The 113,748-nt window shown below is 62.7% G+C and carries 106 protein-coding genes and 1 pseudogene (1 of these 107 only partly in view); 64 read left to right on the top strand and 43 right to left on the bottom strand.

Features of this window, described 5'->3' with window-relative positions; all coding sequences use genetic code 11:
* Positions 1-477 carry the 3' portion of a type IVB secretion system protein IcmH/DotU gene (gene icmH / locus P3T17_RS26585; protein ID WP_074268302.1) on the top strand. The gene continues 303 nt to the left of window position 1, outside the view, so the window shows 477 of its 780 coding nt (coding positions 304-780); its start codon lies off the left edge, out of view; its stop codon occupies positions 475-477.
* 71 nt (positions 478-548) lie between these two features.
* Here the strand turns inward: icmH and P3T17_RS26580 are convergent, their stop codons facing one another.
* The 7 genes from P3T17_RS26580 to urtA all read right to left on the bottom strand — a co-directional run bounded on the left by P3T17_RS26580 (position 549) and on the right by urtA (position 7,263).
* Positions 549-878 carry a zinc ribbon domain-containing protein gene (locus P3T17_RS26580; RefSeq protein WP_429409456.1) on the bottom strand — a complete coding sequence of 110 codons (330 nt, stop codon included), beginning with the start codon at positions 876-878 and terminating at the stop codon, positions 549-551.
* A gap of 82 nt (positions 879-960) precedes the next feature.
* The gene (fmdA, locus tag P3T17_RS26575) at positions 961-2,196 is read right to left on the bottom strand and encodes a formamidase (protein WP_429288740.1); all 1,236 of its coding nucleotides are present in this window, start codon (positions 2,194-2,196) and stop codon (positions 961-963) included.
* A 37-nt stretch (positions 2,197-2,233) separates the two neighbouring features.
* The gene (urtE, locus tag P3T17_RS26570; protein WP_074268299.1) at positions 2,234-2,923 is read right to left on the bottom strand and encodes an urea ABC transporter ATP-binding subunit UrtE; all 690 of its coding nucleotides are present in this window, start codon (positions 2,921-2,923) and stop codon (positions 2,234-2,236) included.
* Between the two features lie 70 nt (positions 2,924-2,993).
* A complete protein-coding gene (urtD, locus tag P3T17_RS26565; protein ID WP_429409455.1) occupies positions 2,994-3,737 on the bottom strand; it encodes an urea ABC transporter ATP-binding protein UrtD in 744 nt (247 codons plus the stop codon).
* Positions 3,734-4,903: an urea ABC transporter permease subunit UrtC gene (urtC, locus tag P3T17_RS26560; RefSeq protein WP_429409453.1), complete on the bottom strand. Its 1,170-nt coding sequence runs from the start codon at positions 4,901-4,903 to the stop codon at positions 3,734-3,736. The genes urtD and urtC overlap by 4 nt, the downstream gene beginning before the upstream one ends.
* Before the next feature lie 108 nt (positions 4,904-5,011).
* Positions 5,012-5,929, bottom strand: coding sequence for an urea ABC transporter permease subunit UrtB (gene urtB, locus P3T17_RS26555; protein ID WP_123387549.1), 918 nt, complete (start codon positions 5,927-5,929; stop codon positions 5,012-5,014).
* Between the two features lie 68 nt (positions 5,930-5,997).
* Positions 5,998-7,263, bottom strand: a complete 1,266-nt coding sequence (gene urtA, locus P3T17_RS26550; RefSeq protein WP_429409452.1) for an urea ABC transporter substrate-binding protein — start codon at positions 7,261-7,263, stop codon at positions 5,998-6,000.
* 252 nt (positions 7,264-7,515) lie between these two features.
* On the opposite strand from urtA, the gene P3T17_RS26545 reads away from it, so the two are divergent.
* Positions 7,516-10,977, top strand: coding sequence for an ATP-binding protein (locus P3T17_RS26545; RefSeq protein ID WP_429409451.1), 3,462 nt, complete (start codon positions 7,516-7,518; stop codon positions 10,975-10,977).
* On the top strand, positions 10,970-12,001 hold the full coding sequence (locus P3T17_RS26540; protein ID WP_429409450.1) for a response regulator: 1,032 nt from the start codon (positions 10,970-10,972) through the stop codon (positions 11,999-12,001). Before P3T17_RS26545 ends, P3T17_RS26540 begins: the two co-directional genes overlap by 8 nt.
* Positions 12,002-12,059: 58 nt before the next feature.
* Here P3T17_RS26540 and zwf read toward each other — a convergent pair whose 3' ends face one another.
* The 3 genes from zwf to lhpH all read right to left on the bottom strand — a co-directional run bounded on the left by zwf (position 12,060) and on the right by lhpH (position 15,713).
* A complete protein-coding gene (zwf, locus tag P3T17_RS26535) occupies positions 12,060-13,541 on the bottom strand; it encodes a glucose-6-phosphate dehydrogenase (protein WP_074268294.1) in 1,482 nt (493 codons plus the stop codon).
* Between the two features lie 177 nt (positions 13,542-13,718).
* On the bottom strand, positions 13,719-14,675 hold the full coding sequence (gene lhpI / locus P3T17_RS26530) for a bifunctional Delta(1)-pyrroline-2-carboxylate/Delta(1)-piperideine-2-carboxylate reductase (protein ID WP_429409448.1): 957 nt from the start codon (positions 14,673-14,675) through the stop codon (positions 13,719-13,721).
* Between the two features lie 30 nt (positions 14,676-14,705).
* On the bottom strand, positions 14,706-15,713 hold the full coding sequence (lhpH, locus tag P3T17_RS26525; RefSeq protein ID WP_429409446.1) for a trans-3-hydroxy-L-proline dehydratase: 1,008 nt from the start codon (positions 15,711-15,713) through the stop codon (positions 14,706-14,708).
* A 239-nt stretch (positions 15,714-15,952) separates the two neighbouring features.
* Here lhpH and P3T17_RS26520 point away from each other — a divergent pair, with 239 nt between their 5' ends.
* Entirely contained in the window at positions 15,953-16,690 is a 738-nt protein-coding gene (locus P3T17_RS26520) for a FadR/GntR family transcriptional regulator (RefSeq protein ID WP_429409445.1), read from the top strand.
* A gap of 34 nt (positions 16,691-16,724) precedes the next feature.
* On the opposite strand, the gene P3T17_RS26515 is transcribed toward P3T17_RS26520, so the two are convergent.
* Together P3T17_RS26515 and P3T17_RS26510 are read right to left on the bottom strand one after the other, a co-directional pair.
* On the bottom strand, positions 16,725-16,997 hold the full coding sequence (locus tag P3T17_RS26515; RefSeq protein WP_074268289.1) for a hypothetical protein: 273 nt from the start codon (positions 16,995-16,997) through the stop codon (positions 16,725-16,727).
* 475 nt (positions 16,998-17,472) lie between these two features.
* Complete coding sequence (locus P3T17_RS26510; RefSeq protein WP_429409444.1) at positions 17,473-18,123, bottom strand: C39 family peptidase; 651 nt, start codon at positions 18,121-18,123, stop codon at positions 17,473-17,475.
* Positions 18,124-18,597: 474 nt separating this feature from the next.
* On the opposite strand from P3T17_RS26510, the gene P3T17_RS26505 reads away from it, so the two are divergent.
* Complete coding sequence (locus P3T17_RS26505) at positions 18,598-19,452, top strand: helix-turn-helix domain-containing protein (protein ID WP_074268287.1); 855 nt, start codon at positions 18,598-18,600, stop codon at positions 19,450-19,452.
* Positions 19,453-19,550: 98 nt separating this feature from the next.
* Here P3T17_RS26505 and P3T17_RS26500 read toward each other — a convergent pair whose 3' ends face one another.
* The 3 genes from P3T17_RS26500 to P3T17_RS26490 are packed head-to-tail and all read right to left on the bottom strand — an operon-like array spanning position 19,551 to position 23,580.
* Positions 19,551-21,380: an ATP-binding response regulator gene (locus P3T17_RS26500; protein ID WP_429288731.1), complete on the bottom strand. Its 1,830-nt coding sequence runs from the start codon at positions 21,378-21,380 to the stop codon at positions 19,551-19,553.
* Entirely contained in the window at positions 21,350-21,859 is a 510-nt protein-coding gene (locus P3T17_RS26495; protein WP_074268285.1) for a molybdopterin-dependent oxidoreductase, read from the bottom strand. The genes P3T17_RS26500 and P3T17_RS26495 overlap by 31 nt, the downstream gene beginning before the upstream one ends.
* A 56-nt stretch (positions 21,860-21,915) precedes the next feature.
* The gene (locus tag P3T17_RS26490; protein WP_429409442.1) at positions 21,916-23,580 is read right to left on the bottom strand and encodes an ATP-binding domain-containing protein; all 1,665 of its coding nucleotides are present in this window, start codon (positions 23,578-23,580) and stop codon (positions 21,916-21,918) included.
* A gap of 168 nt (positions 23,581-23,748) precedes the next feature.
* Here P3T17_RS26490 and P3T17_RS26485 point away from each other — a divergent pair, with 168 nt between their 5' ends.
* The 3 genes from P3T17_RS26485 to P3T17_RS26475 all read left to right on the top strand — a co-directional run bounded on the left by P3T17_RS26485 (position 23,749) and on the right by P3T17_RS26475 (position 25,775).
* Positions 23,749-24,375 carry a glutathione S-transferase family protein gene (locus P3T17_RS26485; protein ID WP_429409440.1) on the top strand — a complete coding sequence of 209 codons (627 nt, stop codon included), beginning with the start codon at positions 23,749-23,751 and terminating at the stop codon, positions 24,373-24,375.
* A gap of 23 nt (positions 24,376-24,398) precedes the next feature.
* Positions 24,399-25,061: a glutathione S-transferase family protein gene (locus P3T17_RS26480; RefSeq protein ID WP_074268282.1), complete on the top strand. Its 663-nt coding sequence runs from the start codon at positions 24,399-24,401 to the stop codon at positions 25,059-25,061.
* A 90-nt stretch (positions 25,062-25,151) separates the two neighbouring features.
* Entirely contained in the window at positions 25,152-25,775 is a 624-nt protein-coding gene (locus P3T17_RS26475) for a transcriptional repressor (RefSeq protein ID WP_429409438.1), read from the top strand.
* A gap of 6 nt (positions 25,776-25,781) precedes the next feature.
* Here P3T17_RS26475 and P3T17_RS26470 read toward each other — a convergent pair.
* Positions 25,782-26,238 (bottom strand): annotated as a pseudogene (locus P3T17_RS26470) (response regulator).
* A 444-nt stretch (positions 26,239-26,682) separates the two neighbouring features.
* Here P3T17_RS26470 and kdgT point away from each other — a divergent pair.
* Together kdgT and P3T17_RS26460 are read left to right on the top strand one after the other, a co-directional pair.
* On the top strand, positions 26,683-27,735 hold the full coding sequence (kdgT, locus tag P3T17_RS26465; protein WP_083611697.1) for a 2-keto-3-deoxygluconate transporter: 1,053 nt from the start codon (positions 26,683-26,685) through the stop codon (positions 27,733-27,735).
* Positions 27,736-27,781: 46 nt separating this feature from the next.
* Positions 27,782-28,501, top strand: coding sequence for a ribonuclease activity regulator RraA (locus P3T17_RS26460; protein ID WP_074268279.1), 720 nt, complete (start codon positions 27,782-27,784; stop codon positions 28,499-28,501).
* A gap of 242 nt (positions 28,502-28,743) precedes the next feature.
* Here the strand turns inward: P3T17_RS26460 and P3T17_RS26455 are convergent, their stop codons facing one another.
* Positions 28,744-29,460 (bottom strand): TetR/AcrR family transcriptional regulator, encoded by a 717-nt coding sequence (locus tag P3T17_RS26455; RefSeq protein ID WP_429409436.1) that lies wholly within the window; start codon positions 29,458-29,460, stop codon positions 28,744-28,746.
* A gap of 96 nt (positions 29,461-29,556) precedes the next feature.
* Here P3T17_RS26455 and P3T17_RS26450 point away from each other — a divergent pair, with 96 nt between their 5' ends.
* From P3T17_RS26450 to P3T17_RS26440, 3 genes are all read left to right on the top strand, one after another.
* Entirely contained in the window at positions 29,557-31,065 is a 1,509-nt protein-coding gene (locus P3T17_RS26450; RefSeq protein ID WP_074268277.1) for an MDR family MFS transporter, read from the top strand.
* A gap of 364 nt (positions 31,066-31,429) precedes the next feature.
* A complete protein-coding gene (locus tag P3T17_RS26445) occupies positions 31,430-32,458 on the top strand; it encodes a zinc ribbon domain-containing protein (RefSeq protein WP_429409435.1) in 1,029 nt (342 codons plus the stop codon).
* 132 nt (positions 32,459-32,590) lie between these two features.
* Positions 32,591-33,667 carry a TAXI family TRAP transporter solute-binding subunit gene (locus tag P3T17_RS26440; RefSeq protein ID WP_074268275.1) on the top strand — a complete coding sequence of 359 codons (1,077 nt, stop codon included), beginning with the start codon at positions 32,591-32,593 and terminating at the stop codon, positions 33,665-33,667.
* A 1-nt stretch (position 33,668) separates the two neighbouring features.
* On the opposite strand, the gene P3T17_RS26435 is transcribed toward P3T17_RS26440, so the two are convergent.
* A complete protein-coding gene (locus P3T17_RS26435; RefSeq protein WP_429409433.1) occupies positions 33,669-35,099 on the bottom strand; it encodes a PLP-dependent aminotransferase family protein in 1,431 nt (476 codons plus the stop codon).
* A gap of 111 nt (positions 35,100-35,210) precedes the next feature.
* On the opposite strand from P3T17_RS26435, the gene P3T17_RS26430 reads away from it, so the two are divergent.
* The 10 genes from P3T17_RS26430 (at position 35,211) to P3T17_RS26385 (ending at position 45,232) form a co-directional block, all read left to right on the top strand.
* Positions 35,211-36,128, top strand: coding sequence for a DMT family transporter (locus tag P3T17_RS26430; protein WP_074269411.1), 918 nt, complete (start codon positions 35,211-35,213; stop codon positions 36,126-36,128).
* Between the two features lie 68 nt (positions 36,129-36,196).
* Entirely contained in the window at positions 36,197-36,415 is a 219-nt protein-coding gene (locus P3T17_RS26425) for a hypothetical protein (protein WP_429409431.1), read from the top strand.
* A 125-nt stretch (positions 36,416-36,540) separates the two neighbouring features.
* Positions 36,541-37,131: an N-acetyltransferase family protein gene (locus tag P3T17_RS26420; RefSeq protein ID WP_429409430.1), complete on the top strand. Its 591-nt coding sequence runs from the start codon at positions 36,541-36,543 to the stop codon at positions 37,129-37,131.
* Positions 37,132-37,248: 117 nt separating this feature from the next.
* Positions 37,249-38,139, top strand: coding sequence for a MerR family transcriptional regulator (locus P3T17_RS26415; RefSeq protein ID WP_429409428.1), 891 nt, complete (start codon positions 37,249-37,251; stop codon positions 38,137-38,139).
* 224 nt (positions 38,140-38,363) lie between these two features.
* Positions 38,364-39,407: a sulfonate ABC transporter substrate-binding protein gene (locus P3T17_RS26410; RefSeq protein WP_429409427.1), complete on the top strand. Its 1,044-nt coding sequence runs from the start codon at positions 38,364-38,366 to the stop codon at positions 39,405-39,407.
* Between the two features lie 262 nt (positions 39,408-39,669).
* On the top strand, positions 39,670-40,569 hold the full coding sequence (locus P3T17_RS26405) for a mechanosensitive ion channel family protein (protein WP_429409426.1): 900 nt from the start codon (positions 39,670-39,672) through the stop codon (positions 40,567-40,569).
* 163 nt (positions 40,570-40,732) lie between these two features.
* Positions 40,733-42,346: a flavin-containing monooxygenase gene (locus P3T17_RS26400; RefSeq protein ID WP_429409424.1), complete on the top strand. Its 1,614-nt coding sequence runs from the start codon at positions 40,733-40,735 to the stop codon at positions 42,344-42,346.
* A gap of 89 nt (positions 42,347-42,435) precedes the next feature.
* Positions 42,436-43,347: an SDR family NAD(P)-dependent oxidoreductase gene (locus P3T17_RS26395; RefSeq protein ID WP_429409423.1), complete on the top strand. Its 912-nt coding sequence runs from the start codon at positions 42,436-42,438 to the stop codon at positions 43,345-43,347.
* Positions 43,348-43,376: 29 nt separating this feature from the next.
* The gene (locus tag P3T17_RS26390; RefSeq protein WP_429409421.1) at positions 43,377-44,255 is read left to right on the top strand and encodes a metal-dependent hydrolase; all 879 of its coding nucleotides are present in this window, start codon (positions 43,377-43,379) and stop codon (positions 44,253-44,255) included.
* Positions 44,252-45,232 (top strand): alpha/beta fold hydrolase, encoded by a 981-nt coding sequence (locus tag P3T17_RS26385; RefSeq protein ID WP_429409420.1) that lies wholly within the window; start codon positions 44,252-44,254, stop codon positions 45,230-45,232. Before P3T17_RS26390 ends, P3T17_RS26385 begins: the two co-directional genes overlap by 4 nt.
* Here the strand turns inward: P3T17_RS26385 and P3T17_RS26380 are convergent.
* Entirely contained in the window at positions 45,207-45,761 is a 555-nt protein-coding gene (locus P3T17_RS26380) for a putative glycolipid-binding domain-containing protein (protein WP_429409418.1), read from the bottom strand. The genes P3T17_RS26385 and P3T17_RS26380 overlap by 26 nt on opposite strands.
* A gap of 148 nt (positions 45,762-45,909) precedes the next feature.
* On the opposite strand from P3T17_RS26380, the gene P3T17_RS26375 reads away from it, so the two are divergent.
* From P3T17_RS26375 to P3T17_RS26345, 7 genes are all read left to right on the top strand, one after another.
* Positions 45,910-46,149 (top strand): hypothetical protein, encoded by a 240-nt coding sequence (locus tag P3T17_RS26375; RefSeq protein ID WP_429409417.1) that lies wholly within the window; start codon positions 45,910-45,912, stop codon positions 46,147-46,149.
* A gap of 211 nt (positions 46,150-46,360) precedes the next feature.
* Positions 46,361-46,693: a type II toxin-antitoxin system RelE/ParE family toxin gene (locus P3T17_RS26370; RefSeq protein WP_074268264.1), complete on the top strand. Its 333-nt coding sequence runs from the start codon at positions 46,361-46,363 to the stop codon at positions 46,691-46,693.
* Complete coding sequence (locus tag P3T17_RS26365; protein WP_122156182.1) at positions 46,680-46,967, top strand: helix-turn-helix domain-containing protein; 288 nt, start codon at positions 46,680-46,682, stop codon at positions 46,965-46,967. The genes P3T17_RS26370 and P3T17_RS26365 overlap by 14 nt, the downstream gene beginning before the upstream one ends.
* 287 nt (positions 46,968-47,254) lie before the next feature.
* Positions 47,255-48,673 (top strand): cytochrome ubiquinol oxidase subunit I, encoded by a 1,419-nt coding sequence (locus P3T17_RS26360; RefSeq protein ID WP_429409416.1) that lies wholly within the window; start codon positions 47,255-47,257, stop codon positions 48,671-48,673.
* Positions 48,674-48,697: 24 nt separating this feature from the next.
* Entirely contained in the window at positions 48,698-49,702 is a 1,005-nt protein-coding gene (cydB, locus tag P3T17_RS26355) for a cytochrome d ubiquinol oxidase subunit II (protein ID WP_429409415.1), read from the top strand.
* Complete coding sequence (locus P3T17_RS26350; protein WP_429288705.1) at positions 49,677-49,853, top strand: hypothetical protein; 177 nt, start codon at positions 49,677-49,679, stop codon at positions 49,851-49,853. Before cydB ends, P3T17_RS26350 begins: the two co-directional genes overlap by 26 nt.
* Before the next feature lie 578 nt (positions 49,854-50,431).
* A complete protein-coding gene (locus P3T17_RS26345; RefSeq protein WP_429409414.1) occupies positions 50,432-51,163 on the top strand; it encodes a response regulator transcription factor in 732 nt (243 codons plus the stop codon).
* Here the strand turns inward: P3T17_RS26345 and P3T17_RS26340 are convergent.
* Positions 51,129-52,946 carry a hybrid sensor histidine kinase/response regulator gene (locus P3T17_RS26340; protein WP_429409667.1) on the bottom strand — a complete coding sequence of 606 codons (1,818 nt, stop codon included), beginning with the start codon at positions 52,944-52,946 and terminating at the stop codon, positions 51,129-51,131. The two genes, P3T17_RS26345 and P3T17_RS26340, sit on opposite strands and share 35 nt — an antisense overlap.
* Positions 52,947-53,280: 334 nt before the next feature.
* On the opposite strand from P3T17_RS26340, the gene P3T17_RS26335 reads away from it, so the two are divergent.
* The 3 genes from P3T17_RS26335 (at position 53,281) to P3T17_RS26325 (ending at position 58,392) form a co-directional block, all read left to right on the top strand.
* Positions 53,281-54,072, top strand: a complete 792-nt coding sequence (locus tag P3T17_RS26335; protein WP_074268259.1) for a hypothetical protein — start codon at positions 53,281-53,283, stop codon at positions 54,070-54,072.
* 14 nt (positions 54,073-54,086) lie between these two features.
* A complete protein-coding gene (locus tag P3T17_RS26330) occupies positions 54,087-57,491 on the top strand; it encodes an alpha/beta fold hydrolase (protein ID WP_429409413.1) in 3,405 nt (1,134 codons plus the stop codon).
* Positions 57,492-57,603: 112 nt separating this feature from the next.
* Positions 57,604-58,392, top strand: coding sequence for a hypothetical protein (locus P3T17_RS26325; RefSeq protein WP_429409411.1), 789 nt, complete (start codon positions 57,604-57,606; stop codon positions 58,390-58,392).
* A 41-nt stretch (positions 58,393-58,433) separates the two neighbouring features.
* Here P3T17_RS26325 and P3T17_RS26320 read toward each other — a convergent pair whose 3' ends face one another.
* A complete protein-coding gene (locus P3T17_RS26320) occupies positions 58,434-59,834 on the bottom strand; it encodes an FAD-binding oxidoreductase (RefSeq protein WP_429409410.1) in 1,401 nt (466 codons plus the stop codon).
* Positions 59,831-60,814, bottom strand: coding sequence for an isopenicillin N synthase family dioxygenase (locus P3T17_RS26315; RefSeq protein WP_429409409.1), 984 nt, complete (start codon positions 60,812-60,814; stop codon positions 59,831-59,833). Before P3T17_RS26315 ends, P3T17_RS26320 begins: the two co-directional genes overlap by 4 nt.
* A 301-nt stretch (positions 60,815-61,115) precedes the next feature.
* Here P3T17_RS26315 and P3T17_RS26310 point away from each other — a divergent pair, with 301 nt between their 5' ends.
* The 5 genes from P3T17_RS26310 to hutC (P3T17_RS26290) all read left to right on the top strand — a co-directional run bounded on the left by P3T17_RS26310 (position 61,116) and on the right by hutC (P3T17_RS26290) (position 65,106).
* Positions 61,116-61,940, top strand: a complete 825-nt coding sequence (locus tag P3T17_RS26310) for a transporter substrate-binding domain-containing protein (protein ID WP_429409408.1) — start codon at positions 61,116-61,118, stop codon at positions 61,938-61,940.
* A gap of 73 nt (positions 61,941-62,013) precedes the next feature.
* Complete coding sequence (locus P3T17_RS26305; protein ID WP_429409407.1) at positions 62,014-62,664, top strand: amino acid ABC transporter permease; 651 nt, start codon at positions 62,014-62,016, stop codon at positions 62,662-62,664.
* A gap of 45 nt (positions 62,665-62,709) precedes the next feature.
* A complete protein-coding gene (locus P3T17_RS26300) occupies positions 62,710-63,372 on the top strand; it encodes an amino acid ABC transporter permease (RefSeq protein WP_074268253.1) in 663 nt (220 codons plus the stop codon).
* A gap of 19 nt (positions 63,373-63,391) precedes the next feature.
* Positions 63,392-64,264, top strand: a complete 873-nt coding sequence (locus tag P3T17_RS26295; RefSeq protein ID WP_429409406.1) for an amino acid ABC transporter ATP-binding protein — start codon at positions 63,392-63,394, stop codon at positions 64,262-64,264.
* A 110-nt stretch (positions 64,265-64,374) separates the two neighbouring features.
* Positions 64,375-65,106 carry a histidine utilization repressor gene (gene hutC / locus P3T17_RS26290; protein ID WP_254369096.1) on the top strand — a complete coding sequence of 244 codons (732 nt, stop codon included), beginning with the start codon at positions 64,375-64,377 and terminating at the stop codon, positions 65,104-65,106.
* A 51-nt stretch (positions 65,107-65,157) separates the two neighbouring features.
* Here the strand turns inward: hutC (P3T17_RS26290) and hutC (P3T17_RS26285) are convergent, their stop codons facing one another.
* From hutC (P3T17_RS26285) to P3T17_RS26250, 8 genes are all read right to left on the bottom strand, one after another.
* Positions 65,158-65,946: a histidine utilization repressor gene (gene hutC, locus P3T17_RS26285; protein ID WP_254369016.1), complete on the bottom strand. Its 789-nt coding sequence runs from the start codon at positions 65,944-65,946 to the stop codon at positions 65,158-65,160.
* Positions 65,947-66,037: 91 nt separating this feature from the next.
* Positions 66,038-67,663 carry an aromatic amino acid ammonia-lyase gene (locus P3T17_RS26280; protein WP_429409405.1) on the bottom strand — a complete coding sequence of 542 codons (1,626 nt, stop codon included), beginning with the start codon at positions 67,661-67,663 and terminating at the stop codon, positions 66,038-66,040.
* Between the two features lie 8 nt (positions 67,664-67,671).
* On the bottom strand, positions 67,672-68,463 hold the full coding sequence (locus tag P3T17_RS26275; RefSeq protein WP_074268250.1) for an ABC transporter ATP-binding protein: 792 nt from the start codon (positions 68,461-68,463) through the stop codon (positions 67,672-67,674).
* Positions 68,464-68,497: 34 nt separating this feature from the next.
* Positions 68,498-69,259 carry an ABC transporter permease gene (locus P3T17_RS26270; protein ID WP_074268249.1) on the bottom strand — a complete coding sequence of 254 codons (762 nt, stop codon included), beginning with the start codon at positions 69,257-69,259 and terminating at the stop codon, positions 68,498-68,500.
* 15 nt (positions 69,260-69,274) lie between these two features.
* On the bottom strand, positions 69,275-69,997 hold the full coding sequence (locus P3T17_RS26265; protein WP_074268248.1) for an ABC transporter permease: 723 nt from the start codon (positions 69,995-69,997) through the stop codon (positions 69,275-69,277).
* A 122-nt stretch (positions 69,998-70,119) separates the two neighbouring features.
* Positions 70,120-70,980 (bottom strand): transporter substrate-binding domain-containing protein, encoded by an 861-nt coding sequence (locus tag P3T17_RS26260; RefSeq protein WP_429409404.1) that lies wholly within the window; start codon positions 70,978-70,980, stop codon positions 70,120-70,122.
* Between the two features lie 349 nt (positions 70,981-71,329).
* Entirely contained in the window at positions 71,330-72,007 is a 678-nt protein-coding gene (locus P3T17_RS26255) for a methyltransferase family protein (protein ID WP_429409403.1), read from the bottom strand.
* Between the two features lie 47 nt (positions 72,008-72,054).
* Positions 72,055-72,876 carry an arylamine N-acetyltransferase family protein gene (locus tag P3T17_RS26250; RefSeq protein WP_429409402.1) on the bottom strand — a complete coding sequence of 274 codons (822 nt, stop codon included), beginning with the start codon at positions 72,874-72,876 and terminating at the stop codon, positions 72,055-72,057.
* Positions 72,877-73,313: 437 nt separating this feature from the next.
* Between P3T17_RS26250 and P3T17_RS26245 the strand changes: the two genes are divergently transcribed.
* The 7 genes from P3T17_RS26245 (at position 73,314) to P3T17_RS26215 (ending at position 81,274) form a co-directional block, all read left to right on the top strand.
* Complete coding sequence (locus P3T17_RS26245; RefSeq protein ID WP_429409400.1) at positions 73,314-74,840, top strand: carbohydrate porin; 1,527 nt, start codon at positions 73,314-73,316, stop codon at positions 74,838-74,840.
* 78 nt (positions 74,841-74,918) lie between these two features.
* Entirely contained in the window at positions 74,919-76,085 is a 1,167-nt protein-coding gene (locus P3T17_RS26240) for a hypothetical protein (protein WP_429409398.1), read from the top strand.
* Between the two features lie 2 nt (positions 76,086-76,087).
* Complete coding sequence (gene efeB / locus P3T17_RS26235; protein ID WP_429409397.1) at positions 76,088-77,386, top strand: iron uptake transporter deferrochelatase/peroxidase subunit; 1,299 nt, start codon at positions 76,088-76,090, stop codon at positions 77,384-77,386.
* Positions 77,387-77,411: 25 nt separating this feature from the next.
* Positions 77,412-77,537: a hypothetical protein gene (locus tag P3T17_RS26230; protein ID WP_429409396.1), complete on the top strand. Its 126-nt coding sequence runs from the start codon at positions 77,412-77,414 to the stop codon at positions 77,535-77,537.
* 3 nt (positions 77,538-77,540) lie between these two features.
* Complete coding sequence (locus tag P3T17_RS26225) at positions 77,541-78,572, top strand: iron ABC transporter substrate-binding protein (RefSeq protein ID WP_429409395.1); 1,032 nt, start codon at positions 77,541-77,543, stop codon at positions 78,570-78,572.
* On the top strand, positions 78,573-80,177 hold the full coding sequence (locus P3T17_RS26220; RefSeq protein WP_074268240.1) for an ABC transporter permease: 1,605 nt from the start codon (positions 78,573-78,575) through the stop codon (positions 80,175-80,177).
* Positions 80,178-80,215: 38 nt separating this feature from the next.
* Entirely contained in the window at positions 80,216-81,274 is a 1,059-nt protein-coding gene (locus tag P3T17_RS26215; RefSeq protein ID WP_429409393.1) for an ABC transporter ATP-binding protein, read from the top strand.
* Here the strand turns inward: P3T17_RS26215 and P3T17_RS26210 are convergent.
* Entirely contained in the window at positions 81,259-82,194 is a 936-nt protein-coding gene (locus P3T17_RS26210) for a LysR substrate-binding domain-containing protein (RefSeq protein ID WP_429409392.1), read from the bottom strand. The two genes, P3T17_RS26215 and P3T17_RS26210, sit on opposite strands and share 16 nt — an antisense overlap.
* Before the next feature lie 102 nt (positions 82,195-82,296).
* Here P3T17_RS26210 and P3T17_RS26205 point away from each other — a divergent pair, with 102 nt between their 5' ends.
* Entirely contained in the window at positions 82,297-83,220 is a 924-nt protein-coding gene (locus tag P3T17_RS26205) for a DMT family transporter (RefSeq protein ID WP_429409391.1), read from the top strand.
* A gap of 37 nt (positions 83,221-83,257) precedes the next feature.
* Here the strand turns inward: P3T17_RS26205 and P3T17_RS26200 are convergent, their stop codons facing one another.
* From P3T17_RS26200 to P3T17_RS26190, 3 genes are all read right to left on the bottom strand, one after another.
* Positions 83,258-83,563, bottom strand: a complete 306-nt coding sequence (locus tag P3T17_RS26200; protein ID WP_429409390.1) for a Txe/YoeB family addiction module toxin — start codon at positions 83,561-83,563, stop codon at positions 83,258-83,260.
* Positions 83,520-83,813 carry a type II toxin-antitoxin system Phd/YefM family antitoxin gene (locus P3T17_RS26195; protein WP_074268235.1) on the bottom strand — a complete coding sequence of 98 codons (294 nt, stop codon included), beginning with the start codon at positions 83,811-83,813 and terminating at the stop codon, positions 83,520-83,522. The genes P3T17_RS26200 and P3T17_RS26195 overlap by 44 nt, the downstream gene beginning before the upstream one ends.
* Before the next feature lie 285 nt (positions 83,814-84,098).
* The gene (locus P3T17_RS26190) at positions 84,099-85,400 is read right to left on the bottom strand and encodes an MFS transporter (protein WP_429409389.1); all 1,302 of its coding nucleotides are present in this window, start codon (positions 85,398-85,400) and stop codon (positions 84,099-84,101) included.
* Positions 85,401-85,594: 194 nt separating this feature from the next.
* On the opposite strand from P3T17_RS26190, the gene P3T17_RS26185 reads away from it, so the two are divergent.
* From P3T17_RS26185 to mdcH, 8 genes are read left to right on the top strand one after another with little or no spacing between them, the layout of a single operon-like run.
* Entirely contained in the window at positions 85,595-86,374 is a 780-nt protein-coding gene (locus P3T17_RS26185) for a GntR family transcriptional regulator (protein ID WP_429409387.1), read from the top strand.
* A gap of 8 nt (positions 86,375-86,382) precedes the next feature.
* Positions 86,383-88,062: a malonate decarboxylase subunit alpha gene (gene mdcA, locus P3T17_RS26180; RefSeq protein WP_429409385.1), complete on the top strand. Its 1,680-nt coding sequence runs from the start codon at positions 86,383-86,385 to the stop codon at positions 88,060-88,062.
* A gap of 2 nt (positions 88,063-88,064) precedes the next feature.
* On the top strand, positions 88,065-89,159 hold the full coding sequence (locus P3T17_RS26175; RefSeq protein ID WP_429409383.1) for a triphosphoribosyl-dephospho-CoA synthase: 1,095 nt from the start codon (positions 88,065-88,067) through the stop codon (positions 89,157-89,159).
* Positions 89,147-89,452 (top strand): malonate decarboxylase subunit delta, encoded by a 306-nt coding sequence (locus tag P3T17_RS26170; protein ID WP_074268230.1) that lies wholly within the window; start codon positions 89,147-89,149, stop codon positions 89,450-89,452. Before P3T17_RS26175 ends, P3T17_RS26170 begins: the two co-directional genes overlap by 13 nt.
* A complete protein-coding gene (locus P3T17_RS26165) occupies positions 89,449-90,333 on the top strand; it encodes a biotin-independent malonate decarboxylase subunit beta (protein WP_074268229.1) in 885 nt (294 codons plus the stop codon). The genes P3T17_RS26170 and P3T17_RS26165 overlap by 4 nt, the downstream gene beginning before the upstream one ends.
* Positions 90,330-91,145 (top strand): biotin-independent malonate decarboxylase subunit gamma, encoded by an 816-nt coding sequence (gene mdcE / locus P3T17_RS26160; RefSeq protein WP_074268228.1) that lies wholly within the window; start codon positions 90,330-90,332, stop codon positions 91,143-91,145. Before P3T17_RS26165 ends, mdcE begins: the two co-directional genes overlap by 4 nt.
* Positions 91,145-91,891 carry a malonate decarboxylase holo-ACP synthase gene (locus P3T17_RS26155; RefSeq protein ID WP_429409382.1) on the top strand — a complete coding sequence of 249 codons (747 nt, stop codon included), beginning with the start codon at positions 91,145-91,147 and terminating at the stop codon, positions 91,889-91,891. Before mdcE ends, P3T17_RS26155 begins: the two co-directional genes overlap by 1 nt.
* Complete coding sequence (gene mdcH, locus P3T17_RS26150; protein ID WP_429409381.1) at positions 91,888-92,835, top strand: malonate decarboxylase subunit epsilon; 948 nt, start codon at positions 91,888-91,890, stop codon at positions 92,833-92,835. The genes P3T17_RS26155 and mdcH overlap by 4 nt, the downstream gene beginning before the upstream one ends.
* Positions 92,836-92,936: 101 nt before the next feature.
* Here mdcH and P3T17_RS26145 read toward each other — a convergent pair whose 3' ends face one another.
* From P3T17_RS26145 to P3T17_RS26135, 3 genes are all read right to left on the bottom strand, one after another.
* The gene (locus P3T17_RS26145) at positions 92,937-93,257 is read right to left on the bottom strand and encodes a type II toxin-antitoxin system PemK/MazF family toxin (protein WP_074268225.1); all 321 of its coding nucleotides are present in this window, start codon (positions 93,255-93,257) and stop codon (positions 92,937-92,939) included.
* Positions 93,251-93,496, bottom strand: coding sequence for an AbrB/MazE/SpoVT family DNA-binding domain-containing protein (locus tag P3T17_RS26140; RefSeq protein WP_074268224.1), 246 nt, complete (start codon positions 93,494-93,496; stop codon positions 93,251-93,253). The genes P3T17_RS26145 and P3T17_RS26140 overlap by 7 nt, the downstream gene beginning before the upstream one ends.
* Before the next feature lie 127 nt (positions 93,497-93,623).
* The gene (locus tag P3T17_RS26135; RefSeq protein WP_429409380.1) at positions 93,624-94,556 is read right to left on the bottom strand and encodes a LysR family transcriptional regulator; all 933 of its coding nucleotides are present in this window, start codon (positions 94,554-94,556) and stop codon (positions 93,624-93,626) included.
* Positions 94,557-94,726: 170 nt separating this feature from the next.
* Here P3T17_RS26135 and P3T17_RS26130 point away from each other — a divergent pair, with 170 nt between their 5' ends.
* Together P3T17_RS26130 and P3T17_RS26125 are read left to right on the top strand one after the other, a co-directional pair.
* The gene (locus P3T17_RS26130; RefSeq protein ID WP_429409666.1) at positions 94,727-95,500 is read left to right on the top strand and encodes a putative hydro-lyase; all 774 of its coding nucleotides are present in this window, start codon (positions 94,727-94,729) and stop codon (positions 95,498-95,500) included.
* 82 nt (positions 95,501-95,582) lie between these two features.
* Positions 95,583-96,878, top strand: a complete 1,296-nt coding sequence (locus P3T17_RS26125; RefSeq protein ID WP_429409379.1) for an MFS transporter — start codon at positions 95,583-95,585, stop codon at positions 96,876-96,878.
* Between the two features lie 146 nt (positions 96,879-97,024).
* Here P3T17_RS26125 and yjfF read toward each other — a convergent pair whose 3' ends face one another.
* The 4 genes from yjfF to P3T17_RS26105 all read right to left on the bottom strand — a co-directional run bounded on the left by yjfF (position 97,025) and on the right by P3T17_RS26105 (position 101,870).
* Positions 97,025-98,146: a galactofuranose ABC transporter, permease protein YjfF gene (gene yjfF / locus P3T17_RS26120; RefSeq protein WP_074268221.1), complete on the bottom strand. Its 1,122-nt coding sequence runs from the start codon at positions 98,144-98,146 to the stop codon at positions 97,025-97,027.
* Positions 98,143-99,174 carry an ABC transporter permease gene (locus P3T17_RS26115; protein ID WP_074268220.1) on the bottom strand — a complete coding sequence of 344 codons (1,032 nt, stop codon included), beginning with the start codon at positions 99,172-99,174 and terminating at the stop codon, positions 98,143-98,145. Before P3T17_RS26115 ends, yjfF begins: the two co-directional genes overlap by 4 nt.
* On the bottom strand, positions 99,171-100,772 hold the full coding sequence (locus P3T17_RS26110) for a sugar ABC transporter ATP-binding protein (protein WP_074268219.1): 1,602 nt from the start codon (positions 100,770-100,772) through the stop codon (positions 99,171-99,173). The genes P3T17_RS26115 and P3T17_RS26110 overlap by 4 nt, the downstream gene beginning before the upstream one ends.
* Before the next feature lie 111 nt (positions 100,773-100,883).
* The gene (locus P3T17_RS26105; RefSeq protein ID WP_074268218.1) at positions 100,884-101,870 is read right to left on the bottom strand and encodes an ABC transporter substrate-binding protein; all 987 of its coding nucleotides are present in this window, start codon (positions 101,868-101,870) and stop codon (positions 100,884-100,886) included.
* Between the two features lie 349 nt (positions 101,871-102,219).
* Between P3T17_RS26105 and P3T17_RS26100 the strand changes: the two genes are divergently transcribed.
* A complete protein-coding gene (locus P3T17_RS26100) occupies positions 102,220-102,654 on the top strand; it encodes a universal stress protein (RefSeq protein WP_429409378.1) in 435 nt (144 codons plus the stop codon).
* A gap of 5 nt (positions 102,655-102,659) precedes the next feature.
* Here P3T17_RS26100 and P3T17_RS26095 read toward each other — a convergent pair whose 3' ends face one another.
* Positions 102,660-103,250: an alpha-ketoglutarate-dependent dioxygenase AlkB family protein gene (locus P3T17_RS26095; RefSeq protein WP_074268216.1), complete on the bottom strand. Its 591-nt coding sequence runs from the start codon at positions 103,248-103,250 to the stop codon at positions 102,660-102,662.
* 198 nt (positions 103,251-103,448) lie between these two features.
* On the opposite strand from P3T17_RS26095, the gene P3T17_RS26090 reads away from it, so the two are divergent.
* Entirely contained in the window at positions 103,449-104,612 is a 1,164-nt protein-coding gene (locus P3T17_RS26090; RefSeq protein WP_074268215.1) for a metallophosphoesterase, read from the top strand.
* Positions 104,613-104,696: 84 nt separating this feature from the next.
* Here P3T17_RS26090 and P3T17_RS26085 read toward each other — a convergent pair whose 3' ends face one another.
* Complete coding sequence (locus P3T17_RS26085) at positions 104,697-105,200, bottom strand: hypothetical protein (RefSeq protein WP_429409377.1); 504 nt, start codon at positions 105,198-105,200, stop codon at positions 104,697-104,699.
* Between the two features lie 730 nt (positions 105,201-105,930).
* Between P3T17_RS26085 and P3T17_RS26080 the strand changes: the two genes are divergently transcribed.
* The 6 genes from P3T17_RS26080 (at position 105,931) to P3T17_RS26055 (ending at position 113,523) form a co-directional block, all read left to right on the top strand.
* Complete coding sequence (locus tag P3T17_RS26080; protein WP_429409376.1) at positions 105,931-107,199, top strand: MFS transporter; 1,269 nt, start codon at positions 105,931-105,933, stop codon at positions 107,197-107,199.
* 34 nt (positions 107,200-107,233) lie between these two features.
* The gene (locus P3T17_RS26075) at positions 107,234-109,657 is read left to right on the top strand and encodes a TIM-barrel domain-containing protein (RefSeq protein WP_429409375.1); all 2,424 of its coding nucleotides are present in this window, start codon (positions 107,234-107,236) and stop codon (positions 109,655-109,657) included.
* Between the two features lie 115 nt (positions 109,658-109,772).
* The gene (locus P3T17_RS26070) at positions 109,773-110,480 is read left to right on the top strand and encodes an MgtC/SapB family protein (protein ID WP_074268211.1); all 708 of its coding nucleotides are present in this window, start codon (positions 109,773-109,775) and stop codon (positions 110,478-110,480) included.
* Positions 110,481-110,937: 457 nt separating this feature from the next.
* Positions 110,938-111,195 (top strand): GlsB/YeaQ/YmgE family stress response membrane protein, encoded by a 258-nt coding sequence (locus tag P3T17_RS26065; protein WP_074268210.1) that lies wholly within the window; start codon positions 110,938-110,940, stop codon positions 111,193-111,195.
* Positions 111,196-111,472: 277 nt separating this feature from the next.
* Positions 111,473-112,867: a selenium-binding family protein gene (locus P3T17_RS26060; RefSeq protein ID WP_429409374.1), complete on the top strand. Its 1,395-nt coding sequence runs from the start codon at positions 111,473-111,475 to the stop codon at positions 112,865-112,867.
* A gap of 5 nt (positions 112,868-112,872) precedes the next feature.
* Positions 112,873-113,523: a hypothetical protein gene (locus tag P3T17_RS26055; protein ID WP_429409373.1), complete on the top strand. Its 651-nt coding sequence runs from the start codon at positions 112,873-112,875 to the stop codon at positions 113,521-113,523.
* The last annotated feature ends 225 nt before the right edge of the window (positions 113,524-113,748 follow it).

The raw sequence follows: 113,748 nt of genomic DNA, 5'->3' as shown, positions 1-113,748 counted from the left end.
AAGATCCGCACGGAATGGGAGCGGCGGCCGTTGCAGCTCGTGCTGTTCGGCGAGCAACTGGCGGGCGAGAAGTTCTTCCATTACCTCGAAGAATGCCGTGCTCATGGCGCGGCGCGCCTGCAGTCGCTGGAGGTGTTTCATATGTGCCTGCTGCTCGGCTTTCAGGGCAAGTATCTGCTTGAAGGACCGGAGAAGCTCGCGTATCTGACCGCGCGGATCGGTGATGAGATTGCTCATCTGAAGGGCAAGCGTGCGCCGTTCGCGCCGCACTGGCCGCTGCCGGATCAGGTCGCGCACCGGCTCAAGCGCGAAGTGCCGCTGTGGAGCATCGGCGCGGTGTTTGCGCTGGTGGGACTGCTGGCCTATCTCGGGCTGAACAACTATCTGCGCGACTCGACGCTGCATACGCTTGCGCCATACTCGCAGATCATCAAGCTCGGGCCGCAGTCGGCCAATCTGACGATTTCGTTGCCGTAACGGTGGGTTGATCGGCGCCGCCGCTTACGGCTCATCACCGTCGGCGGAAGCCACCGTTACCGTCCCCGTCGTCAATGGCTGATCATCCACGGCCGGCCAGTTGGGTTCGTCTTGAGTCCGCTGCCTGTCGTCGACCCCGAGGCGGCCTTCGCCCCACATCCGCAGCCCGGCCCATGGCGATGCTTGTACTCGCCTGAACGTTGCGGCGCATGTGCCGCGCGCTCGTTGACCGCGTGCGCCGTGCGCGTGGTCGCCTGCATCAGCGACAAAACCGGCAGACTGAGCGTGCGCTGCGCCTCGCCGCCGCAAGTGGGGCACGCGCAGGCCGTATCGCGCTCCGCAACCCGGCGAATCGCCGCAAAAGCGCCGCAATGGTCGCAGCGGTAGTCGTAAGTCGGCATGATGTTGTCCTCTCAGGTTCCGTGAATCAGTGCTGCCCGCCAGGTGCCCACCACCTGGCGGGCACACTGCGGCCGCTACGCGTCAAACGAGATCCGGCGACAAGGGCAAGTCCACCCCACCCGCAGCAATATGCTGGATCGGACCTGCCGCCGTGGGCCGGATGTCGAAGTCGAAGATCTGGGTTGGCAACCATAACGTCGCGCAGGCGTTAGGCACATCAACCACCCCACTGATGTGCCCCTGTACCGGCGCCGTCCCCAGAATCGAATAGGCCTGCGCTCGCGAGTAGCCGAACTTCGTCAGGTATTCGATCGCGTTCAGGCACGCCTGGCGGTAGGCGATATGCACATCGAGATAATGCTGCTTGCCCTGCTCGTCTACCGAAATGCCTTCGAAGATCAGGTAGTCGTTGTAGTTCGGCGTAATCGGGCTCGGCTTGAAAATCGGGTTCTTGATGCCGTATTTGGCCATGCCGCCCTTGATCAGCCCGACCTTCATATGCACCCAGCCGGCCATTTCGATAGCGCCGCAGAAGGTGATTTCTCCGTCGCCCTGACTGAAGTGCAGGTCGCCCACCGAGAGGCCGGCACCATCCACATACACCGGGAAGTACACCTTGGAGCCGCGCGACAGGTCCTTGATGTCGCAGTTGCCGCCATGCTCGCGTGGCGGCACCGTGCGGGCGCCTTCGGCCGCGGCCTTGGCATGCGCGTCGCCGGCAAGCCGCCCCATATGCGCGGTCGAGGCGAAGGGCGGATTGGCAAGGCCGGGCACGCGCTCGGGATCAGTGGCGATCAAAGCCGCTTCGCGCTCGTTCCACGTCGCGAGCATCGCCGGATCAGGCAGGCAGCCGATCAGCCCCGGATGGATCAGACCGGCGAAGTTCACACCCGGGATGTGCCTGGAACTGGTGTACAGGCCATGAAAATCCCAGATCGATTTCTGCGCGAGCGGAAAGTGATCAGTCAGGAAGCCACCGCCATTTTTCTTCGAAAAAAAGCCGTTGAAGCCCCACTGGCTCTCCTGCTTCGCACCGATATCCAGCAGATCCACGACCAGCAGATCACCTGGCTCAGCACCCTTTACGCCCACCGGGCCGCTCAGAAAGTGCACGATCGACAGATCGATGTCGCGCACGTCGTCGGCGCTGTCGTTGTTCTTGATGAAGCCGCCGGTCCAGTCGTAGGTCTCGAGGATAAAGTCATCGCCCGGGTTGACCCAGCAGGCCATCGGAATGTCCGGATGCCAGCGGTTGTGGATGTTCTCGTTCTCGTAGGCCGACTGGTTCAGGTCGACCTTGATTAGCGTTTCAGCCATTGCAAATCCTCCTTTTTGGAAATGACGGACAGCCGGTTTACACCGACAGGTACTCGCGAATCTTCGCGGTGTCGGCGGCGCTGCGCGGACTCTCGTGCACCAGACGCCCGCCTTCGATGACGAACAACCGGTCGGCGACATCGAGCGCGAAACTCAACACCTGCTCCGACACCACGATCGTGATATCGCGCAGCTTGCGAATCTCGTTCAACGCTTTGGCGATGTCCTTGATGATCGACGGCTGGATCCCTTCGGTCGGCTCATCGAGCAGCAGCACCTTGGGTTGTGTAACCAGTGCACGGGCGATAGCCAACTGTTGCTGCTGGCCGCCGGACAGGTTGCCGCCCTTGCGCGCGCGCATGTCGTACAGCACTGGAAACAGCGCGTAGATCTCTTCGGGGATGCGCCTGTCACGGGCGTTTTCCAGGCCCGTCTGGATGTTTTCCTCCACCGTGAGCGTGGCGAAAATCTGCCGCCCTTGCGGCACGTACGCGATACCTTTGGCAACGCGCCGGAAACTTTCGTCATGCGACACATCTGCGCCATCCACGCGCACTGCACCGCCTTTGAGCGGCAAGATGCCGATCAGCGACTTGAACAGCGTGGTCTTGCCCATGCCGTTGCGTCCCATGATCGCCACGGTTTCGTTTTTAGCCGCCTGGAAACTGATTCCATGCAGCGCCTCGCTCTGGCCGTAACTGACAAATACGTCGTCGACATTCAACATGCTGGGCTCCTCATTCGCTGGTCTCGCAGCTGAATTCAATGCGGGTTCAATGCCTGATTCCGTGATCAACCTAGTGCCCGAGATATACATCGATCACCCGCGGATCGGCCTGCACCTGCTCCATCGCCCCTTCCGCGAGGATCTTCCCCTGGTGCATCACGGTGACCTTGTGCGCGATCTGCTCGACGAACGCCATGTCGTGTTCGATCACGATCATCGAGCGGTTCTGGCAGATCCGCTTCAACAGCTCAGCAGTCACCTCGCGCTCGCGCACGCTCATGCCGGCAATCGGTTCGTCGAGCATCAGCAGTTCCGGCTCCTGCATCAGCAACATGCCGATTTCGAGCCACTGTTTCTGCCCGTGCGACAGCAGGCCGGCCTCGAGATCGAGATGGGCGGCAAGACCAATCTCGCCGGCCACGTCGCGCACGCGGTCGAGCACATCGCTGGTGCGGCGAAACGCGAGCGCGCCGAACACACCCCGCCCACGCGGAAACGACACTTCGAGGTTCTGGAACACAGTGAGGTTTTCGTAGATCGACGGCGTCTGGAACTTGCGGCCAATCCCTTTGCGTACGCGCCGAAATTCCGGCAGCCGCGTCATCTCCTCGTTGCGAAACTTGATGCTGCCTTCGCTGGCCCGTGTCTTGCCGCAGATCAGATCGAGCAGTGTCGTCTTGCCTGCGCCGTTCGGGCCGATCACCACGCGCAACTCGCCACGGTCGACATAGAGGTTCAGCGCATCGATCGCCTTGAAGCCGTCGAACGACACGCTTAAGCCCTCGACCGCCAGCACGAAATCGGTATTGCTCATGTCGTCCTCCGCAAGGCGCGGCGCAGCAGCCAGGGCTTCACATGGCTGTCGTAGAGACCGGCGAGGCCGTTCGGAAACGCCATCACGACGCCGATAAAGAGCCCGGCCATCAGGAACAGCCACAGGTTCGGAAAACTTTCGGAGAACCAGGTCTTGCCGAGATTGACGAGCACCGCGCCATAGACCGCGCCCACCAGCGACATGCGTCCGCCCACCGCCGCGTAGATCACCATCTCGATGGACGGCACGATTCCCACGAAGGACGGCGACATGAAACCGACCTGCAACGTGAACATCGCGCCGCCGATGGCCGCCAGCACCGCCGCGACACAGAACGCGAAGACCTTGAACATGGCGACGTCATAGCCCGAGAAACGCACCCGGTCTTCCTTGTCGCGCATGGCGAGCAACAGGGTACCGAGCTTGCTGCGCTGGATAAGCCGGCAGCAGAGGATCGCCACCAGCAGCAGGACCGCGTTCAGGAAGTACAGGATCAGCTTGGCGCCGTCGCCGCGAATGTCCCAGCCGTACAGCGTGCGCAGGTCGGTGATGCCGTTCACGCCGCCGGTGTAGCCTTGCTGGCCGATGATGAGCACCGAGAGAATCAGCGCCACCGCCTGCGTGATGATGGCGAAGTAGACGCCGCCCACGCGCCGCTTGAACATCGCAAAGCTGACCACGAACGCCAGCGCGCAGGGCACGACCACCACCGCGGCAAGCGCGAACTGCAGCGAATGAAACGGCCTCCACCAGACCGGCAGCGCCGTGATCTGGTTCCAGTCCATGAAGTCAGGAATGCCTGGCGTCGACTGGATCTTCGTGCTGATCGGGTCCGATGCTTCGAGCTTCAGGAACATCGCCATGCAGTAACCGCCGAGGCCGAAGAACACCCCCTGCCCCAGGCTCAGCACGCCGCCGTAGCCCCACGCCATCACGAGGCCGACGGCGACGAACGCGTAGGTCAGATACTTGCCCATCAGGTTGAGACGGAACGCATCGAGCGCGAGCGGAAACACCACGAGAATCAGCAGTGCCAGCACGATGATGCTGCCGTAGCCATCGGTCGTGAACCAGCGCAGCAGTGTAGGCCGCAGGCCGCTGCGAGTGGCCTCGCCAGCGCTCTCGGGCGGCGTGGCAGAGGCGGCGGAAGGGTTCAGCGGGTCCATACGCATTTCTCCGGGCTGAATCGATTGAAAGTACGTCTTAGCGGTGCACGCGAAACACGCTGCGGCGCAATGCGCGGCCGCCCACCCACGAGTGTCTTGCTTCGCTCGTCAGACACGGCGCACCTTTGAAGCGAAGAGACCCTGCGGGCGCAACATCAGCACGATGACAATGGTCAACAGCGTCACCACGCGGGCCGACGAGCCGGTCATGAAGAACTCGCTGATCGACTGCATCTGAGCAATGCCAAACGCTGAGGCAACCGTGCCGAGCAGACTGGCCGCGCCGCCGAACGTCACGACCAGGAACGAATCGACGATATAAAGCGAGCCACTGGTCGGCCCCGTCGAGCCGATCGCGGTGAACGCGGCGCCGGCCACACCCGCCATGCCGCAACCGATCGCGAAGGTCAGCCGGTCGGTCTTGCGCGTATCGATGCCGGCCGCGTTCGCCATCTGACGGTTTGCGACGGTGGCGCGTACCCGCAACCCCCAGCGCGAGCGATACAGCGCCAGCAGCACGCCGCCGGTCATCACCACCGCGAGACTCATCACGAACAAACCGTTGATCGGGATATCGAGACCTTGCTTCGGCGACCAGGAGCCCATCAGCCAGTCCGGCAGTGTCGGGCTCACCTCCTTCGGGCCGAACACCGAGCGGAACACCTGCTGCATCCCGAGGCTCAAACCCCAGGTCGCGAGCAGCGTGTCGAGCGGACGGCGGTACAGATGGCGGATCAACGCCCATTCCGCCACCCAGCCGGCCGCAAAGGCAAGCGCGAAGGCCGCGCAGATCGCCAGCGGAAAGTAGATTGGCGCGAACCCGTGCCAGTAGTTGTCGGCCAGCTGCGAGAACATGTAGATCGTGTACGCACCGATCGTCATGAACTCGCCGTGGGCCATGTTGATGACACCCATCTGGCCGAAAATCACCGCCAGCCCGAGCCCCATCAACAGCAGCACGCTGAACAGGCTCAAACCCGCAAAGCCCTGCATCAAGGTGATGTTAAGAATGTCCGAAGCCGACATGCGTCTCTCCTCGAAATGATCGGCGCGCGCCGACATGGCGCGCCTGCTGCCTGAGCGCCGCTTGTTGCTTACTGGTAACCCTTCGGGAACGGATTCGGCTCGATCAGCGTCGGCGACTCGGCCACCACCTTGAACTGGCCGTCGGCCTGCGCCTCGCCGATGCGCGTGCGGCTCCACAGGTGGTGATTCGCGTGGATCTTCACGTAGCCTTCCGGCGCGGTCTTCAGCTCGATACCCGGCGACGCGGCGACGACCTTGTCGACGTCGAAGCTGCCGGCCTTCTCCACCGCCGCTTTCCATAACCATGGCCCGAGATACGCGGCCTGCGTGACGTCCCCGATCACCGACTTCGGTCCATATTTCGCCTTGAACGCGGCGACGAATTTCTTGTTGTTGTCGTTGTCGAGCGATTCGAAATACTTCATGGCCGAGTAGAAGCCCGCCACATTCTCGCCGCCGATGCCGAGCACTTCATCCTCGGTCACCGAGATGGTCAGCAGGAACTGCTTGTCAGCCGTGATGCCGGCCGCCTTCAGTTGCTTGTAGAAGGCCACATTCGAACCGCCGACGATGATTGCGTAGATGCAATCGGGCCTGGCGATCTTGATCTTGTTGATAAGCGAGTTGAAATTGGTAGTGCCGAGGGGGTAATACTCTTCGCCCACCACCTTGCAATCGGTCAGATGCTGCTCGATATGCTTGCGCGCGATCTTGTTCGACGTGCGCGGCCAGATGTAGTCCGAACCGATCAGGAAGTAGCTCTTCGCCTTCTTCGTCTGGTTCGCCCAGTTCAGTCCCCACAGAATCTGCTGGGTCGCTTCCTGGCCGGTATAGAACACGTTGTGCGACTGTTCCAGGCCCTCGTAGAACGTCGGGTAATACAGCAGGCCGTTGTCGCGCTCGAAGATCGGCAACACCGCCTTGCGCGACGCCGAGGTCCAGCAGCCGAACACAGCCGCCACGTGATCGTTTTCGAGCAGCTTCTTCGACTTTTCGGCGAAGGTCGGCCAGTCGGAAGCGCCGTCCTCCTGAATGATCTTGATCTGGCGGCCGAGAATGCCGCCGGCCGCGTTGATCTGTTCGATCGCGAGCCGTTCGGCCTGGATCGAACCGGTTTCGGAGATCGCCATCGTGCCGGTCGCCGAGTGCAACTGGCCGACCGTCACTTCAGTATCGGTCACGGCGAGGTGCGTGGTATTAACCTTCGCCGTCGGAAACTGCTGGGCCCGCGCCATGCCGGACATGGCCAGCGCGGGCGCGGCAGCGAGACCCATCAGGAGTTTGCGCCGGAGCGCCGAAGGCTGGCCTTGCTCGTTCTGATCGTCGTGTGACATCGAATTCTCCTTGTCGTCATGGTCGGGCGACCCGCTCTGGAAAGCCTGGTAACCGGGCTGGCGGGGTCGACGCAACGAAAGGTAGGTAGCCAATTTGCGGATCCAAATACGTCAGTTGACGTAGGGCGCGCCGAAAATGCGCTCTCTATAATCGCGGCGACTACGGGTCGCTGCCGGCGTAAGGGCCGGGAATGGAATGCTATTTGCGTGGACGCACGGCCAGCGCTCCGAACCGCTCCACGAAAGGCCCCGATGCACCAAACGGAACCACCGCCGCCTCGCTCCGCCAATCCGGCCACCCAAGCTGGGGCATCGCGCCCGCAGCCGAGCGGCACGCAGCGCATCGTGAAGATCCGCCGCGACTACAACGCGTGGGTCGGTGACGAGACGCTCGAGGACTACGCGCTGCGCTTCACGCCGCGCACATTCCGGCGCTGGTCCGAATTCCGCGTCGCCAACACGGCTTTAGGGGCGGTGTCGTTCCTCGTGCTCGAGGCGATCGGCGGCTCGCTGGTGGTCAACTACGGTTTCACCAATGCGGTCTACGCGATTCTCGCCGTCTCAGTGCTGGTGTTTTTGACCGGTATACCGATCGCCTACTACGCGGCGCGCTACGGCGTCGACATGGATCTGCTCACGCGCGGCGCCGGTTTCGGCTACATGGGTTCGACGCTGACGTCGCTGATCTACGCGATCTTCACGTTCGTATTTTTCGCGCTCGAAGCGGCGATCATGTCGCTCGCGCTCGAGTTGTACCTGAAGATCCCGCTTTCGGTCGCCTACGTCATCAGTGCGCTGGTGATCATTCCGGTGGTCACCTTCGGCATTACTTTCATCAACCGGCTACAGGGCTGGACCCAGCCGCTGTGGCTCGTGCTGCTGGTGGTACCGTACGCCGTGGTGCTGTGGCGCGAGCCGCACGTGCTCGCCGAGTGGGTCACCTTCGGCGGTCTCTCGGGCGACGGCCACGAGTTCAACCTGGTCGCATTCGGCGCCGGCTGCACGGTGGTGTTTTCGTTGATCGTGCAGATCGGCGAACAGGTCGATTACCTGCGTTTCCTGCCGCCGCGCACCCACGCCAACCGCGTACGCTGGTGGGTCGCCCTGATCTCGGCCGGCCCCGGCTGGATCGTGCCGGGCGCGCTGAAAATGCTCGGCGGGGCGTTCCTTGCCTTTCTCGCCATTCAGCACGAGATCGATCCGGTCAAGGCGGTCGAACCGACCCAGATGTATCTGGTCGCGTATCACTACGTGTTCCGCTCGCCCGAAGGAGCGCTCGCCGCGATGACGCTGTTTGTGATCGTGTCGCAGCTGAAAATCAATGTCACCAACGCGTACGCCGGTTCGCTCGCGTGGTCGAATTTCTTCGCGCGGCTTACGCACAGCCACCCGGGGCGCGTGGTCTGGCTCATCTTCAATGTGCTGATCGCGCTGCTGCTCGTCGAAATGGGCGTGTTCGAAGCCATCAGCAAAGTGCTCGCGCTGTATGCCAACGTGGCGATTGCCTGGATCGGCGCGGTGGTCGGCGACCTCGTGATCAACAAGCCGCTCGGTTACAGCCCACCCTATGTCGAGTTCAAGCGGGCGCATCTTTACGACGTGAATCCCGTTGGCGTCGGCGCCATGCTGATTGCCGCGGCCGTCGCCGCGCTCTCCCACGCGGGCGTGTTCGGCGCGAGCGCGGAAGCGCTGTCGTCGTTTATCGCGCTGCTGGTTGCCTTCATTTGCGCTCCGTTGCTTGCCATCGCCACACGCGGGCGCTTCTATCTGGCGCGCGATGGGCGCGACCTCGAACAGGGCGCGGTCCTGCGCTGCGTGATCTGCGAAAACACCTTCGAGCGCGAAGACATGGCGCACTGCCCGGCTTATGCGGGTTCGATCTGCTCGCTATGCTGCTCGCTCGACTCGCGCTGCAACGACTCCTGCAAGCCGCACGCGCGACTCCCCGCACAGTTCGGCAAGTCGATGAGCACGCTGTTTCCACGTCTGAAGCTGGGACCCGCGGGCCTGCGGCTCGCGCAGTATGCCGGACTCCTGATTGTCGTGCTGGCGTTGCTTGGTGGCGTGCTCGCCGCACAGTGGTACCAGAGCATAAGGACCCTCCCCGATCTCGACACCGCGATCCACGACGTGCTGCTGCAAGGGTATCTAAAGGCGTTTTTCGCGCTCGCGCTGGTCGGCTGCATTGCGGCCTGGTGGCTGGTGCTCGCCAATGAAAACCGCAAGGTCACCCAGGAGGAATCGCAGCGGCAAGCTGAACTTCTGATGCAGGAAATCGAAGCCCACCAGAAGACCGACGCGGCGCTGCAGGCGGCGAGCGCTGCAGCCGAGTCGGCGAACCGCGCAAAAAGCCGCTATGTGACTGGCCTGAGCCACGAGCTGCGCACGCCGCTCAACAGCATCCTCGGCTACGCGCAACTGCTGCTGCAAGGCACCGATGAATTGCCGCCGGCTCGACGCAACGCAGTGGCGACCATCTATCGCAGCGGCGAGCACTTGCTGGCGCTGGTAGACGGCTTGCTGGACGTGGCCCGCATCGAGGCAGGCAAACTGCAGTTGCACGTGACCGAGATTTCGCTGCCGGAATTCGTCACGCAGCTCTCGGCGATGCTCGAACCGCAGGCGACCGACAAGGGACTGCAATTCGACTTCCAGACTAGTGGCCGCATCCCGGACGTGGTGCGCATTGACGAAAAACGGGCCCGGCAGATTCTCATCAATCTGATTGGCAATGCGATCCGCTTTACTTCAAGCGGCTCGGTCAAGGTGCGCGCCGGGTATGCGTGGGAGACCATCACGTTCGAGATTACCGACACCGGCCCGGGCATGCCGGCCACGGAACTTGAGCGGCTGTTCCTGCCGTTCGAGCGCGGCGCGGCAGCGCGCGAACACGACCATGGCGCCGGACTCGGTCTGACGATCTGCCGTTTGCTGACCGAACTGATGGGCGGCAATCTGCAGGTAGAGAGCGAAGTCGGCAAGGGCACGCGCTTTATCGTCAAGCTGTTCGCCCCCGAAGTGCGCGCGCCCCAGGTGTTGGCCAGCAACCCCCGGCACCTGAAGGGCTATTGCGGGCCACGCCTCACAGTGCTGGTAGTCGACGATCTCGCCGAGCAGCGGCGCATCGTCACGCAGACGCTCTCTCCCCTCGGTTTTACGGTGGTCGAAGCCGCCAGCGGACCGGAGGCATTGCAATGGCTGGGCACCGGCTCGGCCGATCTCATCGTGATGGACGTCTCGATGCCGGCCATGGACGGCTTCGAGGCAAGCCGGCTGATTCGCGACAACCAGTTGTCGAGCGCGCCCATCCTGATCCTGTCGGCCAACGCCTTCGCCGACGACCGCGAAAAAGGTGCAGCGGCCGGTTGCGACGACTACCTGGCCAAGCCGTTGCATCTGCCACTGCTGCTCGACAAAATGGCCGCGCTGCTGCAGCTGCAATGGATTGCCGAAACCGTCGAGCCGGCCCCTCCGGCTGAGGCTGCGCAACTCGACGTATCGACGAGCCTGCCGGCCAGCTTGCGAGAGAAGTTGCACGCGCAACTGGAGATGGGCTACGTGCAAGGCTTCATCGAACAACTGGACGCTGCCGAGCACGGCGCGCCAGAGCTCGCCACCCTGCTGGAACCGCTGCGCGCCCTCGCGCGCCGCTTCCGGCTGACTGAACTCGCGCAGTTGCTCGCGCCCACCCAGCAGGTCAATCCCGATGCATGACGAATCCCTGCTTCTGCCACCCGAAACGCAACCCGAGCTGCCCGATGGCAAACCGGTGGTGCTGATCGTCGACGACACGCCGGATAACCTTGCCCTGCTGTCGGACACGCTGCAGGCGGCAGGCTACGCCGTGCTGGTGGCGCTCGACGGACAATCCGCGCTGCAACGCCTCGCACTCATCACGCCTGACGCCGTGCTGCTCGACGCGCTGATGCCAGGCATGGATGGCTTCGAGACCTGTCTGCACATCAAGGCCGATCCGCGCAATCGCCACCTGCCGGTCATCTTTATGACCGCGCTGACGGACAGCGAGCATGTCGTGCAGGGCTTCCGGGTGGGAGGAATCGACTATGTGACGAAGCCGGTGAAGCCGAGCGAGGTCAGCGCGCGAATCGCCGCCCACGTCCAGCGTTCGCGCCTGCAACGGCAGGCCGACATGGTGCTCGAGATCGGCATGCGTGCCGCGCTGATCGCCGCTGCGAGAGGCGAGATCAAATGGCAAAGCGACCTTGCCCGGCAACGGCTTGCTCAGTATGCGTCGAGCGGTGCAGATATCTCGGAAGTGACAGACGGCGCGGACGCTATGACAGCCCGTTCAGCAGAGTTGCCGGATCCGCTGGCCGAGGCCGGCCCGCGTCTGCCGTCCGTGCTGGCCCAATGGCTGACGCGCTGGATCGAGGCCGGTTGCGATCTGCAAGCGGCGTTCGAAACGGCCGCGGGCGGCGTGCGCCGCGTCGTAAGGGTATTGGGCCGGGCCACGCGCGGCGACTGGGTCATCCTGCTCGAGGAATTCGACGATGCAGCACACACCACCGCGCTCGCGGCCCAATTCAGCCTGACGACTCGTGAAGCGGAAGTGCTGCTATGGCTGTCGCGCGGCAAGACCAACCGCGATATCGGCGACATCCTGGGGATGGCGCCGCGCACCGTCAACAAGCACCTGGAACATGTATTCGGCAAGCTGCATGTGGAGACGCGTGCAGCGGCTGCGGCGATCGCCGCGAAGGCGAGCACGCGGTATTAAGCGCAATCAATCGTAATGGGACAGCGACCTGCGCCGTCCCTATGCACGATTAAACCGCTTACTGCGACTCTTCCGCCCACACGGCATTGTCGCGCGCCATCAAGGCCGTGGCGGCAGCCGGACCAAACGTGCCGGCGGAATAACCGCGCGGCCGCTCGCCCGAACTCTTCCAGCCGTCCAGAATCGGCTCCGCCCACGCCCATGCCGCTTCCAGTTCGTCGCGACGCATGAAGTGGGTGAGGCGTCCGCGAATCACGTCGATCAGCAGTCGCTCATAAGCTTCCGCACGACGCTCGGTGAAAGCCTCCTGCAGATCGAGATTCAGATTCACCGGCAGCATGTGCATGCCGCTGCCCGGCTCTTTCGCGAGCATCTGCAACTGAATCGATTCTTCCGGCTGCAACTGGATCACGAGACGATTGCCGTAGTGATGCGGACCGCTCGGAATGATCGAGAACGGCAGTTCGGAGAACTCGATGACGATCTCCGACACCTTCTTCTGCATGCGCTTGCCGGTACGCAGATAAAACGGCACGTTGGCCCAGCGCCAGTTGTTGATCTGGGCGCGCAACGCAACGAAGGTTTCCGCACGGCTCGTCGCCGGCACGTTGTCTTCTTCGAGGTAGCCCTTGACCGCTTCGCCGTCCACCGCGCCTGCGGTGTACTGTCCGCGCACGGTGTCGCGTGCGATATCGTCGGGCGTCATGGGGCGCAGCGAGCGCAGCACCTTGAGCTTTTCGTCGCGCACGGCATCCGGATCGAGCGACACGGGCGGCTCCATCGCGACGATACACAGCAGTTGCAGCAAGTGGTTCTGCACCATGTCGCGCAAGGCGCCGGTCTTGTCGTAGAAGCCCGCACGGCTACCTACGCCGACGGTTTCCGCCACCGTGATCTGCACGCTCTTGATATACGGCGCCTGCCAGAGCGGGCCGAAAATCGCATTGCCGAAGCGCAGCACCATCAGGTTCTGCACGGTTTCCTTACCGAGGTAATGGTCGATCCGGTAGATCTGCGCTTCGTTGAAATGCTGGCCAACCGCAGTGTTGATTTCCTGCGCCGACGCGAGATCGTGACCGAGCGGTTTTTCCAGCACCACGCGCGAGTACTCGTCGACGAGACCCGCGGCCGAGAGGTTGTCGCAAATGTTCGTGAACAGATCCGGCGAAGTCGCGAGATAGAACACCCGCCGCACGCCGGGGCGCGATGCATCCTTCAGCCGCTGATAGTCTTCGACCGAATCGACGTCCATGCGCACATACTCGAACAACGCCAGGAATTTGTCCCACGCGGCCGCGTCGAAAGCTTTCTTTTCGATGAAGGGCTTGGCCTTCAATTCCATGAATTCGTTGATGTATTCCTCGCGCGACCACGGCTTTCGGCCAATCGTGAGAATGCGCGTTTCCGGCGGCAGATTGCAGTGCAGATGCGCCATGTAAAGCGCGGGGAGCAGCTTGCGAAACGACAGGTCACCCGTACCGCCGAAGATGATCATGTCGAGCGGCAAGTCAGGGGTGGCAGAAGCGTGTTGGGTAATCATAGCGCGATGTCACCGTCATGAAGGGCGTCGAACGAAGGGCAAAATGCCGGTGACCCGGCATTTTCTGGCAAACGCCTATGGTGCAACGTTTTTGGATTGTTTGCACGCGACGCGGCGATGACAGTGTAGAAAAGATGCAACTTCGCTTTTGACTTCGCCGTGACTTTTCTCGCAGATTCAGTTGCGCTGCAACGCTGCGCGCGCCACCCGGCAGGCGCCCAGGTCCCATGCAGCACAGCCGACGCTCTTGAATAGCACGGGCGTGCTGCCCGTCGGCCGCGGCGTGCTGCCGTCCATCAGTGCGGCGATACCCGTCACCTTTGCCCAGTCCACTCCTGCCTGAATGAAGTCGCCCGCTTCGTGGCGAGCGCCGGCCAGGTCGTCGACGAACAGCGCGCTGCCATGCACGGTGCGTGAACCGATCTCGAGCATCGTGGGGGTGAACGCGCCCACGCCGATCACCAGGCGTTCGGCGCGCGGCGCTTCGTCGTAGACCGCTTGCCGGCTGGTCGTGAGGGCAATCACGACATCAACGGACGCGGGTACGTCGGGACCCGCCAGTGGCTGCAGATTGCGCGCCTTGCCGCGCTGCGCGTCGCAAAACGCCTGCGCCTTCGCCGGTGCACTGCCCTTCACCCATATGCGCGCATCGGGAAACAGTTCGCCGATCGCCTCCACGTGGTTGGCGGACTGCGTGCCGGTGCCGATCAGCAGAAATTCTCGCGGTGCCGGGCGGCCGGAGGCACTTGATGCGCCACCATTGAAGGTCTGCACGCCGAGCATCGACATCGCCGCGGTGCGCCGGCCCGTCACGGTCGGCCCGTCGAGGATAAAGAGTGTCTCGCCAGTGTCCGCGTCGAAGGCCATCACCTTGCCGTGAATCGTCGGCAAGCCGCGCGGGCCATTGGCCGGACACACGTTGACAAGCTTGTGGATGCCGAGGTCCGGCGCCGTGGCCGGCATCGACAGCATTATCCCGCCCTCGTTGAGCGGCACGACGAGCCGCTCCGGGCTCGCGATGCGTTGTTGCGCGTAATCGACGGACGCCGTTTTCAGCGCCTCCACGAGTTCGGCGTAGGGCGTGAGCCGCGCAGTGGCGGCGGCGTCGAAAATCGGTGTGGCCGGGTGCGTCATGTCAGCGGTTTCTCCATCGGCGTGCGCGGTTTAGCGCACGAGAAAGCCATACGTCAGCGGATCGCGTTCGTCGACGATCCAGTTAGCGAAGCCGCAGATATGCGCGTCGCCCTCGATTTCCGGAATCACGGCATCGAAGCGCTCGAGCTTCGTTTCAGACAACACCCGGCCGCGAAAAATCGTGCCGATCAACGATTCATTGACGAGCGTTTCGTCGCGCCCCAGTTCGCCGCGCAGATACAGTTGCGCGACGCGTCCCGCGGTGCCCGAGCCGGTCGGCGAGCGGTCCACCTCGCGGTCGGCGAAGACGCAGCAATTGGCCTGCGTCGAGCCTGTGTGACGCGGCGCGTTGTCGATAATCGTGCCGTAAATATGGTTGATTTCGGGGATGTGCGGATGGACGACCTTGAGCGCCTCGTTGGCCGCGCGCTTTACTTCGGCGCCGAACTGGATCAGGCGGTCCACATCCGCTTCGCGCACGTTCAGATCGAACGGTTTGCCGGACGTGTAGAAATAGAACGCGCCGCCGAAGACGATATCGCCCATCACGGCGCCAAAGCCCGGCGTATTCACCGTCACATCGCGCTGCCAGATAAACGAAGGCACATTGACGAAGCGCACGCTGCCGGCGTGGTCGCCGTCCCATTTGACGAAGGCCTCGATGAAGCCGCACGGCGCGTCGATACCCACGCGCGTTTCGGGTTCAGTACGCTCGACCCAGCCGAGCGCCACCGCCGCCGTTGCCAACGCGATCACGCCGTGGCCGCAATGGTCACTATAGCCCTCGTTGTGCACGAAGATGATGCCAAAGTCGGCGCCCTCGCTGACTGGTTCGGTCAGATAGCCGCCGTACATGTCGGCATGGCCGCGCGGCTCGAGCATCAGCGCGCGGCGCAGGTGATCGTGATGTTCCTTGAGCCAGGTGCGCCGCTCGACAATCGTCTTGCCGGGAAATTTGGGTAGTCCGCTGGTGACGATCCGAAACGGTTCGCCGCCCGTATGCACTTCGACCGTGCTGATAACGCGATTCAGTTTCATGACGCCTGGCAACCCTCGCGCGCGTGCGACCCAAAGGCCGAAAATGCCTCGCTGTGAACCATCCCTTTGTCTCCGTCAGTCTTATACTGGATCAAAATGTAGACCAGCTTTGGTTTTCCATCAACCAATTTCAAAATCATTGCGCTAAACTGGTTGGAATCGGGATCACGGGTGAACGTAACATTTGAACTTCCCCGCCCCCGCCGATCCACGACGAACCCGCGAACAGACAGGCGCTCATGGTCAACTCCGCCCTCGCTATGGATAGCACGTTCCGCCCAAAGCAGATCTACGAGCAGGTCTCCGAGCGCATCCGCGCGGAGATCCGCAGCGGGCAATTCGCTGTCGAGTCGCGCCTGCCGTCGGAGCGGGAACTGGCAGCGCGTTTTGGCGTGGGACGCCCGGCCGTGCGCGAAGCGATCGGCGCGTTGCAAAACGAGGCTCTCGTGGTCACGCGCCGCAACTCGGGCACCTATGTCTGCGCCGATGCGTTGCAGCGTCTCGCGGCGGCACCGCCAGACGCCGCGTCGCTGGCCGATCCGGATGCCAGCCCAACCTCGACGCTCGACGTGCGTCTGATCCTCGAACCGGCGATCGCCCGGCGCGCCGCGGCGCGCGCGCAGCGTGACGAGTTGGCCGAGCACTATCTTGCGCAGATGGATTCGATTGCCGACATCACCGATCCGGCGCAGCGCGTGTTGTGGAATAACAGCGACCGCCTGTTTCACCGGCAACTGGCGATGATGACCGGCGACGCGCTGCTGGTGAAAATCGCCGAGGAAGTGGCGAAAACGATGGATCAGCCGCTCTGGAAGCGGCTCAAGGACGACGGCATCTACGACGCCGGCCGGATACGCCTGTACGTATCCGAACACCGGATGATCTACGAGGCGATCGTCGGCGGCGACGCGGACGCTGCGGCGTTCTATGTCGAGCAGCACATCATGCGCGTGCGCCGCGATATCGCCCCAAAGTGAGCTTCACAGCGCGCTCGCTCGACCGTTCGAACGACTATTGCGCCGAGGAAGCGCCGCCGGAATTCCCCGAGTTGCCGGAGGAATGATCTCCTTCCTTGAACATTGCCCGGCAGGGAGGACTCAGTTCGCTGACGTGCTGCTTCATGCAGGCGGTGATCTTCTGCTTGTTAGGAATTTCCGCACTGCAAAAATGCATCGCATCGCCACGGCAGGCCTTTTCCTGTTCATCCTGCGAAGCTGCATGCGCTCCGCTGACAGCTACCAGCGCGGTCAGGCTGGCTGCAAGCAAGGCTCTGTATCGATTCATATCCGCTCCGGTTATCAAGTCAGCCCAAGCCCGATACAGGCTCGCCCAGGACGGTACGAACGGAAAGGAAAGAATTTTGCTGCACCGCACACTATTCTTTTTGACGCACCTACAATGGGAAACACTTAGGTATTAACCCTTACTTCATCCCTTGACAGGTGCTGCGATGTCCAGCCGATCCATTTCGTCCCGCGCCGCTTCTGCTACCACTCGCGGGCCGGCGCCGTCGCTGCGGGCGACCCTAAGCCGCCTCGCTCGCCTCATGTGGCGTTCTTCCGAGCGGCACAGCCTGTATCAGGTGATGCTGGCGGCCGGCCACGAAGAAGGTCTGCAGGAGCATCTCGTCCAGCGTCCCCACTCCACCCCGCAGCGCTGATCAGCTGCGCGGCAGCCTGCCACCCACCTGTTTCTTCAGCAGAAAACGGACCCGGAAGCTGAGTAACGACGCGGTGACGGTGACCGGACCACGGGCCGGTTAACTCGCAACTTGGCGGTTGGCGGGACGCGTAAGCGTCAAACCGCGCCCCGCGTAAAAGCGCGCAACCGTTCCGAACGGCATATACACATCGCTCTGATACGGCGCGATACCGGATGGATTGTGAAACCAGACGCCGTCGGGGTCGTGTCCATGCAGCAGGATCAGATGACCGCCGCGCTGCGCATTCGGCTCATGCGGGCGACGGATCTCCGGGCTCACCGAAATGATCGCCATCGTCCCGGTATCGATGCGCGCCGCGATCTCCTCGAGCGTAGCTTCGGGCAACACCTCGACTTGCAAACCGAAGGCCTGCTCGGCCCAACTGGCGAACGGCCGGTAAATCAGGCCATCGACACCACCGTCTTCGCGCATCCGGTACACCTCGTGGCGCAATGCCTCGTCAAGCAGTGCAGCACGTGGCGCATGCTCGATATCCCAGAAGTCCAGGGCGGACTCGAGACACGTCAGGCCGCACAGACGTTGCGCCCAGAAACGGTAATGCTCGCGCTCGGTGAAGCCGCTGCGTTGCCATGCAGGGTCGTCGCAGGGATCGGCGTCTTCTTCGACGATCGGGCGCACCCATTCGGGGCTGCCCCATTGCGAGTAGTACGGCACGCCGGTATGGCGCAGGGTTTTGTTGTCTTTCATGAATGGCGTTGAGATAGCGTCGGGATGGATAGGACGGTAGTCACAGAATGAAGCAATGGACCTCATTATTGCGGATTATTGAACGCAGAATATCGTCCGACGAAGCCGCGCAAATTCGTGCGGCGACCTGTGCATCGATTCATACGCCCATTCACACGGCGATCATCGACGCACGCCACAATCGGATCACATTTCATTACATGTGGCACGGGGTTTCCTCGCTAAAATACGCAAGACGCATCGGACAGACGCCGTCCGGAATGGGCCGGCCTGTCCTTGACTGAGAATCCCGGAGACAAACTCAGGCAGTTTCGTGGCTGCTGCACAAAAGCAGCAACGCCGCGTTTTTTTGCTGTACATTTGCTCTCCCATGCGTGGCCGGTCGGCTCGCAAAGAAGGTGATGCAACCCATCGCCGTCAAGCCTCACGCGTCCTTCACCCGATACTATTTATAAAGACGGACTTCCACGCAGCATGGCCAACGAAGCAACCTCACCTGACTCCATCGCAGTCGCGGAACGCGTGCGCGAGTTGATGAGCCGTCACGGCATTGGAAAGCGGCAACAGACCACGGAACTGTGCCGCATTCTCGACCTGAGTTTTTCACAAGGGCATCGCAAGTTACGCGGCAATAGCCCCTGGACCCTATCGCAGATCAAGAAAGTCGCCGAGGTATTCGGCGAGCCGGCTGCGCAACTGTTCGGCGCGCAAACGCTCGACCCGGGCATGGTCGGCGCGGTCGCCCAGGAGGCGGTGTTCTCCATCGGCGGCATCGAACTCGCCTGCACGGCTTGGGTGGGCGCCGCGATCGAACCCGGCAGCCGGCCCGAGTTCATTGCGTATTCGAAACTGGGACAATGGCGCGTCACGCGTCATGACGGCGCGTTGTATCAAAGCGCCTATGAAGTCCACAAGATCGAGATCTATCCGCGCCGCGCGGAAGCCGACAAACCGCTGATCGCCGTGGTCGACGACGACCAGTCCTCTGCCGATAACCTGCGCGACTATCTCGATCGCAGCGGCTTCGCCGCCGTCGCGATCTACGGATTGGCCGCGTTCGTCGAGCAACTGCAGACGCAGGTGTTCGACGGTGTCGTGATCGACTGGCTGTTCGGCAATCAGACTTCGGCCGCGGCGATTCGCGCTGTGCGCGCTTCAGAGAACCCGGACGCGCCCGTGTTCGTGCTGACCGGCGAACTGCTGACCGGTAAGGCCAGCGAGTCTGAGATCAGCGAGATCATTCGCAATTACAACGTGGCGTGCTATGAGAAGCCGGCGCGGATGGCGATTCTGGTGGCCGATCTTTCGAAGCGTTTGAACCGGGCCTGAGAGCTGCGGCAAGCGCGGGCGAATGAATGAATGGATGGACGGATGGCCGGGCACGCGGTGGCGCAAGCCACGACGTATGCTCGGCCCTCAGACTACCCTCAGACCACACTACGCGCCGCCAGCGCGCGTTGCAGCGCCGAGCGCAACTGTTCGTAGTGCACCGGCTTCACCAGATACTCGAAAAACGGCGCCGTGTCGGTTGGCGGCGCTTCGGGTGCATACGCGCTGATCGCGATCACCGGTGCGCCTGCCGACGGTCCACCGCGCGCAGTGAATTCGGCGAAGAACGCGTAGCCGTCCTGATCCGGCATATGCAGGTCGAGCAACATCACATCGCAGCGGCGCACGTCGAGCCAGGCGAGCGCATCTTTGGCATTCGCGACGGCCGTCGCGTCGTATCCCATATGCGCAATCATTTCCAGCAGCGACTCGCGAATCAGACCGTTGTCGTCGACGATCAGCACTTGCGAGCGCTCGCCCTCCTGGGCGCTGGCCGCCTTCGCGTCGGGCTGCGCAGCAGGCTCGACCGGGCCCACCGGAATCGTGACCGTGAAGGTCGTGCCCTTGCCTACTTCGCTTTCCACAGCGACGCTGCCGCCGAACAGCTTCAGCAGTCCCTGCACGATGGCGAGGCCCATACCCGCCCCTTCGAAGCGGCGCGTGCGTGAACCGTCGAGCTGGGTAAATTCCTTGAACATCAGAGGCAATTGCTTGGGCGGCACGCCTGGCCCCGTGTCGCTTACTTCGATAGTGAGCACAGCCAGCCGCTGGACCAGGCGCACCCGCACCGAGCCCTTCTCGGTATAGCGAATCGCGTTGGTCACCAGGTTGCTGACAATCTGGCGGATCCGGTGCGGGTCGGAATCGACCGGCCCGGTCAGACCGCTCGCCTCGCTCGCGAGCGTCAAGCCGCGTGCGAGCGCAGACGGCGTATGTTCGTCGACGATCGAGGCCAGCAGCTCGCGCGGCTCGAACTGCTCGTAACGCAATTCGAGCTTGCCGGCGCCGAGGCGCGCGTAGTCCGTGAGGTCGCGCATCTGCGCCTCAAGGTGGCGCGCCGCGCTTTCCAGCCGCTGGATCACCTTGCGGTCCGCTTCGGACTGGAAGTTAAAGCCGAGCAGTTCGATCGACGACACGATCGCGTGCAGCGGCGTGCGCAGTTCGTGGCTGATCATGCCGAGAAAAGCGTCTTTCGCGAGACTCGCCTCACGGGCCGCGCGGGTTGCCTGATGCTCGGCTTCGAGCGCCGCGCGTTGCTGGCGGATCAGGCGGCTGCGGCGCCGGCCGTTCACCACGAGCAGCAGCGTGGCCGCGGCCGATAGCAGCACCAGCATGATCCCGGCCGCGAACAACATGCGCCGCTTGTCGATGAAGTCGCGGGTCAGCGCTTCGCGGTCGGCTACGTCGGCGAAGCGGCGCGTCAAGGCCAGATCGTTGACCTCCTGCCAATGCGCTCGCAGCGTGGCAACTATCCGGTCGGCTCGGCGGGAATCCTGCGGTAGCGCTGCGATGTCGGGCTCGAGCTGGTCGAGCGTGTGCTCGAGCGTCTGGATTTCGCCCTCCTGGCGCTGCAGCAAAGCGACCTGATCGATCAGCATGCGCGTCGAGCCGGCCATCACGTGCAGCTTCGACTGCAGCACTTCGTAGCGCAGTTGCAGTCGCGGGTAATCGGCATCGGTGCCGTTGCGGTAGAGCAGCAGCTGGTTTTCGAGGCGCGCGTAGGCAATTTGCAGCTGTGCGGCGTCCCAATAGAAACCGTCGTATGTGCCGGCCAGCAATTCCGTGGAACGCGGGTTGAGCAGATTGGCGTACATCAGGTAGCCGATCGCCCCCACCGGCGCCGCGAGCGCAGTGACCCAGACTGCCACCAGCAGCCAGCGGCGCGGCCGATGCGGTGTCACTTGACGATCAAGCCCTTGATTTGCCATACGAATTTTGAGTCCGCGTCGGCACCCGACAGTTCGGTTGGAAAGGCGTCGCGCGGATAGATGAGAAACAGCGGTCCGAAGTCGCTAACCTTCAGACGCTTACCGTTCATGCTATACGCCACGATCACGCCGTAACGAGCGCAGTCCGAAACCGGAATGGTTTCGATGTAGTCGTCGAGCGTATGAACTTCGATCTGGCTGCCGTGAGTGCCGACCAGCTTCAGGATATCCGCGAGCAACGGTCCTGTGAAGGTCGCGCGGGGCGTCCACGAGGTCGACGTGGTGATCGAATGTGCGGGCAGCGCGAGAAGCTGTTCTTCGGTCAGGTGGTAAACCTGCTGCGCCGGGTGTGCCGGGTCGTTCGCTGCAGTGGCGGCGCCCGTCACGTCGAGCGAGAGCGCGGCGGCCTGGGCGAAGCCCGCGGCTAACGCCATGGCGAGGCACGCGATCCAGCGCGCGCCGTTTTTCTGGTAGTGCATTTCAACGGCCTTTTTCGTCTGTTTTCTTGTTCTGTCGTGACCTGCTCTGCTGTTCCTCAATCCTTGCCGTCCGCCATCCGCAGATGACGCGACGCGCGCTGCGAGGCCACCACGATCAGCTTCATCGTCGCGCGCGTGGCGCCGACGAACAGCTTGCGGGCACTGCGCTCATCGAAGGTGTCGAAATCGACCTCGGTCAGGATCACGCACGGCGCCGATTGTCCCTTGAAGCGGTAGATCGACTCCAGCAGCACGTCGCCTTCGCGGTACTCCGGGTTACCGAACAGGTCATACTTGCCGGTAAAGCTGCGCAGCCGATGCGGTCCGAGCTGGTCCAGCGAGGTCAACACCGAACCTTCGCGTCCGCGGAACGACAGCACGGCGATGTCCTGCTTGCGAAAGCCTAGCGAGAGCGCCTGGGTGATCGCGCGCTTGGTGGCGTCGATGCAGCCCTCGGCCGCGTGCGCTTCGTCGTAAGTGGAGAGCGACAGATCCGAGCCGTCGAACGGACTGCCCGAGGCAAGCCCCGCCGCGAGCGGCACTTCAGCGCCCACGACGTCGCGCAGGTAGTCGAGAATGTCGCGCGGACTGCGGTAGTTGGTGGTTTCCTTCAGCGTGGTCCAGCCGGGTAGCTCGACTGGCTCGCGCATGTAGAGGTTTTGCAACGGGTCTTCGAGCCACCACCATGCCGCGCCCGGACGCAGCAGCCGTTCGAGTGCCGCGACCCATGGCTGCTGGAAGTCCTGGCCTTCGTCGACGATCAAGACGTCGAACTGCCAGCGTGCGTCGATCGGCGTGTCGACGAAAAGCCTTTCGAGCTGGTCGAAGATATCGGCGGCCTGGAAGTCGGGCGCGCGACCGGCGTCTCGCGCAATCCAGTCGCACAACTGGTGATAGTTCGCCACCTTCGCCTCGGGTGGCGCCACGCGGGCAATGTGGTCGGCGAGCGGCCGGTTGAAGCAAACGTACAACGGCTGTTGTCCACGCGCCACCGAGTCCTTCATTACCTGCACCGCCAGTTGCGTCTTGCCGGAGCCGGCCGTACCGGCGACGCGCAGGCGGAACGGCGTGAATTCGAGCCGTCGCGCCCAGGTGGCCAGACCACCGGCCAGACGTGTGACGAGCGTGCCCGCCTGACCGACCAGCGCACTGGCATCGGGCGAGAGCACCAGTTCGTCGGCGAGAAAGTGATGGATCTTGGTGGCGCAGGCAAGGCGCGGTTCGTCGGCCGGCAACGCCTCGCGGATGATTGCAGCGAGGCGCTCCTTGCGCGTAGCGTCGACGATGCGCGCCGGGTTCACGCCGGCAATCGCCGTGTCTTTGACGATGTGGTCCGGACAGTACAGCAGTTCCTCGATGAAATACGTGCCCGCGCCGAAGGCCGCCGTAAAACGTCGATGCATGCTTTCGATAGTCCGTGCCAGCGCAATCGCCACATTCCGCTCGGTCTGCAGGTAGACCTTGACGAGCCCTTTGGGTGTCTCACGCAGGAAGCCGGTTTTCTGCTCGACGATCATCAGCCGTCCGGACGGCCCAACAATCACAAAGTCGGCTTCGCCGAACACCGAAAAACCCTGGTTGAGCCGCGTCCAGTGCACGCCGTGGTAGACGGTGTAAGCGTCGGGCAACGCCTCTTCCAGCAATGCCAGCGTCTCGCGTTCGCGCGCGGCGGCGCCGGTGGCAGCGAGGTTCTTCCAGTCGTCGGGGACAATGCGGGCCATGCGGTGCCTCGTCATGTTCGGATGCAAGCATTGTACGCAACGCGCATGCGTTTCCGGCATCGGCCATTCGGCCAATGGAGGCGCAATTGCAGGCTGCATCGTGTATCGTTACCCGTTGAACGCCGCACACAGGTGCGGCTTGCCAACCATGAAAAGAGGATCTGCCGGATGATTACGATCTGGGGACGCGCCAACTCGGTCAACGTCCAGAAATTGTTGTGGTGTTGCGACGAACTCGTGCTGCCGTACGAGCGCATCGACGCGGGCCTGCACTTCGGGCGTAACACCGAGCCGGAGTATCTGGCAATGAATCCCACTGGCCGCGTTCCGACGCTGGTCGATGGGGATTTCGTGCTGTGGGAATCGAACTCGATCCTGCGCTATCTGGTGATGGAGTACGCGCCGGCAAGCCCGCTCTATCCGTCGGAGCCCAAACAGCGTGCGAGTATCGACCGCTGGCTGGACTGGTCGCTTTCCACCCTGCAACCGGCCGAACGCCCGGTGTTCTGGTCCATCGTGCGTACGCCCGCCGCCGAGCGCGACGAGGCCAAACTCGCCGCCGACATTGCCGCCGTCACGCAACTCTGGAAGCTGGTCGACACGCATCTGCAGGGCCGTTTCTTCCTCGAAGGCGAAAAATGCACGTTGGCCGATATCGTGATCGGCTCGTATGCAAAGCGCTGGTTTGGACTGGACGGTGTCGAGCGTCCGCCGTTGCCGAATCTGGAACGCTGGTATTCGCGTCTCGCCACCCGCACTGGCTTCAAGAAGTACGTCGATTTTCCGCTGACCTGAACGGCATCCTCTTTCTATCTGATATGACAATCACGCTCTACGCCTGGGGTACGCCGAATGGCCGCAAGGTCAGCGTCGCCCTCGAAGAAATGGAACTGCCTTACACCGTCGTACCGGTCAACATCGGCAAGGGGGAGCAGTTCCGGCCCGAGTTCCTGCGCATCAGTCCGAACAACAAGATTCCGGCCATCGTCGATCCCGACGGCCCCGCCGCTGCGGGCGGCATGAGCGGTGCGGACGGCGCAGGCGGCGGCCCGGTCAGCGTGTTCGAATCAGGCGCGATCCTGCTCTATCTGGGCGAGAAAACCGGCAAGTTCCTGCCCGCCGGTCTGCGCGAGCGGATACCGGTGCTCGAATGGCTGATGTGGCAGATGGGCGGCTTCGGTCCAATGCCGGGCCAGGTGCACCACTTCGCCGCGCTCGAAGCGGAAGACGACCGCCGCTATGGGCTCAAACGCTTCTCGGACGAAACCAACCGGCTGTATGGCGTGCTCGACCGGCGGCTCGCCGAAGTGGAGTTCGTCGCAGGCGAGCTTTCCGTGGCGGATTTCGCGATTCTAGGCTGGGCGTGGCGGCACGAACGCCATAAGGTCGACCTCGCCACCTATCCGAACGTGCGGCGCTGGTATGACACGCTGTTTGCGCGGCCCGGCGTGCAACGCGGCTTTGCGGCGAAGCTGGACTAAGCCGAGCGGTGACTCTGCAGAGATTCCCTCTCCCGAAGAACGGGTATCCCACCTGCTACGCCGAACCGCGATGGACCTTATAATTGCTTTATGAAGAACGCCAAGTCCGCCGCGGTTGCCGAAAAAACCGCCCCTGCCCAAGACACCGCACACAAGAGTGCGCACGATCATTCGCATCCCCATGCGGATCATCACGCGCACGGCGACGAGCATGACCACGGGCATCTCCAGGCCGCTTCGCCCGAAGCGGCGCTGGTGCTGGCTGAGGAATATTGCCGCGAACGCGGCGAGAAACTCACGCCGATCCGGCGCAAGGTGCTGGAACTGCTGCTGACGTCGGGCCGTGCGACCAAGGCGTATTCTCTACTCGACGACATGCGGCAGATCCACCCGGGCTCCGCGCCGCCGACGGTATATCGGGCGCTCGACTTCCTGCTCTCCGCGGGGCTCGTACACAGAATCGAATCGATCAATGCCTTCACTGTCTGCCACGATCTGACGCAATGTCAGCACGGCATTCTGGTAGTGTGCCAGCAGTGCGGCAACGTCACTGAACTCCATCAGCCGAAGCTGCGGCAGGCGCTGGTGCTGCAGATTCAGGACGCAGGCTACCGCCTCGCCAGCGAGGAGATCGAACTGAAAGGCCTGTGCTCCGACTGTCAGGCCGCCGAAGCCAGCGCCGCCGCGGCAGCAGCAAGCGGCAGCGGCGTCTGAAAGCGCTCAGCCTGCCGCGCGGGCGTCTATCGCATCGTGTAGCAATTCGACCAGATCATCCGGCCGGGCCGGTTTGGTCATGAAATGCTGGAAGCCTTCACCGATGCTGCGCAAGCGGTAGGTATCGTCAGTGTGGCCGGTCAGCGCCACCGCAACCGCCGGCGAATGATCGCCGCGAATCTCGTGATCGCGAAGCCGCTGGATCAGATAGAAACCATCCATACAGGGCAGTTCGAGATCGCAAACCACCGCATCGGGTAACAATCGCAGCGCCGCTTCGACGCCCTCTTCCGCATCCGCCACTGCGACGACATGCGCGCCCTCCGATTCAAGCAGGTGCGTCAACGATTCCCTGCTTTGCAGGTCATCCTCGACGAGCACGATCGTTGCCTGATCGAGTCTCAACACTCCGTTCATTTTGCGTTGTTGCTATAAAGCAGGTTAGGCCCGATAAGGCAGCCATTGTATCGCGCGCTTTGCCGCGGCCTTCGTGAAGCGGGCGTGCACCACATGATGCATCGCTCGCAAGCTCCGACTCGGTTTCGCACGACGAGTTGCATTCTTCCGGCAAATACGCCCTCGTCCGGGTGATCCGGTAATAGCACATCACGTGCCTTGTCTGCGCGAGGGGAGCGGCGCTTACTTGTGAGTGGGCCGCACAGCGCCGTCGCATAAGGCTTGCGCCCATCGGGCGGGCCGCAAAAGGCTGCACAGCCAAGTCACCGTTTATCGATTGACAACACGCCAGAATGCACCTCCGGTGTGCAAAATCTGCCAGGCGTCATGCCATTTCTATCTTCCCACCTTAGGTGTAAACGATGACTTCAAAGGACCACGATTTTGCGGGCGCTCCGACCTCGCGGTGCTAAATTTCGGTCGAGACGATGACCGCGGAGGAGCACCCGGCATGAAAATCAAGAAAGCGATCGACCGTATTCCCGGTGGGCTGATGCTGGTCCCGCTGCTGCTTGGCGCGTGCGTGCATACGTTCGCCCCGCATGCCGGCAAATTTCTGGGTTCGTTCTCCAATGCCCTGATTACCGGCACACTGCCGATTCTCGCCGTGTGGTTCTTTTGCATGGGCGCGAGCATCAGTCTCAAGGCCACGCCCGTCGTGCTGCGCAAAAGCGGTGTGCTGGTCGTCACCAAGGTGCTGACCGCCGCGGTCGCAGGGGTGATCGCCTCGCACTTCCTGCCGCCGGGCGGCATCACCTCCGGCTTTCTCACGGGTCTGTCGGTCCTCACCGTGATCTGCGTGATGAACGAGAGCAACGGCGGCCTGTATATGGCGCTCATGCAGCAGTACGGCACGCCGGAAGAAGCCGGCGCGTTCTGCCTGATGTCGCTCGAGTCAGGCCCGTTCATGACCATGGTGACGCTCGGTATCGCCGGACTCGCGAGTTTCCCTTACGCCACGCTGCTCGGCGCGCTGCTGCCGTTCCTGATCGGCTTTGCCCTCGGCAATCTGGATAGCGATCTGCGGCAGTTCTTCGGTCAGGCAGTGGCGGTGATGGTGCCGTTCTTTGCGTTCGCGCTCGGCAATAATCTCGACTTCCGTGTCATCCTCGACACGGGCCTGCTCGGCGTGCTGATCGGGCTCTGTGTCATCGTGGTGACCGGCACGACGCTCGTGCTGGCCGATATCTTTCTCGCGCGCGGCAACGGCACGGCGGGCATCGGCGCGGCATCGACCGCCGGCGCGGCGGTCGCGGTGCCGCAGATCATCGCCGGCATCGAACCGCGCTATGCTGCGGTCGCTCCGGCTGCCACAGCACTGGTCGCCACCTCGGTGGTGGTGACCTCGCTGCTCACGCCGATTCTCACGGCTATCTGGGCGCGCCGCTGGGGCGTGCTGTCGGCGAATTACCGGCGCACGCACCCAGCTTCCTCGGATCCGCTGCCGGACAATGAGACACTCAAGCCTGGACTCAAGCCCACGCTTCATCATCCAGCGAAGTGAGGCTTTGAACCTGGCTCTTTTCCAACTCTCAACACCCGATCTCAAGATGCAAGAACTCGATCCCGCTACGCTCGAAGCCCTCCGTCAAGTCAGCACGGCCACGCTCACCACTCAGCTATTCAAGCGAGGCTTGCGCAACACGTTCATGCAGGGCGTCGCGCCGCTGGCGGGTCATAGCGGCCCCAACCTCGTCGGGCCGGCGTTCACGCTACGCAATATCCCGTCGCGCGAGGACATCGACGTCCTCGAACTGTTTGCGAACCCCGAGTACGCGCAGCGCAAATGCGTCGAAACGATCCCCGCCGGACACGTCCTCGTGCAAGACTGCCGCGGCGAGCGCAGTAGCGCGTCGTTCGGTTCGATCCTGACGCAGCGTCTGCAGGTGCGCGGCGTCGCCGGCATGGTCTCGGACGGCCCGGTGCGCGACAGCACGACGATTGCCGCGCTCGGCCTGCCGGTGTTCTGCGCCGGTGCAAGCGCGCCGCCGAACCTGATCCGCCATCATGCGATCGATATCAACGTGCCGATCGGCTGCGGCGGTGTTGCGGTGTTTCCCGGCGACGTGATCGTCGGAGATGCCGACGGCATTGTGGTGATTCCGCGCGAAATGGCCGCGGACGTTGCCAAGGCCGCCGCGGAACAGGAACTGCAGGAGGAGTTTCTGACCGGGCGAATTCGCGACGGTGCGCCGCTGCCGGGCACCTACCCGCCGAACGACGCGACGAAGGCCGCGTACGAGGCGTGGAAAAAGACGCGTCAGGTTTGAGAGCGAGGCAGCGCTGCAACGGCTGGCAGCGCAAAACTCTTTCCGGATGTTTCTCGGCGTTACCACACGCTTAGGACCGGGGCATAGGCGCGACATCCGCGTGGATACCACCACGTAATGTCCGGCGCCCGCACGCCCTATTGCAGCGGCGGGTTCATCTCACGGACGACGCGGGCCACTGCCAAGCTCGCGCTCTATCCGGGCCCACCTGGCGCCAGCGACAAACCGGCGCCATCAACGCCTTAGTCCTTCCCGCGCTGCGGCCCCACCCCATGTATCAGCATTGCCACCGCGTGGCGGGCGATATCGTCGGAACTCAAACTGCGTCGCACCGGATCGTTGCGCCACATCTTCGAGGTGGCGAGCGGCAGAATGGTCAATCCCAGCAGCGTCAGAAACACCAGCGAGGGTTCAAGATCCGGGTTGAGACGCCCCTCCTTTTGCCACTGCTCGATCCGCGCCACCGAGGCCTTGTGATGGGTATGGCCGAAACGCTCGTGCATGCGCTGCCGCAACAGACCACCTTCGCTGATCACTTCGCGCACCCATAACGGCGGAAACCACGGATTCTGTTCGGCGATTTGCACGAAGCCTCGCGCCACCTGCGTAATTGCGGCCACCGGGTCGTCGGAATTGGCTTCGAACGCACCGCCGATCGCCGTGCGCAGCGGCAGAAAACGTTCGTCGATCAGCACGTCGAGCAACTGGTCGCGGGTCTTGAAGTAGTAATGGACCATCGCCGGCGTGAAACCGGCCTCCCGTGCAATGGCGCCAAGTGTCGTATCGACGATGCCCTGACGCGCAAACAGGGTCAGCGCCGCGTCGAGCAGACGGGCACGCTGCTCCGGGCCGCGTGCGCTGCCGCTCGGCCGACCGGGCCGGCGCGTGGCGGCCTGTTCCACGACCGGTTCTGTTGACGCCTCTTTGGCCGCGAGCTCATCGGCGGGTGCAGTACTCATTTCCTTTCCATTTGACCAATTGTGAGATATCGCATATATTAATCTCCTAATTAATTAATTTCAACACACCCGACACGTTCGATAGGTCCCCATCATATGGATCATCCTGCCACTACTCCAGCCGAACTCGCGAGCGGCCCAGAACATCCGCCGATTCGCCTCCTGTTCCCGGCCCTGCTGCTGGTGATGCTGCTTGCTGCGCTCGACCAGACTATCGTGTCGACGGCGTTGCCCACCATCGTCGGTGAGCTCGGCGGCCTCAACAACCTGTCGTGGGTCGTCACGGCCTACCTGTTGACCTCCACCATCGTCGTGCCGCTGTACGGCAAATTCGGCGACCTGTTCGGTCGCAAGATCGTGCTGCAGGCGGCCATCGTCCTGTTCCTCGTCGGCTCCGCACTGTGCGGCCTCGCGCAGAACATGACCCAGCTGATCGTCTTGCGCGCACTGCAGGGTCTCGGCGGCGGCGGCCTGCTGGTGGTGACCATGGCGGCCATCGCCGACGTAATCCCGCCCGCCGATCGTGGTCGCTACCAAGGCGTGTTTGGCGGCGTATTCGGTCTGGCCACCGTCGTCGGCCCACTCCTCGGCGGTTTCCTGGTCGAGCATCTGTCATGGCGCTGGATTTTCTACATCAACCTGCCGCTCGGCGTGATCGCGCTGGCCGTCATCGGCGCAGTGTTCAAGCCGCACGCCGCACATATCAAGCACACGATCGACTACATGGGCGCTGCCTTCCTTGCCGGCGCGCTCACCTGCATCATCCTCTTCACGAGCCAGGGCGGCACAATCCTGCCGTGGACGTCGCCGCAACTGTGGTTCACCCTCGCCATGGGTCTTGTCTGCATCGCCGGCTTTATTTATGAGGAACGGGACGCGGCCGAGCCCATCATGCCGCTCGAACTCTTCAAACAGCGGACGTTTTTGCTGAGCTGCCTGATTGGCTTCATCATCGGCGTCTCGCTGTTCGGCTCGGTAACGTTCATTCCGCTGTATCTGCAGGTCGTCAAAGGCTCGACGCCTTCAGAGGCCGGCATGCAGATGCTGCCGATGATGGGCGGCCTGCTCGTGATGTCGGTCATCACCGGACGCGTGATCAGCAAGATCGGCAAGTACCGCATGTTTCCGATCGGCGGCACCTTTCTTGTTGCTGTGGCGATGACGCTGCTCGCGCGGCTCGAAATTTCCACGCCGATTCATGTGATGTATCTCTACATGGGGCTGCTGGGTCTGGGTCTCGGCATGGTGATGCAGGTATTGATTCTCGCCGTGCAGAACACGGTGGAGTTCAAGCATATGGGCGTCGCGACATCCGGTGCCACGCTGTTTCGCTCGATCGGTGGATCGGTCGGTGTCGCGGGTTTTGGCGCGGTGTTTTCGAACGGTCTCGCAGCGCGCTTGCAAACGCTGATTCCGCCCGATACCGAATTGCCCCACGCACTGGGCCCTGCAGCGATCCATCAGTTGCCTGTCGCATTGCGCGACGATTATCTGCAGGCATTTGCCGGCGCGCTGCACACGGTCTATCTGTCGGCATCATGTGTGGTCGTCCTGGCGTTCGCGCTGGCCTGGTTACTCAAAGATCACCCGCTGCGCAAGCATTGAATTCCGCCATTCGCCTGGCTGTTTACGACAACGGCCTCGCGAAGCATTTCATCCAATCAATATTCCACGCACGCTGCGCGCTACCGGCAGCGTGCAAAAAACTCCCCATTCATTCGTTCTGCCGACAAGTGCAACGATTCGTCCCACCGTTATGTGTGTTTCGGCACACATGGTAGGTAGGAACGGCGATTGACGTTCACTCCGAAAGCTCACATATTGTTCATGGTGGCGTCGCATGCACTTGCATCGCAGACGCTCCTCTTCAGCGCATGTGGATCGTGTTTCACGCAGAGAGTGCGGACTGCCTCAAGCACGATCTGGTGCATGCCGTAGCAGCATAGCCTTTCGCAGGTGGGTCCACAGAATGTCCACCCAGACTACTCCTGGCCAAAGTTTCCCAGCGCCTTGCAAACGTTGCGGCGGCTTGCTGTATCAGCCCGCCGACCTGTGCCCGTATTGCGGCACCCGGCGTCCGATAGCCACGCCGTCGCCTCTGGGCTTCGCGGGTGTCCATGGCCTGCGCCACCCTCCCACGCAGACAGATGCTGATCTCAAGTCGGCGGCACCGGAACTGGCAACGCCGAAAGCGTCGATTCCCCCGCTCAAGCATCTTCCCCTGGGCGCTCCTGTGGGCTCGCGATGGCTGCTCACACGCGGGCTGATCGCGCTTGTCGTATTGATACTAGGTTATGGCGCTTACACACTATTCGGCGACCATCGTACTGCCCCGCCCACCTATGATGAACAGGACGCCAAATCAACGGCCGGTTCGATCGCCCCTTATACGGCAGAACAGACAGCAAACTCGCCGGCCAGCGCGGGCACCGTCAACGCATCTTTGGCACCGCCGCGAGGAGCGGCAGCACCGGTTGCCGTTCCGCACTATCGCGATCTCTCCGAGAGCTTGCGTGCAGCGCATGCGCACGAGGACGCTCACGATCTGTCGGGCGCACAGGCTGCGGTGAACGCCGCGCTTTCGATGGATTCCGGCAACGCCGACGCGCTGCAGATCCAGCATGAAATCACGCCACTCGAGCAACGGCGCGACGCGGCATTGCAGACGGCGCACGTGTGCATAAAGGATCACCTGTGGAACTGTGTTGAGCACAGCGCCAGCGATGCGCTCGCAGTCGACAGCGGCAGTCCCGAGGCGAAGACGTTGCTGCAGCGGGCGATCGTCGAGACCGGGTGGGTGCCGCTTGGCGGCCACGCGGCACCGGCTGCGAAGACTGTCCCGTTACCCTCTCAGGTACCTCAACCGCCGCCATCCGCACGAACCGCACAGATCGTCACTGCGACGCCTGCCCCCAACAGCATCGACGCTCAGGAACGGGCCATCGCGCAGTCCGGCTGGCGAACCACGCCGGCCTCAGCCGCGGCGCCGGCCCATTGAGCAAAACGCAGCCACAGAAGTCTTTAGCACCTCGAAGGACGCAATATCTGGAAGTGCAAAACCTGACTCACCGATGCTTCACGCGGCTCGCCGCGAAGTTCATTAAAACCACAGGGATAGGCGGAGAAGACCATGCTCAAGACAATTCTGGCGGGGTGGCTCGGGCTGGTGCTGGCGTGTTCGCCCGCGCTTGCCGATAACGCTCACTACAAGATCGTCACCGGCCCCGAACGGGGCACCTACATCCAGATCGGCGCGGATCTCGCGAAATGGGTGGCCGAACCGGCCGGTATCGATCTGGAAGTCATGCCGTCGAAGGGTTCCGCGGAAAACGTCCAGCGCATGCGCTTCGAACCGGGCGTAAAACTCGCGCTGGTGCAATCCGATGTCTACCAGGCCTATGTGGACATGGCCAATGCCGGCAACCCCGACGCCGGCCAGGCGATCCGGCCCTTGCGGCTCATCATGCCGCTTTACGATGAAGAAATAAATTTCGTCGTGCGCGCCGACTCGCCTATCAAGACCATCAACGAGATCAAGGACAAGAACATCAGCGTCGGCCTGCTCGGCAGCGGTACTGCACAATCGGCCAACACCATTTATCGCCTGATGTTCGGCCAGCCGATTGCCGATCAGAACGCGCAGCATCTGAGCAACGAGGACGCCCTCGCCGCGCTGATCGTCAAGAAGATCGACGTGGCCGTCGTGGTGGTCGGTCAGCCCGCGAAGCTCTTTACCGATATGAATCCGGAACTGCTGCAACAGCTTCGCCTGCTGCGCGTCGATCCGAACGCGCCTGAAACGGCGCGCGCCAAGCAGACCTACTTTCCGGCCATCATCCACACCACGAGCTATCCGACCTGGCTGAAGGAAGATGTGCCGACCTTCACCGTCAAGGCATTTCTGGTCACGTACGATTTCGGGCTGCGCGATACGGTCAACAACCTCGATCACTTCGCCGATTCACTGTGCACGAACTTCGACAACCTGCAGGAGCACGGTCATCCGAAGTGGAAGCAGGTGAAGATGGAGCTGCCGAGTCTCGGCAAGGGCTGGCAATACTATCCGCCTGTCGAAAGGCGGCTGCGCAGCTGCGTCGCCCGTCGTGCGGCGGCCGTGACCACTGAAGCGCCCGCGCAGACGGCGGACAAGGCGCTTCCCAAATCGAATTGCACGGATGAGGCACGGGTGTTGATGCTGTGCAAGTGAATCACACTGGCGCCTGGGCAAGATCCATCGCACGTTGCAGCGCTTCGTAGGCTTTTGGCCGGTTGCACTGCGAGACATTGAAGCGCAGGAATCCCGCCGCCGAGTGCGAAGCACTAAACACGTTGCCCGGCGCCAGCACCACATTGTCGACGAGCGCGTGACGGGCGATCTCCGCGCCATCCAGGCCGCCCGGCAAACGTGCCCACACGAACATGCCGGCGCGCGGCCGGGTCCAGATATCGAGACCGGCCTGGGTCAGGCGACGGATGGTCTCGCCCATCGAATCGGCAAGCTTCGCGCGCATGCCTTCGAGATGCCGCCGGTAGGTGCCGTCCACCAGCAGTCGGTGCACGACACTCGCCGCCAGTTGACCGTTACCGAACGACGTGGCGAGCTTCAGATCGATTAACGGCTCCACCCAGTCCGCACGTGCCGCGATGAAACCGCAACGCACGGCCGCGGACAACGTCTTCGAAAAGCTGCCGATCGATACGACGCGAGCGAGTCCGTCGAACGCGGCCAGACGCGGCGCAGCCTCGTCCTCGAAGTCCGCGAAGATGTCGTCCTCCACAATCAGCAGCTTGTGCTCGCCAGCCAGCTTCAACAGACGATGCGCAACCGCGGGCGCCAATGTTGCGCCGGTGGGATTATGGATGGCCGAATTGGTCACATACAGGCGCGGGCGATGTTCGACAAGCACCCGCTCGAACGCGGCGAGATCCGGCCCGGACGGTGTGTACGGCACGCTGACGATGCGCGCGCGGTGGGCGCGCAGCAAGGCCTGGAAGTTGAAATAGCAGGGGTCGTCGATCAGCACGGTGTCGCCTGGTTCGAGCAGGAAGCGGCACACCAGATCGAGCGCGTGGGTGCCGCCATCGGTCAGGATGATCTGCTCGGGAGGTGCGTCGACGCCATGCTGGGCGAGCCGCCACGCGAGTTGCTGGCGCAGGGCGGGCAAACCGGGCGGCGTGGCGTAATCGGCCAGCGCGGCATGCGGATCGCGCGCTACCGCGCGCAGGGCACGCCGCACGCCGTCTTCCGGCAACCATGAGGCGGGCAGCCAGCCGCAACCGGGTTTCAGCACCTTCTGCCCGGTTTCGAGCGACTGCCGCGTGAGCCACAGAGGATCCACCTGGCGGTCGAGCCGCGGCCCCAGATCAGCCAGCGCCAGTGGCGGCGCATGACCGGAGACAAAAAACCCCGAGCCGCGTCGCGCGACGATCGTACCTTCCGCCACGAGCCGGTCATATGCCTCGACGACCGTCGACTTCGACACGCCAAGCGTTTCCGTCATGGCGCGGATCGATGGGACGCGAGCGCCAGGCATCAGCGAGCGGCTGGCGATGCGTTCGCGCAAGGCGTCCATCACGACGTCGACCCGCGTGCGTGCTAAAACAACATTGTCCGGATTGTCCTTGGCGGTTTCCATCATCTGTACTGTTCCTCGATAGGTACAGTTTCTGCGAATTGTACTGCTCCGTAGCTTACCCTTTTTGCCAGACAGGAGGATGCTGACGGCTTTAGCTTGCACATGGAAATCGCAATGGAAAAGTCCAAAGACGGTCGGGCCACCAATGCTCGGGCCGCGAACGGCTGGGTTAGCGGCATGCTAGGCGTGCTGATCTTCAGCGGTTCGCTGCCGGCCACCCGCATCGCTGTGCAGGGGCTCGATCCAATCTTTCTGACCGTCGCCCGCGCGACGATTGCCGGCACGCTCGGGTTGCTCCTGCTGCTGGTGTTTCGCGAGGCGCGCCCCGCGCGTCGCGACCTGCTTCCATTGCTGATCGTCGCGCTCGGCGTGGTGGTCGGCTTTCCGTTGCTGACCGCCCTCGCCTTGCGTCATATCACCTCGGCCCATGCGGTGGTGTTCGTCGGCCTGCTGCCGCTCTCGACCGCGATCTTCGGCGTGCTGCGCGGCGGTGAGCGTCCGCAAGCGGCGTTCTGGCTATTCTCGGCGCTCGGCAGTTGCGCGGTGGTCGCCTTCGCGGTGCGCAACGGGCTCCAGGCATCGCCACTCGGCGACGCGCTGATGCTGGCGGCGATCATCGTCTGCGGACTTGGCTACGCGGAAGGCGCACGGCTGTCGCGACACCTCGGCGGCTGGCAGGTGATTTCCTGGGCGCTCGTGCTGTCGCTGCCGCTGATGGTGCCGCTCACCTGGTGGACGTGCCCGGCCTCATTCGACGGCGTCAGTCAGGCAGCCTGGTGGGGACTCGCGTATGTATCGCTGTTCAGCATGCTGATCGGCTTTGTGTTCTGGTATCGCGGGCTGGCTTTGGGCGGCATCGCCAGCGTCGGACAACTGCAGTTGCTGCAGCCGTTTTTCGGGTTGCTGCTCGCCGGTCTCCTGCTGCACGAGCAGGTGCCGCCAGTGATGATTCTCGTCACGGTCGTCGTGGTGGCATGCGTCGCCGGGGCGCGCCGGTTTGCCAGGGCCGCGCCCGTCCGACCGGCTGGTTAGCGGCGCTACTTTCCTCCCCCGCGCCGCATTGCGGTATGCTCACGCGCTCGTGTTCAGAAGGAGGACCCATGAAATTTTCGACCTGTCTGGGATGCGCAGCGCTGCTCGTATCCGTCGGCGCGTATGCCCAAACCTCGCAGACGTTTAACTTCGGCGAAGGCCAGACCACGCCACACGCCGCCAATGCGCGGCCCTCGCAGCATAAGACCAAACCGAAGCATCAGGCGGCGCACCAGAAGCGCCAGCCGCCTCAAGCATCGAACGTGAATCTCTATTCGCGCGGCTGAGCTGCGCGCGGGGCGGCCACGTCACGGCCACCCCGCGGACAATTTTGCACGGCTTCAATTCCTCGCAAACCGGGGGCATAGTGATGTGTTTCCGGAGAGGCTCCGGGCCAGCAACAGGATCAGGCATGAGCACCATCACGCAAACCCCTGCCAAAACGTCGACGAACGCTCTCCCGGCCCTACAGCTGGAGGTGCGCGATGCAACGGAAGCTGACCTGCCGGCGATTCAAGCGATCTACGCGCATCACGTGCTGCACGGCGTCGCCTCATTTGAGGAGACACCGCCCTCCATCGACGATCTGCGCGGCCGGCTCGCATCCGTGTTGAGCCATGGTCTGCCGTATATGGTGGCCGAGATCGACGGCGCGATTGCCGGCTATTGCTACGCAACGCCATACCGGCCGCGAGCGGCGTATCGGAACACGATCGAGGACTCGATCTATATCGACGACGCGTTTCGCGGGCGCGGCATTGGCCGTGTTCTGCTGAAGGCGTTGATCGAACGCTGCGAAACCGGACCATGGCGGCAAATGGTGGCCGTGATCGCGGACGGCGGCAGCGGCGGATCGTTGTCGCTGCATCGCAGCCTCGGCTTCGAGATGGCCGGTACGCTAAAAGCGGTCGGATTCAAACACGGGCGCTGGCTCGATACCACGCTGATGCAGCGTGCGCTGGGTGTGGGGGATAAAGCGTTGCCCGAGGATTGGCCTGACTAGACGGTAAGTACCAAGTCCATACTAGCCCGGCCAACCCGTTTGTGTGTCGCCATCGTTCCGTATCTCACTGAAAATAACCGCGGACGTTCCCCTACGCCACCGCGCTAAAATCCCCCCATGCCGAAAACGCTCCCCTCCCCGTCCCCAGCGCCCGCCGCGCCGCGCAACGAATACACCGTCGACGAACTCGCGCGCGTGACGGACAGCACCGTGCGCAACGTGCGCGCCTATCAGGACCGCGGTCTGCTCGCGCCGCCGGAGAAGCGAGGCCGGGTCGGCGTGTACGACGACACGCATGTTTCGCGGCTCAAGCTCATTAATCACCTGCTCGCGCGCGGCTACACGCTGGCCAATATCCAGGATCTGATCAAGGCCGTCGACGAAGGCCACGACCTGCGCTCGATCCTCGGTCTGGAGACGGCCATCGGCAGCCGCTGGTCGCGCGAGCGGCCCAGGAAATATTCGCTGCTCGAATTGCTGCAGATGTTCGGCGACAAGGCCTCGCCTGGCGCTCTGTCCAAAGCGGTCGACCTGGGCCTGCTCGAGCGCAAGGGATTGTCGTTCGTGGCCGACAGCCCCGCCGCGCTGTCGGCCGGCGCGACCATGGCGAATGAAGGCATTCCGCTTGCCGATCTGCTCGACGCGGTACGGATCTCCCGTCCGCATTTCAATGCCGTCGCCAAGGCGATGGTCGATCTCGTGGTGCGTCAGCTCGATCGTTACGAAGCCGATGCACTGCCGCCGCCCGCCGATGTACCCGCGTTGGTGGACGCCATCTGGCGGGTGCGTCCGTTGGCCATGGTGCTGGTCGAAACCGAGATGAACCGCGCGCTCGAAGACGCTGCCGGCGACTATCTCGGCGACCGGGTCGCTGCGATCATGGAAAAGCGGCTCGGTAATGCGTCTGCCGGCAGGCCGTCGGCGGCGTCTCACCCGGGCTCGGACGCTCACGCCGAAACTAAAGCTGTGCAGCCAGCGCGCAACACAAAAGCCAAAGCGAAGAAGTAAGCCCACCCCACGCGCATAGCGCACTGAGTATCACGCACCAGGCATATTCCCCGTGCGCGTCATATCCAAATCTCCATTGCTTGGTTTGCGGTATAGCACGTCCATGCGACGATCCGTTGACCGCAGCAGCATCCTTCCCGCAGCATCGGCATACGATCGCGCATGCCTGTCAGGGATGGACGTGCACGGCCGCTGCCTTGACCGCACGCATGGAGAGTTTTCGAATGACACGCAACCCGAGCCGCCGCCCTCGCCTCGCTGCACCGATCGCCGCCACGTTTAGCGCATTCACCGCGCTCGCCGCATGCGCTGTGTTCGCTGCGGCGACGCTGCTTCCCACCAGCAGCGCGCTCGCTCAAGATGCTTCCAGCGCAACCGAAAAAGTCCTGCGCATCGGCTATCAGAAAGCCGGTTTGCTCGCAGTCCTCAAGGTACAAGGCTCGCTGGAGCAAAAGCTCAAGCCGCTTGGCTACAGCGTGAAGTGGTTTGAATTTCCGGCCGGTCCGCAACTGCTCGAAGCGTTGAACGCGCACAGCATCGACTTCGGCTACACGGGTTCGCCGCCACCGGTGTTCGCGCAAGCCGCGGGCGTGGGCTTCGTGTACGTGGGTGCCGAACCCGGAGGACGTCATACCGAGGCGGTCATCGTCAAGCCCGGTTCGCCGTTGCAAACAGTCGCAGATCTGAAAGGCAAACGCGTCGCCCTGCAAAAGGGCTCCAGCTCGAACTTCCTGCTACTCGAAGCACTGCAGAAGGCGGGCTTGCGCTACGAAGATATTCATCCGGTGTACCTCGCCCCCGCGGACGCTCGCGCCGCATTCGAAAACGGCGACGTCGATGCATGGGTAATCTGGGATCCTTACTATGCCGCCGCGCAAGAAGCGCTCAAGGCGCGCACGCTGGCGGATTATACGAATCTCGATACGGCCTACAGCTTCTACGAGGCGACCCGTGATTTCGCCCAGCAACACCCTGATGTCATCGGGGCGGTTCTCGGTCAATTGCGCTCGACGGGCCAGTGGGTCACCCAGCATCCCGAAGAAACCGCTGCGCTGATTGCGCCGAAGGTCGGTCTCGATCAAAAGCTGGTCGAAACCTGGGTGCGCCGCTACCCCTATGGCACCACGGCTGTCACCGACGAAATCGTCCACTCGCAGCAAAGCGTCGCCGACGCGTTCTATGGCGCCCATCTGATTCCGCAGAAGATCACGGTGCGCGACAACGTCTGGCAAAACCAGCAAGTAGCGGCGAGTCTCGCAGCGAAATAAGCGGGCCGCGGGACCAACTTCACACAGTCCCGCCGTCCCGCATCTCGTAAAAGCAAACTGTCAAAAACGTTGAATCATTAGAACTTTCGCCTTTCGCTGCGGTCCCTTCTCCGCACGCTTCCACGCGTCCATTCTCCGGGTTGCTCCGCTCTTGCGGACTGGCCGCTCGCCTCGCGCGAGCGCGCCGGCACCCATTGCCTCTTATGAACCATCACGACGGCGCTCGCTCGCCGTCGCCTGAAAAATCAGGACCGTCACGGCCATGCAGAACCTTCTCGCCCAGATCCACCCGAACCGGTGGACCTTTCTCTGGGATTCGCTCACCGCCATCTCAATGCACCTGTGCGCCGCCGCGCTGATCCTCGTGGTCGGCTGGTGGGTGGCGCGGCGCGTCTCGCGCTCGCTCAACCGCTTGCTTACCAACCAGTCGCGTATGGACGCCACGCTACGCCCTATCCTCTGCGACACCAGCCTGTGGGGCATTCGCGTGGTCGCCATCATCGGCGCGCTGTCCCAGCTGGGTATTCAGACCGCGAGCATCGTCGCGGTGCTCGGCGCTGCCGGTCTCGCGATCGGTCTTGCGCTGCAAGGTACGATGCAGAACATCGCAGCCGGCATCATGCTGTTGCTGTTACGCCCGTTCAAGGTGGGCGATTCGATCGAAGCGGGCACGGGTACTGTCGCCGGCACCGTCGAAGAAATCAGCCTGTTCACCACGCGCCTGACCAAATCCGACGGCATCTGCGAGTACGTGCCGAATAGCGCGCTGTGGAGTAATTCGATCCGCAACTACAACCGCAATCCGACCCGCCGTCTCGATCTCGAAGTGGAAATCTCCGTGCGCGACGACGTGGATCACGCGCTTGCCGCACTGCGCGCCCTCGCCGCCGCCGATCCGCGCGCACTGCAAACGCCCGCGCCGCAAGTCATGGTGACCCGCTTCGACGACAGCACGGTGGTGCTCAATATCCGCGTGTGGGCGAAGATCGATGTGTTCTGGGACATGCGCTGGGATCTCGCCCGCCAGGTGCGTCAGACACTCAACGACGCGCAATGCGCGCTGCCGGTGCGGACGCGGGAATTGCACATCGTGCAAAGCGCTGAACCAGGCGAGCCGGTGATGGATCGCGCGGTATCCCGTCCGAGGGCTGTTACCCAGTAACGCACCGCCAGGCGGTCATCGGCCGGCGGCCTCTGACCGCCGCCGGTTCTTTCCCACCCATAGAGTCCCCAACCTAAACGTCTGCTTGCGTCATTCCTTCTCAGCCTCTATCGTTACATCACTCAATGTCACAGTTAAGAGTGAATAAAAGGAGACGGATCGGATGAACGCACGCACGATGCCCCCCGACGCTCTGGCGCCGCTCGAAACCGATGTCGCTATCATCGGTTCGGGCTTCGCCGGACTCGGCATGGCGATCCGGCTCCGCCAGGCCGGCATGACCGACTTCATGGTCGCCGAAAAGGCCGACTCTGTCGGCGGCACCTGGCGCGACAATCACTACCCGGGTTGCGCCTGCGACGTGCAATCGCACGTCTATTCCTTCTCGTTCGCGCCCAACCCGCGCTGGACGCGCATGTTCGCGCGCCAGCCGGAAATTCGCGCGTATCTGGAAGCGTGCACCCAGCGTTTCGGCGTGCAACGGCACATTCGCTTTGGTCACGAACTGGTGAGCGCCATCTACGACGAAACGCGTCATCGCTGGCACATGCTGTTCGCCAACGGCCAACGCTGGTCGGCGCGGGTGCTGGTATCGGGCATGGGCGGCCTGTCGCGTGCGGCGGTGCCGGATATTCCCGGGCTCGACACCTTCAAGGGCAAGACCTTCCATTCGCAGCAGTGGGACCACAGCTATTCGCTGGAAGGTAAACGCGTCGCCGTGATCGGCACCGGCGCGAGCGCCATTCAGTTCGTGCCGCAGATTGCTCCGCGTGTGGCGCAACTCGACCTGTTCCAGCGCACGCCGCCGTGGATCATGCCGAAGGCCGACCGTGCCGTGAAACCGTTCGAACAGTGGCTGTTCCGGCGCCTGCCGTTCACCCAGAAGATATGGCGTGCGGGTCTTTATTGCATGCTGGAATCGCGGGCGTTTGGCTTTGCGATTCATCCATCGCTGATGAAGACTGCGCAGAAAGTCGCGGTGCGTCATCTGCATCGTCAGGTGACCGACCCGCAACTGCGCGCCACACTCACGCCCGATTACACGATGGGCTGCAAGCGCATCCTCATTTCGAACGACTATTTCCCGGCGGTGTCGCGCCAGAATGTGGCGGTCATCACGAGCGGGATCGCGCGCGTCGAAGAAGACGCTGTGATCACGACCGATGGCGTGCGTCATCCCGCCGACTGCCTGATCTTCGGCACCGGCTTCCAGATCTCGGATCCGTTCCCGCGCGGCGTAGTGCGGGGCAAAGGCGGGGTCGATATCGTCGATACCTGGCACAACGGTGCGCACGCGTACCTCGGCACCACGTTGCCTGGCTATCCGAACTTCTTTATGGTCGTCGGTCCGAACACCGGGCTCGGGCACAACTCGATGGTGTACATGATCGAGTCGCAGGTCGAGTACATCCTGCGCGCGCTGCAAACCATGCAACGCGAACGCGCTGCCGCGATCGAGGTGCGGCCGCATGTCGAACGTGCCTACAACGAGCAGATCCAGCAGAAGCTAAGCCGCGCCATCTGGTCCACAGGCGGCTGCAAGAGCTGGTACCTCGATCCGCGGACCGGCAAGAACACGACGCTGTGGCCTGGATTCGCGTTCCGTTTCCGCCAGGCTACCCGCAGCTTCAGCATGGGTGATTACTTTGCATATGCGCCTGCGGCTCAAACCGAGGCGGTGTTCAAGGCGCACACGGCCGGGTCAACGCAGGGCGGCGCGTCAACGGCTTCAGCCGGGTCCGCTTCTTCAGCCGCGTCGTCCGCAGAGGCGACTTGAGACAAAGCACGCGTTAACGCCATGCCGTCAAGCGAACACGTCTCACGCACAGACAAAACAACAAGGCACCGCTCAGAGAGGACAGTACGATGAAGAATTTCACAGACCGTGTTGCGGCCATTACCGGCGCCGGCTCGGGTATGGGCCGCTCGCTGGCGATCCAGCTGGCGCGCGAGGGCTGCCACCTGGCGCTCGCCGATCGCAACACCGCAAGCCTTGCCGAAACCGCGCTGCTCGCCGAGGGCGCAGCACCGCGGATCGTCGGTGCGCCGCTACGTGTGACGACCCGCGTACTCGACGTGGCGGATCGCGCGGCGATGTTCGACTGGGCCGCCGAAACCGCCGCCCAGCACGACCGCATCAATCTCGTCTTCAACAACGCAGGCGTGGCGCTGTCCAGCACGATCGACGGCATGGACTATGCCGATCTCGAATGGATCGTCGGTATCAACTTCTGGGGCGTCGTGCATGGTACGAAAGCGTTCCTGCCGCATCTGAAGGCTTCAGGCGAAGGGCATATCGTCAACACCTCGAGCGTATTCGGTTTGTTCGCACAACCTGGCATGAGCGGCTACAACGCGACCAAGTTCGCTGTGCGCGGCTTCACCGAAGCGCTGCGGCAAGAGCTCGATCTGATGAAATGCGGCGTCTCGGCCACCTGCGTGCACCCGGGCGGCATCCGAACCAGCATCGCGCAGTCGAGCCGGATCGCCTCGAACATGGTCGGTTTCATGATCGAGAGCGAACAGCAAGGCAAGGACGATTTCGAAAAGTTCTTCATCACAACGGCCGACGAAGCCGCCCGCACGATTCTCGACGGCGTGCGCAGGAACAAACGGCGCGTGCTGATCGGCCGCGATGCGCGGGCTGCCGACTGGCTCGCCCGCACCTTGCCGGCCGCCTATCAGGCGCTCGTCGTGATGCAGACGCGCCGCCTGCACCGCATTGCGCATAAGCGCGCCCGCGCTGCCGAAGCAGAAGCCGCCGGACGGCGCGCGTGAACATCAAAGATCATAGGGAGAGAAAGGCCATGATGCCGATTCGCCGCGACCTTCGTTTCGTTTTACCTCCTGAGCGTGCCTGCGACTGGCATCAGGAAGGCTCGCATGTAACGCACTTTTTCAATGCGCTTTCCCTGCTGTTTCCAGCGGGCGAACGTTTCTTCATGGACAGCGTGCGCAACTACCGAGACCGCATCGACGACCCCGTCCTGAAGAAGCAGGTACTCGGTTTTATCGGCCAGGAAGCGATGCATACCCGCGAGCACATCGAGTACAACGATCTGCTGCAAAACGCGAGGCTGCCCGCGCACAAGCTCGATCGGCGTCTCACGTGGTTCCTCAACGTCAATCGCAAGATGCCCAAATCGTTTCAGCTCGCGATGACCGTCGCGCTGGAGCATTACACGGCGATGCTGGCCGGTCTGCTGCTGGAGGACGACACGCGGGTGGGCGGATCGGTGCAAGGCTATGCGCAGATGTGGACCTGGCATGCGCTCGAAGAGACCGAGCACAAGGCCGTCTCGTTCGACGTGTGGAACGCCGTGATCAAACCCGGGCCGGCGCGCTATCTGCTGCGCACCGGCACCATGCTGACAGTGACGCTGGCGTTCTGGCTGATCGTGTTCGATTATCACGTGCGTCTGCTGATCTCCGATCGCAAACGCGGCGGCCACCTGCGCGGTATGTGGCGCGTCGTCAAATTCCTGTACGGGCCAAAACACGGTGTGTTCCCGGGCATCGCGCTCGAGTGGCTGCGTTTTTTCAAACCCAGCTTCCATCCGTGGGATCACGATAACCGCGCACAACTGGCGCGAATCGATGGCCTCGTGGCCGCCGTTGACTCGGCCAATGCCGCGAATCCCGCCGCGCTGAAGGCGAGCCGCCGCGGCGTGCGGGCGGTGGCGTGATCCGCGATACGCTCGTCGTCGAAGCCGGCGACGTACGCCTTGCCGTGTACGTCAGCGGACCGCGCGAAGCGCCGCCGTTGGTGCTCGTACACGGCTATCCGGATTCGGCGGCGGTATGGGAGCCAGTGCGGGCGCAACTGGACGGGCGCTATCGTGTGATTACCTACGACGTGCGCGGCGCCGGCGCGTCGGAAGCGCCGTCTGGCCGGGCCGCGTATCGGCTGGAACGGCTGGCCTCTGATCTGGCCGCCGTGGTCGACGCTACCTGTGGCGGACAGGCCTTTCATCTGGTGGGCCACGACTGGGGCTCAATCCAGAGTTGGGAAGCGGTAACGAGTCCCGCGTTCGAAGGCCGCATCGCTTCGTTCACGTCAATTTCGGGGCCGTGTCTTGATCACGCCGCGTTGGGTCTACGTAACCAGAGCGGCCCTGGTAACCGCAGCAGCGATAGCAGCCACGGCGTGTCGTCCCCGGACAAACCCCGCACGCACAGTTCTACGCAGCGGTTCGCCGGTGGCCTGCGCCAAACGCTGAAGTCCTGGTACATCTTCCTGTTTCATGTGCCGCTCGTGCCTGAACTGGTGTGGCGTTGCGGCGGCGCACGCGCATGGCCGCTGTGGTTGCGGCTCACCGAGCGCATCCGCCCTGCGCCAGATCCTGCCCAGCTACGCAATGCGATCAACGGTTTGAATTTGTACCGCGCCAACTTCGTCGACCGGCTGTTTCATCCACGCAACCGCCCGGCTCACGCGCCGGTGCAATTCGTTGTGCCGCTGCGCGACCGTTATGTGGGGCCCGCCCTTTCATTGGGGCTCGAGGAGTGGCTCGGCAACTATACGCGCGAGACGATCGACGCCGGCCACTGGGTCGTGCTGCGCGATCCCGTCGGTATCGCCACCCGGATCGACCGGTTTGCCTCACAGCATCCGTCGCCAAGCCGGGTGAACGGCGTCAGCGCGTTCGCGGCAAGCGCGTGAAGAGCGTCGGATAGTCGATCACGAGACCATCTTCGTCCACCTGCATGTCGGCGGTGAAGTTGCGAAAGATGCCTTCGTAGCGGTACTCGCGGTTCAACGCGAGGCATGTGTAGGCCTGCTCGGCGCGAGTAACCTGAAGCTCCGGCGTCGAGATGTAAGCCACTGCAATCGGCCGGCGCTCGCCCTCGGTTAGTTGCAGACGCCGGATGGGCAGCGTGTTGGTGAACGGCGTAGCGGCAATATCGATGTCGATGCAGCCTTCGATCACGCCGAGCGTCTTGCCATCGCCATCGCGCCAATGGCCCTCGCCGTCGCCGTGCATCTCCAGCTCGCCGCCGCCCATGATCTTGAGAAACGCATAGGTCACACGCCAACGCGGATCGCAATGCATCCGGTAGTAAAGCCCATAACCCTTTCCGTAGCGCTGTCCTACGAGCGCGCTCTCGACGTGGAAACCGTCGTCACGTGCATCGAACGCGAGATGTTCGATGCCGTCGCCTTCCTCCGATACCCAACGTATATCGCGCATGGCCTGCCTCCTTTCGAAAATGCTGGCTGCGGATTCGCCAGCTTATAACGTCTGAGAGCTGACCCGAGCAAAAAAACGCCGGAAACCGAGGCATAAAAAAGACGGCGTCTCCGCTTTGAAGGCGGGACGCCGCTAGGACCACACTCGCATGTCGGGGTCGACCACACGAGAACCCGACAGTATCCGCTACCCGGCCGCGTCTCAAGATGAAAAACCTTCCTTTGTAACGACCGGCCAGGTAGCTCTTACGGATCGCGAGAAAGCGCTTTCTCGCATTCCCCCGCCGCGTCAAGCTCTCATCGCTTTAGCTGGTTCAATCACCCAGATTGTGAATTTACAGATTCAAACACTTATTACGGCCTTGTACGACACGGCCGAATTGACCTGACCATTCGGCAGATTCTCACGAGCAATTCGCTCCGTTATCCTGAACGTTACCGTAGCCGTTCGTCGCGCCCCTGCTCTCGTTCGCTGTCCCGTCGCCCCATCCGAGTTCGCGAAGCTACCCGGTATTGCCTGATCGAAGGCGATGCCGGACCTGTCCCGACCGGTAGTTTCCCGCTTGCATTTTAGTAACATATTTGTTATATTGGAGTCCAATGGCTTTTCTGATCGACTTTTACAACGAGAAGGTCAAAGTCCAGGTCGCTTCGCTGCCCAAGACGCTACTGGCGCGATTTATCGCACTGGCGGATCGCATGGAAACATATGGTCCGAACCTTGGAGAACCGCACACCCAATCCATGGGCGGCGGCCTTTTCGAAATGCGTCTGAAGGGAGCGGAAGGCATTGCCAGAGTGTTCTTTTGCACGGTCGTCGAACGCCGCGTCGTCATGCTGCATGCGTTCGTGAAGAAGTCGCAAGAGACGCCCCGAAACGAGCTGGACATAGCTCGTAAAAGACTGCTGGAGATCAAACGTGACAACGTATAAGGAATTACGCACCCGCGCCCTCGCGGACCCCGAAGTCCGCGCCGAATACGAACGGCTGAACCGCGAAGAATTCGCCCTCCTCGACCAGATGCTCGCAGCGCGTCACGCCGCCGGGCTGAGTCAGGCGCAAGTCGCTGAACGCATGGGCACCAAGGCACCCGCTGTAACGCGACTCGAGCGCGCACTTGCGTCAGGACAGCACTCGCCGTCCATCGACACGTTGCGCAAATATGCGGCCGCGTGCGGCAAGAAACTCGTCATTTCGATCGCGTGATTCGCTGTCCAGCACGAGCGTCACACGCGCTCTGCTGCAGCGCGGTGTATTGACGCAGTTTTTCATTTTCGGGGGCCGCATCAGTGCTCACGAAACCTTATATAAACTTGATACCGATCAATGGTTTAGCATCTCAAAATCGCTAGATCGCCGTTCTCTGCGCGTCTTTTCGACGCACGTCGCGACGCAGCAAAACACCGCGCATTCCCCTACGCTTGCGCCATCTGCTTACGGCAGTGCGCGTCGACAGCGGTCGATGCGCGTAGGTTGTCTCCGGTATCAAGATCATGAATCCCGCATCCACAATCTCCGCATTCGACCTGGCGCGCATCCAGTTCGCGTTCACGGTCTCGTTTCATATCGTCTTTCCCGCACTGAGCATCGGGCTCGCCAGTTTCATCGCCGTCCTCGAATGGCGTTGGCTCAAGACCGGTAAGGCCTACTACAAAGATTTGTGTCTGTTCTGGTCGAAGATCTTTGCAGTGGCTTTCGGCATGGGTGTCGTCTCCGGCGTCGTCATGAGCTACGAGTTTGGTACCAACTGGTCGGGCTTCTCCAGCTTCGCCGGGCCGATCACCGGACCGCTGCTGATGTACGAGGTCATGACCGCGTTCTTCCTCGAAGCGGGCTTCCTCGGCATCATGCTGTTCGGCTGGCAGCGCGTCAGTCGGCGCGCGCATTTTGGTGCGACTCTGATGGTCGCCATCGGCACGCTGATCTCCACCTTCTGGATTCTCGCCTCCAATAGCTGGATGCAAACGCCGCAAGGCTTCGCTGTCGAAAATGGTCACGTCGTGCCGCTCGACTGGTTCAAGATCATCTTCAATCCGTCGTTCCCCTACCGCCTCGCACATATGGCGCTCGCCGCGTTTATCGTCGCCGCTCTGGTAGTCGCGGCCGTCGGCGCATGGCATCTGCTGAAGGGGCGGCGCGATCCCGCGGTCAAGACGATGTTCTCCATGGCGCTGTGGATGCTGTTGATCCTCACGCCCATCCAGGCCTTTGTCGGCGACCAGCACGGCCTGAACACCCGAAAGTATCAGCCGGCCAAGATCGCGGCGATCGAAGGCCTCTGGAACACCGAGAAAGGCGGCACGGCGCTCAACCTGTTCGGCATCCCCGACATGAAGGCGGAGACCACTCGCTACGCGGTGTCGATTCCGCATCTGGGCAGCCTGATTCTCACGCATAGCTGGGACGGCGAGATCCGCGGCCTGAAGGAATTCCCGCCACAGGACCGGCCGGATTCGACCATCGTGTTCTGGAGCTTCCGCGTGATGGCGGGACTCGGCGTGCTGATGATCGTGATGTCGATCACCGCATGGGTACTGCGCCGGCGCGGCAGGCTCTATGACGCCAGGTGGTTCCAGAAGCTCGCCGTGGCGATGGGCCCCACTGGCTTCATCACGTTGCTGGCCGGTTGGGTGACGACCGAAGCAGGCCGTCAGCCGTGGGTGATCTACGGCGTGCTGCGCACCTCGCAGGCGGTGTCTCCGCTTACCACGCAGCAAGTGGGCATCTCGCTGATGGCGTTTGTGATCGTCTACTTCCTCGTGTTCGGCACTGGCATCTACTACATGCTCAAGCTGATGCGCTCGGGTCCCGCGTTGCCCGGCCAGACGCCCCACGGCACGCCGGAAACGCTACCCGGCCGCCCCGCGCGCCTCCCCATGCCGGCCACCGAGCAGCTGGCCGACGTAGCCTGAACCACACCGTAACGAGGTTAAAAAATGGATGTCACCGTAGTGTGGGCCGCGATCATCGCGCTCGGCCTCTTCATGTATGTGGTGCTCGACGGCTTCGATCTGGGCATCGGCATCGTGTTTCCTTTCTTTCCCGATGAGAAAGAACGCAATCTGATGATGAACACCGTCGCGCCCGTCTGGGACGGCAACGAGACGTGGCTCGTACTCGGCGGCGCCGGCCTGTTCGCGGTGTTTCCGGTGGTTTACTCAACCGTGTTGTCGGCGCTGTATCTGCCGCTGATTTTCATGCTCGCCTGCCTGATCTTCCGTGGCGTGTCGTTCGAGCTGCGCGCCAAGGCAAATCGTACGAAGCATCTGTGGGATCTGGCGTTTATCGGCGGCTCGGCCGGCGCGTCGTTCTTCCAGGGCATCGTGCTGGGGGCCTTCCTGCAAGGCATTCCGGTCGTGGACGGCAGCTATGCAGGCTCGGCGTTCGGCTGGCTCACGCCGTTCAGCCTGTTGACCGGTCTTGGCCTCGTCGTCACCTATGCGCTGCTCGGCTGCTGCTGGCTGGTCGCCAAAACCGAAGGCGATCTGCAACGCCGCCTGCATCGCGTCGTGTGGCCGCTGACGATCGTGTTGCTCGGCTTCATCGCAGTGGTCAGTCTCTGGACCCCGCTGCAAGACCCGAACATCGCCCAGCGCTGGTTCGACTCGGGTTTGTTCTATCGCTTGCTGCCGGTGCCGTTCCTCGTTGCCATCTGTGCGTTGTTCATGCGGCGCGCCGTGCGCGACCGGCATCACAAGACGCCGTTCGTGCTGGCGCTCGCGCTCGTGTTGATCGGTTATCTCGGCTTGCTGGTGAGCTTGTGGCCGTATGCCATTCCGTCGAGCATGACGCTGTGGGAGGCCGCCGCGCCGCGTTCGAGCCAGATGTTCACGCTGGTGGGCGCAGCGGTCATCATTCCGGTCATCATCAGCTATACGACGATGGGTTATTGGGTATTTCGCGGCAAGGTGCGCCATGACGACCAACATCACTATCACTAAGTCCGGGCAGCCGGCCGCCGCGCCCACGCAGCGAGTGCTGCCCGGCTGGGTCTGGTTTATCGCGCTTTGGTGTCTGGGCGTGGGCGGCGCGATGTTGCTCGGTTTCGCATTCCGGATCCTGATGAACCTGACGCTGTTCGCTGTAAATTGACTTGTGGCCGGCGGCTATTTGCTCCGCCGGTCAGCTTGGCCCAGACGAGGTCACACCGGGCCAAACAAGGCCACACGGCGTCAATTGTTAAACCTCTCATGCTGTGCTTCAAAATTGCGCCGCTTCATGCGTCTATGTTGCAGGCCGCAGCAAAGACAGTCGTCCGGCGCATGGAAACAAAACGGCGTGCAAAACGCACGACCGTGCCGCAGAGCCGGCAGCGCAGGAGACCAATCCATCGCCGACACTGTCCGCAGCCCGCCGGGGATCAACACCATAAAAATGAATGCGCCACGCATGCGCCCTCGCCGGTCGCATCGCTGGCCACCTGGGGAATGCCTCATGGCCGACGATCAAGCATATGATCGCGGCGTGAGGCGATGAAGATGATGAAGCATCAGCAGTGCGACACAACAGCATAGCCTCGCGTTCGACGAGGCACGCGATAGACGCGGCCACGCTCGCGCAGGTGGCCTGACGGGACGGATGGCGTATCTCGGGGAGGTGCCATCCGCGTCCGGCATCGGCGGAATAAGGGTGGGAAATACGAGCGCGCAGTGCCGACACGCGGAGACATCATGAAGTTTCTTGTGGCCGATGACCATGAACTGATCCGCCAGGGCGTCAAAGGAATGCTGCGCGGACTCGACCCGGATGCCCAGTTCGACGAGGCCGACACCTGGGACACCCTCGCCGCCGCCGCGCGGCCCGACGCCAATCACGATCTGGCGATTGTCGATCTGCATATGCCCGGCATGAGCGGCGCGGCGTCGCTCGAAATCCTGCTCAAGGAACACCCGGCGCTGCCGGTGGTCGTGCTTTCCGCTGAAGAATCACCTGACGAAATGCGCGCGGTCCTCGCGGCCGGCGCGCTTGGCTTCGTTCCGAAACGCCAGCCGGCCAGCGTCATGCTGAAGGCCATCGAACTGGTGTTATCGGGCGGCGCGTATGTGCCGATGGAAGCGTTGAGTCTGCTCGGCGTACGCGAAACGGCGCAAGCTGCGCAAGCGGCACCGGGCGGCGCGGGGAGTTCGCCGGGCGCGCCATCCGTGACCGAGCCCATTGTTCACGTCGAGGCCTTGCAGCCGCATCAGCAGCATCTGCTTGAAAATCTCGCGCCGCGCCAACAGGACATCATGCGTCTGGTGCACCGCGGCTGGACCAACAAGATGATTGCGCGCGAGCTGGGTGTGGCGGAAGGAACGATCAAGGTGCATCTTTCGGTGATCTTCCGGGCGCTCGGCGTCCACAACCGGTCCACCGCGATTGCCGTGATCAACGGCTGGCTGGAAGCGGGCAGGACGCTGTAGCCAGGTTGCCGGCTGCGCCGTCCCGCTCCGCCTGTTGCCACAAGATTTCCAACGTACGGCGCAGGCGTGCCGGCGTGACCGGCTTATGTAATACGGGAATGCCTTGCGCGGCGAGCGTCGCCAGTTCACCGGACGCCATATCGCCGGTAATCAGCAGCATCACAGCCCCTTCGTGGCCGCTACGCCGTAGCGCCTCACGCACCGCAGTGAGCGCCTGCGCCCCCGTGCGATGGTTCGCCAGCTGGAAGTCGCACAACACCGCGTCTGGCACAAAGCCCTCGCTCAACGCCTGCAACGCCAGCGTTTCGTCGCGCGCACCCCGCACGATGCAGCCCCAACGCCCCAGCAGCCTCGTCAGGCCTTCGAGAATCGAAGGGTCGTCGTCGATGCAGAGCACGCGCCGCCCCTGCGCCGAAGGGCCAGTCACCACCGTGTCGCTCAGGCTGGTCACAATCCCGCCGGGGTCGCCGACCCGAACCGGAAAGCGGAATACCGAGCCACGGCCCGGCGCCGAACGCAGGCGCAACTCGCCGCCCAGCAGCTCGACCAGACGCCTCACCGTCGGCAGGCCGAGGCCATGTCCCTGGCGCGCGTCGCGCTGCGGGTTGGCGACCTGGTAGAACTCCTCAAAGATGCGCTCCTGCTCGACTGCCGGAATGCCGATACCCGAATCGCGCACCTCGATGTAGCCGCCGTCACGCCGCCCGCCGCGCCGCAGGCCCACCCATATCGCCCCCTCCTCGGTATAGCGCACCGCATTCGACAGCAGGTTGCTCAGCACCCGTTCGAGCAGCACCGGATCGTCGTGCACCACCATCGTGGTGGGCGCGATGCGCAGCGCCAGCCCTTTCGCCGCTGCCTGCGGCCGGTACTGGCTGCCAACCCGTTCGAACAGTTCGTCCAGCCGGAAATGCAGCCGGATAACCTGAGTGACGCCGCTCTCGAGTCGCGCCAGATCGAGGACCTGGTTGAACAGCTGGTTGAGAGCCTCCACGTTGTGAACAATGTGAGCGGCGGTTTTACCGTGCTGCGCCTGTGTCACGGCAACGTCATTTAGCGACGCCGCCAGCAGGCCGATCGCGTGCAGCGGCTGGCGCAGATCGTGGCTCGCCGCGGCGAAGAAGCGCGTCTTGGCGAGACTCGCCTCTTCCGCGACATGCTTCTGCTCGGCGAGCGACTCCGCCAGTTGCTGCTGATCGACGCGCGCCTGCACGACCCGCTGGAACAGCTTGCGATAGCTGATCGCATAGACGTTGATGGCGCAAAAGAAGAACGCGAGGACGATCGCCAGGATGGTGCGATCGAAGTTGTGGCTGCCGAACAGCAGCACGATGGCCGGCAGCAGCACGAATATGATGCCGGTCGAAAAGTTGAGCAGGTCGAAGCCATTCGACATGAACACGCCCGCCGCCAGCGTTACCAGCATGACGGTGTGCAACACCGGCAGATCCGCTTGCCGGCTGTGGAACGCGAACCAGATCGCCAGCCCCGGCGCGCTGTACAGCAACACGCCACGCACGGCGTGCAGCCTGATCCAGTTGCGCGCCGTCATGGCGTTGGGCCAGCGGCGCCTGCAGAGCCACAGCCCCAGGGCGGCAAAGTTAGCCACCGCGTAAAAACCAAAGCACGCGGCGAACAGGTGCGGATACGGCATGTCGACCCAGTAGATCGACACGAGCACCGCTATGGCGAACCAGTGAGTGAAGAACGCTATCGGATTCTGGGCGTACAGCACCCGCACCAGGTCCTCGTCGATCGCTCGCTGGACAGGATCGGCCCGCATCGTGCGGTCTCCCATGCAAGGTTATTGCTGCCGGGTCCGGCTATTTCGATGGTGAAGTGCTGCGGGCAAGAGGCGGGCTTCAGCCGCTCTGGATGACCGAAATGGTGCATGGCATCAGGCGGCGCTAGCGCCAGCGGCCGTTTGGGACCATCGGCGCCGTTGGTTTACCCGGCAGTTTACCTGTCAGCTATCACTTAATCCATATAGGCGAAGCCGCGCGCAAAAACCATACTGGGATCACTTTCCAGCGCGGCACCGGGCCGGTTCACACAGCCCTCGCCGCCCCGCACTGGGGCCTACCGCGCGCTTGACCCATCCTTCGACGGAGGTTTTCATGGGCGCTGTACCGAGCCGCGAGTTCGTCCGCAATCTGGACAATGCGATCCTGCCTGATCTGTGGCGCCGTCGCACCCAACTGTCCGGTGACGAAATGGTTTCGATGGTGGATCTGGTGAAACGGGCGCTGCGGACCTACCATCCGCTCGAACTGCAGGCGCTCGGCGAGGACAAGGAAGAACTGGTTGCGCAGTTCATCTTTTCCCGGGTTTTGCGCCTCACCCCCGGTCATTCCGACACGAACGCCTGCGCCGAAAGCGCGCCGTCCAACGGCTACGCGCTGTGCGCATACTTCCGCCGCTATCTGATCGACTGCCTGCGCAGCGCCGGCCATCAGCGCAACGTCTCGATGGAAAACGAGGGCATGGCGCAGGAAATCGACCTGCACGCTCACGCGCTCGAAGACCCGGTCGAAAGCGTGCTGCTGCAATACGGTCTCGACGAAGCACGCGTGCGCTTCGCAGCGCGGGCTTTCATCGACGGCCTCGACGAACCGGAGCGGATCGTGCTGGCAGGCAGCCTCGGCTGGTGCTCGGAATGCAAAGGCGGACTTTCGGCCGTGGCGGCACAGCATCGCGTTCCCTCTTATCACTATCGCGCCATCAAACTCGGCGTCACAATGAAAAAGACGGACGACGCCGCCGATTTTTCCAATACCAAGATCGGCCGCTGGCTGGTCGATGTACTGGGCATCGAAATCGACGTCGAAAATCGCGCGGCGATCCTGATCGCGCTGAACCTGCTCGCCGCCGAATCGACCGACAGCGAAATGAATGAAGTGGCCGCCTAATCGAGGTGTTCACGATGGATCGCTTGTCCAGCGCCATTCAGGCAATGCAGCCGCACTACGAAATCGTCGTAGTGGGCTCGGGCTATGGTGGCGCCATCGCGGCCAGCCGGATGGCGCGGGCGGGCCGCAAGGTGTGCCTGCTCGAGCGCGGCCGCGAATTCATGGCGGGCGAGTTTCCCGCCACGCAACTCGAGGGTGCGAGCCAGGTGCAATACAACACTGAGCTTGCGCAGATCGGCTCGCCGCTGGCCTTGCTCGAAGTGCACGTCAATGCCGAGGTCAACGCGGTGGTCGGCTGCGGACTCGGAGGTACCTCGCTGATCAACGCGAACGTGGCGCTCAGGCCCGATCCGCGCTTATGGCAGGACCCACGCTGGCCCGCAGCGGTGCGCGTCGACGAGGCCGGCCTTGCCGCTGGGTACGCACGCGCCGAAGCAATGTTGCAACCGTCGCCCGTGCCCGCTGACTTCCCTTCGCTGCCGAAGCTCAATGCGCTCGCGCGCTCGGCGCAGGCACTCGGCATGCAGGATCGCTTCTCGCGACCGCCCATCACGGTCACCTTCAAGGACGGCCCGAACGCAGCCGGTATCGGACAGAAACGCTGTATCGGCTGCGGCGACTGCAATGCAGGCTGCAACCATGAGTCGAAGAATTCGACCCACATGAACTATCTGCCGGACGCGGTCGCGCACGGCGCGCAGATTTTCACGGGCGTAGCCGTGCATTCCGTGGTGCGCGACGAGGCCACCCGGCAGTGGCTCGTGCGCTATCAACCGGTGGACCTCGGCCGCGAAATCTATGACGCGCCGGATCTGGCGGTCACTGCGGATATCGTCATCCTGTCGGCGGGCACGCTCGGTTCGACCGCCATCCTGTTGCGCTCACGTGACGCCGGACTATCTGTGTCCACGCAACTGGGCGAGCACTTCACCGGCAATGGCGATGTGCTCGCCTTTGCCTACAACACCGATGAGCCGATCAACGGCATCGGCTGGGGCGCACACAAGGCCGGTGAAATTCCACCGGTCGGACCCACGATCTGCGGCCTGATCGATCACCGCAATACACCGGACGTCCGCGATGGCTTCGTGATCGAGGAAGGCTCCCTGGCCGGGCCGGTCGGAGTAGCCATGATGGGCGTGATGGGGATCGCCGCGCCGGCCGAGGGCGTGAAGATGCCCGAGCCGCCGCCGTCGACAAACACCGCGCTGGATGCCGACGCGCGCATCGCCGAAAGCCTGTTGCGCGGGCCGTACCACGGCGCCATGAACCACACGCAGACGTACCTCGTGATGGCGCACGACGACGAAAGCGGACAGATCACGGTCGAGCATGGGCGGCCACGCATCCGCTGGCCCAACGCCGGCAAGCAGCCGATTTACGCCACCATCGAAAAGACGCTCGAAGCGGCGACGCGCGCACTGGGCGGCGACTATGTGCGCGACCCGATCTCCGCGAATCTGCTTGGCGAGCGCCTCGTGACCGTGCACCCATTGGGCGGTTGCGCAATGGCGGATAGTGCCGAAAACGGCGTCGTCGATCAGGCCGGTCGTGTATTCTCGGGCACGACAGGGGCCGCGGTTCATGACGACCTGTATGTGATGGACGGCGCGGTCATGCCCATCTCGCTCGGCGTGAATCCACTGCTGACGATCTCGGCACTAGCCGAACGCAACTGCGCACAACTGGCTGCGGCGCATGGCTGGCAAATCGACTACACATCGCGCGGCGACGTCGCGCCACCGCCGCCGCAAAAGATCGGCCTACGCTTCACCGAAACCATGATCGGCACCTACGAGCCGGACGCAGCGCCGCCAGACGCGTCTCCGGACAACATTTCGATCAGCTTTACGCTCACGGTCGAATCCGACGATCTGGCCGACATGCTCGCCAACCCTCAGCACGCTGCACGCGCAGTCGGAACGCTGACGTGCAAGGCGTTGTCGGCCCAGCCAATGACCATCGTGGATGGCCATTTCAACCTGTTCGTCGTCGATCAGACCGAGGTCGACCGACGCGACATGAACTACCAGATGACCCTCGAGACGGTGGAAGGTCCTCGCTACTACCTCTCAGGACAGAAGATCATCACGCGTTCGTCGCTACTCGAACTGTGGCCGCAGACGAATACTTTGTACGCGCAGATCCGCGCTTCCGACGTCGCCGATGCCCCCGTGATCGGCAAAGCAACCCTGATCATCACGCCCGAGAATTTCCTCAGGCAGATGCGCACCATCGAAGTCACGCACACACCTGACCTCGCGACACGGCTCGAATGGACGCTGAAATTCGGCAAGTTCTTCGGCGGGGTGCTGTTCACTGAATATGGCGGCGTCGCGGCGCCGTTGCAGTTTCTGGATTCGGAGGACACCTCCGCACCGCGCGTGAAGCGCACCCTACGCGCGCCGGCACCGGAACTGAACTGGTTCAATACATCCGGAGCGGACAGCAAGACACTAAAACTGACGCGCTATCACGCTGGCAACAAGGGACCGGTGCTGCTTGTGCACGGCTCGGGGACGTCGAGCCGGATCTTCTCGACGGACCTGGTCGACACCAACCTTGTCGAGTTTTTATGCGCCGCCGGTTATGACGTATGGCTCGTCGACCTGCGGGTGAGCATCGAACTGCCGAGCGCGCTCGAATCCACTACGGCGGATGCGATCGCACATGAGGACATCCCCGCCGCTGTCGCGCAGGTCAGGCGGATTACGGGCGCGGAGCAGATCCAGGTAGTAGCGCATTGTTTCGGCGCAATGGCTGTCACCATGTCTTTGCTCTCGGGGCTCAAGGGCGTGCGCTCGGCCCTGCTGTCTCAGGTATCGGCCCATCCGGTTCCGGGTGCATTGCAGCGGATCAAGGCCGGTCTGCACATGCCGGAAATACTCGAACACCTGGGCGTCAGGGACTTGACGGTATTTACGCGGGCTCATGACTGGCCACACAATCTGCTCGACGAGGCGCTGCGCCTCTATCCGGTTGGACACGACGAAGGCTGTGGCAATGCGCTCTGCCATCGCGCGACGTTTTTGTATGGTCTCCTCTATGAACACGCGCAACTCGGCGAGCAGCTTCACGCCAATCTGCAGGAGCTATTCGGTGTGCATGACGTCGAGCTTTTCAGTCAGCTGGCAACGATGGTGCGTGCGGGACACGTTGTGGACGCTCACGGCAAGGACGTTTATCTGCCCAATCTGGAGGGCATGCGTCTGCCGATCGGCTTCATTCACGGTTCAGAGAACCGGTGCTATCTGCCGGTGAGCACTGAAACCACCTTCAATCTGCTGGTGGAGCGCTTCGGTGCCGAACACTACGAACGGCATGTAATTCCGGGGTATGGACATCTCGACTGCATCTTCGGCAAGAACGCGGCGGCGGACGTGTACCCGGTGATATTGCGCTATCTGGATGAGCATTGAAGCGCTATGTGCGTCCGGTATCCGAATGACTCGATCATCCTGCAGACCGCGCCTGCAAATTCATTTATGATCCGAATCACTCCAATAAACCCTAACAGCTACGGCAAACGCCATGGAAGAATTGACCTTCGGTAACTGCGTTAAGAATAGCTGGATCAGCACCTGGCAAGCCATCATCCGGATGCCTGGATTCTTCCTCTGCATATTTGCAGTCCTCACCTGCACCACCCTGCTCTCCGCTCCCTTTCAGCATCTCGCCCCAGGCGCAGAACTCGATTTCGCAGCGAGGGCCGGTCATCCTCTCGTCAAGCTGGTTTGCTCGGTGCTGCAGCTCGTCGTCTACGGGTGCGTGATCATCAAGGTCAACCGGTTCCTGCTACTCGGCGAAGGCACCCAGCCTCTCCTGCCCCTCAACGGCGAACCGCTCGGCCGCTACATGCTCTTCTCGCTGGGTCTCGCGGTGGTCCTGGTTGTGGTGACGGTTCTGCTTGTCATGCTCCTGATCCCGGTCATGCGCCACATGGGCGCGGGCGGCTTCTTCCTGTTCGCGTTACTCATTTCGCTAGCGTATCTGTATGCAGTCTGCCGTCTATGCCTGATCTACCCGGCTGTCTCTCTAGGTAGCCCGCTTACGCTGCGAGCGGCATGGAAAGACAGCCGCGGTCATTTCTGGAGCATCCTCGGCGTCGGTTTCGTCGCCCACCTGCCGCTAACGCTCATCTGGACAATCACATTTGCCGTGCTCGGCCCGAGGCTGCTGATGTCCGGTGGGCAGGGCTCGATTGCATTCGCGTTGGGATTCGGGTTCATCAACACCGTCTTCATAGGACTTGCCGCCTCGGTCCTGTCCTGGCTTTACCGGCGTTACGCCAACGAGCTGCTGGACTACTCCGCCTACTGAGATGCCGGGCGGCATGGTGTCCCTGTCCGCCCCACTCGCCTTCAAAACAGCTTGCCCGGATTCAGAATTCCGTGCGGATCGAGCGCCTGCCTGATCGCGGCCATGGCAGCCAACTCCTCGGGCGAGCGTGAGATCGGCAAGAATTCGCGCTTCAATAAACCGATACCATGCTCCGCCGACACCGAGCCGTGCAGCGGTCCCAGCATCTCGTAGACGAACGCATACACGGCGTGATGATCGACGCCCGGGATCGAACGGCCGTCCACGGTGAGGTGCAGATTCGAATCGCCGATGTGCCCGAAGAAATACGACTCGTTGCCGGGCCACTGACGATCGAGTGCCGCGCGGCAACGCTCGACGAATGTGCCGATCTCACCAATTGGCAGGCTGACGTCGAAATTGATCGGATCGAGCCGTACCGGGAATTCGGCCGTGCATTCGCGCACCGCCCATAGAGCTCGCGCGTCAGCCACCGATTGCGCGATCACTGCGTCGCGACTGACCTGTGTGTCGAGCGCTTCGGCAAGCGCTGCAGCGAAGCGCTCGCCGTCGTCCGCCGCATCGAAGCTGGCGTGCTCGATCAATGCATACAGCGGATGCGCTTCGGCGAATGGCGAGCGTGCGCCAGTCAATGCAACACCGAAGTCATAGAAGTCCGGCCACATGATTTCGAACGCACCGATATCGTTGCCAAAGCGCGTCGATAGCCGCCGCAACAGACTTACCGCAGCATCGTAATTGTTCAGCGCAACCAGTGCGGTATGCCGCGCCGCGCGTTGCGGATGCAGCCGCAATACCGCCCGCGTGATGACGCCGAGCGTACCTTCCGAACCGATAAACCAGTGCTTGAGGTCATAGCCGGTATTGTTCTTGACCATCTTGCCGAGCGAGCTCAACACCGCGCCGTTCGCGAGCACCACTTCGAGGCCGAGCACCTGATCGCGTGCCGTGCCCGACTGGATCACGCGATTACCGCCGGCGTTGGTGGCGAGATTGCCGCCGATCTGGCATGAGCCGCGTGCGCCGAGATCGAGCGCCAGTTCGAAACCCGCCTGCGCGGCCGCTTCCTGTGCGGTCTGCAAGGTGGTGCCGGCCAGCACCGTCATGGTCGCTGCGGCCGGATCGATCTCTTCAACGCCCGTCATACGCTCGAGCGATAGCGCGATATCGGCGGCGCGTGGGATCGCCCCGCCCGCGAGGCCTGTCATACCGCCCTGCGGCACCACCGGTTGATGCGCTGCATGGCAGATCGCCAGTGCCTGCGACACCTGTTCCGTCGTGCGTGGCAAGAGCAACGCGGCTGCGCGGGTTGGTTCGTGACGGGTCCAATCGGTCATTGACCGCTCGCCGATCTGCTCACCAACGCGCACTGCGTCCGCACCCAGCGCATCGCGCAAGGCAGCCAGCGTACTGGAAAACTCCGCGGGAGTACTTACGGTCATGCCGTCGTCCCCTGGACCGCCAGTTTCTTTCGATAACCCATGGAGTCGTTGATACGACCGAGGATGTAGTCTCCCGCCGCGACTGGCTGATACTTGAGGTCGGCTTCGCTGGTGCCGAGTTCGCGTGGGTCGACTAGCGCACCGTAAGTCGGATCGTAGAAGGTCGCGATCGAATAACGCTCGCGGCCCGACGCGTTGATCACGCGGTGCAGCGTCGAGCGGAACCGGTCATTGGTCCAGCGCGCCAGCAGATCGCCGACGTTGACGACGAAACTGCCGGGTACGGGCGGCGCGTCCACCCATGTGTCGTTGGCGATTTCGCGCACCTGCAGACCGCCCACCTGATCCTGCCACAACAGCGTGATGCAACCATAGTCGGTGTGCGGTGCGACGCCGAACTGCCCGGCATCCGATTGCGGCGGCTGCGGCGGGTAATAAACCATCTGCGTACGCTGCATCCGCTTGGTATAGCGCGGCGCGAAAAACTGTTCGTCGACGCCGAGACCCGCCGCTACCGCGCGTAACAGATCCGCGCCGCACGATGCCACCGCTTCGTAGTAGCCATACAGCGCCGGGCGTAACGCTGGCATAAAGTCCGGCCAGTTGTTCGGCCCGCGTAATGCCTGACCGGCGAGCACATCGGGATCGTCCTCCAGCAACTCCAGTCCGACGCTGAAAAATTCCTTGTAGTCGGGTCGCTTCGCCTGGTACATGGTGGCGTCGCCGAGCGCATTGAAGCCTCGATGCCGCTGATTCACCGCCACGCGCCGCTTGGTCTCGACCGGATACGCAAAAAAACTGCGGGCCACGTGCTCCGCGGCATCGATCACCGCCTGCGGCACGCCGTGGTTGACGATGTAGAAAAACCCGATCGTGGTACAGGCGTCGTGAATCTCACGGCCGACGCGCTGCAGGGCCGCGGGATCGCCGGCGCGCACCCCGGCAAAGTCGATGATCGGAATGCGGGTGACAGGTGGCATCGCAATGCTCCTGGTGAGCAAGATGGATATGACTGAGGAATGCGTGCGCGGCCTTTACTTCGAACACTTTGCAAAGCGAGCCGGGCGCTACACGCGTTCTCAGTTGTATATACCGCCAAAAGCACCTTCGCAAGCGACGTTTCCGCTCGGACTCACCACTGCCAGGCTTGCCTTGCAGTGCACAATGCGATTATTTATTTCGCACAAAAGGTGCGGTATATACTGCCTCGCATACCGATCAATAGCGCGCGCCTGCTCCATTGCGTGCCGCGCGACACCGCTTTGCCAACCGGAGAATCGTATGAGCATCCTTGCAGGCTGGAAGTGTCGTTTAGTGATGTTGGCATTGTGTACAGCAGGCGTTGCTGCCCACGCGGATCAGCTCGCCAAGGTCAAGCAGGCGGGCGAGCTAGTCGTCGGTACAGAAATGCAGTTCGCGCCGTTCGACTTTCTCGAGAACGGCCAGCAAGCCGGTTTCAACAAGGACCTGTTCGCCGAGATCGGCAAGGAACTGGGCGTGAAGGTCCGCTTCATCGACCTGCCCTGGCCGAGCGTGTTGCCCGGTCTCGAAGCGGGCAAGTTCGACATGGTGGGCGGACCGCTGACCGTGACGAAAGCGCGTATGGATCGCTATACGTACACACTGCCCATTGCCGACGCCACCGACGCGCTGCTCAAGCGCGCCAACGACACGTCGCTGAAGCAATCGTCGGACATCGCCGGCAAGACCGTGGGCGCCGGCAAGGGCTCGGCGCAACTCGATCAGTTGAAGGCCTATATCGCGACGCTGCCCAAGCCGCCCGAAGTCCGCGAATACGTCGACAACAACCAGGCGTACGCCGACCTCGCTGCCGGCCGGATTGCCGCCGTGGCGAACTCGATGACGAACATCGCCTATGTGGCGAAACAACGGCCCGAGACCTTTGCGGTTGTGCAGCCGCCGTTCGGCGCCAAGGTGTACTTTGCTTACTGCATGCGCAAAGACCCGGACAGCAAGTCGCTCGACGACGCCTTCAACGCCGCGCTGATCAAGATGCACGACGATGGACGTCTCGCCGCGTTGCAGAAGAAGTGGTTCGGCGTCGCGATGGACGCGCCGACCACATTGCCCACGCCGAACTACTGATGAACTGAGCGAACCGCTGCAGGACATGCGTCATGCCGCAGCGGTTTGCCGGCTCTTCTAGCGGGTGCACCACATGTTCAGCATGACTGTCTTTCTGCAGGGGCTGCCGCTGCTGCTGCACGCGGCCATCGCCACGGTCGGCATTTCGCTGACGGGGCTCGTGATCGGCTTCTTTGTCGCGATCGGCGTGTGCTCGGCCCGGCTCTCGGCGCATCGTGCCGCGCGCATGTTCGGCGGTGCGTACGTGTTTTTCTTTCGCGGCGTGCCGATGCTCGTGCAACTGCTGCTCGTCTACTACCTGCTGCCGTTCGTCGGCATCAACGTATCGCCGCTCGCCGCAGCGATCAGCGCGGTGTCGTTGTGCTCGGCCTCGTATATCGCCGAGATTCTGCGAGGCGGCTTTCTGAGCATTCCACCTGGGCACATCGAAGCGGCGCGCATGCTCGGCATGTCGCCCTTCGACATGCTGCGCCGGATCCAGGTGCCGCAGGCGTTCCGCCTCACACTGCCGTCGCTCGTCAACGAGATGGTGCTGCTGATCAAGGCGTCGTCGCTGATCTCGGTAGTTGGCGTGGCGGAACTCACACGCACCGCGCAGAACATTGCCGCCAGCACTTATCGGCCGCTAGAAGCATATGTTGCTGCGGGACTGATCTATTTCGTCATCTGCGGCGCGCTCGCGCTGGTTGCGCACGGTGCCGAGCACCGCTTGCAGCACGCCTGAAGATGCCACTGCGATAGCACTGAAACCAAGCCCGAGCCCCCAGCGATGCAGCAATTCGATCCCACCGTCATCACCCACAACCTGCAGCCGATTGCAGCGGGTCTCGCGACGACCATCGGTACGTGGGTGGCGGGTGTCGTCATCGGCATGCTGATCGGCTTTCTGATCGCGGTGCTGCAACTGTTTTGCGGACGCTGGGTGCGCGGGCTGCTGCGTTTCTATATCGAACTATTTCGCGGCACGCCGTTTCTCGTGCAGCTATTTCTGCTGTATTACGGCGGCCCTTCGTTCGGCCTCACGCTTGAACCGATGACCGCCGGTGTGCTCGGCCTCGGCCTGTACGGCAGCGCGTATTTTGCCGAGGCGTTCCGCTCCGGCTTCCAGTCCGTGCCGCGCGGCCACCTGGAAGCGGCGTCCTGTCTCGGGCTGTCGCGCTGGCAAGCCGTGCTACGCATTCAGGTGCCGCAGATGCTCGTGCTGATCGTCCCGGCGCTCACCAATCTGATCATCGTGCTCAGCAAGGAGACCGCCGTGCTGTCGATCGTCACCGTGCCTGAACTTACCTTTGTCCTGACCGGTATCGGTTCGGCCACCTTCGCATTTGTCGAAACGCTGCTGGCGCTGTGCGTCTGCTATCTCGCACTGGTCGAGATCACCTCGCGCGCCGGCATGTGGGCCGAAGCCCGGATTGCGCGCTTCATGGCATGACCCCACACTGGACCGATCGATGAACGCCCTTGCCGATATGCCGACCTCCGGGCCCACCGCCACCGCTGCAGGACACGCGAACAGCGCATCGCTGATCGACGTGCGCGACCTGCGCAAACGCTTCGGCGAAGTCGAGGTCCTGCGCGGCGTCGACCTGCAGATTGCCCGCTCCGAGGTGGTCTGCATCATCGGACCGTCGGGTTCAGGCAAAAGTACGCTATTACGCTGTCTCGCCGCGCTTGAAACCTACGATCAGGGCGACGTACGCATCGAAGGCGAACTGCTCGGCTATACCGAGCGCAACGGCAAACGCGTACGCGCATCGCAGGGCGAAATCAACCGCGTGCGGCGCAATGTCGGCATGGTGTTCCAGCAGTTCAACCTGTGGCCGCATATGACAGCGCTCGGCAATGTGATGGAGGCGTTGTTGCGAGTGCAGCATCTTTCGCGCGACGATGCGCGGCGTCGCGCCAATACCATGCTGGAGACGGTCGGGCTTGCGCACAAGGCGGATGCGTATCCGGCCAAACTGTCGGGTGGCCAGCAGCAACGCGTGGCGATTGCGCGAGCGCTCGCCATGGAGCCGCACATCATGCTGTTCGACGAACCCACCTCGGCGCTCGATCCTGAACTGGTCGGCGAGGTGCTGCAGGTAATGAAACAACTCGCACGCGACGGCATGACGATGGCCGTCGTCACGCACGAAATGGGCTTTGCCGCCCAGGTGGCCGACAAGGTCGTGTTTATCGATCAGGGCCGCATTGCCGTGGAAGGCAAACCGCGCGACGTCTTTCACGATGCGGGCCAGCCGCGCCTGCGCCAGTTCCTGCAGAATTACTTCGACCGCAACGCCTTCTGGACCCAGGACGCCGGCGAGGCGGACCCAGCATGATCGCGCGCGCCGCCCGCGGTACTGGCCGTATGCCGGCAACGCGCGTTTCTGCGAGCGCCGCTGCCGCGACCGCCAGCGCTGCGGCTGGCGCGGCTGGCAGTGCGCTCGACATGCCCGACCATCCGACTGCGCGCTACGAACAGGTCAAAAGCCATATTCGCCGCACCATCGAATCAGGTGCGCGGCAACCCGGCGACCGCATCCCGTCCGAACTCGACCTCGTCGCCGAACTGGGCGTCTCGCGCATGACCGTCAACCGCGCGCTGCGCGAGCTCGCCGACGAAGGGCTCGTCACGCGGGTGTCGGGCGTGGGCACTTTCGTCGCCGAGGCCAAACCGCAATCCACCCTGCTGATGATCGCCCATATCGGCGACGAGATCCGCTCGCGCGGTCATGAGTACACCTACGAAACGCTGCTCAAGCAACGCGAAACCGCGCCTGTGGTGGTGTCCAACGCATTGGGGCTGGCGCCGGGTGCTTCGGTGTTTCATGTGATCTGCGTACATCGCGAGAACGGCCTGCCGGTGCAACTCGAGGACCGCTACGTCAATCCGGCCACCGCGCCGGAGTTTTTGCAGCAGGACTTCGCGGCGATCCGCCCATCCGAGTATCTCTACAACGTCGTGCCGGCGCATGACGTCGAACATGTCGTGGATGCAGGCCTCTCGACGCCTGCCGAAGCCGCGCTGCTGGAAATCCGCGTCGAAGAGCCGTGTCTGACGCTGGTGCGCCGCACGTGGACGAGCGGCGTAGCAGTGACGTTCGCCCGCTTCGTTCATCCGGGCTCACGCTACCGGCTGGGCTGCCGGTTCACGCCGGACATCTCGCAGCGCCAGGGGTGAATACGGCGGCCTGGACGGGCCGCCTGAACAAGCCACAGTCCTAGATCAGACTCAAACGTTGCCCGCCAGATGGAAGCGCGACGCCGGATGCCACAACCGCACCGAGGTCGCCACCGCAACGCCCACCCAGGTGCGGCGCCACAACAGCAGGCACGGCTCGCCGATCTCCATCAGCAGATGCTTGCGCACGTGCGCGTCAGGCTTTTGCGCATAGATGCGAAACTCGGCGCGCTGGATCGGCGCGAGCCGCACCATGTAGTGATTCGGCGTTTCGGCCGTGAAGTCCTGTTGCAGATACTCGGGGAATACCTTGGGATTGACGTAGCGGTCTTCGTACTGAATCGGCTCGCCCTCTTCGCAGTGCACGATGCGCGAATGAAACGCCGGTCCAGCGGACAGACCAAGTGCATCGAGCGCCTCCGGATCGTCGCTCGGTTCGAGCGTCAGCACGCGCGCCATATGCCGATGCCCGCGCGCAGCAATCTCGTCCGCGATATTGCGAATCTCGAGTACCGTCGATTCGTAGCGCTGCGGCGCAACGAACGTGCCGGACCCTTGCACGCGGGTCAATACCCGCTCGGTGGTCAGCTCGCGCAGCGCGCGCGACACGGTCATGCGCGCCACGCCGAACTCCTTGACCAGTTCGGTCTCCGATGGAATCAGCCCACCCGGCTTCCAGTCGCCTTCGGCAATCCGCTTCACGACGTAGCGCTTGATCTGCTGATAGGCCGGCGTCGCTTTTGCCGGTTCCTGTGCGTTATTTTTTGCTGACGCTTCGGCAACCTGGCGAGGACTGCCCTCGGTCGTTTCGAATGGCGCGTTGTCTATGTTCATATTCACGTCGACCTCGTGGGTGGCACGCAATACGCAAATGCGCCAATGCGTCCGGCGGGTAGGCCGGCCGCACCGGCTCGTGGGTCCATTGACCGTTTCACGCCGCCGATTGCAGATCGCAAGCAGCGATCGCAACCGTCGTGGGTGCTGCAGGGCTCGCGCCGGCAACCGGTGGATAGGCAGTGTCCGCTCCGGTGCCAACGGTTGCAGGCCGCATCTTACCCGGGTCCGGTAGCGGCGGCGGCGCTGTGTCGGCAATGATACGGAATGCCAGCGCCATGTCCTCGGCGAGCGGCCGGTCGTCGCGATAGGTCGGCACGGCGCTGCGCACGCGTCGCCACAAGGAATTGGTGTACGGCGCGCGCGGGGCATCGAGCATTTGCAGATCGTAAGCCTGAGCCGCTGCCAGCAGTTCGATGGCGACGATACGGCCAGCGTTGTCGACGATCTCCAGCGCCTTGAGCGCCGCCGGCGTCGCGTGACACAAATGGTCTTCCTGCAGGCCGGATGTGATCCCGCCGTCGAGGCTCGCGGGCATGGCGAGGCGCCGGTTCTGCGCCACCAGCGAAGCCGCGGTGTACTGCGCAATCATGAAGCCGGAACAGGTGCCGCCCGGCTCGGCGAGAAACGCCGGCAAGCCGCTCACCAGCGGATTGACGAGGCGGTCGAGCCGCCGCTCCGCCATCGCTGCCACCTGCGCGATAGCCGTAGCAAGGCTATCCATCGCCAGCGCAATCGAAGCGCCAACGGCATGGGCCTGCGAATAGACGCGCGGCTCTTCGGGCGTGCCGGCGACGATCGGATTGTCCGTAATCGAAGCGAGTTCGCGATTGACGACTTCCGCGGTTGAGCTGAAGACATCGCGGGCCGCGCCATGCACATGGGGAATAGTGCGCATGCTGAGCGGGTCCTGGGTTCGCCGCCCGATCGCCGCTGCGAGTATGCCGCTGTCGGCAAGCGCGCTGCGCATTCTTTCGCCGACCAGACTCAGGCCCGGTGAAATCCTCAATGCCAACGATTCGGCGTCGAACGCAACCAGTTGGCCGCGCAGGTTTTCGAAGCTCATGGCCGCGACCACGTCGGTCCAGTCGAGCAGCCGCCCGGCGCGCGCAAGCGCCAGCGCCGCAAGTCCTGTCACGCAGGGCGTACCGTTGACCAGGCTGAGCCCCTCTTTTGCGTCGAGCACGAGCGGTTCGAGTCCGAGCCGCTGTAGCGCTTCACGCCCGCTGAGACGCTCGCCGCGGTAGTGCGCATGACCCTCGCCGATACACACCAGCGCGATATGCGCCATATGGCTCAGATAGCCGACCGAGCCGAACGCCGGCACCTCGGGCAGGCAGCCGGCGTCGAGCAGCGTCACCAGCCGCTCTGCGACGGCAAGCCGGATACCCGAATGTCCGTGAGCAAAGTTGTTGACGGCCGCAGCGATAATCGCCCGCGTTTCCGCGGCGCCGAGCGGCGTGCCGACACCCACGGCATGACTCATCAGGATGTTGCGCGACAGGGTGCGTTGTTCGGATGGCGAAACGATCACATCGCACAGCGCGCCCACGCCGGTGTTCACGCCATAGGCGCGAATGCCGCGTTCGACGATCTGTTCGACAAGCACATGGGCCGCCGAAATGCGCGCGCGCGCATCGGCGGAAAGCTCAAGCGGCTCACCCGCGGCGACCGCCGCGATCTGACGCCAGTCCAGAGGACGATCGGAACGGATAACGGCCATGACGATACTCAGTTCGTAGTGCGATGGTGGTGGCTCGAGACGAATTGCCTGAAGCGATCGGACTTGAGATCGCCGAACACCTCGTCCGGCGTGCCGTCAGCTTCGACTTCGCCCTGATGCAGGAACATCACGCGGTTCGACACATGGCGGGCAAAGCCCATCTCGTGCGTGACCACCAGCATCGTGCGGCCCTCCTCCGCCAGCGAGCGCATCACCCGCAAGACTTCGCCCACCAGTTCCGGATCGAGCGCCGAAGTCGGTTCATCGAACAGCATGACCTTCGGATGCATGGCCAGCGCCCGCGCGATCGCCACGCGCTGCTGCTGACCGCCCGACAGGTGCGCAGGATAGTGGCCGCGTTTTTCCGCCAGACCGACTTTGGCGAGCAACGCTTCGGCCTCTTCGACGGCTTCCGCGCGGCTGCGCTTTTGCACGCGCATCGGACCTTCGATCAGATTGTCGAGGACTGTCATATGCGACCAGAGATTGAAGTTCTGGAACACCATGCCAAGTTGCGAACGGATGCGGTCCACCTGGCGGCGGTCGCTTGGTTGCAGCTTGCCGTCGCCACGGCGCTTCATTTTCAGTTCTTCACCGGCCAGCGCGACCGAACCGTCGTCCGGTGTCTCCAGCAGGTTCAGGCAGCGCAGGAAAGTGCTCTTGCCGGAGCCGCTGGCGCCAAGGATCGAGACCACGTCGCCTTCATGCGCGTCGAGCGAGATGCCCTTCAGAACGTGATGCTCGCCGAACGACTTGTGAATGTTCTTGACCGACAATGCAACGGGTGCCGTAGCGTTCATTTGATTCTCCAGACTATCCAGGACGAGTGGCCGTTCAAGGTGCCGCCCGAGGGGTTTGGCGTGCTTCGGTGGCGGCCGGAACCGGGCGCGTTGCGGCTTGAGCGGGCGCCGCGCGCAGATGGCGCGACAGCCGTACTTCGAGCAGCCCCAGCAGACGCACAATGATGAAATTCAGGAACAGATAGATCAACGCAGCGCAGATAAACACCTCAGTAGTCCGATAGGTCTGCTGGATGATCTGCTGCGCGACGCCGGTCACTTCCCACACGGTGACGAGACTCGCGAGCGCGGTCGACTTGACGAGCAGCACGGCCTCGGTCGAATAGGCAGGGAGACACTGCCGCAACGCGATCGGGCCGATCACCCGGCGCAGCAATGCGAAGCCCGACAGGCCGATCGCATAACCCGCTTCGATCTGTCCGACCGGCACGGCCATCAGGCCGCCACGGATGATCTCCGCGGTGTAGCCGGCCGTACACAATGCCAGTGACAGCACCGCACACATATACGGTTCGCGCAGCACCGGCCACAGGAAGCTCTCGCGGATCACACCGAACTGGCCGAGCCCGTAATACACAAGGAACATCTGGATCAGCAGTGGCGAGCCGCGAAACACAAGGATGTAAGCACGCGCAAAGCGGTTCGGCAGCCAATGCGGCGACACACGCATCGTGACGATCACGAGCGACAGCAGACCGCCCAGCACCAGCGAAGAAAAGAACAGTCCGAGCGTGGTCGGCACCGCGGCAAACAACTGGCGCAGCGTGTCGAGCAGGAAATCGAAGTCTATATGCATGATGACCCGGCCTCGTCAGTTGCGCGCGAAATTGCGGCGGAAAGACCGGCCCACACGCGCTTCCGCGTGATTGAAGATCCGGTTGGAGATGCTCGTCATCAGCAGATACAAGCCGCCGCCCACGACGAAGAAGGTGAAATACTGATGGGTCGAGCCTGCCGCTATCTGGCTCGCGCGCAGCAGTTCGGCAAGGCCGGTGACCGAGATCAGCGCGGAATCCTTCAAGCTCAGTTGCCATACATTGCCGATGCCTGGCAATGCGAAGCGCAACACCTGCGGAATCAGAATGCGACGGGCCATCGTCAGCGTGGACATGCCGATCGAACGGGCCGCCTCAAGCTCGCCGCGGGAGACCGCCAGCACGGCCGCGCGGTAAACCTCGGCCTGATACGCACCGGAAATCATCCCCACCGCGAGCGCGCCGATGACGAATGGCGGTACGCCGACAAAGCCGTCGGCGCCGAACCACTGACCGATGGTCGTCACCAGCGTCGAACCGCCGAAATAGAACAGATAGATCACGAGCAGTTCGGGTACGCCGCGAAACACCGTCGTGTAGAAATCGCCGACGATGCGCAAGCTGCGAAAACGCGACAGCTTGGCCGCCGCCACCAGTGCGCCAAACACCGCGCCGACAGCGAGCGCCGCGAGCGTCAGCGCGACGGTCATCAAGGCTGCCAGCAGCACGACGCCGCCCCAGCCATCCGGCCCGAAGCCGAGCATCCCGATCAGAGTCATACCCTACTCCTCGTCCTATCCGTTGTATCAGTCATGCTGCACGTGCCAACTTCACCGCACGTGCAGGCACGCGGTCACGGCTTCGTCGCGAGGCGGCGTCGCCGCGCTCGCGCGCTCGCCGCTCAAGGCGTGACGTCGGTCTTGAACCACTTCATGGAGAGCTTCTTCACGGTGCCGTCAGCGAGTGCCGCGGCGATTGCAGTGTCGAACTTCGCCCTCAGGTCGGCGTCCTGCTTGCGGAACGCGAGGCCTTCGCCCGGACCCCAGATCGGGCCGCCGATCTTCGGTCCGGCCATCACGATCGACGCAGTCTCTTTCTTGTCGACGTTGCCGGCGTAGTAGGTCACGTCGTCGAACGAGGCGTCGATACGACCGTTTGCCAGATCGAGGTCGCGCTCCGGCGAGGTCTTGTAGACGCGGATCGTGGCCACGTCCTTGAAGCCGTCGTTGATGAACTTGGTGTAGACCGTGCCGGACTGGATACCGATGGTCTTGCCCTTCAACTCCTTACGCAACGCGTCGACGGTCGGCTGGTCGGTTTTCGGGTCGCCCGTCAGTTTGAGCACGGCGCTGGTCGGCCCGGACTTCGGCAACAGCTTGGTATCGGTCACGGCGAAGGTGGCCGGCGTGGCTGCATAAGGGCGCGAGAAGGCGATGATCTTTTCGCGTTCCGGCGTGATCGAGATGGCGTCCATCAACACATCGAACTTGCCTGCCTGCAGACCCGGAATCATGCCGTCCCAGTCCTGGGCGACCAGGTTGCATTGCAACTCGATGCGCGCGCACAGGTTCGCCACCAGTTCGGGCTCGAAGCCGCCCAGCTTGCCGCCGGGGAGCGTCAGATTCCACGGCGCATAGCTGCCTTCCAGGGCGATGGTCACCGATTTCCAGTCTTTCGCCTGCACGGGCGCCGCGAGAATGGTCGCTGCGCCGAGGACGGCGCCAATCAATGCTTTAGCCAACGTAGTGCGCTTTACCTTCACGTCGAAACTCCTTTGATTGAGGGAACACCATCCAGCTAGCCGAGTGATCCATTCACTCGGCTGAATTGACTAGACAAGTCTGCATGAGTAAAAAAATCGTCGCAAGCAGAATCATGAAATTTTTCTCAAACCTTCGGGTAAGCCCTATAAAACAAGGCTAAAGGCGAATATTTAAAAGCCTGAAGGAGTTGAAAAGTACCCGTCAGACGCGCCGTCGCGGTGCATTTTGTCTAGACAGGTTCACCTGATGGCGCAAGATGTGCCGTGCTGGTGCACGGATGCGCCGACGTGACCCGAGCAGGAGATCTGACCGGGAGATGTGAGACCGAAGATGTGAACTGGGCGCCGGCTACCAGATATACGGCACGAACCGATAGCGCACGCGCGCCGCGTAGTCGGCATAGCCTTCGAGTTGCTCGGCGAGCATGCGCTCCTCCCGCACGGCGCGATAACCGATACCGACAATCAGCAGCGGCACGCACAGGAGCCCCCACCACGACCCGAGCAGCAGCGGTGTACCAGCGAGGAACAGCAGCGCCGCCGCGTACATCGGATGCCGGACGTAGGCATAGGGGCCGGTATCGCTGACCGTGTGGCCGCAATCGGACTGAATCTTGACGACAGGCGCGGCGAAGCTGTTGGCGCGGAATACATAACGGCAGCCGTAGAGGCAGAGAAATATCCCGAGCGCGCCGATCACGCTCAGCCAGCCCGGCACAGCCGACCAGTGAAAACGCCCGGCGTCGAGGCCAATCAGGATCATCCAGCCGATCCAGATCGCGCCGGTGAACGCCATGAAAACGCGGTCCCAGCGGCTCTGTTGCCGCTGCACGATCGGCTTGAGCCGCTCGGCCAGCAACGCCGGATCGTGCCGGGCGAGCCACAGGCCGATCCACGTCCCGAGCACCGCCCATTCGAGCAGAAACCACCACGCGCCGGCCCAATGCAACGTGCCCGCCGCGCCGAACAGCAGCCCCGCCATCACGACGGACGAAGCCACCATTTGAACCAGCAGTCGCATGATCATCGCATCAGGCTCCAGGATTGATCCTGCAAAGACGCGCCGGTGTCGCGCTATTGCTCCCGCACCCGCTCGAAAAGACGCGGCGCGTCGATCTCGCCAGACATAAAGCCGAACCGCTCGACGAGGCACGCCGCAAGCTCCGCGGCGGACTCGAGCACCTGCTCGCTGACGACTTCGCCATTCGCACCGCGTTCGGTCAGACGCCGGTCGAACAGCGCAAGGCGGCCCTGCGGCAAGACCCGGCAGGCAATCAGATGATTGACGAACCTCGACTGCGGCCACGCCGACGTGTACCAGTTCGCCACCTCATAGTCGATCCACTCGGCGCGCTGCAGATCGAAGCGGTACGTCTTCGCCCAGATATCGCCCAACTGCACTTCGAGGTCAAGCGCACCGTGCGACGCATCGGCGAGCCGGAACGTTTCCAGTTGCGTGCCTTGCGGCATGCCCGCCTCGAGACGCAACGGCGCGGTCAGCGTCATGCTGCCGAAACCGACGTCGGCGAGCCATGCCGTGTCGTCGATATCCACGCGCGTCAGCATGTGCGTGCGAGCCGTGACCGCACCCGGCTCGCAGCCCCACAATACGCGCGCAATCAGCGGCGTCACGCGAAAGCCCAGTTGCATCAGCACATGGGCGAACAGCTTGTTCTGCTCGAAGCAATATCCGCCACGCCGGCGCTCGAGCAGCTTGCTGACGATCACCGGCAGTTCGAGCGCGACCGTCCGGCCGCTAAACGAGTCGAGATTTTCGAATGGGATCGCAAGCGGATGCAGGCGGTGCAGTTCGCTCAGCACCGCGAGCGTGGGAGCACGCGGGCCCTGATAGCCAATACGGGCGAAATACAGATCGAGGTCGAGCACGTTTGACATGAAAGTGAATCCTGGAACGGTTGGAACGACTGAAGCGGCCTGCGGGACGCGAACGTTTACGGCTCGACGCGAACGGCGCCGCCGGACAGTTGTGACAGGTTGAGCGACGCATGCGACAAGCCGCTGACAAGCGGTATGCACAACGAACGTAGATCGAAATCAAAGGCCCCAAATAGCATACAAAATAATTACATATAATTTACTTATAAATAACAAAGCCTCAAATAAATTCCGGCAACCGTAAAAATTCGAATTACACCTCAGTAATATTGTTGCGAATCGTTCTCATTTGTATTGACGCACCTATTCCGCATGCGTACGATCTCGGCATTGCTGTCTGAGGCGTCGCGACCCGCAGCGGCAATGCGCGGAAAGTCCGGCTATCGACACTCGCTGCAAATAGCCGGAACAGTCGATACAACACAATAAGGATTTCGATGAAGTTCGCCCAGCCCACCGGACTCGCGTCAAGCGCACGTTCGTTCAGGAATGCCTCACCGCGCGGTCGCGCCGCACGCTCGCCAGGTTTGCCCTCGATGCGTCGCATGGCACTTTACACGGCATTCGCATGGGCCTCTTTGACGGCCGCCACCGCGATGGCCGAGACCAACCCCGACGCCACGCCGAACGACGCGCCCGAGGCCGACCTGAGCATTCAGGCAAAGCCCACGAGCCAATGGACCGGCGTGTGGAACCGGGGCAACCTGCTCGGCGACATTGGCGGCCTGCGTCCCTGGCTCGGCAAGTACGGCATCACGTTCGCCCTCACCGAGACCAGCGAATACCTCTACAACGCGCGCGGCGGCCTGAACACCGGCGGCACCTATGACGGCCTGACCACGGCCACGGTCCAGGTCGATACGAAGAAGGCATTTGGTCTGCAGGGCGGCCTTTTCAACGTCAGCGCACTGAACATCCACGGTCAGAACCTGAGCGCGGACAATCTCGGCACGCTGAACACCGCGAGCGGGATCGAAGCCCAGGATACGACGCGTCTGTGGGAGCTGTGGTACCAGCAGTCCTTCCTGAACAACAAGATGGACGTCAAGGTCGGGCAGCAGAGTCTCGACCAGGAATTCATCGGCAGCCAGAGCGCGGGCCTGTTCGTCAACACGATGTTCGGCTGGCCTGCCCTGCCGTCGTACGACTTGCCCTCGGGCGGTCCGGCGTATCCGCTTTCGGATCTCGGCGTGCGCGTGCGTGGCCAGCTCTCGCCGGCGGTGACCGCACTCGCGGGCGTGTTCGACGCCGATCCGCTCGGCAACAATCCGAACAACATCAGCGGCACGAATTTCAACCTGCACAACGGCGCACTCTATATCGGCGAACTGCAGTACGCGCTGAACCAGCCGGGCGATGGAGAAATGGTCAGCGCCGGTCACAGCGGCCTGCCCGGCAGCTACAAGATCGGCTTCTGGTACAACACCGAAAGCTTCGCCGACGAGTATTACGACACCACCGGCTTGTCGCTGGCTAACCCGAACTCGACGGGGATTGCCGCGCAGCATCGCGGCGACTACAGCTTCTATGCCGTGGCCGACCAGATGGTCTGGCGTCCCGATCCGGACGAGCCACGCGCCATCAATGTGTTTGCACGCGTGATGGGCGCGCCGGGCGACCGCAACCTCGTTAGCTTCGCGGCCAACCTCGGCGTGGTAATGAAGGATCCGCTTCCCGGCCGCGACAACGACACGGTGGGCCTCGCGCTGACGTACATCAAGGTCAGCAACAGCGTTGAAAATCTCGACCTGCAAAACCGCCTGTTCAGCGGCGGCCCGTACGGCGTGCGCACCCAGGAAACCACGCTGGAGGCGACCTATCAGTATCAGGTCAATCCGTGGTGGCAGATCCAGGCTGACGCGCAATACACGTTCAACGCCGGCGCCGGCCAGAATCCGGTGGATCCGACCCAGCCGCTGCGTAACACGCTGGTCGTCGGCGTGCGCACCAACATCACGTTCTGACCGCTTTCATAACCCAGACACTATGCTTTCGATCATGACCGCATTCAACGCTTTGTGCGCAGGCACGGAGGCTCAAGCATGAACTACCCCAGGCGCAAGTATTTGCCACGCGCTACGCGGGCACTGATGGCAGCAGCGGCGAGCGCCGTTGCGCTGGTCGCGGCCGGCACCGCGTACGCCGATCCGCAAGGATTCCTCGAGACGGTCCACAAGCACACCACGCTCATCAACACGGTGCCCGACAACGGCGACCAGAATCCGTACGCGATCGTGGTCGCGCCGGTTACGGCCGGCACGGTGAAAAAAGACGACGTGCTCGTCGACAATTTCAACAACTCGACCAACCTGCAGGGCACCGGCAGCACGATCGTCGATTACCACCCGGACACGAGGCAGATGTCGCTGTTCGCGGTGATTCCGCGCGACCTGAAGGAATGCCCGGGCGGCGTCGGTCTGTCGACGGCGATGACCATGCTGAAGTCGGGCTGGGTGATCGTCGGCAGCACGCCGAGCAATGACGGCACCACCGGCACCAAGGGCGCCGGCTGCCTGATCGTGCTGGATCCGCAAGGCAAGATCGCCTCGACGATCTCCAGCCCGAATATCAACGACCCTTGGGGCAACATGGCGGTTGTCGACAACGGCAACAGCGCCACCCTGTTCGTGAGTAACGCGGGCTTCGGCGTGGGTGCTGCAACCGCGGTCGGCCCGGACGGCGAACCGCCGGTGTTCAAGCAGGCGACGGTACTGCGTCTTGAGCTCGATATTCCCGAAGGCAAGCCGCCGGTCGTGAAAAGCGAAACGGTGGTCGGCAGCGGCTTCGGCGCGCAGGCCGACAAGGGCGTGTTCCTGATCGGACCGACGGGCCTCGCGCTCTCGCCCGACCAGAAGCTGCTGTACGTCTCGGACGCTATCGGCAATCGTGTCAACGTAATCGAAGATCCGATGACGCGCGACACCAGCGCCGGCGTCGGGCGGCAGCTGACCGCCGACGGACTGCTGCACCGCCCGCTCGCGATGGTCGTGGCGCCCAACAACCATCTGCTGGTGACGAACGCGCTGAACGGCCAGGTCGTCGAAATCGACCCGGCCACCGGCAAGCAGATCTACGCACGCTGGATCGATACCGACAAGGCGCAATCGCCCCCGGGTAACGGCGACCTGTTCGGCATCGTCATGACGCCGGCCGGCGATGGCTTTTACTACGTGCAAGACGACGTGAACACTTTGGTACTGGCGAAGTAATCATGGCAAACGATACCCATCCCCCCAAGCGGCCTGCCCGGCGCGGTTTTCTGAAAGCGGGGGGGGCGGCGGTCGCCGCAGGCGCAAGCCTGGGTGCGACCGGCGTCGCCCACGCCGCGCTCAACAAGTCGCAAGCGCCGCACGCCGCCGATCCGTACCTCGCGGTCGAACCGTTCTTCGGCGAGCATCAGAGCGGCATCGTCACGCCGCAGCAGGCGCATATCTACGTCGCAGCGCTCGATCTCACCACGACCAAGCGCGAAGATGTGATTGCCCTGCTGCGCACGTGGACCGACTCGGCCGCGCGCATGACCCAAGGGCAACCCGCGGGCGCGCTGCCCGGCCCCGACGGCAAGGCCGCGCCGGATTCCGGCGACGTGCTCGGCCTCGGTGCGGCCGGCCTCACGGTGACCTTCGGCTTTGGCCCTGGACTCTTCACCTCGGGCGGCAAGGACCGCTACGGCATCGCCGATCGCCGCCCTGCTGCGCTCGTCGATCTGCCTCGCTTCAACGGCGACCAGCTGATTCCGGAAAAGACCGGCGGCGACCTGTTCATTCAGGCCTGTGCGAACGACGCGCAAGTGGCCTTCCACGCGGTGCGCCAACTGGTGCGCCAGTGCTACGGCGCGGCGACGATGCGCTGGGGCCAGGCCGGCTTCGTATCGGGTCCGCGCGGCCAGACGCCGCGCAACCTGATGGGCTTCAAGGACGGCACCAACAACCCGTCCATCAAGAAGCCTGAACTGATGAATCAGTTTGTCTGGGCTGACGGCAAGGACGCCGCATGGATGCAAGGCGGCTCGTATAGCGTCGTGCGTCGTATCCGCATCACGCTCGAACACTGGGACATGACGGAAGAGGATTTCCAGGAGCAGGTGTTCGGCCGTCACAAGTACAGCGGTGCGCCGATCGGCAAGAAGAACGAATTCGAGCCGCTCGATCTCGACGCTCAGGACAAGGACGGCAATCCGGTCATCCCGGAAAACTCGCACGTCCGCCTGTCGAACCAGGCCACCAACAACGGCGCGCAGATTCTGCGCCGCTCGTATTCGTACAACGACGGCTCGAATTTCTACATCGAGCGCTGGCCGCCATGGCGCCAGGAAACCGAGTACGACGCAGGCCTGATTTTTATCGCGTACCAGGGCGATCCACGTACCGGCTTCATCCCGATCAACGAGAAGCTCTCGAAGTTCGACATGATGAACCAGTTCACGACGCACGTCGGCAGCGCGGTGTTTGCCTGTCCGCCGGGGGCGAAGCCCGGTTCGTATATCGGCGCGGGGCTGTTCGAAACGTAAGCAGTGAAAGCCACACGCGGCTCTCATGAAGCAGATTTGGCTGGATGCGCGAGACCGCACCACTCGCGCCGCGACCGGCACCCGCAACGGTGTCGCCCGCGGCGCGCCGCGTATGAACAAAGATCAAATACCATCACAAAAGGAATTCTGAATCATGACTCATTCCTGGCTTGGCAACCGTGTCCGCGCAATCAGCGGCGCGGCGGCGCTTCTGTTGGCGACGTTGGGCGCAGCGCCGCTCGCCGCCCACGCTGAATCGATCACGCTCTATAGCGCGCAGCACGAACAGGTGGTCAACGCGCTCGCGAAGGACTTCCAGAATCAATCCGGCATCTCCGTCAAGATCCGCACCGGCGAAGGCCCGGCACTGGCTGCCCAGCTCGTCGCAGAAGGCGCGGCGTCGCCGGCTGACGTGTACTTCACGGAAAACTCGCCCGAACTGATGCTGCTCGAGGAAAAGGGGCTGCTCGGCAAGGTCGATGCGTCGACCCTCGCGGCCGTGCCGGCACGCTTCGATTCGCCAACCGGCGTTTGGGTTGGCGTGACCGCACGCGAAAACGTGCTGGCTTACAACACGAACAAGGTTCAGCCGAGCCAGTTGCCGCAATCGCTGTTCGATCTGGCCAAACCGGAATGGAAAGGCAAGGTCGGCATTGCCCCGAGCGACGGAGACTTCCTGCCGCTCGTGAGCGCCGTGATCGCGCTGAAGGGCGAAGCGCAGACGCTCGACTGGCTGAAGGGCCTGAAGGCCAACTCGCAGATCTTCGACGACGACGAAGGCGTGGTGGCGGCGGTGAATCGCGGTGCGGTTGCAACCGGCCTCATCAACAACTACTACTGGGCGCGTCTGCATGCCGAAATCGGCGACAAGTCCACCCGTAGCGCGCTTTATCACTTCACGAACGGCGACGCCGGTGCACTCGTCAACGTCTCGGGCGCAGCAGTGCTGAAGTCGGCGCACAACGCGGAAGGCGCGCAGAAGTTCCTGGCCTATCTGGTCAGCGAACGCGCTCAGGATCTGATGGCGAAGGGCCATGTCGACTTCGAGTACCCGTTGCATAACGGCGTGGCTCCGGACCCGATCCTCAAGCCGTTCAACGAACTGAGCCCGCCGACGCTGACCGTGCAGCAACTCGGCGACGATAGCCAGGCTGGCAAGCTGCTGCGCCAGGCCGGACTGCTGTAAATGAGCGACGCCGTGTCAGCCGCAGCGCCGGCTGTTGTCCCTGAACCGGCGCGTGCGCGCAAGCGCGCGCCTGGTGGTCTGTTTGCTGCTGCCGCGGTCAGTGCTCTGCTGGTGTTGTTGCCGCTCGCGTTCACCGTGTGGCGGGCGGCAAGTTTTGGCTTCGCCGAGGCGGCCGAACTGGTGTTCCGGCCGCTCGTCGGCGAGCTGCTTGTGAATACGTTGATGATCACGGTGTCGGCCACTTTGGCCTGCGCTGTGATCGGTACAGCTGCGGCCTGGTTTATCGAACGCACCCGCCTGCCCGGCCGCCGTTTCTGGGCCGTGGCGATGGCCGCGCCGCTCGCGATGCCGCCGTTCATCACGAGCTATGCGTGGGTATCGTTCAGTCTCGATCTGCAGGACTTCAACGGCGCGTTGCTGGTCATTACGTCCGCGTATTTCCCGCTGGTCTATCTGCCGGTCGCAGCTGCCTTGCGCAGCATGGACCCGGCTCTCGAAGAAAGCGCCCGCTCCCTCGGCTGCGGCCGCTGGAACACTTTCTTTCGCGTGATCCTGCCGCAACTGCGCCCTGCTCTGCTCGGCGGCATGCTGCTGGTCGCGCTCGGTGTGATGTCCGAATTCGGCGCGTTCACGCTGCTGCGTTTTCGCACCTTCACAACCGAGATCTACGCCGAATATCGCACGAGTTTCGACGGCCCCGGCGCATCGCTGCTGGCCTGTCTGCTGATCGTGATGTGTCTCGTTGTGCTGGCCTTCGAATTCCGCGTGCGCGGGGCCGCGCGATACGAACGCGTCGACCGCGGCACGCGCCGCGCGGTGCTGCGCTATGACCTCGGCTTCTGGCGCTGGCTGGTAGTCGCAGGCTTTACCGCGCTGACCGTCGCCACGCTCGGCGTGCCGCTCGGCATGATCGGCTACTGGCTCACGCAGCCCGGCGCCGCCGCTGTCACGCCGGCTGACGTCTCGCCCGAATTGCTGCTCGACTCGACGCTTTCGTCGCTCGGCTTCGGCCTCGGTGCGGCCGTCCTCACCACCCTGCTGATCGTGCCGCTGGCGTTCCTGCTGGTGCGCTATCCGGGACGCCTCGCCACGCTGTTCGAACGCACCGTGTTTCTGGCGCAGGGCATTCCCGGTCTCGTGATTGCGCTGGCAGTCGTCTCACTCGCCGTGCACGCGTTGCAGCCGCTGTATCAAAGCACCACGCTGCTGATCATCACCTATGCCATTCTGTTCCTGCCGCTCGCGCTGGTGAGTGTGCGCGCTGCGCTGATGCAGGCGCAGCCGCGGCTCGAAGAGACGGCGCGTGCGCTCGGTCTCGGTTGGGGACAAACTCTGGTGCGCGTGCTATTGCCGCTGGCTGGGCCAGGTCTGGGTGCAGCGGCTTCGATGGTGTTCATCTCGGTGGTCACCGAACTCAACGCCACACTGCTACTCTCCCCCATCGGCACCCAGACGCTCGCCACCCAGGTCTGGTCCGACACATCGACCATGGCCTTCGCCGCTGCTGCGCCCTATGCGGCGCTGCTCACAGGCATTTCGCTGTGCGCCTCGGGCCTGCTGTTTGCGCTGCTCGGCCGCTCTGCGCTGCTTGGCGAACGCAGCTAAGACTGCGTGGAATCTACCGCTATCCCCATCGGATTTTCATGAGCGACCTTCGTATCTGCGGCCTGCAAAAATCGTTCGACGGCAACCCGGTGCTGCACGGCATCGATCTGTCCGTCGAGCGCGGCACGCTGCTCGCCCTGCTCGGTCCGTCCGGCAGCGGCAAAACTACCCTGCTGCGCGTGTTGTGCGGCTTCGAACGTGCGGACCGCGGTAGCGTGGAAATCGACGGCCGGCGGGTTGTCGGCGATGCGTTGCATGTGCCGTCGGAACAGCGCCGCATCGGCTATGTGCCGCAGGAAGGCGCGCTGTTTCCGCATCTGTCGGTGGCGGACAATATCGTCTTCGGTCTGCCGCGCACGCAACGGCGCGTCCGGCATCGCGTCTCCGAACTGCTCGAGCTCGTGGGCCTGCCGGCGGCGTTTGCCGACCGCGCGCCGCAGCAGCTTTCCGGTGGTCAGCAGCAACGGGTCGCGTTGGCGCGCGCGCTGGCGCCATCGCCGACGCTTGTGATGCTCGATGAACCGTTCTCCTCGCTCGATGCCGCCCTGCGCCTCGAAACGCGCCAGGCGGTGGCCAGCGCACTGGCAGCGGCCGGCGCCACTGCGGTGCTGGTGACGCACGATCAATCCGAGGCGCTCTCGTTGGGCCACGAAGTCGCGGTGCTGTGGCAAGGCAAGCTGATCCAGACCGATACGCCGGAGATGATCTACCGTCGTCCGGTGACGCGCGAACTCGCCTCGTTTATCGGCGAGGCGGTGTTGCTGCAGGGGGTTGCCGCTCGTGATCGCGTGACCTGCGAACTGGGCGAGCTGACGCTGTCGGCGCCGGCACGGGACGGCGCGGTCGACGTAATGGTTCGCCCCGAACAGATCCGTCTGTGGCGCGCGAACGAAAGCACGCCGGATGGGACCGCTTCGTTCGATGCCATCGTGCAGGACGTGACCTTCCAGGGACAGGATGCCGGCGTTGCGCTGCAGTTGCAGTCGGCGGCGCGGACGGTGGTGCGCGCCCGCGTGCCGGGCTACCGGACACCGCAACCGGGCGAGCGCGTGAGGCTCGCCATCGACGGCGACGTGACCGCCTACGCCCGCGCCTGAACGTCCGAAGCGCGGTCCTCGCGCGTCAAGACAGATGCCACAGCCGCCGAGGCGCGCGACTGCGTGCGCACCGACAAATCCTGAATCATCTGCGCCGCGAGATAGTCGCAGGTCGGGCGGTCCGACTTGGCGCTGCGCGCCACCACGATTTCCAGCGGCTCGATCTTCGGCAGGCCATGCGCGTCGCCGAGGATGGCAAGACGTGTCGGCACGCTGCAGCGAGTCAGCGCGATGACGGCCAATCCGGCATCTACGGTCGCCACGAGGCCAAGCAGACTGGCGCTGCTGTATGCGGCACGGTAACGAATCCGCGCTTTATCGAGCGCGGCCAGTGTATGCGTACGGGCTACACAGCCCGGCTCGTATAAGCCCACCGGCAACGGTGAGGCCGCCAGCACCGGCGTATCTTCCGACGCCCCCACCCACACCATCGGCTCACTGCGCACAAATTCGCCGCGCAGCTTGCGATCGCGGGTGACGAATGCGAGGTCGATCTTGTTGTCGGCCAGCATCGGCGCGAGTGCCGTGCTTTGCGCGCAGACAATCTCGATCTCGACCTGCGGGTACAGATTCGAAAAGCGCCTGAGCACAGGCGACAACAACGACGACACGTAATCGTCTGGCGCCCCCAGCACGACCCGCCCAGTCACCTCGGGCCGCACGATCGCCGACCACGCCTCCTCATGCAGATCGATCACCCGCCGCGCGTATTCGAGCAGCGTGTGGCCTGGCCGTGTCAGCGCCAGATTGCGGGTGTCACGCGCGAACAGCGTCGTGCCGAGCATGCTTTCGAGCCTTTTGATCTGCATGCTGACCGCCGCCTGCGAACGATGCACGGTCGCCGCGGCCTTCGTGAAACTACCCGTCTCGACCACGGCGACGAAGGTACGCAACAGATCCACGTCGAATTCAGGGTTCATGATTTATAAGCCCGGCTTATCAGATTTCTCAATTTTATTCGTTTGTCGTTGCCTCGCAAGTCCCCGATACTCGACCAAGGTCTCGGTCACGGAGCGTTCTGCATGTCACTCACCTCGCGTCAACAAGGCGCCATCACCCTCGCCAGCGGTGGTTTGCTGATGGGGACGATCGGCATCTTCGTCGAGGAAGCGCGTCTCGATGCAATGACGATGGTGTTCTTTCGCTGCCTGTTCGGATCTCTAGCGCTAGCGGGGTATTGCGCGTGGAAGGGATTTTTCAGGGCGCAGCAATTTACGCTGCGCATGGTGTTGCTCGCCGTGCTGTCCGGTGCGCTGATGGTGACCCAATGGGTCTGGTTCTTCGATGCCATTCACCGCACCAGCATCGCGGTCGCGACCGTGGTGTTTCATGTGCAGCCGTTCTGGGTCGTGCTGATGGGTGCGGCGCTTTTCAACGAGCGGCTCGGCGGCGACCGGCTCGGCTGGATCGCGACGGCGTTTGTCGGACTCGTGCTGGCTTCGGGCGTGGCCACCAGCGAAAACCTGCAAGGGCATGCCGGTTATCTGATCGGTGTAGGCGAAGCGCTGGCCGGTTCAGTGCTCTATGCAAGCGTGACGCTGATCGCCAAGAGTCTCGGTCAGTTGCGCCCGCATCTGCTGACGCTCGCTCAGTGTCTGGTTGGTGTGGTTTGCCTGGCGTTTATTGCGCCGCTGCATTCGGTGGCCCATATCGAGCCCAAGCAATGGTTCTGGCTCGTCGGCATGGGCGTGCTGCATACGGGGCTGTCGTATGTGCTGATTTACGGCGCGCTGCCCAAGCTGACCACGCCGATCATCGCGGTACTGCTGTTTGTTTATCCGCTGACCGCGATCGTCGTGGATGCGGTTGTTTATGGGCGGGCGCTGTCGCCATTGCAGCTGGCCGGGATGGCGTTGATTGTGACGGCGAGCCTTGGGGTCAATCTTGGGTGGCCGCTCGTGTCGATTTTGCGGCGTGGGGTAAGGGCGAGGCGTTCGGCGGATTGAGACGAAAGAACCGGGCGGCGCGGCGCCCGGATTCCATTCAATCGTCGTAGTGGAAACGGCAGGCGGCGACGTAGATCAATCCGTCCTGCGGCATATAGACCAGGCGATCAGCAAGGCTCACGCGGCGCGACCAGAAACCCGTCAGATTGCCAACCAGGGGCTCCGGCTTGCCCGCACCCTTGAAAGGGGCACGCCGGCACTCTTCAAGCAGTTCGTTGACCTTCCGCAATACCTTGGGGTCGAACTTCTGCCAATGCAAATAGTCTTCCCAAGCTTCATCCGTAAAGACAAAAACACTATCAGACCTCACGGTCTCCTTGTTTCGGGCTTTCTGTTTGCTCATCTGTTAGCAGTGTGCGCGGCGTACCCTTGCGTGCATTGATCTGGGCGACAGAACGTACAAGCCGTTCGGCATTCTTCGGAGAGCTCAGCAGATACAGGGTTTCCTGCATGGCACTGAAGTCCTCGAGCGAAACCATCACCACATGTTCGCCACCTTGCCGGGTTATCAGCATAGGCGTGTGGTCGCGGCAGACGTCGTCCATCGCTTGCTTAAAGCCAGCACGGGCCTCGCTGTAAGTAAGGGTGTTCATGGCTTATCCGGCCCGAAGGCGTGCCTCCGGCCGCTCCTGATAAAAAAGTTAGCGGTATTTCCTGCGGCGAACAAAGCCCGGCGACAAAGCGAGCAAGTCCACTGACGAGCGCGAATCGGAAACTCCCGACCCGGAGTTCATTGTACAGAAATCCGTACAACACCTCAAGCATATGGCCAAGGATGCTGCACGCCCGCTAACAATCAGAAGCATGCCGTGTATCACGGCCAGGCACCACCTGGCCGATTGGCTATCGACGTGCGCAGGACAGCTTTCCGCTGCTTCTCACTGCGGCAAAACTTCCCCTTTCGTCTCCGGCGCAAACGGGATGATGAAGAGCCCGATAACAAACGCCACCGCGGTCAGCGCGACCGGAATACCGAGCGTATGCATATGCAGCACCGCCGCGCCCAACAGGAAGTTCACGCCCGCCCCGACAAACCGTCCGAACGACGTACAAAACGCAAACGCCGTGGCCCGCACACGCGTTTCGAACTGCTCCGGCAGCCACAGGCTGAACAGCGCAAAGTTGCCGCCGAAGAACCCCAGCACACACAACCACGCGATAAACGGCACCAGTCCGTTAGGCATATAAAACGACCACCCAAAGCTGCCCGCGATTGCGACCGCCATCCCGGCGAAGTAAATCGCCAGAGTCTTTTTACGCCCGATCCGTTCCGCTAGCGGCGGCAACGCAAGGCATCCGAGAACCGTCGAAATAGACAGCAAGCCAGTTGCGATCGACGCCGTGCGGATCGCATCCGGCTTACCCATTCCTGCGCGCGTCGCAAGCTGGATCACTGCCGACGGCTCATACACCGCGCCCGCCCACAGAGCGATAATCGCAATCGTCAACAACGCACAGGCAACCCACGTGCGGCGCCGGTACACAGGACCGAGAATCTCGCGCAATGGCCTGCTACGCACGGCTTGCGGCTCCGCCTTCTGCCATTTTTCCGGCTCCTTCACACGCAACAAGATCAGGATTGCGACGACCACCGGCACTGCACCGGTCAGGAACATCGCGCGCCAACCGTAGTGAACCCCGACCGTGTAATTGAGCGCCGCGGCCAAAAAGAAGCCGGCGTAGTAACCGGTTTGCAGATAGCCCGCCCCCATCTTGCGACGGTCCTCCGGCCACGCCTCAGCCACATAGGTGCCAGCGAGCGCCCATTCGCCGCCGATCCCCACGCCCGCGATAAACCGGAAGATAGCCAGTTCCCAGACGTTCTGCGAGAGCGCCGAAAGTCCCGTAAAAATTGCAAAAGTGAAGATCGTACCGGCCAGCACCTTGGTGCGGCCAAAGCGGTCGGCGAGCGGCCCCCAGATAAACGACAGCCCCCAGCCGATCAGAAACAGCGCAAACAGGATCGACCCGGCGAGCCCGACGTTGGCTGGCGTCGCGGCATAGCCCGAGCGCGGCAACAGTTCGGTGAGCGCGGGGGTGAGAACCAGCGCGTAGATGAACGAATCCATCCCGTCCAGCGTCCAGCCCGCCCATGCGCCCCAGAACCCTGCGATCTGCGAGCGGTTTAGTGGCGTGCGATGCCGCGCGACACGCGCGCGGTCCGAGATTGAATTCATCATGCTCCTCCGATACTACGGTTGGATTGCCAATTGCCTATTCTTAACAACGGGTTAGCGTGCGTGCGGCAACTACATGGGCTTTCGTCAGACAGCCCCTGACACTTTCTGAACGCGGTCCCTACAGTCTGCTTGCTTCCTGGACCCTGGATTTCCCTCGTGCAAAACGCGTCATTTCATATATAATATTTGAACTTATGAACGATGCAACCGATGGTTTTCCCCTGGACAGCGCTGCGCGCGTCCCCTTTCTGCCCGTAGCGGCCACGCCGCGGGCCAGCACGTCACGCGTGATCGCAGACGCTTTGCGTACGGCGATCGTCGAAGGCACGCTGGCCCCCGGCGCCCCCTTGCGGCAGGACGCCATTGCCCGCCATTTCTCGGTCAGCGCAATTCCCGTGCGCGAAGCGCTGCGTCAACTGGAAGGCGAAGGCTGGGCGAAGGTCACCGTCCACAAAGGGGCGACGGTCGCGCCGCTGTCGGCGGACGAAGCCCGCGAAATCTATGAGATCCGCTCGGCGCTCGAGAGTCTCGCCGTCGGCCTCGCCATTCCGCACCACACCGCTGCAACGCTGCGTGAGTCGGAAAAGCTGTGCCGCGCTGCGGAGAAAGAGATGGATCCGGCGCTTTACGTGACCCGCAACGAGGAGTTTCATATGAGCCTCTACGCGTCGGCCGCACGACCGCAACTCGAGGAAATGATTGCCACGCTGCATCGGCGCGGCGAACGTTATTTACGGCTCAAATTCGGACTACCGCTGTACAAGGACGAGTCCGATCGCGAACACGCGGAAATACTCGACGCGGTGCGCCGCGCCGACATCCCCGCTGCACGCTCGCTGTTGACCGCGCATCTGCTCGGCACCGGCGAGTTGCTCTACCGTTTCCTGACCGAACGCGCGCAGGCCGAAGCCGCGCAAGCCAACGGCCGCAAGCCGCGCGCGAGACGCGCGCGCACTCCAACTTCCGGGAGCTGAATCCGCCGATGAATCCACAAGCCCAACCATCCCCCCGCTCCGCCGCCGCACCGGCAGCACGGTCCTGGACCACCATGCGCGACGAGAAAGCGCGCCGCCTCGCCGCCATTGCGCCGTGGCTCGAAGACGGCGTGTTGCGCAGCGAGCGCATCGTCGATGCGCTGGAAACACTGATCCGCCCAGGCGACCGCGTTGCGCTCGAAGGCGACAATCAGAAGCAGGCCGATTTTCTGTCGCGCTCGTTCGCGAAGGTGGATCCGCAAAAGGTCCGCGACGTCCATCTGCTGATTTCGAGCATCAGCCGGCCCGAGCATCTGACGCTGTTCGAGCGCGGCATCGCGCACAAGGTCGACTTCGCCTTCGCGGGGCCGCAGAGCCTGCGCGTCGCGCAACTGCTGGAAGACGGCCAGCTCGAAATCGGCGCGATCCACACCTATGTCGAGCTGTACGCACGGATGTTCGTGGAGCTGACGCCGAACGTTGCGCTGTTGTGCGCAGAAAAAGCAGACCGTCACGGCAATCTCTACACCGGGGCGAACACCGAAGACACGCCCACCATCGCAGAAGCCGCGGCGTTCCGGCACGGCATCGTGATTGTTCAGGTAAACGAAATCGTCGATGAATTGCCACGCGTCGACATTCCCGGCTCGTGGGTCGACGTGGTCGTGCAGGCCGACCGGCCCTTCGCAGTTGAGCCGCTGTTTACGCGCGATCCGCGCCACATCGGCGACCTGCAGGTGCTGACCGCGATGATGGTAATTCGCGGCATCTACGAAGCGTATGGCGTGACCGCACTCAATCATGGCATCGGCTTCGACACGGCGGCCATCGAGCTGCTGTTGCCCATCTATGGCGAGTCACTCGGGCTGAAGGGCAAGATTTGCCGCAACTGGACGCTCAATCCCCATCCCACCTTGATTCCGGCCATCGAATCCGGCTGGGTCGAAAGCGTGCATTGCTTCGGTAGCGAAGTGGGCATGGAGCAGTACATCGAGGCACGCCCCGACGTGTTCTTCACCGGACGCGACGGCAGTCTGCGTTCGAACCGCGTGTTGTGCCAGTTGGCGGGGCAATACGGCGTTGACCTGTTTATCGGCTCCACGCTGCAGATCGACGCGGATGCGAATTCGTCGACAGTTACGCGTGGGCGGCTCGCTGGTTTTGGCGGCGCCCCGAACATGGGACACGATCCGCGCGGACGACGTCATTCGAGCGAAGCGTGGCTCAAGCTTCTCAAGGATCAAGGGCCGGTCTCCCGCGGTCAGAAGCTGGTCGTGCAGCTTGCCGAGACGTACAAGAAAGGCGGCGAGCCGACCTTCGTCGATGAGCTCGATGCGGTTGCAGTCGGCGCGAAGAGCGGCATGCCTATCGCCCCAGTGATGATCTACGGCGACGACGTCAGCCACGTGGTCACCGAGGAAGGCATCGCCCACTTGCACAAGGCCGAAGGGATCGACGAACGGCGCGCGGCACTTGCTGCCGTAGCCGGTGTCACGCCGATCGGCTTGCGCGCGAAGCCGGAAAAAACCGCGGAGCTGCGCCGGCGCGGCATCGTCGCGTATCCCGAGGATCTCGGCATCCGCCGCGGTGAAGCGAAGCGCTCGCTACTGGCCGCGCGCAGCATCGACGATCTGGTGACATGGTCGGGCGGTCTGTATGTGCCGCCGGCGCAATTCCGGAGCTGGTAATCATGGCTACGCCTGCGGTAATGCCGGTGACGGCGGCGCGAATCTCGAGCGATTCTGGCCGGCTTCTGTCCGGGACTGAAGCGTCGCCGGTCGGTACGCGCACAACACGCGCGACGGCGCCATCACTCCGTACACCGGAAAGTGTTTCAGGCAGCTTTGAGGCCGACGCACTGTTGGCGCAGCTAGCCGTCACTGCGCTGATCGAAGAGGCGCAACTGACGCCCAAGCCCGCGCTGGTGGATCAGCGCGGCAGCGGCGCGCACCGCGATCTCGATCTGGACATCATGCTGCGCTCCGCTCATGCACTCGAGCCGACTTTCGTTGCGCTTGCGCGCGCCGCGCGGCACAGCGTGCCATCCGCTACCTTGCGCGCAGAATTGGCGCAGATCGGCCGCGCTGGAGAACGCGAGATGATGCGGGCCACCGGCGGCAGCAATGCGCATCGTGGCGCCATCTGGATCGTCGGACTGCTGGTCGCGGGCGCAGCACTTGCGCAACGCGACGCGCAAGCCGCTACAAACCATGCGAGCGATTCAATTCATTCGAACTCCGAAGGTCACTGCCACGCACACGCGCCCGCAGCGACCCGGGTCTCGCATGCGGTAAAAGTCTGCAAGCTTGCCGCGCAGATCGCCTGCTTTCCCGATCGCTTCGCCGCAATTGCCGATAGCAACGGCGAGCGTGCGCGCCAACGCTACCAGGTGGGCGGTGCTCGTCGCGAAGCGCAGGATGGCTTTCCACACGTCATGGCAATCGGTCTTCCCGCGCTGCTGGCAGCCCGCGCCAATGGCGTGAGCGAAGAATCAGCGCGGCTTGACGCACTGCTAACGATCATGACCTCGCTCGACGACACGTGCCTGTTGCATCGCGCCGGCCTGCCCGGATTGCGCGCCGGCCAGCAAGGCGCGCGCCGGGTGCTCGAACTCGGCGGCAGCGCCAGCGTCGCGGGTCGGGCCGCGCTTTATGAGCTCGACCGCGCGCTGCTCACGCTCAATGCATCCCCCGGCGGCGCAGCCGATCTGCTCGCCGCCACCCTTTTCATCGACAAGCTGGTGCATCACAGCACCGGCGGGAGCCAATCCTCATGGAAAATCTGACCTTCGATTATCCGGCGCAACGCGCCGTGACGGCCCGCGCGCACGTCGGCGTAGTCGGCTCAGGCGACCTCGAAGTGCTGTTGTCGCCAGCCTCCGCAATGACTGCGCACGTGATCGTGCGCACCAGCGTCGACGGCTACGGACATATCTGGAAGAGCGTGCTCGACCGCTTCTTCACGCGCTACGACGGCGCTGCGCAGATCGAGATCAACGACTTCGGCGCGACGCCCGGCGTGGTGGCGTTGCGGCTCGCCGAAGCGGTCGAAGAAGCAGAACAGGGAGGTGAAGCATGAGCACCGTTGCCACTCCTCAAGCAGCGCCCGTGCTGCACGACAGCTTCATCGAACTGTCCGCACGCGAGCGCGCCCGTGCGTTGCTCGACGCCGGCACGTTTCGCGAACTGCTAGGACCGTTCGACCGGATCGAGTCGCCGTGGCTGCCGCTGCAAGGCATCGTCTGCCAGGCCGACGACGGCTGTGTGATCGCACGCGGTACGATCGACGGCGAACCCGCCGTGGTGGCCGCGATCGAGTCGGCGTTTCAAGGCGGCAGCATCGGCGAGGTGTCAGGCAGCAAGATCGCCGCGGCGCTCGAACTCGCGTTGCGTGACTGCGAACGCGGCAAACCGGTGCGCCCCGTGGTGCTGTTCGAAACCGGCGGCGTGCGCCTGCAGGAAGCCAATCTGGGCCTCGCCGTGATCGCCGAGATGCAGGCGGCGATCGTCGCGCTGCGCCGGCATGTGCCGGTGGTCGGCGTCATCACGGGGATGGTGGGTTGCTTCGGCGGCATGTCGCTCGCAGCCGCGCTGTGCTCCTATCTGGTCGTCACGAAGCAAGGACGGCTTGGGATGAACGGACCCGAAGTGATCGAGCAGGAAGCCGGTATCGAGGAACTCGATTCCAGCGACCGCCGTCATGTGTGGCAGTTGATCGGCGGCGAGCAGCGGGCTTTGACGGGCTTCGCAGATGCGCTCGTCGAGGATGACCCCGATGCCGTGCGCGCCGCCGTGCAGCGCGCCTTCGAACTGGGCGTACCGGCCGCGCATCGTAGCGAACAGGTCGACACCTATCTCGCGCGGCTCGCGGAGGTCGATCCGGCCAACGTCACCCCCGAAACCATGCGGACCGTGTTTCATGCGAACACCGCAATTCAGTCCTCGAAGGAGGAAGCGTGAACGATACCTCACTGACCCGCGGGGCCCGCTGGTTCCGGGCGCTCGCTGGCGAACCGTCCAGCCCCGCTCCGGTGTGGGGCGGCACCGCTGCGCTCGGCAACGAAACCGCGCACTTTTTTGCCGTGGTGCCCGACCCGCAGAACCGCTTTCCGCGTGCTACCGATAACGTCGTCGGCCTCGAACAAGGTTGGAAGCTCGCCCGCGCGGTGCGCAAGGCGATCGCCGACGATGCGCAAAGCGGCACGCGCCGGCCTATCGTCGCGATCGTCGATGTCAAGAGCCAGGCCTATGGCTACCGGGAAGAGACGCTGGGGCTTCATCTTGCCTGTGCGTCGGCGGTCGATGCTTACGCCTCGGCACGCGACGCCGGTCATCCTGTGGTCGCGCTGATTGTCGGACCGGCCATGTCGGGCGCGTTCCTCGCGCACGGCTACCAGGCCAACCGGATCGTCGCACTCGATGCACCCGGCACGATGGTGCACGCGATGGGCAAGGAAGCGGCTGCCCGCGTCACGCGCCGTACGGTCGAAGCCCTCGAAGCATTGGGCGAAACGATCGTGCCGATGTCATATTCGATGGCTTCGTTCGCCAAACTCGGTCTGCTCGACGAACTGATCAAAGGCGTCGACGCCGATACGCCGAGCGACGCGCAGATCGATCAGGTGCGTCAGGTGCTGAGCAATTCGATCCGTAGCGCGCGCGACGACGTCCGCGGTCTGTCACACAGACTGCAATCGGATGCTGCGAAGCAGAACCGTGCGGCTTCGATCGAAGTGCGGCGGCGGCTGACGGAACAGTGGGACGCAGCGTAATGCGGACGTGCGCGGCACCGCCGTTTGATACTGCGTTTGCCGCGCAGGTTGGTGCGGCGGCCTCTGGCGGGGTGGATGGCGCCACTGCACGACACCCTTCCGATACGCGCTGGCGGCCACACGACCTGCTGCGCCTGCGGCGCTTGCCCTCATACGATGGCGAACCGGACTGGGTTCGCCCCGCCTTCGCGCACGCGCCTTTTGCGGTGGTCAGACGCGCGTCGGCCGCGCCCGGTTTCATCGCGGTTGGAATGCGCGGTAACGGTCGCGCGCAACGGTACGGTACATGGGCGCAGGCCGACGATATCGAGGCCGTGATCTCCCCCGAAGATCTCCTGGGTGCGAGTTCCCAGCTTGATATGGAACGTCTTGCGCTACCCGCGTTCGCGATGCTTTACAGCGTGCGTGACGAAGCGCAATCGTTGCGCGCATTCTCCTGGGGACCCACCGGAAGCGCTGGCTTCGAGCTTGCTACCGGCACGCCCACTGTCACAGCTACGAGCGATCTCGACCTGTTGATCCGTACGGCACAGAAACTCTCGCGCGAGCGTGCCGCGCAACTGCTGAGCGAACTCGAATCGTTCGCGCGGCGCGCTGGAATACGCGTCGATGTCCAGCTGGAAACTCCCTTGGGTGGAATTGCTCTCGCGGAGTGGGCGGCCGGCAAGGTACGTGTGATGGTGCGCCATGCTCAAGGGCCGCGGTTGGTTAGCGATCCGTGGGCGGTGCCGCCTCCGCAAGCATGACGCTCGCCTATCAGTTCCCCGGCCAAGGTGCGCAATCGGCAGGCTTCCTGCATCGATTGCCGCAGCACCCTGTCGTCACCGCGACGATCGATGAAGCTTCACAGGTGCTAGGCATCGATGTGCTAACGCTCGACACACCCGATGCGCTACGCTCCACTGTGGCGGTTCAGGTGGGACTCGTAGTGGCAGGCGTTGCCGCCGCTCGCATGCTGGCCGACGCACAATTGTCCCCCGATATCAGCGCCGGTCTTTCCGTAGGCGCTTATGCCGCCGCGGTCAGTTGCGGCGCGCTTGCGTTTCCCGACGCGCTGCGCATGGTTCACAAGCGGGCCGAGTTGATGGAGACCGCCTATCCGTCAGGCTACGGACTCGCCGCTATCTCCGGTCTGACCGAACGGCAATTGGAAACTCTCGCAGCAAATCAGACGAAGGACGGCCTGCCGCAGGTCTATATTGGCAATGTCAATGCGCCCAGACAGATCGTTATGGCTGGCGCGGACGCCGCACTCGATGCCCTGATTGAACGCGCACTTGCCGCCGGTGCGCGCAAAGCAACACGTCTGGCGGTGAGCGTTCCTTCGCATTGCGAATTGCTCGGGGAAGCCGCCGATGCATTGGTCGACTACGCACGGAATGTGCCGTTTCAGGCACCAAAAAGTGTCTACGTGGGCAATCGAGGTGGCCGGCCGTTGCATACCGCGGAGGCAATCCGCGACGATCTCGCGACGAATATGCGTTACACCGTGCGCTGGTTCGACGCGCTGACGGTGATGCTTGAAATGGGTGCGCAGGTGGTGGTTGAAGCTCCGCCCGGTCAGGTGTTAACTGACATTGTTCGTGAACAGTGGCCGCAAGCGAAGGCGATCGCTTTGAGCAGTATTTCGCCGGACCAGTGGGTGGCGACCGTGCGTCGACGCGTTACGTCTGTCTCGGGCGCACGTTAAACGAAACTGCTGCAGCAGCTCGTCACAGCGCGGACGCGAAAGATTGCAACACGTCAAGAGCAGCTATGTCCGTTGCAACGCTGCACTACCCTAGCGCCGTCTCACTCAGCGAAGATTTCCTGCAGCGTCGACAGCGCGTTGGACAACGCGAGATCCGATACAGCCCCTGCCTTTTTTATCAACCGCGTCTTGTCGACCGTTCGGATCTGGTCAAGCAGAATCAAACCCTTCTTGCGCAAGAAAGTCAGCGGCACGCGAAACGGCGCTGCTTTGCCCGCGGTGGTCATGGGCGCAACGATGACGGTGCGCAAATGATCGTGCAACTCCGGTGGCGAGACGACAACGCACGGTCGCGTTTTCTGAATCTCACTGCCTATCGTAGGATCGAGCGCGACCAGCCAGACTTCGCCGCGCGCTACCACACAAGCCCCGCGTCGTCCGCGTTCGGAAACTCACCCATCACGAGCTCGTCGCTCCCGGCGGCCGCCACCGACCGGCTTGCCTCTGCCCAACCCGCACGGGCGCTCTGCGGGCGCCGCAACACTAATGTGTTCCCTTCTATTTGCATATCCACTTCGTCCTCCAGTCCCAATTGGGTCAAGATAGGTTTCGGAATCAGTACGCCATGGGAGTTGCCCATTCTGCGGATTGTCGTCTTCATGGCGTCACCTGAACTGAAGTGAAATGCTACGGGGTAAACTGATGAAAGTAAACACAATGTAATTACATGATAGCACGGCAAATGGCATAGGCCAAAACGCACTACCATGCGCCCATGGCGCGCTACGTTAGCGTCGCTGGATCAACTGCCGCCCCATCGTATTGGCGTATGCGTCGCACGCGTTACGCGCTACCCGCGCTGCCGCCAGCACGCCTACGGCAGCATCGTCGCGATAACACATAGCCACGACGATAGGCGGAGGCAGCGGGCGCACCTGAAGCTCACCCAGCTCGCCAGTCTGCAGCAAAGGTTCGACAAACAGCGCCGGCACGGCCGCCACGCCATAGCCGTCTCGCAGCAACTGCACGATGACGGCCACCGAGGGCATGCACGTGACGTTGGTTTCTTCCAGCGGCACACCCGCCCGTCGCGCCAATGCGCTGACGATGCCCTCGACCGCAATCTGCGGCGCAGTGCCTCGGCCAAAAGTCAGCACCGGTTTGCGCAGCACGGTTTGAACGTGCTTAGTGCGGCTTGCCGGGATCAGGTCGCGCCTCGCGATCCAACGCACTGGATAGCTCGCCAGCGCGGTCGAAATCACAGAGGGGTCGCCGTCGCCCTCCACTTGCAACACGAGGTCCAGTTCGCCGGCGCGCAACCGGGGCGCCAGCACCGCACTCACGTCGACGGTCAGGTCGACCACGATGCCGCTGTGTTCGTCGTTCAGCATGCGCACATAGTCAGGCAGCCAGCTATGCACGACCGTTTCGATCACACCAAGGCGCAGTCGCGTTGCGATTTGCGCGTCGTCCTGTGCGGCGAGTTGCAGCGAACGCGTCGCCTGCACGACAGAACGCGCGTGAGTGAGCAGCCGCTCGCCGTCAGGCGTCAATTGGAACTCCGTAGCGCTACGCTCGATCAACTCGACGCCTAATTCCGCCTCGAGTGTCTTGATGCGCAATGAGATCGCAGCGGGTGTCGCGTGCATCGCAGTGGCCGTGGCGCGAAAACTGCCAAGGCGCGCGAGCGTCAGAAAGGTTTCCACAAAACGTGTATTCACGGCAGCATCTCGGGCGGAAGCGAGGAAATAGCAGAAGAGAATGGCACGAAGTCACTTCTCCACCGTTAAGTTTAATTTAACGAAAAGCAAAAAAATCTCGCTAGAGGGATATTTTCGGCGCGACTACTCTAATTCGCATCCGTTATCCGAAGCGAGCTTTGTTTATGACCATCACCCCGTCCGAATTCCGCCAGCAGGTGCGTAGCCGCCGCATCGCCGGGCCGACTGCCGGCTATTGCGGCGATTTTGCGCAAGCCAATCTCGCGATCCTGCCGCGTCAATATGCAGACGATTTCCTGCGCTTCTGCACATTCAATCCAAAAGCGTGTCCATTGCTCGGTATGGGCGAACCCGGCGAATGGCGCGTGCCTGCGCTCGGTGCCGATCTCGACGTCCGCAATGATGTGCCGGCCTTCTACGTCTACCGTCACGGCGAACGCGCCGAGGAAGTGCGCAGCCTGAACGAACTGTGGCGCGACGACCTGGTGGTGTTTGCGATTGGCTGTTCTTTTTCGTTCGAGGAAATGCTCAAGCGCGAAGGCATCGGGTTGCGACATATCGAGCAGAAACGCAATGTGCCGATGTACCGCACCAGCGAAGCGAATGTGCCGGCCGGTGTGTTCGGCGGTCGCCGCGTGGTGTCAATGCGTCCGATGAAGGCTGCCGACGCGATTCGCGCCATCCAGATCACGAGCCGCTTTCCAGGCGTGCATGGGGCACCGGTGCATCTGGGCGATCCGTCGTTGATCGGTATCCGCGATCTGTCGCGACCGGATTTCGGCGATGCAGTCGATATCCACAGCGACGAGTTGCCGGTGTTCTGGGCCTGCGGTGTGACACCACAGGCGGCCATTGAAAGCGCACGTTTGCCGTTCGCGATCGCACACAAACCAGGCCACATGCTGATCACCGATATCCCCAACGCACGGCTCGCCATTCTCTGAGCGTGCGCTGCGCCAGCGTCTTCTCATTCAATACAAGCCCGCGCAACCAGACACGGCACTGACTACGATCCGGAGGTTAAGCATGGAAAGCAAAGCGCCGTTGCCGGCCGAGACTGGCCATTACGATGAACGCACCAAAGGTCCGTTCTCGTGGTATCGAACGATCTCCGCGAGCGAGAAGCGCGCGTTCTGGAGCTGCAAGATCGGCTACGTGCTCGATGCCATGGATACGCAGTTTCTGAGCTTCGTGATTCCTACGTTGATCGCAAGCTGGGGTATTACGCGCGGCGCGGCAGGTCTGATCGGCACGGTGACGTTGCTCAGTTCGGCGATCGGTGGCTGGGCGGCAGGCGTGTTGTCGGACCGCATCGGAAGGGTCAAGACGCTGCAAATCACGATCCTCTGGTTTGCGATCTTTACTTTGGCGTGTGCGCTGGCGCAGAACTTCTCGCAGCTATTGTGGGCGCGCGGCCTGATGGGGCTTGGCTTCGGCGGCGAATGGACGGCGGGGGCGGTGCTGATCGGCGAAGTAATCCGGCCACGCGACCGCGGCAAGGCGGTCGGCCTCGTGCAGGCCGGCTGGGCAATCGGCTGGGGACTGTCCACCTTGCTCTTCACGCTGGTGTTCTCGCTTGTCCCCGCGGACTACGCCTGGCGCGTCCTGTTTGCGATTGGTATTGCGCCGGCGCCGTTTGTCATCTGGATTCGCCGCTTCGTCGAAGAGCCGGAGGTGCATCGGCAACAGAAGCAGATCGAAGCCGATGCACAGTCGCGGCCGTCCCTGCTCGACATCTTTCGTGCGGACATCGTCTGGACTACTTTGCGTGCTTCGATCCTTGCAACAGGCGTACAAGGGGGCTACTACGCTGTAACGACCTGGCTGCCGACGTATCTGAAGACCGAACGCCATCTGAGCGTGATCGGCACCGGCAGTTATCTGGGCGTCGTGATCGCCGGCTCCTATTGCGGGTATCTGGCGGGCGCGTATATCAGTGATGCGATCGGCCGCAAGCGGGCTTTTATCGCCTTCGCGCTGGCTTCGGTGGGCATCGCCTTGATGTACACACGCCTGCCACTCGACAACCTCTCCATGCTGGCGCTCGGCTTTCCGTTGGGCTTCTGCGCATCCGGGATTTTCTCCGGCATGGGGGCGTTTCTGACCGAGCTCTTTCCGACCAGGATCCGCGGCTCGGGGCAAGGCTTCTGCTACAACTTTGGGCGAGCGGTCGGCGCGACGTTTCCGTTTTTGATCGGCTATGTGTCGCAAAGCATGACGCTCGGGCACGCTATCGGAGTGTTTGCGGCCGCCGCTTACGGGGTGGTGATTCTTGCTGCGCTCACGTTGCCTGAAACCAGGGGGCGTCAACTGCAGTCTTGAGATTTCTCGCGCTCATTTGTGTCCCGGCTAGCAACGGCTCGCAGCTGCTAGTCGGGACACGTGCCGCGCCGTGCCACTTTTCACACTGGATACGCCGGTCGAGCCGGAAGCCGGGGCAGGCGCAGCACAGTACCGCGCCATCAACGTCACAGCGCCTTGCCCAGACCTTCCTGCGACGCGCGCGCCACGCGGCCGGCCGCGTGCGAGTCGGTAGCGCCCGGGTCCTGTCGCGATCGTTCACGAGACGGCGCCACCACCGCGCCCGCGGTGCCACCAGGCCGCCGGACCGAACGCGCATGCCGCTCGATCAGCCGCTGCAGCAGGCAGAACGCGCACAACAGCGCGCCGATCACGATACGGGTCCACCAGGAACTCAGCGTGCCATCGAAAGTGATGAGCGTCTGGATCGTGCCGAGTATCCCGACGCCGAACAAGGAACCGATCACATAGCCGACCCCGCCGGTCAGCAAGGTGCCGCCGATCACGGTTGCCGCAATCGCGTCGAGTTCCATGCCTTGTCCCTGGAGTCCGTAGCCCGACAGCACATAGAACGTGAAGACCGCGCCGCCGAGCGCCGAGCAGAATCCGCTCAGCGCATAGACACCGATCCGCGTGCGCGCCACAGGCAACCCCATCAGCAGTGCTGAACGCGGATTGCCGCCCACCGCGTAAACATTGCGGCCGAAGCGCGTGTAATGGGCCACGAAGATCGCCGCGACGAGGGTCACCAGTGCGATCAGCACATTGGCGCTCACCGAGCCGGTGCCGATTTGCAGCCGGTACGCCGAGATTGCCTTGAAGCTCGGATCCGTGATGGTGATCGACTGCGTCGTGATCAGGAAGCACAGACCACGCGCGAAGAACATGCCGGCCAGCGTCACGATGAACGGTTGCAAACGGAAGAAGTGAATCAGCGCCCCCTGCACGGCGCCGAATACCGCGCCCATCAGCAGCACGATGGCAAGAATGACCACGACCGGAAGGTGGAAGCGTTCCGCCAGCACCGCTTCGACAATCGTTGTAAGCGCAACCACCGAGCCCACCGACAGGTCGATCCCGCCCGAGATGATCACAAAGGTCATACCGATCGCGACGATCAGCAGGAACGCATTGTCGATCAGCAGATCGAGCAGCACTTGCAGCGAAAAAAAGCCGGTGTACATCACCGAACCAAAGCCAAACAGCGCGCAGAACAGCAGGATCGTGACAGCGATAGGCAACGTGCGCGGATCGAAGATACGGGCCCAGATATCGACTAGCCGTTTCATCGCGCCACCCCGCGCTGGGTGAACAGAGACATTACCAGCGCGCGCGCCGAGGGCGACTGGATCACGCTGACCGCCAGCACCACTACCGCCTTGACGACGAGTGTCGCCTCGGGCGGCACGCCGATCGAATAGGTGGTGTAGGTCAGTGTCTGAATGATCAGCGCGCCCAGCACGGTGCCCGCAAGGCTGAAGCGGCCACCGAGCAGCGAAGTGCCGCCCAGTGTCACCGCCAGAATCGCGTCGAGTTCGAGCAACAAGCCAGCGTTGTTACCGTCGGCACTGCGAACGTTCGAGCTGATCAGGATGCCCGCCACCGCCGCCGTAAGCCCCGAGAAGGCGTACACGGCAAACACGATCGCTTTCGATCGCAGTCCTACCAGCCGGGTCGCGACCGGATTCACGCCGATTGCGCGAATAAACAGTCCCAACGCCGTACCTTCGATCAGCAACGCGGTCGCCAGCACCGCGACGGTCGCGATCCACACGGAAAACGGCACGCCCAACAGATAGCCGCCACCGACGAACAGATAGCCCGGCGCGCCGATCGGAATAATCTGGCCGCCGGTCAGCAACTGCGCGACCCCACGCCCAGCCACCATCAGGATCAAGGTGGCAATAATCGGCTGCATGCCGACGAACGACACCAGCATGCCGTTCCACATGCCACTCAACACGCCGACGACAAGCGCAGCACCCAGTGCCTCGCCAATCAGCCCTGCGCTCGGAAACGGCTGCGTCGCCAGGATCGTGGCCGCTGCCGCACCGGCAATCGCCACCACAGCGCCCACGGAAATATCGATGCCGCGTGTGGCGATCACCAGTGTCATGCCTGTGGCCACCAGTGCGAGCGGCGCGGCACGATTCAGGATATCGATGGGCGCGCCGAACAGATGTCCGTCAAGAACACGCAGCGACAGAAAATGCGGATTGACCCACAAATCCAGCACGAAAAGCAGCACGAGGGTGACACACGGCCAGATCAGCGGACGCTCAGCGCCATCGCGGGTGAACCAGTTCGATATCTTCATTCGCCGCTCCCCGCAATCAGCCGATAGATGTTGTCCTCATTCGACGCGTTACCCGCCACCTCCGCAATCTTGCGGCGATCGCGCAGCACGGCTACCCGATGACTCACCCGCAGCACCTCGCTGACCTCCGATGAAATGAACAGGATCGCGAGACCGCTGGCGCATAACGCCAACATGCGGTCCATGATGTCGAACTTCGCGGCGACGTCGATACCTCGCGTTGGCTCGTCGAGAATCAACAGCTTCGGTTCGGTGGCGAGCCATCGCGCAAGCAGCGCCTTTTGCTGGTTGCCGCCGGAGAGCAGGCCAATGGGCTGCTCGGCGTCCGATGCCTTGATGCCCAGGCGCTCGATCCACAAGTCAGCCAGCTCACGCGCCCGCTGTCCGCTGATCTTGCGGAACCACCCGCGCCGTGCCTGCAGTGCCAGCAAAATGTTCTCGCGAATCGACAGTTCGGCGACGATGCCCTCCTTCTTGCGGTCTTCCGGGCAATAACCAATACCGAGCGCCACGGCGTCGTGAGGCGAACGCAAGCGCACGGCGCGACCGCCCACGTTAATTGTGCCGCTATCGGCGCGGTCAGCGCCGAACAGCAGGCGCGCGGTTTCGGTACGTCCCGAGCCGAGCAGGCCGGCGAGACCGAGAATCTGCCCCGGTTGCACGTCGAGGTCGACCGGCTGCATGCTCCCGCGACGCCCCACTCCGCGCAACTCGACGAACGGCTGCACCGCCTCTTTCTCTGCCGGCGCTTCGTGCGCCGCTTCCCGCAGTCGCGTGCTCATACGCTCGTGTCCGACCATCTTCGCGACCAGTTGGTCCGCCGACAGATCGCGTGCCAGGTACTCGCCCTCTCGCTCGCCATTGCGCATCACGGTGATGCGATCGGAAATCGCGTAGGTCTGCTCGAGAAAGTGCGTCACGAACAGGATCGCAATGCCCGATTGCTTAAGATGCCGAAGTATTTTGAAAAGCTGCGCGACTTCGCTGTCATCGAGGCTCGAGGTCGGCTCGTCGAGGATCAGCACGCGCGCGTCGACCGAAATCGCCCGCGCGATGGCCACCATCTGTTGCACCGCGATGGGATAGGCATCGAGCGACTTGGTCACGTCCAGCGAAACATCGAGGCGCTCCAATGCCGCCTGCGCGCGACGCCGGATTTCGCGCCAGTCGATCGCGCCGAAGCGTTTCGGCTGGCGGCCCGCAAACACGTTTTCCGCCACCGATAAATTCGGGCACAGATTCACTTCCTGATAGAGCGTTCGCACGCCGGCTGCCTCAGCCTCCTGCGGAGACGCAAAAGCCACTGCCTGACCGCCTAGATGTACGACGCCCGCGTCGGGCGCAACCACGCCCGTCAGAACGTTGATCAAAGTGGATTTGCCGGCGCCGTTCTGCCCCATCAGTGTGTGAACTTCACCGGGGAACAGGCGGAAATCGACGTTCTGCAACGCCTTCACGCCGGGAAACGTCTTGGTGACGCCCTTCGTTGCCAGAATTGGCTCAATCTCGCCCGCCTGGGCGGTCGCGTCGGCATGCTGCGCCAACGCCGGGCCGTGGCTGCGGACGGGTTCCGGGGAGTCGGGAGTCGGGTGGGCCATAGACCTCGCTCGATGGGTGGAAAAGAGGCCGTCTGCTGTGGAACGCAGCAGGACGGCCAGGCACCGCTGGAGAAACTTGTTATGTCTGAGTCACGCCGTCAGCGCCCCGGTTCAGTACTTGCGGGTCGGCAACGTCTGCGCCGCGACGCTCATCGGGAACACCGTTTCCTGCGTCAGGATCCGCTTGGGCAAAGGCTTGCCGGCCACCACGTCCTTCACCGCCGACATCAGTTGCGGTCCCAGCAACGGGCTGCATTCCACATCGACGTTCATCTTGCCCGCGGCCATTGCCTGGAAGCCGCCCTTGGTCGCGTCGAATGAGACGACGGTGATGTCCTTGCCGGGATGCAGGCCGGCCTCTTCCATCGCCTGGATGGCGCCGAGCGCCATGTCGTCGTTATGCGCATAAACTACATTTATTTTATTTCCATAAGTTTTTATAAAGGCTTCCATGACCTGCTTACCGCCGGCCAAGGTGAAGTCGCCGCTTTGCGAGGCGATGATCTTGAATTTCGGGTCGTTCTTGATCACCTCGATGAGACCAGAATGGCGATCATTCGCCGGCGCCGATCCGACCGTTCCCTGCAGTTCCGCGATATTGATGGGCCCGGGATTGCTTTTGAAGTTGTCTTCAAGCCAGTGACCGCCACGCCGCCCCTCTTCCATGAAGTCGGAACCGATCATGGTGACGTAGAGCGACGTGTCCTTCACGTCGATGTTGCGGTCGGTCAGGATCACCGGAATTTTGGCGGCCTTCGCTTCGAGCAGGATAGGCTCCCAGCCCGACTCCACCACCGGTGAGAACGCGATCACATCGACTTTCTGCGCGATATACGAGCGCATTGCCTTGATCTGGTTTTCCTGCTTCTGCTGGGCGTCCGAGAACTTGAGGTTGATCTTTGCATCGGCTGCTGCCGATTTGATCGATTCGGTATTCGCCGTGCGCCATGCGCTCTCGGCGCCGACCTGCGCAAAACCGAGGGTGATGGTCTTGTCCTGGGCATATGCGCTGCGCGCCACGAGGCTCAATGTCCCGGTGCCTGCCGTGAGTGCAAGCGCGCCCAACGCACGACATACCACGCGCCGTGAATTCGCCATGTCTGTCTCCTGATCGTTGTTGTGCTGGCGATCCGTAGCCGCCTGCAGCAAGGCTGCGGCAGGGGATCGTGTTAAAGCGTAGTGGCTGGCGTGACACGCGTCCAATCATATGATTTGCACACTCGATACCAATTTTGGTATAGCGATGCCAATCAGACTACGTATTCGGGCATACCCTGATGGTGCCCCAGCCCGGCCTTGGTTCGCGCTTCGGCACGATTTTTTGATGCGATTTTTATGTGCTCACGGGCATTCTTTAGACGCCCGGTACGCGGCTGCCGCTACGCTTTAGTCGATCCTGCTGCACGTCTGCAGTCAGATCCAACGGTCATCTGATGGACAACCGATCATGCTGAAACTTCTGGTACCCGTAAGCCGCTCGGCGCGCTCGCTACAGGCCGTGCGGCACGCTGCGTTCCTCTACAACGAGCGATGTGCGTCCGAGATCGTGCTGGTCAACGTGCAGCCCTCGCTCGAATCGACGCGTCTTGAAGCCTTTTATTCCCTCTCGAAGCTGCGCACACTCGAAGGTTCCGACGGCGAGGCCGCGCTGAGCCGCGCCAAACGCATTCTCGACGACGCAGGCGTTAAGTATTCCGTAGAAATCAGGGTCGGCCCGCTGGTGCCGACTATCGCAAGTTGTGCAGAACAATACGGCTGCGACGAGATCGTCGTCGCAGCGCCGCGCAGAGACCTGTTCCACGCTGCTGCGCGGATCATCAACCGTAGCGTGATGGACCGTCTGGTGAGGGTTTCCAGGATACCGGTCACCGCAGTGAACTAGCCGCTCTAGCGGCGCGACGTCACCCAGCGAAACGTCAGATTGATCCGTTCGCCGCTGATACGCGGTTCTTTCGGCACCCGATGGCGCCACTCCGCCTGAGTGTTTCCGCGCATGACGAGCAGGCTGCCGCCTTTGAGCTGAAACGACTGCACGACCGCCGTCTTGTTGTGGCGCAAATCGAAGGTCCGGGCCACGCCAAGACTCACCGACGCAATTACCGGTTGCGCGCCCAATTCAGGTTCGTGGTCCGCGTGCCAGCCCATGCTGTCCATTCCGCTGCGGTAACGATTGATCAGCACGCTATTGAAACGGCATCCGCTGGTCGTTTCGGCGCTTGCCTTCAACTCGGCCACCATCGGCGTCCACGCTTGCGGCACATTGCGAATGCCGGAGTAAACGTACACCGCGTCCGCCTCCCCCTGCCAGGCGGTGAGTCGCGGCAGAGCCACGCGTCCCGCTGGCGTGCCCATCGATTCCTGCTTCCACGCAACCTCGTCGATCAATTGCGTCAAGGCGCGGCCCGCAGCTTCGGGCGAGAGCCAGTCGGGATACCAGTCAACGTCGGGCTTGGGAAGGTCGTCGAACAGATCGTTCATGGAATGGGAGATAACATGCGCGGTCCCGCGCCCCCTTAGAATAGCTTACCGCACACGCAATTCAAAAAGGCTTGGGCGCCGTCGGCAGGCGTGACGACATGTCGGTAGAATGATCTGCCTTGCCGGCGAACACCTTCTCCGCACGCGCCAGCAAGTTTGCGCGTACGTCCGGCACCCGATTCGCCTTACCCCCTTCCTATGCGCCGCTTATCGTTCCTTTTTCGCATTATTGGCATTGGCGTCCTGCTGCACATTTACGTCGGCTTCCGGGTCATTCCCGACCTGCCGGTGGGAAACGCCGGCCGCTGGCTTGCGGCACTCTGGCTCGTGCTATCCGTCCTGCTCATACCGCTCGGCATGCTGGCACGGACCATCAAACGTCAGCCTCTCGGCGACCGGCTCGCCTGGGCCGGCTTGCTGGCGATGGGCTTTTTCTCCTCGTTGCTGGTGCTGACCTTCGCGCGTGATCTCGTGCTGGCGTCGCTGCTGACTGTCGATGCCATCTGGCCGCACACCATCCCACTGGCGCGCTTGCGCATGGATTCCGCTGCGGCGGTGCCGCTGCTGGCGTTGCTGTCCACGGCAGTCGGCTTTTTCAATGCGCGCAGGCGGGCACGCGTCGTCACGATCGATGTCCCGATCGACGATTTGCCGCAAGCGCTCGACGGCTTCACGATCGTCCAGATCAGCGATATACACGTTGGCCCAACCATCAAGCGCCGTTACGTGGATGCGATCGTCGACGCAGTCAACCGCCTGAAGCCTGACCTGATCGCGGTAACCGGCGATGTCGTGGACGGCGGCGTGCCGCAGTTGCGCGACCACACGCGGCCGCTGTCGCGTCTGAGCGCGCGCCACGGAGCGTTTCTGGTCACGGGCAATCATGAGTATTACGCCGGCGCCGACGCGTGGATCGACGAGTTTCGCCGGCTTGGCTTGCATGTGCTGCTCAACGAGCACGTGGTGGTGGAGCACGAAGGCGCCCGCGCGGTGATTGCAGGCGTGACTGACTATTCCGCGGGCCATTTCGACCCTGCCCATCACAGCGATCCCGCTGCCGCGCTCGCAGGCGCTCCTGGCGACGTGCTGATCAAAGTGCTGCTCGCGCATCAGCCGCGTTCGGCGGAAGCCGCTGCCGAAGCTGGTTTTACCCTGCAGTTGTCGGGACACACGCACGGCGGACAGATTTTCCCGTGGAACTTCTTCGTGCGCCTGCAGCAGCCGTTTACGGCAGGGCTCGCGCGGCTCAATGGGTTGTGGGTTTATACGAGCCGCGGTACCGGCTATTGGGGCCCGCCGAAGCGCCTCGGAGCGCCTTCGGAGATCACGAGGCTACGGTTGGTGCCGGGCGAGCCGAGCTGAAATGAAATACGCGGAGCGCTCTTTCAGGTGCTCCGCGTGTGAACCCCTTACCCAAGTAACTACGCCAGCCTCACAGACGACGTTTTACTGCGCCGCAGGCGCCACTGCGACGCTCACTTGCGGCGCGTACGCCACGTCAACGTGCATCCCCGGCTGCAGGTTTGCAACCTTCATCGGATCATGGCTCTGGATGTGGAACACGTCGCCATTAGGTCCCCTCAATTCGACCACACCTGAAGCGCGGTCGAACGCCACCACCTCGGCCGTGAGGTTCTGCGGCGACTGTGCCGCAAGCGCGCCATGCGACGGGCTCACGAGCGCGCTACGGATCATCCGGACATGGACCTTGCTGCCCGGATGGATCTGGGCAAGATTGCTGGTATCCGTGACCGTGAAGGATGCTTCGCCGCCATGCGCGTCGACCACGGTAACGGCGTGCCGTACCTGGTCGACACCCTTCACCACGCCGTCGGCCTGCAACACGCTGTTGCCTTCGAAAGCCGCGGGCAACGCTTCGGCCGCCGATGAAACAAGCGGTGCTGCTGCGATCAATGCGCCGGCAACGATGCCAAGGGTTTTCTTGTTCATGCAATCCTCAATCAGGTAATAACGAAAAGAGAATCAGGCCGCGGGCAGGCGCGCAAGGAGCACAACCCCGATCAACGGGGGCGCTCACGCCGGGTTATGCAGGAGGACGCCGGACCTGGCTGCCGTATGCGATCTGGCGCAGGGGCTGCACGACCTGATTCAAAGCACGGGCCAGTCTGTTTTCTGGGATGAGCCCTGTCAAGCTTCGGACTCCACATTTAATTTGGGATGGAAAGACGGTTTAGCTGGATTGAAGTCGAGGATGACGGGAATACGCAGACCAGCTTTCGAGCCAGCGGTTTTGCAGCGCGAGGGCAAATCTGGCGCAAAAGCGCCGCTGAGCTGACGTGAGAAGGCCGGCCACGTGGTCTCCGTCAGCGGGGCGACTCCAGTCTGACGTACGGAAGTCGCGCCAGGGCGGACTCGAATCAGGCCCGAACAGTCAGACTGTTCATTTCGCGTTCAAACGAACAGCGGGATGCTTGACGGCGCTCGTTTACGAACATACGATACGACTAAGCGACATCGACATCGGTTGTCATATGACTTATGTACCTCAAAACGGCAACCTGCCCATTTTTCGGGATAAACAGTCTTTCTGGTCGCCGAATACGGCAGATAGTCATGTGATGACCTATCAGATCGACCGCTGAGCCCAGCGGCAAACCAAGGGCTGACACACCGACCGGATCGCCGCGTCGCGACAAAAAATGACAGGATGGAGACAGCGTTGAAAGTAATCAAAGGCTTACGTTGGTGGATCATCGTGCTCGTCTGTCTCGGCACGATCATGAATTACCTGGCTCGCAACTCATTGGCTGTGTTGGCGCCGGAGTTGAAGCATGTATTCGCGCTCACCACTCAACAGTATTCGTATGTCGTCGGCGCGTTCCAGATCGGTTACACGATCATGCAGCCGGTGTGTGGACTGATCGTCGACCTGATTGGCTTGCGGCTTGGCTTTGCCCTGTTTGCGGCGCTGTGGTCGCTCACCGGCGTCCTGCACGGGTTCGCCACCGGCTGGCTGTCGCTCGGCGCCCTGCGCGGCGCGCTTGGGCTGTTCGAGGCGGCGGCGATTCCCGCCGGCATGAAAGCGGTCGCAGAATGGTTTCCTGACAAGGAGAAGTCAGTCGCCGTCGGCTATTTCAACGCCGGCACATCGCTGGGCGCCCTGCTCGCGCCGCCGGTCGTGATCTTTCTGTCGCTCCGCTTTGGCTGGCAGGCTGCGTTCATGGCAACCGGTGCGTTCGGTTTTGTCTGGGCCGCGCTCTGGTACGCGTTGTATCGTTCACCCGCGGATCACCCGCGCGTCTCCCGAAAAGAGCTGGCGTTGATCCAGGAGGGCCAGACCCAGTTCGCACCGGCCAGTCAGCGCCCTGTGCGTGAGATCCTCGGCTCGCGCCGCTTCTGGGCCATTGCACTGCCGCGCTTCTTCGCCGAGCCGGCCTGGCAAACTTTCAGCTTCTGGATCCCGCTTTATCTCGTGACGGTACGTCACATGGACCTCAAGCAGATTGCGATCTTCGCGTGGCTGCCCTTTCTGGCCGCCGACCTCGGCGGCATCTTCGGCGGTTATCTATCGCCGTTCCTGATCCGGTATTGCCGCGTCCCGCTCATCTGGTCGCGCGTGGCGGGTGTGATTCTCGGCGCATTCCTGATGATCGGACCGGCCTGTATCGGCCTCGTCGCATCGCCGTACACGGCCATTGCATTATTCTGCGTCGGCGGTTTCGCGCACCAGATGATCTCAGCGCTCGTGAACACCCTGAGCGCCGACGTATTCGATTCCGACGAGGTCGGCACTGCCAGCGGGTTCGCCGGCATGGCGGCCTGGATAGGAGGCCTGAGCTTTTCGCTGGTGGTCGGCGCACTGGCCGACACGGTCGGTTACGGGCCCCTGTTCGGCTGCCTCGGCGCGTTCGATCTGATCGGCGCAACGCTGCTTGTCGTGCTGATACGCGGCCAGTCGAAACGTGAACGCAAGCTTGCGCATGCCTGACGCGGCATCGCAGATTCAACCAGAGGAAAGTCCGATGACGTCGCTGTTAAATCCGCCCGTATTCAAACCCTGCACCCAGTCGGGCAACCTCGTACGCTTGACGAGCGCGGCGGGGCCGGTCATGGAAATCTTCGTGCTCGAAGAGGATATCGTGCGGGTGCGCGTGCTGCCCGATGGCAAGGCACACGGGCCGCGTACCTGGGCCATTGCACCGGGACTCGACGACGTAGACATCGAAGGCCGCGATCGTCTCGATCTTTCGGGCTATACATTGCCGTCTTTCAGACAGCGTGCCGACGACACAGAACTGTGCATCGAAACCGCGCAAATCCGGCTCACCGTCGCGCTGCAAGGCGGCCATTGCAGCTGGGACATGCGTAGCGGTGAAAAATGGCAGCGCGTGCTGCAGGACCGCGCGACGCAGGCCTACAATTTCGGCTGGTGGGACGAGCGCGTCTATCACTACGTACGCCGTGAACCGGGCGAGATGTATCTGGGGCTCGGCGAGCGCGCCGGTTCGCTCGACCGAGCCAATCAGCGCTATGAGATGGTCAACGTCGACGCGATGGGCTACAGCGCGAAGACGACCGATCCGCTCTACAAGCACATCCCCTTCTACCTCACGTGGCAGCGAGAAGCGGCGCTCGGCTTTGGCCTCTTCTACGACACGCTCGCCGATTGCACATTCGACATGGGCCGTGAGCTCGACAACTATCACGGCCACTATCGCCACTTCATCGCGGAGCACGGCGATCTCGACTACTACTTCATCGCTTCGCCAGCAACGCCGCTCGCAGCCGTGCGCCGCTTCACGTGGCTGACCGGCCGCCCTGCCCTGATGCCGAAATGGGGCCTCGGCTACTCCGGGTCGACGATGAGCTATACGGACGCACCCGACGCGCAGCAGCGCATGGGCGAGTTCATCGAGCGCTGTCGCGAACACGATATCCTGTGCGACTCGTTCCACCTGTCGTCGGGTTATACGTCGATCGGGCCGAAGCGTTACGTCTTCAACTGGAATCGCGACAAATTCCCCGACGTAGACGGCTTTGTGCAGGGCTATCTGGAAGAAGGCGTGCGCCTGTGCGCCAACATCAAGCCATGCCTGCTGCGCGACCACCCGGAGTTCGACCAGGTTGCACGCGACGACCTGCTGATTCGCGCGCGAAGCGGCGAACCCGCGTGGGTACAGTTCTGGGACGAAGTCGGCGCGTATCTGGACTTCACCAATCCTGACACGATTGCATGGTGGCGCTCGCACGTGACCGACGCGCTGCTGCGTTACGGCATTGCTTCGACGTGGAACGATAACAACGAATTTGAAATCTGGGCGACGGACGCCATCGCCCACGGCTTCGGCAAGCCGTACCCGGCCCGCGAAGCGAAGGTGCTGCAGACCATGCTGATGATGCGCGCATCACGCGACGCCCAGCGCGCGTTCGCGCCTGAAAAGCGGCCATTTCTCGTTTCGCGCTCGGGCGGTGTGGGGATGCACCGCTACGTTCAGACGTGGTCGGGCGACAACTACACATCATGGGAAACGCTGCGCTACAACCTCAAGATGGGGCTCGGACTCGCGCTTTCGGGTGTGTCGAACATTGGGCATGACATTGGCGGATTTTCAGGCCCGGCGCCTGACGCAGAACTGTTTGTTCGCTGGATTCAGTTCGGAATCCTGATGCCGCGTTTCAGCATCCACTCGTGGAACGACGATGGTACGGTCAACGAACCATGGATGCATCCTGAGGCGACCGGTCAAGTCTCGGACCTGATCAAGCTGCGCTACCGCCTGATGCCGTATCTGTACCACCTGCTTTGGCAGTCGACCCAACACTACGAGCCCGTCTTGCGCCCGACCTTCGCGGATTTCCCGCACGATCCGCAATGCTACGTCGATGGCGACGATATGCTGCTCGGCACATCGCTGCTCTGTGCGCCGGTTGTCCAACCCTCGAAAACTGAACGTGACGTATGGTTGCCGGCGGGTGCACGTTGGATCTCGTACTGGAGCGGTGAAGCATTCGAAGGCGGCCGGCACATCACCCTGCCCGCGCCGTGGGATCAACCCGTCATGCTGATTCGCGAGGGTAGTGTCGTGCCGCTGAATGTCGCGCAGCAACACTTCGCCCAACCTGCCGATCTGCGCGGCTTTATGGTGGCACCCTGTCAAGGCGCAGGTATTGCGCAAGGCGAGTGTCATGAAGACGATGGCGAATCGGAAGCCTGGCGTACCGGAGCATACGGTTGCTGGAAGGTCAGTGTGGAAAGTGACGCGGCAACGCTCGCCGTGACAGTCAACTGGACAGGGCAATGGGCGCGGCCCTTCGACTCCGTGGATGTCTTCATCCCTGCAGGCGATAGCCGGCGGATTGTCGCCACCACAGGTGTGATTCGCAGCGAAGTGCGCGGTGCACAGTGGACTCGACTCGTCCTCTATCTGTCTGCTTCTACGGCCTGATCTGCCTGCGCGAGGCATAGCACGGAGACACGCATCGCAACTCGTGTATTGTTAGCGATGCTGTCACGCGTCTGGTTCAAACTACGCGTTTGAGCACGCCTCGACTATTGATCCAATGACGCTTGAATTTGTCTGGCGGCTCCTCGCCGCCTTCTCCTGCGGTGTTGCAATCGGCATCGAACGGCAGATGCGGCAACGTACGGCCGGTCTACGCACGATTACCCTCGTCGCGAGCGGGGCGTGTCTGTTTGTTTCGTTGGGCGTCCTGACCGGCAACGGCACCGCTGGTGTCACGCAGATCGCCGCTTACGTGGTGTCCGGCGTCGGCTTCCTCGGCGGCGGCGTGATCATGCGCGACAAGGGATCCATCCAGGGCATCAACACGGCGGCGACCCTCTGGTGTTCTGCGGCCGTCGGCGTGTTGTGCGGTGCGGGACATTTCGGCCCGGCACTCGCCGGCACAGCTATCGTGCTGCTGACCAACACCGTGTTACGCGAAGTTAGCCGCACCATCAACGCAACGCCGGTCTCAAATGCCGATCTCGTGCGCGAGTACGTACTGACCGTGGTCTGCCGCGAAGAGGATGAGGTTCATATCCGCGCGGCGCTATCGAACTCGATGTACTCCATGCCCCTGTCGTTTCAGAGTCTGACGAGCGAGGACGTGGCAGAGCAACCTGGTCGCATACGCGTCACGGCTAACCTGAAACTGCATCCGAAGGATCAGTCGAAGCTCGAATTGATGGCGAGTCGCATCAGCATGGAAGCGAGTGTCTCGAGCGTAAGCTGGATTGCGAAAGAAGCGGAACCGGCGCCGGAGTAGCGCCGCGTGCTGTGTAGAAGCCGGCACCTAAACGTCTGTTCGGCCCGCGCCGCCGCTTCGCTTTCAAACGCCCAACCTGGCGTCACCGGCCGCGGGTGGTAGTCCACGCCTTGCGCCCGGCGACGGCGTCATCTATAACAACCGTAGACGAAGCATCGGCCGGCGCCGCGTTGCATTGATAGTAGAGTGCGTCGTGTGAATCGATGGTCCGTATGTCTGTGCAGCCCGAGACCGAGAACGAAATGAACCGAGCGACTGCGCGTTGTCTTACCGTGCCTTTGCGCCATAGCCATTCTGGCTATGCGCCCTGTTCCGCCACCGCGGCGGCCTCCTCGCCAATCCCGCCACAATACATTCAGACATTGTTAAATCCATATCCTGAATATGGACTGCGTCACCCCCTTGGACTAAGCTCTGTCACCGTGAATTTTTCACGCTCAACCATGGAGTCTTGATTATGGAACACGGCATCATTGCATGGCTCATCATTGGCGCGATCGCCGGCTGGCTAGCTGGTGTGCTCGTCAAGGGCGGCGGTTTCGGGTTGATCGTCGACATCATCGTCGGGATCGTCGGCGCGTTTATCGGCGGTTGGCTTTCCGGCGTCCTGCACATCTCGCTTGGCGGTGGCTGGATCGGCTCGATCATCACAGCGGTAATCGGTGCGGTCATTCTGTTGTTTATCGTCCGCCTGTTTAGTCGGCGCGGAGTCTAGCGTTTGCCGTGTCGGGCGACTTCGGTCGCCTGACTTGCAATGCATCAAACCGCTGCTACGGCGCTCTCATCACGTCCCCCTTCTTCTCGCGATCGACTTCGTCGCACAGATCGCATACGACGCATTGTGCATTGCGCGTTGTGCGAACTCGCCTTGCCCCATAACGTCGGCGCATTTGCTTATTCCATATCGAGCTTTGAGCGTGGCTTAAACCAACTACAGTTCAAGATGGCTAGTTGTGTCGTCCCGAGTCGCACTGATACGGAGGAGGAGCACCATGGGCATCTGGAAGCCGGACCCGAGCTTTTATCCCTCACCGCGCCTTGCCGCAGAGGCGCCCCCTGAAAAGCTCGCCTATGTGGCCGCATTCGATCCTGATCGCACCCGGCCGGATGAGATCGCAGTGGTCGATGTCGATCCGGCCTCTCCGGCTTATGCCAGCATCGTCGGCAATCTGGCCATGCCGCATGCCGGCGACGAGCTGCATCATTTCGGCTGGAATGCATGCTCTTCGTGCCTCTGCCCCAACGCGCCACATCCGCATACGGAGCGGCGTTACCTGGTTGTGCCTGGGTTACGCTCGTCGCGCATCTATATCCTCGATACGAAGCCTGATCCGCTTCATCCGACTATCGTCAAGACAATCGAGCCGGCCACCATTGCGAGCCGGACGGGTTATAGCCGTCCGCACACCGTACATTGTGGTCCGGGTGGGATCTATGTGACCGCCCTCGGCAGCGCCGAGGGCGGTGCACCCGGTGGAATCTTCCTGCTCGATCCGGAAAGTTTTGAGCCACTCGGACGCTGGGAAGTCGACCGCGGCTCGCAGCAACTCGCGTACGATGGCTGGTGGCACCTCGGCTACGACACGCTCGTCACCAGCGAATGGGGTACACCGGATACGTTCGAGAATGGTTTGATTCCGGAGGTGCTTCTCGGCGCGCGTTACGGTCGCCGTCTGCATTTTTGGGATTTCACGCGCCGCAAACATCTGCAGGAAATTGATTTCGGACCGGAGTACCAACTCGTGTTCGAATTGCGGCCGGCGCACGATCCGACCAAAGCGCATGGTTTCGTCAATTGCGTGATCAGTCTGAAGGATTTGTCTTCGTCCATCTGGACGTGGTATCGCGACAAGGACAAGTGGGCGGTGCGCAAGATCATTGATATTCCCGCTGAGCCTGCTGACCCCGCATTGCTTCCGCCAGTCCTCAAGTCCTTCGGCGCGGTGCCGCCGCTTGTGACTGACATCGATCTTTCGCTCGATGATCGTTTTCTTTACGTGTCCTGCTGGGGCACGGGCGATCTGCTGCAATACGACGTGTCCGATCCGTTCGCACCGAAACTTACGGGGAAAGTGCGTATTGGCGGCATCGTCTCGCGGGCGACCCACCCGGGTGCCTCGAACGGTGCGCTCAGCGGCGGTCCGCAAATGGTCGAGGTAAGTCGCGACGGCAAACGGATCTACTTTACGAACTCGCTGTACGGTGCGGTCGATCCGCAGTTTTATCCCGATGGTATCGACGGCTGGATGGTCAAGCTCGATGCAGGCCCGGATGGCGGTCTGTCGTTCGATGAGGAGTTCTTTCTGGAATGGCCGGAAGGACATCGACCGCATCAGATTCGTCTGCAAGGCGGCGACTGTTCGTCTGATTCGTACTGCTATCCCTGAACGGCATGAATCCATCGACGTCGACGTGGTGGACATGGTTCGTGGTTGCCGCGCTCGGCGCGTTTCACGGCATAAACCCGGCGATGGGCTGGCTGTTTGCTGTCGCGCTTGGACTGTATCGACGCAGTCGGCGAGTGGTCTTGCTCTCGCTGATACCAATCGCACTCGGACATGCGCTCGCCGCCGGCTGCATGCTGATGGCCGGGTTGTCGCTCGGCATGATCATCGATCATTCCGTATTGAGCCGAGTGTGTGGGGTCTTGCTGATCGGTTGGGCGGCGTGGCATGCGTTGCGAGGCCATCGCATGCGACCGCGAGTGGGTATGCAGACAGGCTTTGCCGGGCTGATGGTCTGGTCGTTTGTGATGGCAGGTTCGCACGGTGCCGGACTCATGTTGATTCCGGCTCTGATGCCGATATGCGGCGCGTTGGCTCACGCGCCAGGCGCCGTGATCTCCAGCCCCGGGCCCACTGCGACGATCGCGGCGATCGCCCTGGGCGTGCATAGTGCTGCGATGCTGGTGACTACAGGTGTGATCGCTGTGGCTGTGTTCGACCACTTTGGCGTTGGCGGTTTGCGTACCAAGTGGCTCAACTTCGATCTGCTCTGGACAGGGACGTTGGCGGCATGTGGTGTGATGCAGTTGACGCTTTGATTTGGCGGGATGAAGCGGCGCTGCCAGTGAGCGACTCTGCCAGCGCTGCCGGAGTGCTTGGGTCTTTGAGGTCTGTGGAGGGGTTTGACGAGCGTATTTGCGCGCGTAAACGCAGAAACCCCACCTTGATGGGGTGGGGTTTCTGGTTCTGCTAGGGAGCCTGACGATTACCTACTTTCACACGGGTAATCCGCACTATCATCGGCGTGGAGTCGTTTCACGGTC

The organism is Paraburkholderia sp. GAS82, from assembly GCF_050436285.1.
Taxonomy (GTDB): Bacteria; Pseudomonadota; Gammaproteobacteria; order Burkholderiales; family Burkholderiaceae; genus Paraburkholderia; species Paraburkholderia phenazinium_B.
Note: the sequence above shows the minus strand (reverse complement) of the source record. Positions and strands in the feature narration are given on the sequence as shown.

Excerpts from the sequence above, each read along its gene's own strand:
- P3T17_RS26580 (WP_429409456.1), bottom strand. The coding sequence starts at position 878 with ATGCCGACTTACGACTACCGCTGCGACCATTGCGGCGCTTTTGCGGCG.
- fmdA (WP_429288740.1), bottom strand. The coding sequence starts at position 2,196 with ATGGCTGAAACGCTAATCAAGGTCGACCTGAACCAGTCGGCCTACGAG.
- urtE (WP_074268299.1), bottom strand. The coding sequence starts at position 2,923 with ATGTTGAATGTCGACGACGTATTTGTCAGTTACGGCCAGAGCGAGGCG.
- urtD (WP_429409455.1), bottom strand. The coding sequence starts at position 3,737 with ATGAGCAATACCGATTTCGTGCTGGCGGTCGAGGGCTTAAGCGTGTCG.
- urtC (WP_429409453.1), bottom strand. The coding sequence starts at position 4,903 with ATGGACCCGCTGAACCCTTCCGCCGCCTCTGCCACGCCGCCCGAGAGC.
- urtB (WP_123387549.1), bottom strand. The coding sequence starts at position 5,929 with ATGTCGGCTTCGGACATTCTTAACATCACCTTGATGCAGGGCTTTGCG.
- urtA (WP_429409452.1), bottom strand. The coding sequence starts at position 7,263 with ATGTCACACGACGATCAGAACGAGCAAGGCCAGCCTTCGGCGCTCCGG.
- P3T17_RS26545 (WP_429409451.1), top strand. The coding sequence starts at position 7,516 with ATGCACCAAACGGAACCACCGCCGCCTCGCTCCGCCAATCCGGCCACC.
- P3T17_RS26540 (WP_429409450.1), top strand. The coding sequence starts at position 10,970 with ATGCATGACGAATCCCTGCTTCTGCCACCCGAAACGCAACCCGAGCTG.
- zwf (WP_074268294.1), bottom strand. The coding sequence starts at position 13,541 with ATGATTACCCAACACGCTTCTGCCACCCCTGACTTGCCGCTCGACATG.
- lhpI (WP_429409448.1), bottom strand. The coding sequence starts at position 14,675 with ATGACGCACCCGGCCACACCGATTTTCGACGCCGCCGCCACTGCGCGG.
- lhpH (WP_429409446.1), bottom strand. The coding sequence starts at position 15,713 with ATGAAACTGAATCGCGTTATCAGCACGGTCGAAGTGCATACGGGCGGC.
- P3T17_RS26520 (WP_429409445.1), top strand. The coding sequence starts at position 15,953 with ATGGTCAACTCCGCCCTCGCTATGGATAGCACGTTCCGCCCAAAGCAG.
- P3T17_RS26515 (WP_074268289.1), bottom strand. The coding sequence starts at position 16,997 with ATGAATCGATACAGAGCCTTGCTTGCAGCCAGCCTGACCGCGCTGGTA.
- P3T17_RS26510 (WP_429409444.1), bottom strand. The coding sequence starts at position 18,123 with ATGAAAGACAACAAAACCCTGCGCCATACCGGCGTGCCGTACTACTCG.
- P3T17_RS26505 (WP_074268287.1), top strand. The coding sequence starts at position 18,598 with ATGGCCAACGAAGCAACCTCACCTGACTCCATCGCAGTCGCGGAACGC.
- P3T17_RS26500 (WP_429288731.1), bottom strand. The coding sequence starts at position 21,380 with ATGGCAAATCAAGGGCTTGATCGTCAAGTGACACCGCATCGGCCGCGC.
- P3T17_RS26495 (WP_074268285.1), bottom strand. The coding sequence starts at position 21,859 with ATGCACTACCAGAAAAACGGCGCGCGCTGGATCGCGTGCCTCGCCATG.
- P3T17_RS26490 (WP_429409442.1), bottom strand. The coding sequence starts at position 23,580 with ATGGCCCGCATTGTCCCCGACGACTGGAAGAACCTCGCTGCCACCGGC.
- P3T17_RS26485 (WP_429409440.1), top strand. The coding sequence starts at position 23,749 with ATGATTACGATCTGGGGACGCGCCAACTCGGTCAACGTCCAGAAATTG.
- P3T17_RS26480 (WP_074268282.1), top strand. The coding sequence starts at position 24,399 with ATGACAATCACGCTCTACGCCTGGGGTACGCCGAATGGCCGCAAGGTC.
- P3T17_RS26475 (WP_429409438.1), top strand. The coding sequence starts at position 25,152 with ATGAAGAACGCCAAGTCCGCCGCGGTTGCCGAAAAAACCGCCCCTGCC.
- kdgT (WP_083611697.1), top strand. The coding sequence starts at position 26,683 with ATGAAAATCAAGAAAGCGATCGACCGTATTCCCGGTGGGCTGATGCTG.
- P3T17_RS26460 (WP_074268279.1), top strand. The coding sequence starts at position 27,782 with ATGCAAGAACTCGATCCCGCTACGCTCGAAGCCCTCCGTCAAGTCAGC.
- P3T17_RS26455 (WP_429409436.1), bottom strand. The coding sequence starts at position 29,460 with ATGAGTACTGCACCCGCCGATGAGCTCGCGGCCAAAGAGGCGTCAACA.
- P3T17_RS26450 (WP_074268277.1), top strand. The coding sequence starts at position 29,557 with ATGGATCATCCTGCCACTACTCCAGCCGAACTCGCGAGCGGCCCAGAA.
- P3T17_RS26445 (WP_429409435.1), top strand. The coding sequence starts at position 31,430 with ATGTCCACCCAGACTACTCCTGGCCAAAGTTTCCCAGCGCCTTGCAAA.
- P3T17_RS26440 (WP_074268275.1), top strand. The coding sequence starts at position 32,591 with ATGCTCAAGACAATTCTGGCGGGGTGGCTCGGGCTGGTGCTGGCGTGT.
- P3T17_RS26435 (WP_429409433.1), bottom strand. The coding sequence starts at position 35,099 with ATGATGGAAACCGCCAAGGACAATCCGGACAATGTTGTTTTAGCACGC.
- P3T17_RS26430 (WP_074269411.1), top strand. The coding sequence starts at position 35,211 with ATGGAAAAGTCCAAAGACGGTCGGGCCACCAATGCTCGGGCCGCGAAC.
- P3T17_RS26425 (WP_429409431.1), top strand. The coding sequence starts at position 36,197 with ATGAAATTTTCGACCTGTCTGGGATGCGCAGCGCTGCTCGTATCCGTC.
- P3T17_RS26420 (WP_429409430.1), top strand. The coding sequence starts at position 36,541 with ATGAGCACCATCACGCAAACCCCTGCCAAAACGTCGACGAACGCTCTC.
- P3T17_RS26415 (WP_429409428.1), top strand. The coding sequence starts at position 37,249 with ATGCCGAAAACGCTCCCCTCCCCGTCCCCAGCGCCCGCCGCGCCGCGC.
- P3T17_RS26410 (WP_429409427.1), top strand. The coding sequence starts at position 38,364 with ATGACACGCAACCCGAGCCGCCGCCCTCGCCTCGCTGCACCGATCGCC.
- P3T17_RS26405 (WP_429409426.1), top strand. The coding sequence starts at position 39,670 with ATGCAGAACCTTCTCGCCCAGATCCACCCGAACCGGTGGACCTTTCTC.
- P3T17_RS26400 (WP_429409424.1), top strand. The coding sequence starts at position 40,733 with ATGAACGCACGCACGATGCCCCCCGACGCTCTGGCGCCGCTCGAAACC.
- P3T17_RS26395 (WP_429409423.1), top strand. The coding sequence starts at position 42,436 with ATGAAGAATTTCACAGACCGTGTTGCGGCCATTACCGGCGCCGGCTCG.
- P3T17_RS26390 (WP_429409421.1), top strand. The coding sequence starts at position 43,377 with ATGATGCCGATTCGCCGCGACCTTCGTTTCGTTTTACCTCCTGAGCGT.
- P3T17_RS26380 (WP_429409418.1), bottom strand. The coding sequence starts at position 45,761 with ATGCGCGATATACGTTGGGTATCGGAGGAAGGCGACGGCATCGAACAT.
- P3T17_RS26375 (WP_429409417.1), top strand. The coding sequence starts at position 45,910 with ATGTCGGGGTCGACCACACGAGAACCCGACAGTATCCGCTACCCGGCC.
- P3T17_RS26370 (WP_074268264.1), top strand. The coding sequence starts at position 46,361 with ATGGCTTTTCTGATCGACTTTTACAACGAGAAGGTCAAAGTCCAGGTC.
- P3T17_RS26360 (WP_429409416.1), top strand. The coding sequence starts at position 47,255 with ATGAATCCCGCATCCACAATCTCCGCATTCGACCTGGCGCGCATCCAG.
- cydB (WP_429409415.1), top strand. The coding sequence starts at position 48,698 with ATGGATGTCACCGTAGTGTGGGCCGCGATCATCGCGCTCGGCCTCTTC.
- P3T17_RS26350 (WP_429288705.1), top strand. The coding sequence starts at position 49,677 with ATGACGACCAACATCACTATCACTAAGTCCGGGCAGCCGGCCGCCGCG.
- P3T17_RS26345 (WP_429409414.1), top strand. The coding sequence starts at position 50,432 with ATGAAGTTTCTTGTGGCCGATGACCATGAACTGATCCGCCAGGGCGTC.
- P3T17_RS26340 (WP_429409667.1), bottom strand. The coding sequence starts at position 52,946 with ATGCGGGCCGATCCTGTCCAGCGAGCGATCGACGAGGACCTGGTGCGG.
- P3T17_RS26335 (WP_074268259.1), top strand. The coding sequence starts at position 53,281 with ATGGGCGCTGTACCGAGCCGCGAGTTCGTCCGCAATCTGGACAATGCG.
- P3T17_RS26330 (WP_429409413.1), top strand. The coding sequence starts at position 54,087 with ATGGATCGCTTGTCCAGCGCCATTCAGGCAATGCAGCCGCACTACGAA.
- P3T17_RS26325 (WP_429409411.1), top strand. The coding sequence starts at position 57,604 with ATGGAAGAATTGACCTTCGGTAACTGCGTTAAGAATAGCTGGATCAGC.
- P3T17_RS26320 (WP_429409410.1), bottom strand. The coding sequence starts at position 59,834 with ATGACCGTAAGTACTCCCGCGGAGTTTTCCAGTACGCTGGCTGCCTTG.
- P3T17_RS26315 (WP_429409409.1), bottom strand. The coding sequence starts at position 60,814 with ATGCCACCTGTCACCCGCATTCCGATCATCGACTTTGCCGGGGTGCGC.
- P3T17_RS26310 (WP_429409408.1), top strand. The coding sequence starts at position 61,116 with ATGAGCATCCTTGCAGGCTGGAAGTGTCGTTTAGTGATGTTGGCATTG.
- P3T17_RS26305 (WP_429409407.1), top strand. The coding sequence starts at position 62,014 with ATGTTCAGCATGACTGTCTTTCTGCAGGGGCTGCCGCTGCTGCTGCAC.
- P3T17_RS26300 (WP_074268253.1), top strand. The coding sequence starts at position 62,710 with ATGCAGCAATTCGATCCCACCGTCATCACCCACAACCTGCAGCCGATT.
- P3T17_RS26295 (WP_429409406.1), top strand. The coding sequence starts at position 63,392 with ATGAACGCCCTTGCCGATATGCCGACCTCCGGGCCCACCGCCACCGCT.
- hutC (WP_254369096.1), top strand. The coding sequence starts at position 64,375 with ATGCCCGACCATCCGACTGCGCGCTACGAACAGGTCAAAAGCCATATT.
- P3T17_RS26280 (WP_429409405.1), bottom strand. The coding sequence starts at position 67,663 with ATGGCCGTTATCCGTTCCGATCGTCCTCTGGACTGGCGTCAGATCGCG.
- P3T17_RS26275 (WP_074268250.1), bottom strand. The coding sequence starts at position 68,463 with ATGAACGCTACGGCACCCGTTGCATTGTCGGTCAAGAACATTCACAAG.
- P3T17_RS26270 (WP_074268249.1), bottom strand. The coding sequence starts at position 69,259 with ATGCATATAGACTTCGATTTCCTGCTCGACACGCTGCGCCAGTTGTTT.
- P3T17_RS26265 (WP_074268248.1), bottom strand. The coding sequence starts at position 69,997 with ATGACTCTGATCGGGATGCTCGGCTTCGGGCCGGATGGCTGGGGCGGC.
- P3T17_RS26255 (WP_429409403.1), bottom strand. The coding sequence starts at position 72,007 with ATGATCATGCGACTGCTGGTTCAAATGGTGGCTTCGTCCGTCGTGATG.
- P3T17_RS26250 (WP_429409402.1), bottom strand. The coding sequence starts at position 72,876 with ATGTCAAACGTGCTCGACCTCGATCTGTATTTCGCCCGTATTGGCTAT.
- P3T17_RS26245 (WP_429409400.1), top strand. The coding sequence starts at position 73,314 with ATGAAGTTCGCCCAGCCCACCGGACTCGCGTCAAGCGCACGTTCGTTC.
- P3T17_RS26240 (WP_429409398.1), top strand. The coding sequence starts at position 74,919 with ATGAACTACCCCAGGCGCAAGTATTTGCCACGCGCTACGCGGGCACTG.
- efeB (WP_429409397.1), top strand. The coding sequence starts at position 76,088 with ATGGCAAACGATACCCATCCCCCCAAGCGGCCTGCCCGGCGCGGTTTT.
- P3T17_RS26230 (WP_429409396.1), top strand. The coding sequence starts at position 77,412 with ATGAAGCAGATTTGGCTGGATGCGCGAGACCGCACCACTCGCGCCGCG.
- P3T17_RS26225 (WP_429409395.1), top strand. The coding sequence starts at position 77,541 with ATGACTCATTCCTGGCTTGGCAACCGTGTCCGCGCAATCAGCGGCGCG.
- P3T17_RS26220 (WP_074268240.1), top strand. The coding sequence starts at position 78,573 with ATGAGCGACGCCGTGTCAGCCGCAGCGCCGGCTGTTGTCCCTGAACCG.
- P3T17_RS26215 (WP_429409393.1), top strand. The coding sequence starts at position 80,216 with ATGAGCGACCTTCGTATCTGCGGCCTGCAAAAATCGTTCGACGGCAAC.
- P3T17_RS26210 (WP_429409392.1), bottom strand. The coding sequence starts at position 82,194 with ATGAACCCTGAATTCGACGTGGATCTGTTGCGTACCTTCGTCGCCGTG.
- P3T17_RS26205 (WP_429409391.1), top strand. The coding sequence starts at position 82,297 with ATGTCACTCACCTCGCGTCAACAAGGCGCCATCACCCTCGCCAGCGGT.
- P3T17_RS26200 (WP_429409390.1), bottom strand. The coding sequence starts at position 83,563 with ATGAGCAAACAGAAAGCCCGAAACAAGGAGACCGTGAGGTCTGATAGT.
- P3T17_RS26195 (WP_074268235.1), bottom strand. The coding sequence starts at position 83,813 with ATGAACACCCTTACTTACAGCGAGGCCCGTGCTGGCTTTAAGCAAGCG.
- P3T17_RS26190 (WP_429409389.1), bottom strand. The coding sequence starts at position 85,400 with ATGATGAATTCAATCTCGGACCGCGCGCGTGTCGCGCGGCATCGCACG.
- P3T17_RS26185 (WP_429409387.1), top strand. The coding sequence starts at position 85,595 with ATGAACGATGCAACCGATGGTTTTCCCCTGGACAGCGCTGCGCGCGTC.
- mdcA (WP_429409385.1), top strand. The coding sequence starts at position 86,383 with ATGAATCCACAAGCCCAACCATCCCCCCGCTCCGCCGCCGCACCGGCA.
- P3T17_RS26175 (WP_429409383.1), top strand. The coding sequence starts at position 88,065 with ATGGCTACGCCTGCGGTAATGCCGGTGACGGCGGCGCGAATCTCGAGC.
- P3T17_RS26170 (WP_074268230.1), top strand. The coding sequence starts at position 89,147 with ATGGAAAATCTGACCTTCGATTATCCGGCGCAACGCGCCGTGACGGCC.
- P3T17_RS26165 (WP_074268229.1), top strand. The coding sequence starts at position 89,449 with ATGAGCACCGTTGCCACTCCTCAAGCAGCGCCCGTGCTGCACGACAGC.
- P3T17_RS26155 (WP_429409382.1), top strand. The coding sequence starts at position 91,145 with ATGCGGACGTGCGCGGCACCGCCGTTTGATACTGCGTTTGCCGCGCAG.
- mdcH (WP_429409381.1), top strand. The coding sequence starts at position 91,888 with ATGACGCTCGCCTATCAGTTCCCCGGCCAAGGTGCGCAATCGGCAGGC.
- P3T17_RS26140 (WP_074268224.1), bottom strand. The coding sequence starts at position 93,496 with ATGAAGACGACAATCCGCAGAATGGGCAACTCCCATGGCGTACTGATT.
- P3T17_RS26125 (WP_429409379.1), top strand. The coding sequence starts at position 95,583 with ATGGAAAGCAAAGCGCCGTTGCCGGCCGAGACTGGCCATTACGATGAA.
- yjfF (WP_074268221.1), bottom strand. The coding sequence starts at position 98,146 with ATGAAACGGCTAGTCGATATCTGGGCCCGTATCTTCGATCCGCGCACG.
- P3T17_RS26115 (WP_074268220.1), bottom strand. The coding sequence starts at position 99,174 with ATGAAGATATCGAACTGGTTCACCCGCGATGGCGCTGAGCGTCCGCTG.
- P3T17_RS26110 (WP_074268219.1), bottom strand. The coding sequence starts at position 100,772 with ATGGCCCACCCGACTCCCGACTCCCCGGAACCCGTCCGCAGCCACGGC.
- P3T17_RS26105 (WP_074268218.1), bottom strand. The coding sequence starts at position 101,870 with ATGGCGAATTCACGGCGCGTGGTATGTCGTGCGTTGGGCGCGCTTGCA.
- P3T17_RS26100 (WP_429409378.1), top strand. The coding sequence starts at position 102,220 with ATGCTGAAACTTCTGGTACCCGTAAGCCGCTCGGCGCGCTCGCTACAG.
- P3T17_RS26095 (WP_074268216.1), bottom strand. The coding sequence starts at position 103,250 with ATGAACGATCTGTTCGACGACCTTCCCAAGCCCGACGTTGACTGGTAT.
- P3T17_RS26090 (WP_074268215.1), top strand. The coding sequence starts at position 103,449 with ATGCGCCGCTTATCGTTCCTTTTTCGCATTATTGGCATTGGCGTCCTG.
- P3T17_RS26085 (WP_429409377.1), bottom strand. The coding sequence starts at position 105,200 with ATGAACAAGAAAACCCTTGGCATCGTTGCCGGCGCATTGATCGCAGCA.
- P3T17_RS26075 (WP_429409375.1), top strand. The coding sequence starts at position 107,234 with ATGACGTCGCTGTTAAATCCGCCCGTATTCAAACCCTGCACCCAGTCG.
- P3T17_RS26070 (WP_074268211.1), top strand. The coding sequence starts at position 109,773 with ATGACGCTTGAATTTGTCTGGCGGCTCCTCGCCGCCTTCTCCTGCGGT.
- P3T17_RS26065 (WP_074268210.1), top strand. The coding sequence starts at position 110,938 with ATGGAACACGGCATCATTGCATGGCTCATCATTGGCGCGATCGCCGGC.
- P3T17_RS26060 (WP_429409374.1), top strand. The coding sequence starts at position 111,473 with ATGGGCATCTGGAAGCCGGACCCGAGCTTTTATCCCTCACCGCGCCTT.
- P3T17_RS26055 (WP_429409373.1), top strand. The coding sequence starts at position 112,873 with ATGAATCCATCGACGTCGACGTGGTGGACATGGTTCGTGGTTGCCGCG.